Genomic DNA, 115,343 nt, shown 5'->3' with positions numbered 1-115,343 from the left:
GATTCTTGACCATGGCACCGAGGGGCATGACCGACATGATGCCGAGCGCGCCACCACCGAAGATCAGGCTGCGCTTGATGAGCTTGCGGCGCCCGATCGTCGAGGTCTCGAGCGAGTCGCTCAGTTCGGCGACGATCGTCTTGCGGTCGATCTCCGTGGACCCGCCGTCGTGACGGTCCTGGATGGAGACCTCTTCGGGGACGAACTTCTTGGTGAACAGCACAGCGCCGACGCCGACACCGAGGATCGCCAGACCCATGGTGAGACCGAGCATCGGTGTGTACAGGCTGTACCAGTTGTACTTCTCCTCGCCGGGGCCCGCGTACTCCCACGGCCAGAAGAGGAAGACCAGCACGAACGCGAGTGCGGAGACACCGGCCAGGGCGAACCAGAACGCGACCTGGCGTTCGGCTCGCTTCTCGGCCTTCGTGTCGGCGACGGGCCAGCGCTCGCGCCGGTACGCGACGTCGACCCCGTCCAGGTTGGTGCCCAGGGTCACCAACTCGTCGCGGCTCATGGCCTCGAGTTCTTCGTCCGTGTAGTTCTTGGGCGCCTCGCCGCCGGTGTGGCCAGCGTCGCTCATGACCTTGCTCCGATCCACATGGCTGCACCGACGACAGCGATGATTCCGACTACCCAGATGGTGGGGCCCTCGGCCGGCGGGCCGAGACCGCCCAGTCCGTATCCGCCGGGCGACTTCGCCTCGGCCTGCAGCTTGACGTAGGCGATGATGTCCTGCTTCTCCTCCATGGTCAGCTGGCGATCGGAGAACTTGGGCATGTTCTGCGGGCCGGTGACCATGGCGGCGTAGATCTGCTGTTCGTTGGCCGGATCCAGGATCGGCGCGTACTTGCCGGAGGACAGCGCCCCACCCCGACCCGTGAAGTTGTGGCAGGACGCGCAGTTCATCCGGAACAGCTCGCTACCGCGGCCGATGTCGTTCCCGCGCAGCGACGACTGGGCGATCTCGCCGTTCTCGTCGCGGACGACCGTGGGGCCGCCGCCGTTGGCCTGGATGTAGGCACCCAGCGCGTCGGTCTGTGCGGCGTCGAACTTCGGCTCCTTGCGGGCCGCCTGCGCTTCGTTGCGCATGGCGGGCATACGGCCGGAGGAGACCTGGAAGTAGACCGCGGCTTCACCGACGCCGATCAGGCTCGGCCCGCGGTCCTGCACACCCTGCAGGTTCGCGCCGTGGCAGGTGATGCAGGAGGTCTCGTAGAGCTGCTTGCCTTCCCGGATCATGGCCGCGGCATCGTCGTTGGCCGTGGCCACCTGCGGATCAGGGGTCAGAGCGGCCGCGAGGAAACCGGCGCTGACCAATCCCATCATCAGGACCATGGCACCCGTGACACGCCGACGCAGCTTGCGCTGGCGGCGTGTCTTCCTGGCGGATGCGGTGGCGTCGGATGCGGGTGGGGGGGATGAACTCATCTGTATCCCTTTGGTATGTCGGGACGGACTGGACGTCAGGGGGCTGGGCCTGGGCGTTCCAGCTGGCTAACGGATGAAATAGATCGTGGCGAACAGGGCGATCCACACGATGTCGACGAAGTGCCAGTAATACGAGACGACGATGGCGGCAGTGGCCTGGGCCGGGGTGAACTTGCTGACTCGCGTGCGCGCGATCAGGAAGACGAAGGCGATGAGCCCGCCGATGACGTGCAGGCCGTGGAAGCCGGTCGTGATGTAGAAGACCGATCCGTACACGCTCGACGCGATCGTGGTGCCGTGCTCGACCATCTGGATGTACTCGTAGCCCTGGCCGAGGACGAAGAAGGTACCCATCGCGAGGGTGATCGTGTACCACCGGCGCAGGCCGAAGACGTCCCCGCGCTCAGCAGCGAAGACACCCAGCTGGCAGGTGAAGGAAGAGGCGATGAGGACCAGGGTGATCGGCACGGCCAGCGCCAGGTTCAGATGGGTGGGCTCCGGCGGCCACGCGCCGTCCGGAGCCTGGGCCCGGGCAACGAAGTACATGGCGAAGAGCCCTGCGAAGAACATGAGCTCGCTTGACAACCACACGACGGTGCCAACGCTGACCATATTCGGCCGGTTCAGCGAGTGCACGCGTTGGGTGATTGCTGATCCTGAAGTCCCTACTGCGCTCGTCACAGGGAGAAGTATGACGCCTTGTCGTACAGCCTGACCACCCGGGTCTCCCCTCGGCGCGTCGTCCCGCACGGAGGTGCAGTTCGAGAGGCGAATAACCTGGGATTCTCGGGTACTGGAGCGACGGAGGAGACTCGATGACGGGTGCTGGGACGACGTGGTGGCGCCGCTTGTTGCGGCGAGGACGGGTGCCCGCCGCACTCGACGGTACCCGCCGTGACCTCGTGGTGGTGGTCTCCGGTTTCGACGACGCGGAGGCGTGTTCGACGACGCTGGCTCGCGGGGCCGAGGAGGAGCCGTACTGGCGCCCGGCGGAGTCGGCGGTGCTGCGGCACCATCTGACTCTCCCCGCCGGGAGGGTGGACGAGGCCGCGTCGATCGCCGCGCAGGACGGGTACGTACTGGTTTCTCCGGCGGGGGAGACGGTGAACCCGGCGGGGGAGGCCTCCGGAACCGTCGAGGTCCTCTTCCAGCGGGTACAGGTGCTCGATGCGCTGCATTGTTCGCAGGAACGTTCCCGGATGGCCGGTCTGGCCCAGCGTCTGGGTGGGGAGGCGACCGGCTGGGATGCGACGCAACCGCCCCGCGACTCGGCGACCTCGTCCCATTAGGCTGCTGACGTCCGAATCATCGGGCCCGGGGGCCGAACGCGCGAAGGCGCAGTGCCCGGAGACAGAACACCCGCAGACGCAACGTCACGGAACGTTAGGGGACGCACGATGCAGAGCCCGTCGCACACGGAGTCGACCACGAGTGCCGAGACGCCGCTGCGGTCCTGGCGTCTGCTCCTCGGCGCGCTGACCGACGGGCGTGACCTCTCGGTGGACGATGCAACGTGGGCGATGGACGAGATCATGTCCGACAATGCGACGTCCGCGCAGATCGCCGCGTTCGGGGTGAGTCTCAAGATGAAGGGTGCGACCCCGGTCGAGGTACGCGGCCTCTCGGAGTCGATGCTCTCGCACGCCCGCCTGGTCGAGGTCGACCGCGACGCCGTCGACGTCGTCGGTACCGGTGGTGACCGCTCGAACACGGTGAACATCTCGACCATGGCCGCGATCGTGGTCGCTGCCGCGGGAATCCCGGTGGTCAAGCACGGCGGCCGGGCAGCCTCGTCCAAGAGTGGTGGCGCCGACGTCCTCGAAGCCCTGGGTGTCGCCATCGACCTCGGCCCGGAACAGGTGGCCACGAGCGTGCGCGAGGCCGGTATCGGCTTCTGCTTCGCGCCGGTGTTCCATCCGGCCCTGCGCTACGCCGGACCGACCCGCAGCGAGATCGGTATCCCCACCGTGTTCAACGTGCTCGGACCGCTCACGAACCCCGCGCGGCCGCGGGCCGGACTGATCGGCTGCGCGTTCGAGGATCTCGTGCCGGTCCTGGCCGGGGTGCTCGCCGCGCGTGGCAATTCGGCCCTGGTCGTCCGCGGCGACGACGGGCTCGACGAGCTGACGACGTCCACCACCTCGACCGTGCACGTGGTGGCCGACGGGGAGGTGACCACACATCGTCTCGATCCCCGCGACCTGGGCATCGAACGGGTGTCGCTCGATGCGTTGCGCGGTGGTGACGCCCGGTACAACGCGGACGTGGCCCGTCGGCTCTTCGCCGCCGAACCCGGTCCGGTGCGGGACGCGGTCCTGCTCAACGCCGCCGGCGCGATCACCGCGTTTCGAGGCCTGGGCGGCCGCACGCTCGAGGAGGCGCTCGCGGACGGCATCGCGACCGCGGCACAGGCGGTCGACACCGGTGCCGCGGCGGAGTTGGCCGACCGCTGGGCACAGGTCACGCAACGGCTGTCCGCCGACAACTGACCGCGCCCACGGCGCCCCGCCGTCACTCGCCGAGGGAGAACCCGGCTGCTCTGCCGTCACTCGCCGAGGGAGAACCCGGCTGCTCTGCCGTCACTCGCCGAGGGAGAACCCGGCTTCGACGTCCGCGCTCGAGTACGACTGGAACGCAATGTGGGTCGCCGTCTTGGTCACCCCGTCCACCTTGTTGATCCCGGAGGTCACCACCTCCGCGATCTTCTCGTGGTCGCGCACCCGCACGACCGCGATGAGATCGACGTCGCCCGCACACGAGTACACCTGCGAGACGCCCGGCAGGTCGGCGACGGCCTGCGCGGTCTCGGGAATCCGGTGGGCCTCCGCGTGGATGAGGACGATGGCGTTGATCATGGTTCGTTCCTTCCGGGTACGGGACGGGTGGGCAGTCGCACCGCGTGCTGCCGAGCCTATTCGGCGGTCATCGGTGCGTGCCGTAGGTGGTCGCATCGGCCGGGTCGCCCGCCGAGTGGTCGCCGGCCGTGACGTGCGCGGCTGTCGCGCGCGCCGTCCATTCCCGCCAGGATCCGGCTCCGCGGATCGGCGACGCCCACGGCTGGGACGCCGACACGATGCGACATCCGTCCGACTCTGCCCAGCGCAGCAGCAGCGCCGCCTCCTCGGGTGAGGCACCCCGCAGCGGCGTGCCGTCCGGGACGACGGTTTCCGCTCCGAGAACGAGTTGTTCGACTACCGGCATCGGTGGCGTGCCGCGTGCCGCGATCCCCGCGGCGGCCAGGCGGCCGGAGCGGATCACGGCGAAGTCCCAACCGCCCCCTTCCCGCGGTCGCGCGAGGACGAGTTGGTCGATCGCGGCGAAGGCGCTCAGGCGCTGCATCCTGGCGAGGGCCCGAGTCAACTCGGCTGTCCGGTCGCGCAGACGGGCCGCCGTCTCGAACAACTCCGTCAGTCCCAGGGCCTCCATCCGGGCCCGCAGAGCACGCAGGGGCTCGTCGGTGTTCCCGCGCCACAGGGCGCGGACGAGGTCCGGTGACCGGCCGTAGTCCGACTCGTCGTGGATGTCCTGCGCGGGGCATGCCCCCACCTCGCGGGGCGGGCACGCCGGCCCGTGTTCGCCGCCACGACGTATCCGCGTCGTGCAGGTGCGGATGCCGCACGCCTGGGCGAGCGTGTCGGCCACGTCCGCCGCGACGGAGCGGGTACGGAACGGGCCGAGACAGTGTTCGGCCGGGCGGCGCACGATCGACAGACGAGGAAACGGCTCGTCGGTGAGGATGATCCACCAACCACGCATCGGGTACTTGGACCGGCGGTTGTAGGGCGGAGTGTGGGCGGCGAGCAGGCGAAGCTCGCGGACCCCCGCCTCGAGGGCGTGCACGCACTCGACGTGGTCGACGCGGGTGGCCAGGGCGACCATTTCCTTGATCCGGCCCCGGGTCTCCGAACCGGTGAAGTAGGTGCGCACCCGTCGGCGCAGGTCCGACGCGGTCCCGACGTAGAGGACCTCCTCGGACGGGCCGCGGAAGAGGTAGACGCCGGGCGCCTGCGGAAGCGCGCTCGCGAAGGACCGTTTGGCTCGCTGGTGGGTCGAGACGTCGGGGAGGTAGTCGACCAGTTCGGTGAGGCTGTGCACTCCCTGGTTGCCGACTCGCTCGATGAGTGCGTGCAGCACCTCGACGGTGGCGCGGGCGTCGTCGAGGGCCCGGTGGGTCGGGGTGCTGTCGACCGCGAACAGGCGGGCGAGGTGGGCGAGCTTGACGGAAGGAGCCTCGTCGCGGGTGAGGACCCGCCGGGCGAGCTTGACCGTGCACAGCACGGTGAAGCGCGGCCAGGCGGTGTCCGTCCTGGCTGCGGCGGCGCGCAGGAACCCGGTGTCGAACGGGGCGTTGTGCGCGACGAGGACCGCTCCCTCGGCGAATTCGAGGAACGTCGGCAGGACCGATTCGATGCGAGGCGCCCCGACGAGCATCGCGGTGGTGATCCCCGTGATCCGCACGATGTGCGGGGGAAGATGCCGACCGGGATCGACGAGCGTCGCCATCTCGCCGAGGACGACGCCGCCGCGGACCTTCACGGCACCGATCTCGGTGATCGCGTCCTCCGAGGGGTTCGTCCCCGTGGTCTCCAGATCGACGATCACGAAGGTTGTCTCCGACAGCGGCGTCTCCAACTCGTCGAAAGTCAGTTGACGGGGGCTCGCGGTCACCCGGTTGAGCGTAGGAGCGAACCCCGACACGACGCTGTCCGCGGGTAGGGGTCCTCCTCCGGGAGGACCCCTACCGGTACCCCGGTATCGGTGCGAATCGGACCCGGAGACGACACGCCGGGGCGGTTGAGACCAGCGTCACATCACCGGATTTCGGGGTACCGCAGGGGCTCTCGGGGCGGGTCGGGAATGTCGGCCGGCGCCGGTCCGCGGCCGTGGTGTGCCGGCGGCGTCGATGCCGGCGAACTCGGCGCGTCCGACGGCGAACGTGCGCGTGAACTGCGGTCTTGTCGCGCGGCCGGGAGGCGGGAGGGGTCGGCGTCGGGTGAGAACTCGTGTACCACACGGCAAAACGGACCGGTTGTTATCTCGCCGTGACCTCGCGTGGTCTGGATGCGGGGCAACTCGTCCCGAATCCGGCGAAACGGACGTGTCGAGGTCGAGGTGGTCGACAGGGCCGGATGCTGTTTCGTAACCTTTTCGAGACCTTGCGGAGTCTCGCCGCCCCAGACCGGGACGGCATCGCCGGGTCACCGCCTAATCGGGCACCCGGGACCACGGGTGCCGAGCCGGGAACCCACGTTTCCACTGGGGTGAATCCCGCCGGGCCGTCTCGTACGGACCGGGGGGTAGGGCTGATCTTCCCAGCCCGAACCCGTCAGCTAACTCGGTCGGCGGACGAAGAGGAAGAAACGGAGTACCCCTTTCGTGGCGTCACTAGTTTCCACACGGTCCGTCAAGCGCGTGGCCGTCATCGGAGCGCTCGCAGCCGGAGCCTTCACCATGACCGCGGTTCCCGCGACCGCGGACCCGATCACCATCCCCGGTGTCGGAACCTTCGACATCCCCGGCGTCGTGATTCCGCCGGAGATCCAGAACGCACTCACGCCTCCCGGTGGTGCCCCCGCCGCACCCGCCCCGCAGGTGAGCGTGGGAGACAAGGCCGTTCAGGCCGCCGAGTCCAAGCTCGGTGCTCCGTACGTGTACGGCGCCGCGGGTCCGGACTCGTTCGACTGCTCGGGTCTGATCCAGTGGGCCTTCAAGCAGGCCGGCCTCAACGTGCCGCGCACGAGCTACGAGCAGGCCTCCGCCGGCTCGCCCGTGTCGCAGTCCGATCTGAAGCCCGGCGACGTCGTGTCCTTCTACGGCGGCTCGCACTCCGGTATCTACGCGGGCAACGGCAACGTGATCCACGCGTCCACCTCGGGTCAGCCCGTCAAGGTCGCGCCGATCTCGTCGATGCCCTACGACGGAGCCCGCCGCTTCTGATCCAGGTCCGGATCGACCACCGCACGCCTCGAAGTCGGGGAGGGATGCGCGGAGTCAACCGACGCCTGGCCACCGCGCCCCGAGGGCGGGTCCGAATCGACGATTCGGACCCGCCCTCGTCGTCTTTCCGGCAGACCTGGCGGCTCGTTCAGGTCACGATTTCGATCGAATTCACCCAGGGTGGACACGACAGATGCCATTCCGTAACCTGTTCGAGACCATTCGCCACGACGGCGACGTGTCCCGCAGATCGCGCCCACGGAGGGCGAACCGAGTACCGATGAACGGAGAAGTGCTTCCCGTGCCTGCCCGAATCGTGGTCGCCCGACCGGTACGCCACTCGGTCCGCGCCGCACTCGTGGCCGGGGTGCTCGCCGCGGTGTCCGTGGTCCTCCCTGCCGGATCCGGTGCCGACCCCGTGGTGGACAACCCCACGGAGGCGATCGCCCGGCTCGGCGAGATCGCCCGCGAATCCGAGCAGACGAACGAAGCGCTGCACAACGCGCAGATCGATCTCGACGCCAAACTGGACGCCCAGCGCGAACAGGAGGCGCGGGCCGAACACGATCGCGGCATCCTGGACGCGGCGACCGCCGAGGTCGCCCGGTTCCAGCCGACGGTCGACAAGCTGGTCACCGCCAACTACCAGGGGGCGCGCACCAATCGATTGTTCGCCCTGCTCGTCAGCGACTCGCCGCAGCAACTCCTCGACCAGATGTCGGCGCTGGACGTGATCGCTGGTCGCACCGCCGACGACGTGTCGCAGTACACGGCGGCATCGGCTCAGGCGCGGGAGGCTGCGGAGGCCTCGCAGGCCTCCGCGGATGCCGCCCGGGCCGCCAGCGAGCAGGCGAAGGCACTCAGCGACGACCTCCAGCGCCGGCAGAGCGAGCTGGAAGCGCAGATCGTGGAAGTGACGAAGGCGTTCGAGGGGCTCACCGGTGCCGAGCGAGCGCAGCTGGCGGGCACACCGTTCCCGCCCGGAGTCGATCCCGGAGTGATCCTGTCCGGCCTGGTCCCGGGAGCCGGTTCCGGTGCGCTCCAGGCGGGCCTCACCCGTATCGGTAGCCCGTACGCCTGGGGTGCGACCGGGCCCAGCTCGTTCGACTGTTCGGGACTCGTCGTGTGGTCGTACAAGCAGATCGGAAAGAACCTGCCGCGGTCGAGCCAGGCCCAGGCGCAGGGAGGCATTCCGGTGCCCCGCGACCAACTGCAGCCCGGCGACGTCGTCATCTTCTACAACGATGCATCGCACGTGGGGATCTATGCGGGCGGCGGCAACGTGCTCCACGCCTCGACGTTCGGGGTGCCCGTCAAAGTCGAGTCCATGGACCGGATGCCGTATGCGGGGGCTCGCCGCTACTGACGCCGGTCGTGCCGTTCCGGCCGGCAGCGCATAAACTACTGCGCCGTGCCCGGATCCGCGTCGCCCGTCTCCACCCCGCCCCAGGTGCGGCCGTGGGAGCGGTTCGCTCTCGGGGGCCTCGTCGTCGCTGTGGCGGCCGTCATGGGCGTCGCGGCACTCGCTCGCGAGGACGACCAGAGCACGGCCGGCGTGGCCGTTGCCGACGCCGATCCCCTCGATGCCGAGCGGGCCAGGGGTGTCCAGGAACTACTCGACCGCTGGGCGACCGCGACGGTGAGCGGCGACGAAGCCGCCGTCGTCGGACTCGTCGACGACGCGGCGGATCCGGCCTTCCGCGACGATCAGGTCAACCGGGCCCGGTGGGCGAGCGGTGTCCCGTTCGCGGATTTCGGATACGAGCTCACCGGTGAGTCCGTGGTCGTTCCGCCGCAGTGGACCGAGCGATTCGACGGGACCGAGTTGTGGGCGCCCACCGCCCGGTTCCGGCACGCGCTCGCCGGAGCCGACGAGCAACCGACCCGGAAGCCGGTGTCCCTTCTCGTGGCCCGACGTGGTGCGGACTGGTTACTGGTGTCCGATGCGCCGATTCCCGGGACCGATCGGGAGACCTGGCGGGGGCCGTGGGACCACGGCCCGGTCACGGTCACGACGGTGCAGACAGCGGGCGGCCCCTCGGTCGTCCTCGCGCATCCGGGCGACGAACCGATGCGCGACGCACTCGCCCGGGAGGTCGGCCCCGCGATCGACCACGTGAGCCGGATCTGGGGTGACTCCTGGGCCCGACGCGCCGTCGTGGTCGTCACCGCCTCCCACGAGGAGTTCAGCGCACTCGTCGGGCCCGGTCACGACGGCGCGAACATCGCCGCCGTCGCCGTGTCGGACGCCCCGCTGCCCGGCGAGGTGTCCCCGTCCGGTCAGCGAATCGTGTTCGGTCCCACCGCCGACGAGCGGCTCGGTGAGCACTCGCGGGCCGGGGTGCTCCGTCACGAGCTCACTCACATCGCGGCGCGCGCGGTCACCGTCGACGGATCTCCGATGTGGATGCTGGAGGGATACGCGGAGTACGTGGCCCACCGGGACGAGGACCGGCCCGCGCGGGTCCTGGCTCCCGAGTTGGCCGCCCGGTTCGCGTCGGACGACCTTCCCGGGGCGCTGCCCTCGGATGCGGACTTCGCGGGGGACTCGGCGGCAGTGGCGTACGAGACGGCGTGGTCGGTGTGTGCGTACGTCGCCGACAGGTACGGCGAGCGGGCCCTCACCGATCTGTACCGCGCGTTGGCGACCGGTGCCCGTACCGACGCGGAGGTGGACGAGGTGGTCCGTACCCGTCTGGGTGTCGGCGTCGCCGCACTCGTCGAGGACTGGGCTCGCTGGGTGCCCGGCCGGTTCGCCTGAGGAGCGCGACGGTAGCCGCACCCGGGGTGAGGATCCCGATCGCTGCGTCCTACGGTGGTCCCATGCGTCGAACCCTGCTGGTGACGAACGACTTTCCGCCGCGACCCGGCGGTATCCAGTCGTATCTGAGTGCGTTCGCCCGTCAGCTCCCCGCCGAGGAACTCGTCGTCTATGCGCCGAGGTGGCGGGGAGACTCGCACGTGCGGTACGACGCGCAGCAGCCGTTCCGGATCGTGCGGCATCCGACCACCCTGATGCTCCCGACTCCCGCGGTCGCGCGGCGCGCGGCGCGACTGGTCGCCGAGCACGACTGCGGCACCGTGTGGTTCGGCGCCGCGGCTCCGCTCGCGCTGCTGGCCCCGGCCGTGCGCCGGGCGGGCGCCGGGTGCGTCGTCGCGAGTACCCACGGCCACGAGGTCGGGTGGTCGATGCTCCCGGTGGCGCGGAGCGCCCTGCGACGCATCGGCGAGAACACCGACGTGACCACCTACGTGAGCAAGTACACGCGGGGGAGGTTCGCCTCCGCGTTCGGTGCGCGGGCGGCGCTCGAACATCTGCCGCCCGGAGTGGACACCGAACGGTTCCGCCCCGATGCCGGCGCCCGTGCCGAGCTTCGTCACCGATACGGGCTGGGGAACCGGCCCACGGTGCTGTGCCTGTCCCGGCTGGTGCCGCGCAAGGGCCAGGACGTCTTGATCAGGGCGCTCCCGCAGATTCGCGCGGCCGTGGACGGCACCGTGCTCGTGATCGTCGGCGGTGGCCCCTACGAGGAGCGGCTCCGGTCGCTGGTGCGGTCCACCGGAATGGACGAGCACGTGGTCTTCACCGGCACGGTGCCGTCCGCGGAGTTGGCTGCCCACCACACGATCGCCGACGTGTTCGCGATGCCGTGCCGTACCCGCGGGGGAGGTCTCGACGTGGAGGGGCTGGGAATCGTCTTCCTGGAGGCCTCGGCGACCGGTGTCCCGGTGGTGGCGGGAACCTCGGGAGGCGCGCCGGAAGCGGTGCGGCAGAACGAGACCGGAGTGGTCGTCGACGGCCGATCGGTCGATGCCGTGGCCCGCGAGGTGAGTGCACTGCTCGCGGATCCGGACCGCGCCGCGGCGATGGGCGCGGCCGGGCGGGCGTGGATCGAGCGGGAATGGCGCTGGGACGTGCTCGGGGCCCGGCTGCAACGGCTCCTGGGCTGACCCGGGGTGGCTGCCCGGGTGGCCGTGGCCGGCCCGGGCAGCCGCGGATCACTTGGCGTAGATCTTCGCGATGTCGTCGGCGAAGGTCGTGTAGACCACGTTGCGCTTGAGCTTCATGGTCGGGGTGAGTTCGCCGGTCTCCTCGCTGAAGTCCACCGGCAGGATGCGGTACTTCTTGATGGCCTCCGCGTGCGAGACCAGCTTGTTCGCCTCTGCGATCGCCTCGTCGATCTCGGCCGTGAGGTCGGCGTCGGCGAGCAGGTCCGCGACGGCGGTGTCGGCGGGCTTGCCGTTGCGCTCGTTCCACGCGGGCAGGGCCTCCGCGTCGATCGTGACGAGGGCGCCGATGAACGGTTGCTGGTCGCCGACCACGATGGCCTGGCTGATCAGCGGGTGAGCCCGCAGGTGGTCCTCGAGCTGGGCGGGGGAGACGTTCTTTCCGCCCGCGGTGACGAGGATTTCCTTCTTGCGGCCGGTGATCGTGATGTAGCCCTCCGAGTCCAGCGACCCGAGGTCACCGGTGTGGAACCAGCCGTCCTCGATCGCCTCGGCGGTGGCCTTCTCGTTCTTCCAGTACCCGCCGAACACGACCGGGCCGGAGAGCATGATCTCGCCGTCCTCGGCGATCCGGACCGAGTTGCCTGCGAGTGGACGTCCGACCGTGCCGATCTTCTGGTGCCCGATGGTGTTCACCGCGAAGGCCGCGGACGTCTCGGTGAGGCCGTAGCCCTCGTAGATCGTGACGCCGATGCCACGGAAGAAGTGGCCGAGACGCGCGCCGAGCGGGGCGCCACCGGAGATCGCGAGCTGGCAGCGCCCACCCAGGGCGGACTTGAGCTTGGAGTAGACGAGCTTGTCGAAGACGAAGTGCTTGGCGTTGAGCACCAGGCCCGCGCCACCCTTGTCCTGGGCCTCGCTCCACGCGATGGCGGTCTCGGCGGCGGCGTCGAAGATCTTGCCCTTTCCTTCGCCGTGCGCCTTCGCGCGGGCCGCGTTGTACACCTTCTCGAACACGCGGGGAACGGACAGGATGAAGTCCGGCTTGAACTCGCCGAACGTCGGAACCAGGTTGGGGATGTCGCTCGTGTGGCCGAGTGCGGCTCCCGCGTCGAACGCGGCGATGCTCACCGCGCGGGCGAGGACGTGCGCCATGGGCAGGAACATCAGCGTGGTGACGCCCGGCTGGGTGAGCAGGTCACCGAGCGAGGAGGCGACGATGCCTCGGGACTCCGCGAGGAGGTTGCCGTGAGTGAGGGCGCAGCCCTTGGGCCGTCCGGTGGTGCCCGAGGTGTAGATGAGGGTGGCCGGATCGCTCGACTTCAACGCCGCGATCCGCGCCTGCACGTCGTCGTCGGAGACGTCCGCGCCGAGTGCGGTCAGTTCCTCGACCGCGCCGCGTGCACCGGACGCGGCCTCGATCTGCAGGACCTTGCGCACGCTCGGGGCGGCGTCGGTGACCTCGGCGACCGTCTCGCGGTGCTTCTCCGTCTCGACGACGAGGAGCGTGGCCTCGGAGTCCTCGAGGATCCAGCGCACCTGCTCGGCGGACGACGTCTCGTAGATCGGGACGGTGACGGCACCGGCGGCCCAGATCGCGTAGTCGACGAGCGGCCACTCGTAACGGGTGGCGGACATGAGGGCGACGCGGTCGCCCTGCTCGATGCCCAGTGCGATCAGGCCCTTGGCGACGGAGGTGACCTTCTCGGCGAACTCCGCAGCGGTGACGTCGACCCAGGCCGAGCCCGCTTTGCGCTTGTACACCAGTGACGCCGGCTTGGTCTGAGCCCGGGTGAACACCGAGTCCACAGCCGAGGCGTCGTCGGGAATCGTGAAGGACTGTGGGGCGGTGAACTCGGGCACGAAAACCTCCGGGGGCACTGACGATCGTGTAGATACTGGCGAGTAGGTGTTTGTCACACAACTTTAGACCTTCGGATGTGACCGGCGTGGACGGGCGTTCAGGATGAGATCGACCGGCTGCCGGGCGGGCTTTCGGCGCGCTGTCGAGTGACACCGATCTCGAGGACGGCTGCGGGATGTGTGAAGCTATCGGGGTGAGCAGCATCCAGGTCGCAGACCAGACCTTCGTCGCGGCGCCGCCGGAACGGATCGCCCGGTCCCTGAATTCGCCCACCCGCTGGCGGCGATGGTGGCCCGACCTCCGGCTGTCGGTCCGCGAGGATCGCGCCGACAAGGGCGTCCGCTGGGTCGTCGACGGCCCCCTCACCGGGACGATGGAGGTGTGGCTCGAGCCGGTGTTGGACGGTGCGATCATCCATTACTTCGTTCACGCCGAGCCGGCCGGAGTGGCGCCGGAGAAGGTCGCCACGCTCGATCTCGCGGCGCTCAACCGCCGCCGCCGGGTCCAGGGCAAGCAGATGTCCTTCGAGATCAAGGACGAGCTCGAGGCCGGCCGTGCCGCGGGAGAGCCGCCACACTGACCACCCCGAATGGTTGTGCGCCGACGCGAATCGTGTGTGAATAGGCGCACACCGTCGTCCCGACCGGGTGGCGGCCACGCCTGCCCGGTACCCGTACTTCACGAGAGGAAGCGTTCACGGACATGCCCGAGAGGACGAAGAGGTCGATCACCGTCGACGCGCCGCCGGCCAGGGTGATGGATGTGATCGCGGACTTCGACGAGTACCCCGCGTGGGTGGACGCGGCCACGTCGGTGGAGATCACCGAGCCGGGGCCGGGTGGCCGCGCGAACCAGGTGCGGTTCGTGCTCGACGCCGGCATGGTCAAGGACACCTACGAGTTGCGGTACCAGTGGGCGCCGGACGGACTGTCCGTCTCGTGGGAGCTGGTACGGGGGGAGATCCAGAAGTCGCAGTACGGCTCGTACACGCTCGAGCCGGAGCCCGGGGGCGGCACCACCGTGACGTACGAACTCACCGTCGACCTGACGATCCCCATGATCGGGCTGTTCAAGCGCAAGGCGGAGAAGGTCATCACCGACACCGCGCTCAAGGAACTGAAGAAGCGGGTGGAAGGCTGAGCAGCGACGTCGCCGCGCCTACCTCGCCTGCGCGCGTCCAGTTCTTCGTCGGCAAGGGAGGCGTCGGGAAGAGCACCCTCGCCGCGGCCACCGCGCAGCACGCGGCCCGCACCGGTGCCCGGGTACTGCTCGTCTCGCTCGATCAGGCGCACTCGCTCACCGACGTTCTCGGTGTCCCGGTCTCGGGTGGCGACCCGGAACCGGTGCAGGAGAGGTGGGACGCACTCGAACTCGACAGTCTCGGACTCGTCGAAACCTGGTTTCGCAGGATGTCGGCATTGGTGCCGGCAAGCGGCGATCACGATCACGGGGTGCAGTTCGGTGCACTCGAGCCGGAGGAGATCGTCGGGCTGCCCGGCGCCCAGGAGGTGCTGGCACTGCATCGACTCGCGGCACTGTCCCGTTCGGGAGAGTACGACCTGATCGTGGTCGACTGCCCCGGCGCCGCCGACGCGCTGCGCACTCTCGCCGCCCCGTCGATGGTCGCCGACTATCTGGAAAGGGTGTGGCCGCAGCATCGCAGGATGATCGCTCTGACCGGATCCGACCCGCGGCTGGTCCTCCTCGTATCCGCGCTCGAGCGGCTCACCGCAGCGATGGAGGAGATCCGGTCCCTGCTCGCGGACCGGGCGCACACGTCGGTGCGGGTGGTGACCACTCCGGAGGGCGTGGTGCTCGCGCAGACCAGGCGTATTCTCGCCGTCGCCGCGCTCTCCGCGCTCCGGGTGGACGCAGTACTCGTGAACAACGTTTCGGCACAAGAGGATTCGGACGAGGCGCGGACGGGTGGAGGCGGACGTTTCACCGACCTCGCGGACGCGGCGTGCGGCGCCGCGGTGCTGTCGGTGCCCCGGATGGCGTGCGAGCCGGTAGGGTTGTCCGATCTGTCGCGTATCGCATCGCTGCTGTACGCGGAGGAGGTCGACGCGGTCTCGGTGCTGGGTGCCGACTCCCCGCCGGTTCGGGTGACCCACGAATCGGGTTCCGGGTCGGAGTCGGTGTATGCCATGCGCATGCACCTGCCGCTGGTCGATCCCGCAACATTGACGCTGGGGCGAGTGGAGGACGACTTGGTCGTGGGGGCCGAAGGCGCGCGGCGCCGGGTGCGGTTGGCGTCCGTGCTGCGCCGGTGCGTGGTGGCCGGAGCCGAACTCGACGGCACCGATCTCGTCGTCAGGTTCACGCCCGATCCTCGGGTGTGGCCTCGATGAACGACGATCACGCCCGGCTCGTCGCGGAACTGCAGGCGCTCGCGGAGACCACGCTCGACCGCATCGAGCCCCTGGTGGAGCGCCTCGCCGCCGGCGAGATCCCCGGGATCCCCGGCGCGGACGCCCCCGAGTTCACCGGATGTCACTGGTGCCCGGTGTGTGCTCTCGCCGCACTCGTCCGCGGCGAACAGCACGAGCTTCTCGCCGCGCTGTCCGGACACGCACTCACCATCGTGATGTTGCTGCGTGAGATCCTCGCCGAGCACGGGACCCGCACGCCGCCGGAGGGCGGTGGCCCGGACGCCGGTCCACCCGCGGGCGACTCCCCGGACGCGACCGAATCGCCCGGCCCGAGCGGGTTCGTCCCGATCGCGGTCACCATCCGAACCTGACCCTCGTGCGCTCGGGATGCGCGGGTACCGCACCGTCCCGGGGCCGGGAAGGGCAGAATCGTGCACATGGACAGCGACGCCGATCCGCCGCTCACCGTCGGGATCGACGTCGGCGGGACCAACATCCGCGCCGCGGTCGTCGACGGTGTGGGGCAGGTCCTCGACACCGCGCAGGCGCCCACCCCGCATTCGGCGGAAGCACTCGTCCTCGCGATCGAGCGGGCCGTCCGGGAACTGGGGTCCAGCCATCGGGTTGCCGCGGTCGGTCTCGCCGTGGCGGGGTTCCTCGACGTCGACCGCACCACCGTGCTCTTCGCGCCGCACCTGCCGTGGGCGGATGCCCCCGTCGCGCGTGACCTCACCGACCGGCTCGGCGTACCGGTGGTGCTCGAACACGACGCCAATGCCGCGGCGCTCGCGGAGTACCATTTCGGTGCCGCGGCCGGCGGGCACAACGTCGTCGTCGTCGCACTCGGGACCGGAATCGGCGGGGCCCTCCTGCAGGAGGGCCGCCTGTACCGCGGAAGTTTCGGTGTCGCACCCGAACTCGGCCACATTCAGGTGGTCCCCGACGGACGTGCGTGTCCGTGCGGGAAGCGTGGATGCTGGGAGCGGTACTGCAGCGGAACGGCGCTGGTGGACACCGCGATCGAGCTCCTCGCGACCGACCCCGCACTCTCCACCCTGCTGGCCCGGGAAGTGGCCGTCGACGCCGGGATGCTCACCGGGCGGCGGGTGGCCGGAGCGGCGCAGGACGGTGATCCTCTCGCGGTAGCGGTGATGGCGGACTTCGCGCACTGGCTCGGTGTCGGGCTCGCGCTCGTCGGGGACGTGTTCGATCCCGATCTGATCGTGGTGGCCGGGGGAGTGGCGGGTTCTGCTCCGCTGTTCCTCGACGCTGCCCGCGAGCACTACGCCCAACTCGCGACGGGCGCGGGACACCGGCCGCTCGCCCGGATCCGCAGCACCCAGCTCGGGGAGGCCGCCGGACTGATCGGGGCAGCGGAGTTGGCGCGCACCGCGGTTCGCGGACCGTGAGCGCTTCCCGGGTAGCGTGTGTGGCCTCGTCCACGCCCCCGAAGTAGAGTCGGACGCAACACTCGATCTGATTCAGCTGATTCCCAGTCGGAGGGATGCCATGTGGTACTGGCTCTTCAAGTACGTGTTGCTCGGGCCGCTGCTCCGAGTCGCCGGCCGTCCCACCGTGACCGGGCTGGAGAACGTCCCCTCCGACGGCAATGCCATCTTCGCCAGTAATCACAAGGCGGTCCTGGATTCGTTCTTCCTCCCACTGGTGGTCCCGCGGCCGATCACGTTCCTCGCCAAGAGCGAGTACTTCACCGGATCCGGCGCCAAGGGCGCGTTCCAGAAGTGGTTCTTCTCCGCGGTCGGGCAGGTGCCGATCGACCGCACCGGTGCCGACGCCGCCCAGGACGCGCTCAATGCCGGGCTGCGGGTGCTGTCGGCGGGCAATCTGCTCGGCATCTACCCGGAGGGCACCCGGTCCCCGGACGGCCGCCTCTACAAGGGCAAGACCGGGATGGCCCGGCTCGCTCTCGAGTCCGGGGCGAAGGTGATCCCGGTGGCGATGGTCGGGACCGAGAAGATGAATCCGATCGGATCGAAGATGTGGCGTCCGGCCAAGGTGGAGGTGCGCATCGGTGAACCGATCGACTTCTCTCGGTTCGAGGGCATGGGCGGCAACCGTTTCGTGGAGCGCGCGGTGACGGACGAGGTCATGTACAAGCTGATGCAGCTGTCCGGCCAGGAATACGTCGACATCTACGCCGCGTCGCTCAAGCAGAACGTGGTCGCGGCCGCGCCCGCCGCCCCGGAGGTGCCCGCCGCGGACGCGGCACGCCTGCCCGACACCCAGGCTAGCTGACCGGCGGCAGGCCGCGGTGCGGCTAGACCCCGGCTCCCGCCAGTCCGGCAGGGTTGCCGCGATCGTCGTCGGTGTCCGCGACCTGACCTGCACCGGTCCCGGAGTCCTCCTGCTCCGACGGTGACGGCGTGATCGTCACCGCGGCCACTGCAGCCGCCGCCAGGGCCCACCACACGTACGACGACGCGAGGAACTGGTCCCACAGCGGCCAGTCGAGGCCGCTCCACCGCCCGGGCCCGAGGGCCCAGTGCGGGGCGATCCACAGCAGCACCGCACCCACTGCGGCCACCGATCCCCACAGCACGCTGCGCCTGCGGTAGGCGAGAACGGCGAGGACGACGATCAGCGGCACCGCCCACACCCAGTGGTGCGACCAGGAGACCGGCGACACCAGCAATCCGAGAACGGCATTGAGTGACAGCGCCAGTGCGTTCTCACCCGCCCGGACGGCCCGCCACATCGCGAACACCACGAGCGCGGTCGCGGCGGCACCGAGACCCAGCCACAGGACGGTCCGTGCGTCGTCCCCGAGGCCGAGCCGGGCGAGCATGCCGGTGAGGCTCTGGTTCGGCGGGTACGCGGGACGTCCGATCCGGCTCGAGTCGAACAGCACCGTCGTCCAGTACTGCACCGAATCGCTCCAGGTCGCGAGGAACCCGATGCCCGTGCCGACGAGGAATCCGACACCCGTCATCACCGCCGCACGGAAGTCCTTGCGCACCAGGAAGTACAGGACGAAGACCGCGGGTGTCAGCTTGATCGCCGCCGCGAGCCCGATGAGCACACCGCGGGGCAGCCACGGCTTCTTCGCCAGTGCGTCCACCGTGACCAGTGCCATGAGGACGATGTTGATCTGCCCGTAGTCCAGGGTCGAATCCACCGGTTCCAGTGCGAAGGCGACCGCCAGGACTCCCAGGGTGCCCCACAGCAGGATCGTCCGCGTGTCGAATCCGAGGGAACGCAGGGTCAGCCGGATCGTCGCGGCGAGGGCGCCGATCGACAGGATCGTCAACACGATTCCGGCGACCTGGAGGGAGACGAACGAGAGCGGACTGAACAGCACGGCCGACAGCGGGGGATACGTGAACGGCAGGTAGATACCGACGGACGTCGGCGGCATCGAGCCGTAGAGAGTCGGACCCTCGCGGAACATGGCGCCGCCGAGCCGGTATACGTCCAGATCGATCCGGTACTTCGTACCGAGTTCGCCCAGACCCGGAAATCCGACGAGGTGGTACAGCACGCCGACGACGACGGCCGAGAGAACGGCGACCCGGGCCACGATCCCGGCGATCGCCGGGATGCGGCGCCGGAGCGTCTCGTTTCCCGGCGTGGCGGCGCCCACGGACTCGCTGCCACCGCTGCCCGCCGTCGACAAGGCGGAGTCTGGCAGGGCGGGTCGATCCTCCGGAGCGGCTCTCACCGAGTGCTCTCCTCACTGACGTGTCGGGCGGGCCGGATCGCGGTGGGTCCGGTGCTCGAGGCATAGTTTGCGGACGTGCGTTACTTCTACGACTGCGAGTTCATCGAGGATGGTCGCACGATCGACCTGGTGTCGATCGGGGTGGTCGCGGAAGACGGACGTGAATTCTATGCGGTCTCGACCGAGTTCGACCCCGAGCGGGCGGGCCCGTGGGTGCGCCGCAACGTCCTGCCGAAGCTCCCCGCACCGTCGTCGCCGCTGTGGCGCAGCCGCGCGCGGATCCGGGAGGACCTGTTGGCATTCCTGGTCCCGCGCCCGACGATCACGCCGGAGATGTGGGCGTGGGTCGCGGCCTACGATCACGTGGCTCTGTGTCAACTGTGGGGCCCGATGACCGAACTCCCGCGCTCGCTTCCCCGGTTCACCCGCGAACTCAAGCAGTACTGGGAGGCGGCGGGCAGTCCGGCGCTGCCCGCGGCACCCGCCGACGCGCACGATGCGCTCGCCGATGCCCGCCACAACCTGGTGAAGTTCGAGGCGATCGAAGCCGCGCTGCGCACCCGGTGACCAGGCAGGAAGGTCGGTGCCTTCCCCCTTCGAGGGTGACCGCCGTGCCGTCGCAGAGGGCGACCGCATATCCTGGAGACGTGAACTGGACCGTCGACGTGCCGATCGACCGCTTGCCCGAACTTCCGCCGCTGCCGGCCGAGTTGCGTGAGCGACTCGATGCCGCCCTGGCCAAGCCCGCTGCCCAGCAGCCACAATGGCCGGCGGACCAGGCCGCGGCGATGCGCACGGTGCTCGAGTCCGTGCCCCCGATCACTGTCGCGCGCGAGGTGGAAGGCCTGCAGTCCGAGCTGGCCGCTGTGGCCCGCGGTGAGGCCTTCCTCCTGCAGGGCGGCGACTGCGCCGAGACCTTCGCCGACAACACCGAACCGCACATCAAGGGCAACATCCGGACCCTGCTCCAGATGGCAGTGGTCCTCACCTACGGTGCCAGCCTGCCGGTGGTGAAGGTGGCGCGAATCGCGGGACAGTACGCCAAGCCCCGGTCGTCGAACGTCGATGCGCTCGGCCTGCCGTCCTACCGCGGCGACATGGTGAACTCCCTGGTCGCCGACCCGGCCGTCCGCGAGCACGACCCGTCCCGCCTGGTCCGGGCGTACGCGAACGCGAGTGCCGCGATGAACCTGGTCCGAGCCCTCACCGGTTCGGGCATGGCAGACCTGCACAAGGTGCACGACTGGAACCGGGAATTCGTGTCCTCGTCGCCGGCCGGCGCGAGGTACGAGGCGCTCGCCGGCGAGATCGACCGGGGCCTGCAGTTCATGAACGCCTGCGGGGTCACCGACCCGAGCCTGCAGCAGGCCCAGATCTTCGCCAGCCACGAGGCCCTCGTCCTGGACTACGAGCGCGCCATGCTGCGGCTCGACAACGAGGACGACCACCCCAAGCTGTACGACCTGTCCGCCCACTTCCTGTGGATCGGTGACCGCACCCGTCAGCTGGACGGCGCACACATCGCCTTCGCCGAGCTCGTCGCCAACCCGATCGGGCTGAAGATCGGTCCGAGCACCACCCCGGAGATGGCGGTGGAGTACGTCGAGCGGCTCGATCCCACGAACAAGCCGGGACGGCTCACCCTCATCTCCCGGATGGGTAACAACAAGGTCCGTGACCTCCTGCCCGCCATCGTGGAGAAGGTCCAGGCCACCGGGCACCAGGTCATCTGGCAGTGCGATCCCATGCACGGCAACACCCACGAGGCGTCGACCGGCTACAAGACCCGCCACTTCGATCGGATCGTCGACGAGGTGCAGGGATTCTTCGAGGTCCATCACGGGCTCGGCACCCATCCGGGCGGCATCCACGTGGAGCTGACCGGCGAGAACGTCACCGAATGCCTCGGTGGGGCCCAGGACATCTCGGACATCGACCTCTCTGGCCGGTACGAGACCGCGTGCGACCCCCGGCTCAACACCCAGCAGTCACTCGAGCTGGCCTTCCTGGTCGCGGAGATGCTCCGCGGCTGAGTACGCGTCCGTGCCGATCAAGGGACGACGATCAAAGGGACGGCGATCAGGGGACGGAGACCAGCGTGATCGTGGTGCCGGGGCGGACCAAGTCGCCGCCGCCGGGACTCTGGCTCACGACGAGTGAGCGATCCGTCTCCGCGACCTGACGTATCTGGACGTCGAGCCCGAGGCGGGTGAGCTCCTCACGTGCGGAGCCCACCGAACGGCCGAGCATCGACGGCACCCGCACGGCGTCCGAGACCACCAGGGTGACGCCGGTTCCGGCGTCGACGGTGCTTCCGATCTCCGGCGCCGTGGCACTGGCCCGGCCCGCTGCCACCTCGGGATCGAATTCGGTGCGGACCTGGGTGACGGTGATGCCCACCGCGTCGAGTGCGGCGCGCGCCTCGTCCTCGGGCAGGCCCGTGACGTCCGGGATCTCCACCGGCGGCGCGCCCTTGCTGAAGACGAGTTCGACCCGGCTGCCCACGGGCACCGTGGTGCCGGGTGCCGGGTCGAGGGCTGCGACCCCGCCGACCGGGATCCTGGCACTGAACACCTCTCCGCCTTCGGCGGGCTCGAGTGTTCGTTCCCGGAGTCCCTGTTCCACCTGGGACCTGTCCCCGCCCGAGGGGAGGGTCGGGACCGACGGTCGTCCGAGCGAGACCAGCACCGCCACGGTCCCGTCCCGCGAGATCCGTGCTCCCGGCGGGGGATCGGTGCCGAGCACGGTGTCGACGGCAGCGGAATCGGAGTACTCCCCGCGGATCTCGCCTTGGAGACCGGCTGCTTCGACCGCGGCCACGGCGCCGGGCGGATCCAGCCCGTCGAGTGACGGCACCGCGGTGAACCGGCCGGATCCCATCCACCATCCACCGAGGCCCACGGCGAGAGCCAACGTGACGACGACGAGCAGCCACAGGGCCATCGACCGTCGCGACTTCCTGCGCTCCGCCTCGAAGTCGGTGTAGCCGAAGCGGCCACGTGGCGGCCCACCGGAGTCCCCGTCGTCGGGGCCGTCGTGTGGGTCGTCGTACGGCGGCTCGGGCGGACCTCCACCCCATTCGGGTGGGCGTGGAGTGAGTGCGGTGACCACGCGGGTGTGGTGTGGAGTGGGCTGGGGGTGTTCGTCGTGCGGCCGCGGCGGGGCCGTGACGACCTGGGTACTCGCCGCGAGGTTCGTGGTCGCGCCGTCTCCGCCGATCGAGGGGACGGCCGCGGGCGGGACCGGCCGTCTCGGGGCGGGCACCCGGTAGTCCGGGAGGTCGAGGGCAGTCGCCGTTGCCCGCAGCGCGGCCGCCATCGCGCCCGCGTCGTCGAACCGGTGCGTCGGCTCCCGATGGGTCGCCTCGGCGACGAGTTCGTCGAACTCGAGCGGTACTCCGGCGATGAAGGACCCGGGCCGCGGCACGTCCTGGTTGACGCGCTGGTAGGCGACGGACAGGGAGGTGTCCCCGCGGAAGGGCGTGTGCCCGGTGAGGAGCTCGAACATCAGGATGCCCGCCGAGTACACGTCGCTGCGTGCTTCGGCCACCCCCGTCGTGACCTGTTCGGGCGACAGGTACGCCGCCGTGCCGAGGATGACGCTGTGCGAGGTGGTGCTCGCCGCCGCGGCGGCGCGCACCAGGCCGAAGTCGGCGATCTTCACCTCGCCCGACTCGGAGATGAGGATGTTCTCCGGCTTGACGTCGCGGTGCACCAACCCCGCTCGATGGGCCACGGCGAGCGCGTCGAGCACCGGGGCAACCACCGCGTTGACCGCGTGCGGGGGCATCGGGCCGCGCTCGCGCAGCAGCTCACGCAGGGTGCCACCCTCCACCAGCTCCATCACCAGGAACGCGTGGTCGAGATCGTGGCCCTGGTCGTACACCGCCACCAGAGCGGGGTGCTTGAGACGGGCGACCGAGCGGGCCTCGAACTCGAACCGTGCGACGAACGCCGGATCGGCCGCGTACTGCGCGTCCATCACCTTGATCGCCACGGGCCGGTCCAGCCGGGTGTCGATGCCCCGATACACGGTCGACATGCCTCCGCGAGCGATGGGAGCATCCACCCGGTAGCGGCGGTCGAGCAGTTCGCCGATCACATCCCGTCCTCTGCGTCGTTGTCGTTGTCGTTCTCGGAGCCGGCCTCGTCGGGAGCGCCCGTGTCGAGCACCCCGTGTAGGAGCGCAGCCCGATCCACTCCCGGCCGAACCACCCAATGGTAGCCAGCGGGACCGACCGGTATCGCCACCGTGACGGCGACCCGATAACGTTACCCAGGTGAGTGCGATTCCCTATTCCGACGACGTCCTGGACCCCTCGGTCTCCCTCTTCCAGTTGGCGGACGTGGCCAAGAACCTGGGTGTCGTGGTGACCCGTGTGCAACAGATGCTGCGCGACCACCAGCTCGTCGCGGTCAAACGCGACGGGGTGCTCGGGGTCCCCGAGGCGTTCTTCGACGGCGAAGGACAGACCCTGCGGTGGATTCCCGGTCTGCTCGCGGTCCTGCACGACGGTGGGTTCGAGGACGAGGAGATCCTCGGTTGGCTGTTCCGTGAGGACGACAGCCTGTCCGGCCGCCCGGTCGACGTCCTGCACGGCGACGGCGCACGTGAGGTCATCCGGCGAGCACAGGCGATGGCCTTCTGAGCCAGGAGAACAGTTCGGGGGTGACGACCGCGACGCGGCGCCAACCCGGGACGACGACCCGCTCGCTCGCCACCCGGTATCCGGAGTTCTCGATCTCGTCGAGTATCCGCCCGTAGAGCGACCTGGCCGTACGGATCCCCGGGCGCACCCTGGCGTCGAGCAGATCGATGCCGGGGGCAGCCCTCCGGTAGGTGTCGCGGGTGACGGCGACGAGGTGGGCGAGTGCCCTCCGGACCCGCGGGTCGACGGACCCGGTGCGCCGGCAGTGGCGGAGCAGGTCCGCGTCCACACCGAACGCCTCCAGGGCATCCTCGGGGAGGTACACCCGACCCCGGTCGAGATCTTCCCCGACGTCCCGGAGAAAGTTCGTCAGCTGGAATGCCTCACCCAGATGCGCGGCGTACGGCGCGGCGTCCTCGGCGGGGCAGACGGTGCCCAGGACGGGCAGCAACTGCAGCCCGATGACGACCGCGGAGCCGTACATGTACTCCCGTAGCTCCTCGAGCGAGGCGTACGAGGCACGAAACGTGTCCGCGCCGGGGACATCCATCCGCATCGACTCCAGGAATGCCGTGAAGTATCCGTGGGGAACGGCGAACTGCTCCACCGAATCGAAGAACGCGGGCAGGACGGGGGCGAGCGTCGACGGTGCGGCCGGGGTGTTCCCCGAACCGCCGAAGCCGGCCCGCAGCGCCGACTCGACCTCGGTGAGCAGCCGCAGACGGGTCGTGTCGGTGGCGGTCGGGTGCTCGTCGACGAGGTCGTCGACTCGGCGCGCGAACGCGTACAGCGCGTGGATCGCCCGGCGACGTTCGGCGGGAAGCAGCCGTGCCGCGAGGTAGTAGCTACGGCCGTGCCGGGCAGCGACCTCGCGGCAGTACTCGTACGAGAGGGAGCGCTCGGTCACCGCTCGTCACACGGAGTTGGACGGGGCCGGTGTGGACGGCGCCGGTGCGGCGGACACGTCCGTGGACGAACGATCCGTCGACTCGTCGTGCGCGGCCCCTGTGGGCGCTGTGGGCGCTGTGGGCGCCGAGACGCCCCGCTCGTCCCCGGAGGGACGTGACGCGCGCAGCCGCAGCGGATCGACGGTGCGGAGCGAGAGTGCCGCCACGACCGCGGCGAACGTGGCCGCCAGTACGTGCGGGAAGGTGTAGAGCCCGATCGATCCGTCCGGCTGGAAGACCAGCATGAGCCAGGTGGACAACCCGACCAGCACCATCAGGGTCCGGGTCGACAGTGCGAAACCGGCGGCGATCGCGAGCGGCCACGAGTAGTACCAGGGCAGGGCAGCGGGGGAGAGCACCACGATGGCCACCAGCACCACGAGGATGCCGAGCACGGCGTCGCGCTCGGTTTTGCGGAATCGCCACCACGCGGCGACCACGATCACCACCAGCGCGATCGCACAGATCATCCGGGTCACCTCGAGCACCGACGCCAGACGCAGGTCGGCGAACCACGAGGTGCCCACGGTGACGAAGTGAGCGAGGATCGTCGGCAACGACAGCCAGTTGATGATCTTCGCCGAACCGGACAGCGCGGTCATCCAGCCCAGCCCGACCCCCGCGGCGAAGGACACCGCCCCGAAGATCGCGACGAACAAGGCGACGCCCGCGCCCGCGGTCTTGGCGAACAGCGCGATCGGGGAAGCAGGCGTCCGTCCTTCCGCCACGGCGCGCTCACGTTCGTGGATCATCCAGATCCACACCATGAACGGCAGCGCTGCGCCCGCGGTCGCCTTGATCGCCACCGCGACCGCGACGAGCGAGATCCCCGCGACGTGTCTGCGGTCGAGGACGAGCACGACGCCGGCCGACATGAGACCCACCATGAGGGCCTCGTTGTGCACGCCGCCGATCAGGTGGACCAGTACGAGGGGATTGAGGACCGCGAGCCACAGGGCTATCGCCGGGTTCCCGCCGAGATGGCGGGCGAGGCGGGGTACGGCCCACATCGTCAGGGCCAGTCCGGGAAGCATGGTCAGGCGCAGCAGCATCGTTCCGGCGACGACGTCGTCGCCGGTCACGGTCGTGATGCCCTGGCCGAGCAGCAGGAACAGCGGCCCGTAGGGCGCGGTCGTGGTGGTCCAGACGTTGCTGACGTTGTCGAGCAGGATGCCGGGGCTCACGACGGGGCCGACGGCGTACGGATCGAATCCGTCCCGCAGCAACGCGCCCTGGGCCAGGTAGGAGTACGCGTCCCGGCTGAACATCGGCACCGCCAGCAGGAGCGGAGCCGTCCACGCCGGCACGATCCACCCGAGCTTGCGCAGGCTCACGCGCCCGTCCAGGGTGGCCCGGCCGAGACGGACCCAGGCCGCGATCATCGCGATCACACCGGTCCAGACGATCACCGTGGAGAGGATCTGGCCGTGGCCGAAGCGCAGCCAGGACAGGTAGAGATCCTCGAGCAGTGGATCCTGTCGCCGCACGCTCCCGGCGCCGAACCCGCCGAAGGTGATCATCGCCGCTCCGGCGACACCCAGCAGCGCCGCGTGACCCTCCGGACTGCGCAGGAAGTCCGCGAGCGAACGGGTGGTGCGTCGCAGGCCGTCGGACACGGTGACTTCACCGGTTGAGGGCGCCATGAGTGAAGATTCCTCCCCCGGGATCAGAGTGGTCGGCGTCGAAGTCGTGGGCTGGCGACGTGACGGGTGGTCGGTGCTGTGAGCCGTTGCGTTCGGTACGGAACGGACACAGTTTAGTGGGTCCGGCCGCGGACTCCGTCACGTGTGTCGTCCGCGCGGTGTCCGCGCCCCCTGTCACCCCGACGATTGCCGGGTCCCGGCGATCCGCTCCGCGGCGAGTCGTCCGGAGAGCAGCACACTGGGGACGCCCACGCCCGGCACCGTACTCGACCCCGCGAGGACGACGTTGTCGAACGCACGCACCAGGTTCGAGCGGCGAAAAGGCCCGGTTTGTCGGAATATGTGGGCATCGGCGAACGGGCTGCCCGCGGCCATCCCCTGCTCCTGCCAGGTGTGCGGCGTGTCCATCCGATCGATGCGGAACGCATCGGCGATGCCGGTGTATCCGCGGCCCTCCAGAGTGGCGAGAATCTCACTCGCGTAGGGGCCGCCGAGCGTCGGCCAGTCGAGCGGGGCGCTGTCCAGGTTCGGGCACGGGGCGAGCACCGAGAGCGGCTCGGCGGGAGTGTCCGGATCGTCGTCGCGCCGCACGGCCAGTGCCGGATCGGTCACCGAGGGACGCGTGATCAGCAGGGACGGGTCGCTCATCAGGGCACCCTGCCCGCGTCGCGCCGTGATCTCCGCGAACGTCTGTTCCCACGCGGCACCGAAGTCGATGGTGTGATGCCGGCGGGCGGGCCACCGGGCCGCCACCGACGACGGTACGGTTCCGTGCAGCACCACCGCGGACGGGGACCTGCGGGGGCGGACCCGCCGCCTCGCCTCGGGCAGCAGGTGCTCCACCACTGCCGCGTCGGGAGTGAGTACGAGGGCGTCGCAGTCGAGCTCGGAACCGTCGTCGAGGACGACGGCGCTCGCGCGCGGGCCGGACCGGGTGACGGACGACACCCGGTGGCCGAGCCGCATCGTGCCACCGGCCCGTGTGAACGCATCCGCCATCGCCAGCGCCACCGTGCGCATACCTCCGCGGGGAAAGTAGACCCCGAGCGTGGTGTCCATGTGTGCGATCGCTCCGTAGACCCCGAGCGCCGACCTGGGCGGTACGCCGGCGTAGAGGGCCTGGAACGTGAAGATCCGGCGCAGGCGAGGGTCCTCCAGGGTGGCGTCGACGCGGCGGCCCAGCCGGCCGAAGCCACCCAGCCGGACGAGAGTCGCGAGGTCGCGCCGGGCAGCGGCCGAGGAGACCAGGTCGAGCGGGGAGTCGAAGTCCGATGCCATGAACCGATCGAACTCGGCGTCGAAGATCTCGCCGAGCCAGCGCCGCAGACGCAGGTAACGCTCGGCCTCGGCCGGCCCACACAGGCGCGTGACCTCGGCGACCATCCGATCGGCGTCGGAGTGGACGTCGAGGGACGTCCCGTCGGCGAACCGTGCGTGATACGCGGGGGAGAGGCGCTGGATCTCCAGTGCGGGGACGGTGCCCACCGCGCTGGCACCGACAGCGGCCAGTGCATCTCCGACCAGTTCCGGCATGGTCAGCACCGTCGCTCCGTTGTCGATCTCGTAGCCCGGGCCTCGATAGGTGCCGACCCGGCCTCCCGGCGCGGACTCCGCCTCGACGACGGTGACCTTCCGGCCACTGCCGAGCAGGTGCAGCGCGGCCGACAGGCCGGCGAGGCCTGCGCCCACGATCACGACGTGGTCGGTGGGCCCGGACACTCGGCGAAGGGGACTCATCGTGCGATCAGGCCGTCCGCTCGGTGGCGGTGGTGGCCATCGCCGCGAGCGCCTCCCGGCCGCGGTCGGTGACACCGCTGTCCTCGAGGGCGGTGAGTGCCGATGCCGCCAACTCGGTGATCCGCTGCTCGACCTCGGACACGGCGCCGACCCGGACGATGATCTCGCGTACCTCGTCGACATCGGACTCGGACAGGTCGGAGCCGATGCGCGAGCGCAGGAACTCCGCGGCGGCGGGATCGTCGCGATCGGCCCGCTCCAGAGCGAGCGCGAACAGGACGGTGCGCTTGCCCGCGCGCAGGTCGTCGCCCGACGGCTTGCCGGTGACCTCGGGGTCGCCGAACACGCCGAGCAGGTCGTCGCGCAGTTGGAAGGCGATTCCGACGTCGGTACCGAAACGCCGATAGGCGCCGACGATCGTCTCGTCCGCCCCGGCCAGTGCGGCACCGAGGTGTAGCGGGCGTTCGATCGTGTATGCGGCGGTCTTGAACCGGTTCACCCGCATCGCCGCCTCCACCGACTCGTCGGCGCTCGCCTCGTTGCAGATGTCGAGGAACTGGCCGCCGAGAACCTCCGTGCGCATCCCGGACCACACCGGGGCGATGCGGGCAGCGGCCGCGGGATCGATCCCGGACTCGCGGACCATGTCGTCGGCCCAGGCGAGGGCGAGGTCGCCGAGCAGGATGGCGACGGCCTCTCCGAAACGACCGGGATCGCCGCTCCAGCCCGCCGCGCGGTGCTCCTCGGCGAACGCGACATGCACGGTCGGGTGGCCCCGACGGGTGGTGGAGGCGTCGATGATGTCGTCGTGGACCAGGGCGCACGCCTGGACGAGTTCGAGGGCGGAGCACACCCGCATCACGGCGTCGGCCTCGGGCGCGTCCGGGTCGCCGCCCGCGCCGAGCCATCCGGTCCAGGCGAAGGACGGACGCACCCGCTTTCCGCCACGCAGGACGAAGCGCTCGAGCGTGGAGACCGCCTCCCGGTACCCTCCGCCGATCTCGTCGACGAGCCCGGCTCGCCCGGCGAAGAAGTCGCGGAGCGTGGACTCGACCCGGGGCACGACCGGGTTGGATGCTGCGGACAGGGTGGCCTCCGGTGCGATTCGAGGGCGGGATCGGACCGAACGGGCGATCCGGATGGAACCGGTGTGGGCGCGAACGACGACACCGTGGTCCGTGAACACCTTCACCATAGTGCGGCGAGGCCGGGCGCTCCGGGGTGGGCCGGAACCCGGGAAAACGAGGCAGTTCCGCCGTGCCGGCTCCGTAAATCTATGCTGGAGGGGTGAATTTCGATGCCGTCAGGGGACGGGCCAGCGACGGATGGGTCACCAGCACGCCCTCCGTGATCGACCGACTGCGCACACGCGACAGCGGCCGGGTGCCGTTCTCCGTGGAGTTCTCACCGCCTCGGGACGAGGCGGCCGAGGCTCGGCTCTGGCGCGCCGTCCGGGTGTTCGAGCGGCTCGGCCCGTCCTTCGTGTCGATGACCTACGGCGCCGGAGGATCCACCCGCGATCGCACGGTCCGGGTCACCGGTGATCTCGCCGAGGAGACGACCCTCCTTCCCGTCGCGCACCTCACGGCGGTCTCACACAGCGTGGACGAACTGCGTTCGATGGTCGGCGCCTATGCCGACCGCGGCATCAGCAACATCCTGGTCCTGCGGGGTGACCCACCGGGCGATCCGCTCGGGGAGTGGGTCAAGCATCCCGACGGTGTCGAGTACGCCGAGGATCTCGTTCGGCTGGTCCGCGACCTCGGCGACTTCCACGTCGGCGTCGCGTCGTTCCCGGAAGGGCACTATCGCGCCCCCGACCTCGCCCACGACACCAGGTACCTGGTGTCCAAGCTCCGTGCGGGCGCTGAGTACTCGATCACCCAGATGTTCTTCGACGTCGAGCAGTACCTGCGGCTCCGCGATCGGGTCGCCGCATTCGACCCGATCGAGGGCGCGAAGCCGATCATTCCCGAGATCATGCCGATCACCTCGCTGCGCTCGGTCCGGCGGATGGTGGAACTCTCCGGTTCGAGCCTGCCGCCGGATCTCGAGCGCCGGCTGGCGAACGCTGCCGGCGACGGCCCGGAGGAGAACCGCGCCGCGGTCCGCGAGATCGGCATCGACATGGCCACCGAGATGTGCGAGCGGCTGGTCGCCGAGGGAGCGCCGGGGCTGCACTTCATCACGCTCAACTTCGCGCGGGCGACCGCCGAGGTCCTGGAGAGGCTGGGCGACAAGATCGGTTCGGCGGTGCCGGCCGGGTCGGTGCCCGAGGTTCCTGCGCGCGCGGTGAGCTGAGGCTCGCTCGCGGGTTCGGCGCCGGCCTCAGTCTCCTGCGTCGTGGTTGCCGCCGCCGTCGTGGCTCCGGCCACTGCCGACGCGGAGTTCGCGGCTGCGGGCCATCCAGGCCAGGGCGCCGACGACGACGGCCACACCGAGACTGATTCCTCCGACGATGCCCGCCCACCCGGCGAAGCTCCTGGTGCTGGGATCGGGATAGCGCACCTGCGCGCGCAGCGTGCTGACCTCCCCGGGCGGGAGCCGCCACGAGACGATGGAATCGCCCTCGCGATTTCCGTTCGTGGTGGCCACGCGGGTGGGGAACGCGATCGTGAACTGGACGTCCGAGCCCTGACTCGGGACGTTCTCCAGGTCGGCCCGCGCCTCGAGGGACACCAGGTCGCCGCTGCGACGCAGGGACACCTGGAGGGTGCCGCTGGTCTGCTCCGACATCGACCCCAACTGACCGACGTCGCCGAACGTGAGATCCGAGAAGAATGCCTGGCTGCCGACGTATCCGTCCTTCCGGTACTCCTGTACCCGGATCTTGTCCGCGAGTGAACTCGGCGGGGTCAGCTGCGGTCCGAGGTCGTCCTCACTCGTGGGCACCGCGGCCGCGACGATCTGACCGGACACCCGGTCGTCCGCGGAGACACCCATCGACACCTGGACGCGCAGGCACCCGGTGAGTACGGGTACGAGCAGGAGACCGAGAGTCGCCACCGACACGATGCGACGGACGCGGGACCGGGACGCCGCATTCGTCTCCGCGGACGGGGCACGGCCGGCGGACCGGGACAGCAGGGATGACAGGTGCACGATCGTCATCGTGCCAGGGGAATCGGTGCCGCGTGAGGAACCCTGGCAGTGTGTCGGCTGCAGTGTGTCGGCTGCGGGCCGGTGACATTCGACGCGCCCGGCTCGGGAAGTCCGGCAGCGATGACATCCGACCCGGGTCAGCGCCCCCGGCGGCGCAGCAGGCCCCAGGCCCGGCGCAACAGCCGGGACTCGTCCAGGACCAGGCGTGCTGCGCTCCGCCCGCTGGCCCCGGAGACGCCGCCGCCAGGATGGGTCGAAGCGCCGGTCAGGTAGAGCCCCGGGGCGTGGGGGACGCGCTGCCCGGCGAGTTCCGGGACGGGCCGCCACATCATCATCTGGTCGAGCGTCATCTCCACGTGCATGACGTTTCCGCCGATGAGCCCCATCTCCCGTTCGATCTCCACCGGGGTCTGTACGTGACGCTGCCGTACCGATCCGGAGAAGCCCGGCGCGAACCGATCCATCTCGGCGACGATCCGATCGGCCTCGGATTCGCCGAGGTCGGCCCAGGACCGGTGCCCCGCGACCCGGTGGGGATGCCACTGCGACCACAACGTCACCTGATGCTCACCCGGTGGGCTGATCGTCGGGTCGATTCCGCTGAAGCTCATACCCAGCACGGCCGGACGAGGGGGGAGTTCGCCGGCGAGCGCGGCGGCGTGGGCGGTCCGTAGTCGGGCTCGGTCGTCGACCAGGAGTTGTAGGCCCGTCGTCGCATCCGTGGGAGTCGGCGCGCTCGGATAGTGCGGAAGGTCGGAGGTGGCGAGCCTGAGCACCATCCCGATTCCCGGCCCGACCCGGATCCGGCGACGCCAACCGTCGAGCACCTCGCGGGAGTAGCCGCCGCGTTCGAGGAGTTCGAGGGTGGTCAACACGTGGCAGCCCGCCACCACGGCGTGCGAGCGGAGCCGGCGTCCGGACTCGGTCGTCACGACCCAGCCGCTGCCCTCCGGGCGCATCGAGACGGCTCCGTCGCCGAGCGTGACGGCATCGTGGCCGAGTGTGGCGGCGAGCTTCGCCCTCAGTGCGCTCGTCAGTGCCCCGCTGCCGCCGACGGCCCGACCGGGCGGCAGGGTGTGCATGAGTGCGGCGAACCCCACCATCGGGGCGGTTCCCGGCTCGGACATCGGCGGCCCGGACTGGGCGCCGAACCAGGCGAGCGCGGCCTTGAGTCGCTCGTCGTCGAAGTACTCGTCGAGGAGGGCGTCACCGGGGGCGAGGAATTGGCGGGACAGATCGAGATTCCCCCCGTCGGCCTCGAGCCCCCAGAACGAGGCGAACAGGTGCCCGCCGCTCGGAGGGGCGGAGAAGGCGCGCATCACCCGTGCGCTCCGTGGGCCCCACACGTCGACGAAGCGGTGGTACGCGTCCGCGTCCCGGGTACCGCAGGACTGTTCGATGGAGCGGCAGGTGGCGTCGAGGCTGCGGTGGAAGACGATGCCCGGGCGCTCGTCGCCGGGAGGGCTCGGGGCGAATGCCCACGGGTCACAGTCGAGGTAGCGCAGTCCGTGTGCGGCGAGATCGAGTTCCTCGATGATGCCGGTGTGCCGGATCATGATGTGCGCCGACGACCCACGGTCCACCTGATGGCCGGGGAATCGTTCGACGGTCGAGACCGCGCCGCCGGCGACGGTGTCGCGTTCGAGCACCGTGACGTCACGCCCGGCTTCGGCCAGATAGCAGGCCGCCACCAGTGCGTTGTGTCCGGAGCCGATCACCACCACGTCGGTCGTGCGGCTCACGCTCATACGGCCCACGGTATCGAAGCGGTACCCCTGCGGAAGCGGTGGGCCTACCGGGGTGCGGCGTCGTCGACGGCCCCCGGCAGCGGGAGACCGCGCCCCAGTACGGCGAACGGGCGGGCGTCGCCCGTGAAGCGGAAGTGGCGCAGGACGTCCTGGAAGCCGAAACGGCGGTACAGCCGCCACGCCCGGTTGTCCTCGCCGCTCACCTCCGGGGTCGAGAGCAGGACGGCCCCTTCGGAACGATCGGCCAGCAGCAGGCGTAGCAGCGCCTCGCCGATCTGCTGCCCCTGTGCGTCGGGGCGCACGTGCAACTCCGTGAGTTCGAAGTAGTCGTCGAGCAGGCCGTGAATCTGGCCCGGGTTCCACCCGGACCGGCGCAATCCGGTGCCGACCTGCTGATACCACCACTGTCGGGGTGCGCCGTGGTAGCCGTAGGCGACGCCCACCAGTTCCCGTGCGGACTCCGTTCCGCGGTTCGCTCCGACATCGAAGGCACCGACGCATCGCCACCCGGGGCGGTGCATGTGCTCGGTCCACATGGGTGCGCGATGGAACTCGGTGCCGCGCGGATAGCCCATGGCCGCGACGTACACCGCCAGAGCCTCGTCGAGATGGCTGCGGAACTCAGCGGGGGAGAGTTCGACGGCGGTGGGGGTCGAGTGAGCGTTGGTAGCGACCGTCCTCACCTTTCTCTTGAGTCGTGTCGGAGGGTGCAGCTATATTGAATATGTCGAACGAGTGTTCGATACCGGTGCTCCGGTGATGCCCGAGGGAAGCGGGCATCACCGGGCGCTCGGGTTCCAGCCGAATCGCTCCCGGCGGCTGCCCGGGGCTTCCGGAGGTGATCGATGTGGTGACCGATCGGACTACTCCTACCCGCGCTACTTCTACCCGCGCTACTCCCACACGCGGTGTCGCGCCCGGTGCGAACGCGCCCACGCCGCGCGCCGCACGAGAGCTGCTGGCGCGTGCGGATCTCCTGCTGTCCGAGTCCATCGGCGCCCACTCGCCCCAGGATCAGTTCCTCGGCGCGTACCTGGCGGCGCTGCGTGGAGCGGGGGCGGTGCTGGCGGCCGTGGAGGGGCCGGGTGGCATGCGGGGGAGTCGCACGCGCAACGCCTGGCTGAGGCTCGCCGGTGCGGCGCCCGAGTTCACGGCCTGGGCGGACCACTTCGCCGGATACTCGGCCACCCGCTCCGCCGTCGAGGCGGGCGGTGCCCGGTCGCTGTCGGGGGAGGAGGCAGACCGATTCTTCGTCGACGTCGGGCGTTTCCTCCACGAGGTGGAGTCCTTCCTCGTCGGGTCCGCGCAGCCGGATCTGCGTGCTTCGTGAGGGCCCGACGGTCCGGGACCGGCCGTCCACTGCGATAATTCCGGTGTGCAGCATTGCTTCCCGGAGCGGTTCCGGGAAAATGTTGTCCAACTCGTACTCCGAGTAGGTGGTACGGGGATCGATGTGCTCGTATTATTAACATCAGGTAGCCGCCAAAGTCGTCTACCCACCGTCTGGACCCCAGATGGTGGCCACCATCCAGTGCCGGGGGAGGTACCGTGCCACTCTCCGAGCACGAGCAGCGCATGCTCGACCAGATCGAGAGCGCTCTCTATGCCGAGGACCCCAAATTTGCCTCCAGTGTGCGAGGCGGTCGCCTGCGGGCGACCTCGAGTAGGCGCCGTCTGCAAGCCGTGGCCTTGTTCGTCCTGGGCCTCGTGCTACTCATCGCCGGCGTCGCCCTTCCGATCAGACTGGGCGGATTCCCGATCCTGAGTCTGTTCGGATTCATCGTCATGTTCGGTGCCGGAGTACTGCTCCTGTGGGGTGGGTCCGGATCGAAGGCCGAGGCGGAGGAGGATCCCGCGGATCCGTCGCCGTCCGGTGGGAAACCGCGCGGTCGCAGCAGCGGCGGCCGAGGCGGAGGAGCCGGGCGCAACAAGGGTGGTGGCTTCTCTTCTCGGATGGAAGACCGCTTCCGCAAACGGTTCGAACAGGAGTAGGCCTCCCCGGCTCCGGTAGCGCCAGCCCGCGCACTCGTCGACTGCAGGCGGCGTGACACTTCGGTGTCACGCCGCCTGCAGTCGTCTGTGCCGACGGTGATCGGTGGTCGTCTTCGCCGACGGTGACCCCGCGAGCACACCGTGCCCCGTGTGCGAGACGAGGAGCGCGGTCACGGTTGCCATCCGGTATCTCCCACTTCTCCCCACTCACGGCCCGAGTGGATTCAAGGGGTGGGGAAGTTCTCTCCGGAATGTCCTCGACCTGCATGTTTCCGCGGTGGCATGGGGGAGCCTGCTCATCGGCCGGTGGATTCGCCATGCCGTGGCAACGATCACGCCAAATTTCTCCCCACCCCTCCCCACCTGCCTTGACCAGCAAGTACCCGGTTAATCGTCGTGATCGCGCCGCAAAACTGCCGAAGTGGTGGGGGAGAGTGGGGTAATGTGGGGCTCGGCGGTGACCGGAAGCGATCCGCTCGAGCACAAGCGTTCGGCGCCGGCACAGGCGTCGAGCCCACCCGGTGGGAGGTGTCGAGATGTTCCTCGGTACCTACACGCCCAAGCTCGACGACAAGGGGCGACTCACGTTGCCGGCAAAGTTTCGGGACGCACTGGCGGGAGGGGTCATGGTCACGAAGAGTCAGGACCACAGCCTGGCCGTGTATCCGCGCGAGGAGTTCGTGGCGCTCGCCCGCAAGGCGGCCGCCGCCTCCCGGAGCGATCCCGAGGCGCGCGCATTCGTCCGCTCGCTGGCCGCCGGAACGGACGAGCAGTTTCCCGATGCCCAGGGGCGCATCACCCTCTCGGCAGAACACCGCAGGTACGCGAGCCTCGCCAAGAACTGTGTGGTCACCGGGTCGGTCGACTTCCTCGAGATCTGGGATCTCGACGCCTGGGAGAACTACGTGGCCGAGAACGAGGAGAACTACTCGCAGGCGACCGGAGCCGGGATCGGCGACATCGTCTGACCCTGCGAGTGTCACGAGGCCTCTGCCCGAACGGACCCTGACGCACTTCCCCAGCGCCAGGTTCCCTCGGACAGGGACCTCGGGACATTCGCCCCGTCACCGGCCATCCACTCCCGACCACCAACCAGCCGATCCGAAGACCACGAGCCGAACCGGAGGAGTCATGGTGGACGACGAGGTGAACACCCCCTCGCCTTCCGGCGACCAGCCCTCCGGGGACTTCGGCCATGTTCCGGTGATGTTGACCCGGGCCGACGAGTTGCTCGGGCCCGCAGTCGTCCGCGACGGCGAGGCCGGAGACGGTGCGGTCTTCGTCGACGGAACGCTCGGCCTCGGTGGTCATTCCGAACACTTCCTGAGCACCTACCCGCGGCTGCGCCTGATCGGTCTGGACCGAGACCCGAAGGCCCTCGCCATCGCGGGCGAGCGGCTGGGGCGCTTCGGCGACCGGGTCACGCTGGTGCGCACCCGCTACGACGGGATCGCCGAGGCGCTCGAGGGCGCAGGGCTCGCGCGCACCGAGTCGGTGTCCGCCATCCTGTTCGACCTCGGTGTCTCGTCGATGCAGCTCGACGAGGCGGACCGCGGGTTCGCGTACTCGGTGGACGCGCCGCTGGACATGCGGATGGACCCGACCGGGGGCATCACCGCCGCGGATGTGCTCAACACCTACGGTCACGGAGATCTGGCGCGAATCCTCAAGACCTACGGCGAGGAGCGATTCGCCGGAAAGATCGCCTCGGAGATCATCCGGCAACGTGAGCGCGCGCCGTTCTCGACCAGCGCCGAACTGGTCGAGTTGCTGTATCGGGCGATCCCGGCGGCGACTCGCCGTACCGGCGGGCACCCGGCCAAGCGCACGTTCCAGGCGTTGCGTATCGAGGTCAACTCCGAACTCGATTCGCTGCGTGCGGCGGTCCCGGCTGCTCTCGACGCCCTCGAGGTGGGAGGACGGGCCGTGTTCATGTCGTACCAGTCACTGGAAGACCGCGTCGTCAAGGCAGAGATCACCCCGCGAACCAAGTCGCGCAGCCCCGAGGGGCTGCCGGTCGAGTTGCCGGGGACGGGTCCGGAGTTCCGGCTGCTGACCCGGGGCGCCGAACGAGCGTCCGAGCAGGAAACAGAGGAGAACCCACGATCGGCGCCGGTACGGGTACGGGCCGTCGAGAGAATCGCCAGGAGGGCGGCATGACTGTAGAGGTGCGTTCGACCGTGACGCGTCCGACCCGCGAGCGTCGGTCGGGAGCTGCCGCTCGGGCGTACCAGAAGCGGTCGCAGCGAGCCGCGTCACGGGCCGGTGCCGCCGTCCCCGAGGCGGCCGGTGGTGCGTCCGTGCGCCGCCGTGCGGGGTCGGTGGCCGCCCGGATCCCGTTCGTGGCGACCATCATCGGCCTGCTGTCGCTGGGCTTGGCGGTGACCCTGTTGCTCACCACCCGCGCCGCCGAGGATTCGTACCTGCTGAGCAGTGCGCGGGCGCACAACCAGTCGCTGACCGAGCAGAAGTCCGCTCTCGAACGTGACGTGCAGACGGCGAACTCCGCACCCCGACTCGCGGAGGAAGCGGCCGCGCTCGGGTTGGTTCCCGCGACCGATCCCGCTCGCCTCGTCGTCCATCCCGACGGCACCGTCGAGGTGGTCGGCACACCGAAGCCGGCCGACGGGACCCCGGTTCCTCCGCTGGACCGGCGTCCGGCCGCGACCGATCCGACCAGGCCCGGTGCCGAACGGCAGGCACCGGCGGCCGGCCCGAACTCGTCGACGCACGAGGAACTGCAGCGGGTGACGCCGCGGCCGCAGGACCGCGCCGAGACCCCCGGCCGGGACGACACCGAACGCAGCGCAGCGGGGATGAGCCCGGTGCCGGCACCCGCCGCGCAGCCGCCGGCTGCCGGGGAGCCCGCCACGCCGCGTCCCGGGAATGTTCCACCTGCGGAGGTGAGCGGTGAACAATTGGTTCCCGTGACGAACGAGACCTCGCCGCCAGCCGGACAGTAGCCGCCCGTGGTTCGCCAACCTCCGCTCCGCCGCCCGGCGAGCCGGCCCCGCCGTCCTGCCGACGGCGGCGCCGCCTCGTTCCCGTTCCGGAACCGGATAGCCCGCATCGTCATGATCGTCGCGCTGATCCTCGCTGCCGGGAAGTTGTTCCACATCCAGGCGATCGATGCACCGCGCCTGTCCGCGGAGGCGGCCGGCCAGCGGACCACGACGATGGTCGATCCGGCCTTGCGTGGGCCGATCGTCGACCGTGAGGGTCGACCGATCGCGTTCACGATGGAGGCGAAGGCCCTCACGTTCCAACCCGTGCGGGTGCGCAAGGAACTCGAGGAGGCCCGCGCCGAGGACCCGGACGAGCCGGAGGTCGACGAGCGGCTCGAGGAGATCGCGGAGGCGATCCACGATGCGCTCGGCGATGCGGCGCCGGAGAAGGACCTGCTCGAGAAGTTGAAGAGCGACGACACGTTCGTCTATCTCGCGCGCAACGTCGAGCCGGTGATCGCCTCGGCGATCGGGGACGAGTTCCGCGAGGTCGGTCTCGAGCGGCAGGACGTGCGGCAGTACCCGGGAGGTTCTCTCGCGGCGAACCTGGTCGGCGCCACCGGGTGGGACGGTCACGGCCTGCTCGGGCTCGAGGACGCACTCGATTCGACGCTCGCGGGCACGGACGGCTCGCAGACGTACGACCGCGGGTCGGACGGGGCGATCATCCCGGGCAGCTGGCGGGACAAGCAGCCGGCCGTGGACGGGTCCGGGGTGGAGCTCACGATCGACAGCGATCTCCAGTACTACGTCCAGCAGCAGGTTCAGCTGGCGAAGGACCGGTCCGGCGCGGAGGACGCGTCGGCCGTCGTGCTCGACGCCCGTTCCGGTGAGGTGCTGGCGATGTCGAACGACGGTACGTTCAATCCGGCGATCGGGGTGGGCAACAACCCCCGCGATGCCGAGATGGGGAACCTCGCGGTGAGCACCCCGTTCGAGCCGGGTTCGGTGAACAAGATCATCACGGCGGCGGCGGCGATCGAGTACGGGCTGACCTCCCCGGACGAGGTGCTCCAGGTCCCGGGCACGATCCAGATGTCGGGTGTGACCGTCAAGGACGCCTGGGACCACGGTGTCGTGCCGTACACCACGACGGGCATTTTCGGGAAGTCGTCCAACGTCGGCACCCTCATGCTCGCCGAGCGCGTGGGCGAGGACAGGTACGCGGACATGCTGAGCCGTTTCGGGCTCGGCCAGCGTGCCGAGGTCGGGCTTCCCGGCGAGAGTGCGGGCAGTGTTCCTCCCCGTGACCAGTGGTCGGGGGGAACGTTCGCGAACCTCCCGATCGGCCAGGGCCTGTCGATGACGTTGCTCCAGATGACCGGGATCTACCAGGCCGTTGCCAACGACGGACTGCGGGTTCCGCCGCGGATCGTGCGGGCCACCGTGGACGCGGACGGCACTCGCACCGAGACGGAACGGCCGGAACCGGTCGAGGTCGTGAGCGAGCAGACGGCATCGACGGTGCGGGACATGTTCCGGTCGGTGACCCAGAACGATCCGACGGGGGTACAGCAGGGGACCGGTGCGGCAGCCGGGATCGAGGGGTACCAGATCAGTGGCAAGACGGGCACCGCGCAGCAGGTGGATCCGGCGTGCCGGTGCTACTCCAACTCCCGCTACTGGATCACCTTCGCCGGGATCGCCCCCTCGGACGATCCCCGGTACGTGATCGGCATCATGCTCAATGCGCCGTCGCGGAGTTCGGACGGTTCCGGCGGGCAGTCCGCGGCGCCACTGTTCCACGACATCGCGTCGTGGCTGCTCCAACGGGACAGCGTGCCGATGTCGCCTGATCCGGGTAGCAGGCTGGTGCTGCAAGCAGACTGATCAGATTGTCGTGGGTTCCCGATCGACCTGGCAGAGGTGGGATCGGGAGCGGGTAACCTGACATCCGCCGCGCGCGGAACCCGCGCGGAACCACTGTGATCGCGCCCCCGCGCGATGTCCGAATCGATTTCGAGCCGAGAGGAGCCGGTGCACGTGCCGTCGAGTTCGCAGCCGTCGTCCACAGGTACCCCCGCCTCGGGGCTTCGGCCCGAGAACGTGGTCCGTACCCGACTGACGGACCTCGCCCGACTCGTCGCCGGACGCATCGAGTTCGCCGGGCCGGCCGGTGCCGAGCGCACCGAGGTGTCGGTCACCGGGATCGATCTGCGAGCGCAGGACATCCTCGCGGGGGATCTGTTCGCGGCACTGCCCGGCACGCGCGCCCACGGCGCCGAGTTCGCGGCGCAGGCGCTCGACCGCGGTGCGGTCGCCGTTCTCACCGACGCGGACGGATTCGACCTGGTGGCCCGGGCGAATCCGGAACGGACCGTGCCCGTGCTCGTCCACCCCTCCCCGCGGCAGGTGCTCGGCGAGGTGTCGGCGACGGTATACGGGCACCCTTCCGAGAAGATGCAGGTCGTGGGGATCACCGGCACGTCCGGGAAGACGACGACGTCGTACCTGGTGGAGGCCGCGCTCGACGCCGGTGGCCGACATCCTGCCCTCGTCGGCACCATCGAGACCCGCATCCGGGGCCGTCGGGTCCCGAGCGCGCTGACCACTCCCGAGGCGCCGCAGCTGCATGCGCTGTTCGCGGTGATGGTCGAACAGGGCATCGACACGGTGGTGATGGAGGTGTCCAGCCACGCCCTCGCGCTGGGCCGCGTGGACGGGGTGCGTTTCGACATCGGGGCGTTCACGAACCTGTCCCAGGACCACCTGGACTTCCACAAGGATCTCGACGACTACTTCGCCGCCAAGGCGCGGCTCTTCGACGGGGCGTCCTCGGTCCGCGCCGACACCGCAGTCGTCTGCATCGACGACGTGTGGGGTGAACGGATGACGAAGGTCGCCCGGGACGGCGGGGAGAAGGTGGTGACCGTGGCGACCCACGAGGACCACCGGGCGGATGGCTCCACGGGATGGACGGCAGGCCCGTCGCGGCCGTTGCCGTCCGGTACCCAGAGCTTCGATCTCACCGGCCCCGACGGTGCCTCCCACCACGCTGTCGTCCAGCTGCCCGGCCGCTACAACGTCGCGAACGCGAGCCTGGCCGTGGCCGCGGCGGTGGTGCTGGGTGTGGACGTCGAGAACGCCGTCCGAGGCATCGCCGAAGTCGACGTGCCCGGCCGGGTCCAGCGCATCGAGCGGGGGCAGAGCTTCCTCGCGGTGGTCGACTACGCACACAAGCCCGCTGCGATCGAGGCGGTCATCTCGACACTGCGCGGCCAGGCCGCCGGCCGGGTTGCGATCGTGGTCGGTGCCGGCGGAGACCGCGATACCGGCAAACGCGCCCTGATGGGGGCGGCTGCCGCGCGCGGTGCCGACCTGGTGGTCGTCACCGACGACAATCCGCGGAGCGAGGATCCGGCCGCGATCCGGTCGGCGGTGCTGGCCGGGACGAGGGACATTCCGGGAGCGGAGCGCGCCGAGGTGCGTGAGGTGGGCGACCGGGCGCAGGCGATCGCGGACGCGGTGGCGTGGGCAAAAGCCGGGGACGTCGTACTCGTCGCCGGTAAGGGACATGAAATCGGTCAGGAGATTGACGGGGTGAAGCACCCATTCGACGATCGGGATGTGATGAGCGCGGCGATAGACCGCCTGGTGGGAGGCGGCGAATGATCCCGATGACGCTCGCGCGGATCGCGGAGGTCGTCGGTGGCCGGCTGAGCGAGGTGCCCGATCCCGACGCCGAGGTCACCGCCACCGTGGAGTTCGACTCGCGCAAGGTCACGGCCGGTGGGCTGTTCGTCGCGCTGCCGGGTGCGCGGGTGGACGGCCATGCCCATGCCGCTGCCGCGGTCGCCTCGGGCGCAGTCGCGGTCCTCGCGGCGCGTCCGGTGGGCGTGCCCGCCGTCGTGGTGGACCCGGTGCCTGTCGCCGAGCCCAGCCGGGCGATGGCCCTCGAGCACGATCGGGACGGTTCCGGTGCTGCCGTGCTGGCCGCTCTCGGAGCGCTCGCACGCGCCGTCGTCGACGAGTTGACGGCAACCGGTCTCACCGTCGTCGGAGTTACCGGATCGGCGGGTAAGACATCGACGAAGGACCTCCTCGCCGCGGTGCTCGCGCCGCTGGGGCCGGTCGTCGCGCCCCCCGGTTCCTTCAACAACGAACTGGGGCATCCGTGGACGGCACTGCGGGCCGATGCCGCGACACGGTCCCTGGTGCTCGAGATGTCGGCACGGGGGCGCGGGGACATCGCGGCCCTGGCCGCGGTCGCTCCGCCCCGGATCGGGGTGGTGCTCAACGTGGGTACGGCCCATCTCGGTGAGTTCGGATCCCGAGACGCGATCGCGATCGCGAAGGGCGAATTGGTGGAAGCGCTCCCGACGGCCGACGCCGGGGGAGTGGCGGTACTCAACGCCGACGACCCGCTGGTGGCCGCGATGGCGTCCCGGACCCGCGCCCGGGTGGTGGCCGTCGGTCGATCCTCCGCCGCGCAGATCCGGGCGTCGGACGTGACGCTGGACGCCGCGGCACGGGCCAGGTTCACACTGCACACGCCGGTCGGATCCCGCCCGGTGGCGCTGTCCGTGCACGGCGAGCACCAGGTCGGCAACGCCCTGGCCGCGGTCGCCGTCGCGCTCGAGCGCGGGGTGGATCTGGACACCGCCGTCGCGGCGCTCGGCGCGGCCGAATCGGTCTCGGCGCGGCGGATGGAGGTGCGCGAACGAGCCGACGGCATCACCGTCGTCAACGACTCCTACAACGCCAATCCCGACTCGATGCGCGCCGGGCTCAAGGCACTCGTGTCGATGGCCAAGTCCGGTCGTGACGGTGAGCGGCGCAGCTGGGCAGTGCTGGGCGAGATGGCCGAGCTGGGGCCCGAGGCCGTCGTCGAGCACGACGCCATCGGCCGCTTCGCCGTCCGGCTGGACGTGAGCCGCCTCATCGTCGTCGGCACCGGCCGCACGGCTCGGGCGATGCACCAGGGTGCCGTGATGGAAGGTTCGTGGGGTGAGGAGTCGATGCTGGTTCCCGACGCGGCTGCTGCCGCGGCCGTTCTGGAATCGGAACTCGCACCCGGGGACGTCGTGTTCGTGAAGGCTTCACAGGCAGTGGGGCTGTGGCAGGTCGCGGACGCGGTGCTCGCACTGGAGTCGCGTGTGGACGCGGGAGCGGGGGATACGCAGTGAGACAGATTCTGTTCGCGGCGGGTATCGCCCTGGCCGTCTCGATCCTGCTGACACCCCTGCTCATCAAGGCGTTCTCCCGGCAGGGTTTCGGGCAGGAGATCCGCGTCGAGGGTCCGGCGAGCCACCAGTCCAAGCGGGGCACACCGACGATGGGTGGCGTTGCGATCCTCGCCGGCCTGTGGGCGGGATACTTCGGCTCCCATCTGATCGGGATCGGCTACGACGCGGAGGGGCCGTCGGCATCTGGTCTGCTCGTCCTCGGGCTCGCCACCTCGCTCGGTGTCGTCGGTTTCCTCGACGACTTCATCAAGATCCGCAAGCAACGCAATCTCGGTCTGAACGCGACCGGCAAGTATGTCGGCCAGGTCGTGAGCGCCGTCATCTTCGGCATCCTGGCGCTGCAGTTCCGGGGCGGTAACGATCTCACGCCCGGCAGCCTGCACCTGTCGTACGTCCGCGACATCGCGACCGTCACGGTCAGTGCCCTCGTGTTCGTCCTGTTCTGCTGCCTGCTGATCATCGCCTGGTCCAATGCGGTCAACCTGACCGACGGTCTCGACGGCCTCGCGGCGGGCTCGATGAGCCTCGTGCTGGGTGCCTACGTCATCATCACCTTCTGGCAGTACCGCAACGCCTGCGAGACGTCGCCGGGGAAGGGCTGCTACGACGTCCGCGACCCACTCGATCTCGCACTGATCTGCGCGGCCGGCGCCGGTGCGTGTATCGGATTCCTCTGGTGGAACGCGGCACCGGCGAAGATCTTCATGGGGGACACCGGCTCCCTGGCTCTCGGCGGAATGCTCGCCGGGCTGTCGGTCACGACCCGGACCGAGCTGCTCATGGTCGTCATCGGTGCGCTGTTCGTGGCCGAGGCGGCATCGGTGGTGATCCAGGTCGCCGTGTTCCGTTCCAGCCGCAGGCGAGTGTTCCGGATGGCGCCGTTCCATCACCACTTCGAACTCGCCGGGTGGGCGGAAACCACGGTCATCATCAGATTCTGGTTGCTCGCGGCCATCGCCTCCGCGATCGGTCTGGCGCTGTTCTACAGCGAGTACCTCGGCGCGATCGGAGGCTGACGGACGTGGACGATCTCGGAAGGTTGCGTGGCCGCCGCGTGCTGGTCGCGGGCGCCGGGGTCTCCGGCCGTGCGGTGACCGGACCGCTGGCCGACCTCGGTGCGGAGGTCACGGTCACCGACTCCCGCCCGGAGTCACTGGCCCGTTCGGCGGCCGACGGGGTCGCGACGATCCCGGTCGAGCATCTGTTGGCCGACCGGGGCGAGATCGCCGAGTTCGCCCTCGTGGTCACGAGCCCCGGATTCCGGCCCGATGCTCCGTTGCTCGCGGCCGCCGCGGGGGCCGGTGTGCCGATCTGGGGCGACATCGAGTTGACCTGGCGGATCGACCGCGCCGAGATCTACGGTCCGGCACGCAGGTGGCTGGTGGTGACCGGGACGAACGGCAAGACCACGACCACGTCGATGCTCGAGGCGATTCTCGTCGCCGCGGGCATCCCTGCGGCCGCGTGCGGCAACATCGGCCTGCCCGTGATCGACGCTCTGCGCACGACTCCTCGCGTCGAGGTACTCGCCGTCGAACTGTCGTCGTTCCAGCTGTTCTGGGCCCCCTCGGTGCGCCCGGACGCGGGCGCCGTCCTCAACATCGCCGAGGACCACCTGGACTGGCACGGTGGGATGCAGGGGTATATCGACGCCAAGGCCCGGGCGCTGACGGGACGGGTGGCCGTCGTCGGTCTCGACGACCCGGAGGCGGCGAGGCTGGGCCGCGCATCCGCCGCGGAGGTCACCGTGGGGTTCCGGCTCGGCGAACCGGAGCACGGTGAGTTCGGGATCGTGGCGGGGGCTCTGGTCGACCGGGCCTTCGCCGATGTCGAGGTTCTGGCGCCCGCAGCGGGCATCACGCCGCCCGGCGAGGCCGGGTTGCTCGATGCGCTCGCCGCCGCGGCGCTCGCGCGCGCAGCCGGCGTGGCGCCGGAGGCGGTGGCGGACGGGCTCGCGGGACATCGGGTGGGCCCGCATCGGGGCGCCGTCGTCGAGGAGGTCGACGAGGTGCGGTACGTCGACGACTCCAAGGCGACCAATCCGCATGCCGCACGTTCCTCGCTGCTCGCGCACTCCCGGATCGTCTGGGTCGCCGGTGGCCTGCTCAAGGGCGCGCGGGTCGAGGAGCTGGTGATCGAGATCGCACCACGCCTGGCCGGGGCCGTGCTGATCGGTGAGGATGCCGGTGTGATCGCCGAAGCACTCGCGCGACACGCCCCCGAGGTTCCCGTCGTCCGGGTGGAAACGGGAGACGATGCTGGAGTGACCCCCGGCGAGCAGACTCAGGTGGATCGCGTGGTCCTGCCCGGGTCCACGCCTGCCGATGCCGTCATGGCCGTCGCGGTGGACCGGGCGAGCCGCCTCGCGGAAGCCGGAACCGCGGTGGTGCTCGCGCCCGCGGCAGCGTCGCTGGACATGTTCGACAGCTACGGCCACCGAGGGCGTAGTTTCGCCGCCGCGGTCGCCGGCCTCCCCGGCCGGAGCCGTGGCCGGGCGCAGACGGACCCGCCCGGGACCCCGTGATGGCAGCACCGTCCCGGGCACCGAGGACCCGGATCGGCACCTGGCTGGCGCGTCCGCTCGCCTCGTTCCACCTGATCGTCACGATCGCCTTCCTGCTCACGGTGCTGGGCCTGGTCATGGTGTTGTCCTCGTCGAGTGTCGAGTCCTACGCCAACGACGGTTCGGCCTACGCTCTGTTCCTGCCCCAGCTGATGTACGCGGTCCTCGGTGCGGTGTTCTTCTACATCGCGCTGTGCATACCGATCCGGGTTCTGCGCAAATGGTCGTTCCCCGCGTTCGCCGCCTGCATGGTGCTCCTGGCTCTGGTGCTCATCCCGGGCGTCGGCAACGTGGCCCAGGGTTCGCGGCGCTGGCTGGTCCTGGGCCCGTTCTCGGTCCAGCCGTCCGAGCTGATCAAGGTCGCACTCGCGCTGTGGGGCGCGCATCTGCTCGCCTCCCGGCGTCGGGAAGGGCGGGGCTCGCTCAAGGAGATCCTGGTACCGCTGGTGCCGGCCGGCCTGCTCGCCTGCGTCATGGTGGTGCTCCAGCCGAACCTGAGTACCACCATCGCGCTCGGCATCATCCTGGGAGCACTGCTCTGGTACGGCGGTCTTCCGCTCAAGGTATTCGGGTCCATCGTCGTCGGTGGCGTCGTCGCGGCGGGTGTCCTGGCGGTGTCCGCCGGCTACCGCTCCAACCGGGTGCGCGCATTCTTCAATCCGGGTGAGGATCCGCAGGGCATCAACTATCAGGCGAGGCAGGCGGCATTCTCCCTGGCCGACGGTGGTTTCCTCGGTCGGGGGCTCGGTCAGAGCCGCGCCAAGTGGAGCTATCTGCCCAATGCCCACAACGACTTCATCTTCGCGATCATCGGGGAGGAACTCGGTTTCCTGGGCTGCCTGGCGGTCCTCGGATTGTTCGGCCTGTTCGTCTACACCGGACTGCGGATCGCGGCGCGATCGGTCGACCCGTTCCTGCGGTTGCTCACCGCGACCGCGACCACCTGGATCCTCGGCCAGGCCATGATCAACATCGGATACGTGATCGGGCTGCTCCCGGTGACGGGTCTACAGTTGCCCCTGGTCTCGGCGGGCGGGTCGTCCCTGGCGATCACGTTGTTCATGTTCGGTGTGCTGGCGAATGCGGCACGGCACGAACCCGAGGCCATCGCCGCACTGCATGCCGGGCAGGACGGCCGGATCAGCAAGATGCTCCGATTGCGGAAGCCCGAGCCGTACGCGCCGGTGTCCCCGTCCTCGACCCGGGCGGTCGCGGTGCGCCGGGCCCAGGAGCGCAGCCGCTCCGGCCGAGGAGCGGCGGGAGCGCCCGTGTCGTACCGCAGTGCGCAGGGGCGCGACGGTCGCGAGGGGGACCGGGCCAGGGACAGGGACCGCCGCGCCGCCGACCCCGGCCGTTCGCGCGATCGCCGGGCGAACGAGGGCCGGGCGACCGGATCCGGCCGAGGCGCGGATAATCGACGGGCACGCGGCGATCGCCGTGCACATGGAGAACGACGAGCGGGAGAGCGAGGAAATCGTAGGTGAGCGGCACGAGGTCTGCCCTGTCGGTGATCGTGGCCGGGGGTGGTACTGCCGGTCACATCGAACCGGCCATGGCGGTGGCGGACGCGATCACCGCGCTCGATCCGACGGCACGGGTCACCGCGCTCGGTACCGAACGCGGACTCGAGACCACCCTGGTACCGGACCGTGGCTATCGGTTGGCGCTGATTCCGCCCGTCCCGCTTCCCCGCAAGCTCACGGCGGATCTGCTGCGGCTCCCCGGCCGGGTGCGGTCCTCGGTGCGTGCCACTCGCGCGGTGATCGACGAGACGGACGCCGACGTCGTCGTCGGTTTCGGTGGTTACGTGGCCCTGCCCGCCTATCTGGCCGCCGGCCGGGGCGTGCTCCGGCGCCGTAGGCGGGTCCCCGTCGTGGTACACGAGGCCAACGCGAGCGCGGGGATCGCCAACAAGATCGGTGCGCGCCTGGCGACGAAGGTCCTCGCGGCAGTGCCCGGATCCGGAGTGCACGCGAAGGGGGCAGCGGACGCCGAGATCGTGGGGATTCCGGTGCGTTCGTCGATCACGGGCCTCGACCGTGGCGCACTGCGGAGCGAGGCGCGCGCGTTCTTCGGGCTTCCCGAGGACGGGCCGGTGCTGCTCGTGTTCGGTGGGTCTCAGGGCGCCCGGACCTTGAACGACGCCGTGTCCGGGGCAGCGGCCGCGCTGGCCGGCGCCGGGGTCGCGGTGCTGCACGCGCACGGGCCGAAGAACACGCTCGATCTCGCCGCGACGGACGGCCCGCCGTATGTCGCGGTGCCGTACCTGAACCGGATGGACCTCGCGTACGCGGCGGCCGACGCGGTCGTCTGCCGATCCGGCGCGATGACGGTCGCCGAGGTATCGGCGGTGGGGCTGCCGGCGGTGTACGTCCCGCTGCCGCACGGCAACGGAGAACAGGAACTCAACGCCCGCCCGGTGGTCGAGGCCGGAGGTGGGATACTCGTCTCCGACGATGCGCTCACGCCGGAATTCGTCGAGTCCACCGTGGTCCCGCTCCTGCGGGATCGGGAACGGCTCGAGGAGATGTCGCAGCGGGCTGCCGGTGCCGGTCACCGCGACGCGGCGGACACCGTGGCCCGGATCGTGCTCGACGTCGCCGGTCGCTCGCAGGCAGGGGAGAAGTGATGACGTCCTCGGAGGACGAGTTCCAGTTGCCCGCAGAACTCGCACGGGTCCACATGGTCGGTATCGGCGGCGCCGGTATGTCCGGAATCGCCCGTATCCTGCTCGCCCGCGGCGGCCAGGTGTCCGGGTCGGACGCCAAGGACAGCCGGGCCGTGCTCGCCCTGCGTGCGCGGGGTGCCGTCGTCCGCGTCGGCCACGATGCCGATGCTCTGGACCTCCTCGACGGTGGCCCCACCGTCGTGGTCACCACGCATGCCGCCATCCCGCAGGACAATCCGGAACTCGTCGAGGCTCGCCGGCGGGGGATACCGGTGCTGCTGCGGCCCGCCGTGCTCGCCTCGCTCATGCACGGGCACCGCACGCTGCTCGTCTCCGGGACGCACGGCAAGACCTCGACGACGTCGATGCTGGTGGTGTCGTTGCAGCACTGCGGGTTCGATCCTTCCTTCGCCGTGGGCGGCGAGCTGAACGAAGCCGGGACCAACGCCCACCACGGCAGTGGTGACGTCTTCGTCGCGGAGGCGGACGAGAGCGACGGCTCGCTGCTGCAGTACGACCCCGACGTCGTCGTCGTGACCAACATCGAGGCGGATCACCTGGATCACTTCGGTTCCGCCGAGGCGTACGTCCAGGTCTTCGACGACTTCGCCGATCGTCTGCCCGAAGGCGGGCTGCTCGTCGCCTGTATCGACGATCCGGGCTCGGCGGACCTCGCGGCGCGAGTGGTGCGCCGGCGTCCGGACGTGCGCGTTCTCGGGTACGGCGGCGCGGCGCTCGCCGGTGAGGACGCTCAGCCCGAGTCGACGGCTGCGCTGTTCGAGCCGGTGGACGGCGTCGAGATCGGGGCCCGGCTCCTGGATTTCGAGGCCAGGGACATCGGTGGCGTGATGCGACTGCACGTCGTCGGCGAGGACACGGCACGGACCGTCCGGATGGGTGTCCCCGGCCGGCACATGGCACTCAACGCGGTGGGGGCGTTGCTCGCCGCCCGTGAGGTCGGCGCGGACGTCACCGAGATCCTCGAGGGGATCGCCGGGTTCGGGGGTGTCCATCGGCGGTTCCAGTTCACCGGCCGCGAGCACGGGGTACGGGTCTTCGACGACTATGCGCACCATCCGACGGAGGTGCGGGCCGTGCTCGGTGCCGCCGCCGATCTGGTGCGGCCGTCCGCGGACGCGGATGCGGACACCGAGCCCGGCCGCGTCGTGGTGGTTTTCCAGCCCCACCTGTACTCGCGGACCGCGGCGTTCGCCGAGGAGTTCGGGCAGGCGCTCGACCTGGCGGACGAGGTGGTGGTTCTCGACGTCTACGGTGCCCGGGAGGAACCGCTGCCCGGAGTCAGTGGCGCGCTGGTGGCGCAGGCGGTCTCGAAACCGGTGTACTACCAGCCGGATCTGTCCCAGGCGCCCAAGCAGGTGGCGTCCCTCGCGCGACCCGGCGATGTCGTCATCACCATGGGAGCGGGTGACGTGACGATGCTCGGCAACCAGATCCTGGGGGCCCTCGCCGCCGCACCACACCACAAGTCACCGCGATGAACCGGCGCCCGACGTCCCGGTCCGGCTCGGCCTCGAGGTCGGCTGCGACGGCGCGCGCGGATTCGGGCCGAGGTCCGTCCCGGCGACGCGTCGAGCATGGTGCGGACCGACCCGCGCCCGAGCGGCGCCCGTGGTACCGCCGGGTGCCGGTACTGGTGGCGCTCGTCGTCGCGGTGGTCGGTGGACTCGTCGCGGCTGCCTGGTTCACGCCCGTGCTGGCGGTGCGGACCACGGAGGTGGTGGGCGTCGTGGAGCTGTCCGAGCAGGAGGTGCTCGCGGCGCTGGATGTTCCGCCGGGGCAGCCGTTGCCGAGGGTGGACACCGGCGGTGCGGCGGCTCGGGTGGCGGCGATCCCGAAGGTCGCCTCGGCGCGGGTCCAGCGCATCTACCCGTCGACGATCCGGGTGACGGTCACGGAACGGATGCCGGTGGTCTTCACCGAGCATCCCGACGGAACGCACCTGCTGGACGGGGAAGGTGTGGACTTCGCGGTCGCGCCGCCACCTCCGGGGCTGCCGAAACTCGTGGCGGATGCCCCGGGGTGGGGTGATCCGGCGACGGCGGCGGCGCTCGAGATCCTGGAGGCGATGCCTCCGCAACTGCGGGAGCAGGTCGGCGAGGTTGCCGCACGGTCGATCTCGGACGTGTCGGTCACGTTGCACGACGGCCGGATCGTCATGTGGGGCGGCACCGATCAGTCCGCCCGCAAGGGTGCGGTCGCGCTGCCGCTGCTCACGCAGCCGGGACAGACGTACGACGTGTCGAGTCCGGACCTGCCGACGGTGCGATGACGACGGCACGGAGGCGGGACGCAAATTCCCGGAACTGCCTCGGCGCGCCTAGTGGCGGATCACTGCGACGGTGCATAGCGTTTCGCACAGTCGAGTACTTGACATAACCATAACCCTGTGGTTGAGGTTGAGACTTGAGGGACTCGGCGGAAAGTGATCAGAAGGCAAGAAGTGATCTGTACCAGAGCGCGACACACACTCACGGAAGGCGAGAGCCGATGACGCCCCCGCACAACTACCTCGCCGTAATAAAGGTCGTCGGCATCGGCGGCGGCGGCGTGAATGCTGTCAACCGGATGATCGAACAGGGACTCAAGGGAGTCGAGTTCATCGCGGTCAACACCGACGCCCAGGCACTCCTCATGAGCGACGCCGACGTCAAACTCGACGTCGGTCGCGAGCTGACCCGCGGCCTCGGTGCCGGCGCGGACCCCGAGGTGGGACGCAAGGCCGCCGAGGACCACAAGGACGAGATCGAAGAGGTGCTCAAGGGCGCCGACATGGTGTTCGTCACCGCAGGCGAGGGTGGCGGAACCGGGACCGGTGGCGCACCCGTCGTGGCGAGCATCGCGCGCAAGCTGGGTGCACTCACCGTCGGTGTCGTCACCCGTCCGTTCTCGTTCGAGGGCAAGCGCCGTGGCGGCCAGGCCGACACCGGGATCCAGTCGTTGCGGGAGTCCTGCGACACGCTCATCGTGATCCCCAACGACCGCCTGCTCCAGCTCGGCGACGCCGCGGTCAGTCTGATGGATGCCTTCCGCTCCGCCGACGAGGTGCTCCTCAACGGTGTCCAGGGCATCACCGATCTCATCACCACACCCGGTCTCATCAACGTCGACTTCGCCGACGTCAAGGGCGTCATGTCCGGCGCGGGAAGCGCGCTGATGGGGATCGGTTCGTCGCGAGGCGAGGGCCGCGCGATCAAGGCCGCCGAGGCGGCGATCAACTCGCCGCTGCTCGAGGCGTCGATGGAAGGCGCCCGCGGGGTGCTGCTGTCGATCGCCGGTGGTAGCGATCTCGGTCTCTTCGAGATCAACGAGGCCGCCTCGCTGGTGCAGGAGGCCGCCCACATCGACGCCAACATCATCTTCGGAACGGTCATCGACGATTCCCTCGGCGACGAGGTCCGGGTCACGGTCATCGCCGCCGGATTCGACGGGGGGACCCCCGCCCGTCGTCCGGTCGAGGCCGAGCAGCGCCAGGGTGGGCAGGCGCAGCAGGGCCAGGCGGGCCGCAACGCGATCGGCGTGGGCCGGGCCGGCGAGATCGGTCGCCCCGCGACAGGTGCCGAACAGCCGGAACCGGTCTCGGTGACCCGGGAGACCATCGGTTCTTCGGGCAGCACCCTGCCTCCGCTCGGGAACTCGGGGCGCGCACCCGTCTCCGACGAGGACGGCGAGGACGACGTCGACGTTCCCATCTTCATGCGCCGGTGACCGCACGGGTTCGGCGGGTCGTCACCTCGCGTGCCGGCGGGGTGTCGGCCGAACCGTACGGCTCGTTCAATCTCGGTGACCATGTCGGCGACGATCCCGCTGCGGTCGCAGCCAACCGGGCGCGGCTCGCCGGACGGATCGGGGTCGAGCCCGACCACCTGATCTGGATGGAGCAGATCCACAGTCGCACCGTGACCGTGGTGTCCGAGCCCAGGTCCACGCCGGTCGAGGCGACCGACGCGCTGGTGACCGCGGTTCCCGGTCTCGCACTCGCGACGCTCAGCGCCGACTGTGTGCCGCTGTTGCTCTCCGACGACGAGGCGGGCGTCATCGCGGCCGCCCATGCCGGGCGGGTGGGTGCGCGCATCGGGATCGTCCCGCGCGTGCTCGAAGCGATGGTCCGGCAGGGCGCGCGTCTGGACCGGATCGGCGTGCTCCTCGGGCCTGCGGCCAGTGGTCGGCAGTACGAGGTGCCGGTCGGTATGCAGGCGGACGTCGAAGCGCATCTGCCCGGCAGTGCCGTGCGTACCGAGAAAGGCACTCCGGGACTCGACCTGCGTGCCGGGATCCGCAGGCAGCTGCTCGCCGCCGGGGTCGCGGGGGTGGCCGAGGACCCGCGGTGCACGATCGAGGACCAGTCCCTGTTCAGTCACCGGCGGGGTGCGCCGACCGGTCGGCAGGCGGCGGTGATCTGGATGGAGCCCTCGTGAACGAGGGGCTGGACGCGGTGAGCCCGGGCGGTGCCCACGGGGCGACCGACCGTGTCCGCGAGGTCACCGCCGCGCTCACTGCGGCGCGCGCGCGACTCGAACGGGCGTGCCGGGCGGCGGGGCGCGACCCGGAGTCCGTGACGCTGTTGCCGGTCACCAAGTTCTTTCCCGTGTCGGACGTCCGCATCCTGTACGACCTCGGTTGCCGCCACTTCGGTGAGTCGCGGGAGCAGGAGGCGGCGGCCAAGATCGATCAGTTCCGCGCCGCGGTCGACGACGCGTCAGTCCGGTGGGACATGATCGGAAATCTGCAGCGGAACAAGGCCCGTGGGGTGGCGCGGTGGGCGAGTGCCGTCCACTCGGTGGACAGCGAGCGCCTGCTCGCCGCGCTCGACCGGGCTGCCACCGCGTCCCGCGAGGCAGGGGAGCGTACGGATCCGCTCGACGTCTTCGTCCAGGTCAGCCTGGACGGCGACCCGGAGCGTGGTGGCGCCCCGCTGCCGGAGCTGGAACGGTTGGGAACGCGTGCCGAGGAGGCACCGAATCTGCGACTGGTCGGCCTGATGGCGGTTCCCCCACTCGGCTCGGACGCCGAGACGGCATTCGCGGAACTGCAACGGGTACACCGGGATTTCGTGCGAGCTTTTCCGAATGCGACGCAACTCTCAGCCGGCATGACGAATGATCTGGAACACGCTGTCCGGTACGGATCCACGTGCGTGCGTGTCGGAACCGCGCTGCTCGGTTCCCGCCCGATAACCTCGACGTGATTGCCGAACTCGAGCTCGTAGCCCGTGCCGAAGGTGATCGCCCAGCCCGTCGCGCCAAGGAAGGTCGATCAATGAGCAGTCTGCACAAGTTCAAGGCGTACTTCGGCATGGTGCCTCTCGACGACTACGAGGACGACTACATCGACGTTCCCGAGCAGTCGCGGCGGCCGGCCCGTGGACCGCGCGACGGCCGCGACCCGTATCTCGAGCGCGACGATCGGGAGTTCGCGGAACCTGCTTTCGGCCCGGCCTATTCGGCCCCGCGGCGTGACGAGCGCGACGATTTCGACCGTGAGGACTTCGACCGCTACGACGCCGGTGCCCGGCACCCCTCGCGGGTGGAGCCGATCGGCTCCCGGGGCCCACGCACGAGTGCGGCGTCGCCTGCCCGTGCGGCGCGCCTGGCGGGAGGCGACACCCGCTCTGACCGTGACGCCCGGCGAGGCTCGCTCTTCGACGAGGGCGGACCGCTCTCGAAGATCACCACCCTCCGTCCCCGCGACTACTCCGAGGCGCGCACCATCGGCGAGCGTTTCCGGGACGGCACTCCGGTCATCATGGATCTGGTCGAGATGAGCAACGCGGACGCCAAGCGTCTGGTCGATTTCGCGGCCGGCCTGGCATTCGCGCTGCGCGGATCGTTCGACAAGGTCGCGACGAAGGTGTTCCTGCTCTCGCCCGCGGACATCGACGTGTCGGCGGAGGAGCGCAAGCGTATCGCCGAGACCGGTTTCTACAGTCAGAAGTAAGTTCGTGTGCAGCTGATCCTGCCCCTGGCGGTCCCGGCTGCACCGATCGGCATGTTCTCGTACGGGCGTGCCGTTTTGATCGGCGGCCTGTTCTCAGGCAGAGTGGGCGCGTGGCCTTGTTCCAGGTTCTGTATCTGATCCTCTTCGTCTTCTGGCTGCTTCTGATCGGCAGGATCATCGTCGAGTTCGTCCGCACGTTCGCGCGTGACTGGCGCCCGACCGGATTCGTGGTCGTCATTCTGGAAGCGGTGTTCACCGTCACCGACCCGCCGGTGAAATTGTTGCGCCGTATCATTCCGCCGCTCAATCTGGGTGGGGTGCGCCTGGACCTGTCGATCATGGTCCTGCTGTTCCTCGTTTTCATCCTGATGTCGATCGTTCAGGGGCAGGCCCGAGCCACCGGTTTCGTGTGACACAATGGTGACCATTGACCTTGTGACGGAACGTGAGCGCGTAGACTGCCTTTAACTGAATGCTTGCTCGACCGCCAAAATGATGCGTGAAGGGATCCTTCCATGCCGCTGACACCAGCTGATGTGCACAACGTAGCGTTCAGCAAGCCTCCGATCGGAAAGCGTGGCTACAACGAGGACGAGGTGGATGCCTTCCTCGACCTCGTGGAGCAGGAGCTCTCGCGGCTGATCGAGGAGAACGCGGACCTCCGCCAGCGGGTGGGTGAGCTCGACAAGGAGCTCTCGGACGCCAAGAAGGCGCCCCGCCAGCCGGCTGCCGCGGCACCGGCCCCCGCTCCGGAGCCCGTGCGGGCCCCCGAGCCGGTCAAGGCCGCAGCCCCGGTCGCCCCACAGCCCTCCGGCGCGCAGAGTGCCGACGCCCACATGCAGGCCGCGAAGGTCCTGGGCCTGGCTCAGGAGATGGCAGATCGCCTCACCAGTGATGCGAAGGCGGAGTCCGAGCAGCTGCTCGGCAACGCCCGGGCCAACTCCGAGCAGCTGGTCAGCGACGCCCGTTCGCGTGCCGACTCCATGGTCGCCGAGGCGCGCCAGAAGTCGGACGCCCTCCTCAGCGACGCGCAGACTCGTTCGGAGACGCAGCTTCGCCAGGCGAAGGAGAAGGCCGACGCCCTCCAGGCGGACGCCGAGAAGAAGCACACCGAGATCATGGCCACCATCAACCAGCAGCGGTCGGTGTTGGAAGGCCGGATCGAGGTCCTCAAGACCTACGAGCGCGAGTACCGCGTGCGCCTGAAGTCGTACCTGGAGTCGCAGCTCGAGGAGCTCGAGCAGCGCGGATCGGCGATGCCCGCCGACGGGGGCCAGGATTCGTTCAGCCAGTCGTCGTACGCGAAGGGCGGCAACTGACCGGACGGCCGGCTTTCGATCCGTCGCTTACGGGTGTGTCCGCTTTCGGGTGTGTCTCGGACGGAGGATCGAGGTGCAACAGTGCTGGTCGTGACGTTGGTGTTGGCGGCAGCGGGATTCGCACTGCTGGTCGTCGCACTGATGACGGGTTCGGTGATCTGGGCCTGGGGCTGCATCGTGGTGTGTGTGATCGGTGCGGTCGTCCTGCTGATCAGTGCACTGGCAGGTAAGCGGGCTCCGATCGACGAGGTCGAGTCGGGGCGGGAACCGCGGCACGCGAGGCCGTCGGGCTCCGCGCATCGGTCGGGCCCCACTCACTCGTCCGGTCCCACCCACTCGGCCGAGGCGGAACACGACACCGGGACGGCACCTCCGTCCCCGCCCGCCGAGGGGAGTGATCCGTCGGCCGCCGACGGGGAGCGTTAAGATGGTGTTCGGCGTCGATCCGGCTATCACCGGGGAGCCTTCGGAAGAACGGTCTCGCGGCCACGGCCGCACGGCTCAGTAGAACCGAACGGGTGGGCCCGTCACAGCCCGTGAAGGAGTGGCGTCCCCGGTGTGATCACACCGATCGGGGCGCAAGCGGGGTGGTACCGCGGTGGCGAGCGCACGATGCGCCGTCCGTCGTCCCCGTGCCGGAGTCACACGAGGCACGAGGAGTATCGACGGTGAGTGACAGCAGCGGTCCCGGCAATTCGACCGGCAGCGGCCCGGCCGGCTCCTATCCGAAGGTGGACTACGGCGTCCCGAAGGATGCGGGTGTCCGGTTCCCCCAGCTCGAGGCGAAAGTACTGGCGGATTGGGCGGCCGACGACACCTTCCGTGCGTCGGTGGCGAACCGGAAGGACGACCCCGAGTTCGTCTTCTACGACGGCCCGCCGTTCGCCAACGGACTCCCGCACTACGGTCACCTGCTCACCGGCTACGTCAAGGATCTGGTGCCGCGCTACCAGACGATGCGTGGCCGGAAGGTGGAGCGGCGTTTCGGGTGGGACTGCCACGGGCTCCCGGCCGAACTCGAGGCCGAGAAGCAACTCGGCATCAAGGACAAGTCGCAGATCGACCAGATGGGCCTGGCCGAGTTCAACGCGTACTGCAAGTCCTCGGTCCTGCGGTACACCGACGAGTGGCGCGACTACGTGACGCGGCAGGCCCGGTGGGTCGACTTCGACAACGACTACAAGACCCTCGATCTGGACTTCATGGAGTCCGTGATGTGGGCGTTCAAGGCGCTGTACGACAAGGGGCTCATCTACCAGGGCTTTCGGGTGCTCCCGTACAGCTGGTACGAGCAGACCCCCCTGTCGAACCAGGAGACCCGGCTCGACGACGCCTACAAGATGCGCCAGGATCCGGCCGTCACCGTGGCGATGCCGCTGTCCGCGCCGGACTCGGTGCTCGACGGCGCCGCCGCGCTGATCTGGACCACGACACCGTGGACGCTGCCGTCGAACCTCGCGGTCGGAGTGCATCCGGACGTCGCGTATGTGCAGGTCGCGGTGGACGGTGCGCGGTACGTGCTGGCGAAGGACCGGCTCGCGCACTACGCCCGGGAACTCGGCGACGCCCCCGAGGTGCTCTCCGAGCATCGGGGAAGTGATCTGGTCGGGCTCGCCTACGAGCCGCCGTTCGACTTCTTCCTGGGGCGGGCGAACGCGCATCGGGTCATCGCCGCGGATTACGTCACGACAGACTCCGGTACCGGTGTCGTCCATCTGGCGCCCGCGTTCGGTGAGGAGGACATGGACGTCGCGACGGCGAACGGCATCGAGATCGTCCAGCCGCTCGACCCGGGCGGCCGTTTCACCTCGATGGTTCCCCCGTACGAGGGGCTCCAGGTCTTCGACGCGAACCCGGTCATCATCAAGGACCTCAAGGTTGCCGGAAAGTTGCTGCGGCACGAAACCATCGAACACTCCTACCCGCACAGCTGGCGCAGCGGTCAGCCGCTGATCTACATGGCGGTGCCGTCGTGGTTCGTGGCAGTGACGAAATTCCGGGATCGGATGGTCGAGCTGAACCAGGAGATCACCTGGGTGCCCGAGCACATCCGAGACGGACAATTCGGGAAGTGGCTCGAAGGTGCCCGGGACTGGAACATCAGCCGCAACCGGTACTGGGGAAGTCCGATCCCGGTCTGGGTGTCCGACGACCCGGCGTATCCACGGATCGACGTCTACGGTTCGCTCGACGACCTCGAGCGCGATTTCGGCGTGCGCCCGGACGATCTGCACCGGCCGATGATCGACGACCTCGTCCGGCCGAATCCGGACGATCCGACCGGGCAGTCGACGATGCGCCGGGTGCCCGAGGTGCTCGACTGCTGGTTCGAATCCGGATCCATGCCGTTCGCGCAGGCGCACTATCCGTTCGAGAACCGCGAGTGGTTCGAATCCCACTTCCCGGGCGACTTCATCGTCGAGTACAACGGGCAGACGCGCGGCTGGTTCTACACGCTGCACGTGCTGGCCACCGCGCTCTTCGACAGGCCGGCGTTCGAGACGGTCGCCGCGCACGGCATCGTGCTGGGCGACGACGGGCTCAAGATGAGCAAGTCCAAGGGCAACTACCCGGACGTCAACGAGGTGTTCGACCGGGACGGCTCCGACGCGATGCGCTGGTTCCTCATGTCCTCGCCGATTCTGCGGGGCGGGAACCTCGTGGTCACCGAGCAGGGCATCCGGGAAGGCGTCCGTCAGGCGATCCTGCCGCTGTGGAACGCGTGGAGCTTCCTTCAGCTCTACGCCCCGGAATCCGGTGAGTGGCGGACCGACTCGACCAACGTCCTGGACCGGTACATCCTGGCCAAGCTGGCGGCGACCCGAGATTCCCTCACCGAGGCGCTCGACCGCATCGACATCGCCGGCGCGTGCGACGAGTTGCGTACCTTCTGCGATGCGCTGACCAACTGGTACGTGCGGCGTTCCCGCACCCGCTTCTGGGACGAGGACAAGGAGGCGATCGACACTCTGCACACGGTCCTGGAGGTCGTGACCCGGCTCGCGGCGCCGATGCTGCCGATGGTCGGCGAGGTGATCTGGCGCGGCCTGACGGGCGAGCGGTCGGTCCATCTGGCGGACTGGCCCGCATCCGGGGATCTGCCTGCGGATCCGGAGCTCGTGGCGTCGATGGACGACGTGCGTTCGGTGTGCTCGACGGTGCTGAGCCTGCGCAAGGCCCAGAACCTTCGGGTGCGGTTGCCGCTGCCCGAGGTCACCGTCGCCGCGGAGGATGCGGACCGGATGCGTCCGTTCCTCGGCCTGATCGCCGACGAGGTCAACGTGAAGAAGGTGGACCTCACGGACGACGTGGACGTGCACGGTCGGTTCGAGATCGTGGTCAATGCCCGCGCCGCGGGCCCGCGTCTGGGCAAGGACGTGCAGACCGTGATCAAAGCCGTCAAGGCGGGGGACTGGTCGGAGAACGCGGACGGAACCGTGGTGGCGGCGGGTATCGAGTTGCTGCCGGCCGAGTTCACCCGGCGACTGGTGGCTGCCGAACCGGAGTCGACCGCCGCACTGCCCGGCGGCGGTGGCCTGGTGGTCCTCGACTCGGTGGTGACGGAGGAACTCGAGGCCGAGGGGTGGGCCAAGGACCGGATCCGGGAGCTGCAGGACGCCCGCCGCGCAGGTGGGCTCGAGGTGTCCGACCGGATTCGTGTCGTGCTCGAGGTCCCGGCCGAGCGGGTCGACTGGGCGCAGCGCCACCGCGATCTCATCGCCGGCGAGATCCTGGCCACCGAACTGGAATTCGGCCCGGCCGGCGCCGGTGCGGTCGATCTCGGTGAGGGCGTGCGGGCGACGGTCACCAAGGTCTGACACACCGAGACGCTGTAGCTCGCCCCACCGCCTCTCGCACCCTGCCCTCCTCACCCCGCCCTCCTCCAGGGTGACGGGACCCTTCGCCTCGTCAGACCGGGCGAATGGTCCCCTCACCCTGGGAGGGGAGGGGGAGCTGGGCGCGGAAGATGTCGGTGGGGGTGGGTAGATTTCCGGCGTGGTCACGGCGGCGCGCACGCGGCCGTGGGGAAAGCGCGCAAGCGGCAGCGAGGAGAGACGGCGGTGGTGACCGGGCGGGCGCACGGTCGTTGGGTGCTGCACCTCGACATGGACGCCTTCTTCGCCTCGGTGGAGCAGCTCACCCGGCCGACCCTGCGTGGTCGGCCGGTGCTCGTCGGTGGGCTCGGCGGCCGGGGTGTCGTCGCGGGAGCGAGTTACGAGGCGCGGGTGTTCGGCGCCCGATCGGCGATGCCGATGCATCAGGCCAGGAGGCTCGTCGGTGTCGGGGCCGTCGTGCTCCCGCCGCGGGGGCAGCTCTACGGGCTGCTCAGCAAGACGGTGTTCGATCTGCTGCGTACCCGCATCCCGATCGTCGAGCAGTTGTCGATGGACGAGGCGTTCTTCGAGCCCGTCGATCTAGTCGGTGCGGAGCCCGAGACGATACGGAGCTACTGCGAGAATCTGCGGCAGCTGGTTCGTGCGGAGACCGGTCTGGTGGCCTCGCTCGGTGCCGGGCCCGGGAAGCAGGTCGCCAAGATCGCATCGGGGCTGGCGAAACCCGACGGGGTCACCGTGATCGACGAGCAGGAACAGCACGCCGTCCTCGACGTGCTGCCGGTTCGCAAGCTGTGGGGAATCGGCCCCGTCGCCGAGGAGAAACTCAAGAAGGTGGGCATCGACACGATCGGGGCCTTCGCCCGGACGCCGGAATCGGAGGTGGCATCCGTGCTGGGCGCAACTGTCGGGCCGGGTCTGCACCGCATCGCCCGGGGGATCGACGATCGTCCCGTCGCCGAACGCGCAGAGGCCAAACAGGTCAGCGCGGAAACCACGTATGCGGAGGACATCGTCACCCTCGGCGCACTGCTCACCGCAATCGAATCGGCCGCGAGTGCGGCTCTCGACCGGTTGGGCAGGGACGGCCGGTCCGCACGCACCGTGGTGCTGAAGCTGAGGAAGTCGGACATGTCGGTGATCACCCGGTCGATCACGCTGCCGTATTCGACCACCGATCGGCAGGTGCTCGTCGGCGCCGCCCGCAGACAGGCGATCGATCCCGTCGAGCTCGGTCCGGTCCGGCTCGTGGGGGTCGGCTTCGCGGGCCTGTCGTCGTCGACGCAGGGCTCGCTGTTCCCCGAACTGGACATCGATCCGCCGGACGCGACAGCCGCCGCGCCGCAGGAGGCGCCCGCATCGGCCCGGGCCCCGCGGGAGCGGTGGTACCCGGGGCTCGACGTCTCCCACCCACAGTTCGGGCACGGGTGGGTCCAGGGCGCCGGGCACGGCGTCGTCACCGTCCGGTTCGAGACCCGTACGTCCGGGCCTGGGCCGGCCCGGACATTCGATGCGGCCGACGGCGAATTACGGCCGGCGGAACCGGAAGATTCGCTGGAATAGCCGGGGTCGATTCCCGACGTGCGATTCCCTCGTGCAATTCCACGGCCGCAATCCCGGGTCGACATATTCTCAGAATGCCCTCAGACGACCCTTGCGTACTTGTTCCTACTTTTGGGTAGTGTGAGCTGCCGAAGGACCCGGAATACCCGAGACTGAAGAGGAATACCGAGTTGAAGCATCGTAAGATGACCGTCGCCGGAGTCGCGATCGTCGCAGCATTGACCATGTCCGCCTGTGGCTCCGACGACTCCGACAACGGAGCCGACGCGACCACCACCACCACGGCCGCTGCCGACACCACCACCGCCGCATCGGACGGTGACATCGAGGTGCCCACCGCTGCCGAGTTCAACGAACTTCTCGTCATCGGTCTCGACCCGGCCACTCCGATCGAGGAGAAGATCACGATGGTCGAGGGCTCCGAGGAGGATCCCGAGCTCATCAACCAGGTCGCCGAGTCGGCTCGCCTCAACAACGCCGAGGTCACCGTGCTCGATCCCGTCATCTACCAGGGTGACGGACTCGCCAGCGCCCAGCTGCAGCTGTCGATCAACGGTGAGCCCGTCGAGGGTGGATTCCCGGTCTCGTTCGTGAACGAGGACGACACCTGGAAGCTCTCGAAGGACAGCGCCTGCCAGATCGTGGGCCTCGCACAGCTCACCTCGCCTGCGTGCCCGGCGCCCTGATCGATTGATCGCCGAACGACAGCCCTGATCGGCTGATCGCCGCGACAGCCCTGATCGGCTGATCGCCCGCGACAGCCCCGATCGGCTGATCGCCCGCGACAGCGCAGAGCAACGACGAAGCCGGTGTCGACCATGGAAGGTCGGCACCGGCTTCGTCGTGTGTGCGGCGGGCGGCCGCCGGCGGATCAGCCGGGAGGACCAGCGGCGATCTTCTCGATCGCCGCGTCGGTGAGGTCGTCGAGCACGGCCGGTTCGATCGGGTCCGGCCCGGTCGCGACCAGTTGGACGAGAGTGGGGCCCACCGCCGCGATCACCACGTCCGAGTAGAGCGAGAATCCCTCGCTGGCGGTGACGACCCGAAAGTTGACCGTCGGAACACCCTCGATGTCCGAGGAGCCGGCACCCTGCTCGCGGCCGCCCACCGTGTAGTCCACGGCGAAACCGTCGGCATCGGTGCCGCGGTAGGAGGCGCATCCGGCGAGGATGTCCTGCAGGTCGGCGAACGCCGTCGCCGCCACGGCCGAATCGCGGTAGCTCGCGGCATCCTGGTCGATACTCGAGAATCCCGGCCCGGTGTAGCGCGACGCCGAGGCGACGATCGCGCCGGGCCGCTGTACGGCGATCTCGGAGAGTACGCCGGCACAGACGGCGGGTTCGGTCGAGGAGGCGCCGGACTCGTCCGGTTCGGCAGGCGGAAGCCCCAGATCGAGGACCGGGTCGGGCTCGGCGATGAACCCTGCGGGAAGGTCCTCGGGACCCAGCAGCGACAGGGTCAGCGCGTCCGGATCGTTGAACCCGACTCCGGGGGCGTCGGGGGACGCGGTCACCCGCGGAGCGAGTGGCGGGAGATCGGGAGACTCGGCAGACGTGGGCTCGTCCGCCCCGCACCCGGCCGCTGCCACTGCGATCGCCGCTGCGCCGACGAGTATCCGGTGGGCGGGGGTCATTCGCTCTCCCAACGGACCGTGTTGTCGGTGCCCTGGCGCAGTGCGGTGGCGCCGTTCGGGTCCGTGTACGCCTGCTCGCCGCCGACGCGGACCTGGCCCTCGACGGGCAGCGGCCGAGCGAGGTCCACGACGACCTGGCCGGAGCCCTCCATCGTGTACTGCTCGATCTGCAGGGTTCCGGCATCGTTGGGAAGAGTCCAGGTCGGCGACTCCGGTGCCTGCGTCACGGTGTAGTCGACGGTCAGGCGGTCGCCGTCCCTGGCGACGAGGGTCGCTGTCGTGGTCTGTTCGAGGGCGATTCCGCTGACGACCTGCTGGCGGACGGTCCACTGCGCGCCGATCCCGAGGGGTTCCTCGGGAAACGCCACCGTGCGATAGACGCTCTGATACATCGCCTGCTCGATGGCCGATCGCGCGATGTCCTGGGATTCGGCGGTCGGCCGCAGCCGCAGCGCGGTCACCGAGCCGTCGGGTTGCACGGTCAGACCGGCGCCGGATCCGTCGCTGTCTTCGAGCGCCGACCCGAGCCTGGCGTCGGGGCTGGTCGCCTCGTCGATGGTCAGATCCACCACGGCCGCGCCCGTGTCCTCGACCTCGGCCACCTGTGCGTCGAGGAGCAGAGTGATCTCGGGTGAGGAGAAGTCCTGGGCGCTCTGCGTGTCGATCTGCTGCGAGACCTTGGCCTCGGTGACCAGTGTCGTCCGCTGCTCGATACCGGCGGCGAGCCGGTAGGAGACGGGTGAGCGGGGCTCTGCCCCGGGATCGAGGAGATCGACGGCGACGGCCGACACCGGGACGGTCACCTCGTTCGGTGAGGCCGAGTCGGCGCCGATCGACGGATCCGGTGCGTCGTCACCGCAGGCCGTGAGAAAGGCGCTCAGAGACACGGTCGCTGCCACGACGGCGATTCCGGTCCGCCGGGATCGGGACGTGAGCGCAGAGGGCGACGGGCGGGACACCGGGGGCGCAGGGGACACAGGGGATACAGGGGATACAGGGGATACAGGGGGCGCAGGGGGTCTGGACAGCACAGGCACTCACCCAGGTTATAGGCGACCGCCGGGGCGATCGGTCGTCCCGCGTGTACCGGGTGTCGGTCGCGGTGCGTGTAGCGGATGTCCGGGCGCGCTCGGGGTAGTGGATGATGGACTGGTGAGTCACGACCCTTCGCCCGACCCCGCCGTGCCCGATTCCGCCGTGCCCGATTCACCCGAAACCGATTCGGCGCTCGAAACCGATTCGGCGCTCGCGGGCGTGGCGCCGCCACGGCGCATGCGGCTGTTGATCACGGTGGCCGCAGCGATCCTGGTCTCCGATCTGGTCACGAAGATCCTCGCGGTGGCCTATATCCAGCCCGGGTCCCCGATCTGGCTGGTCGGCGACGTCGTCTCGCTGCGGATGGTGCGCAATCCGGGCGCGGCCTTCTCGATGGCCACGAGCATGACCTGGCTGCTGACCCTCGTCGCGGTGGGCGTCGTGATCGGTGTCGTGAAGATCGGCAGGACCCTTCGCTCTCCCTGGTGGGCACTCGGCCTGGGCCTGGTTCTCGGCGGTGCACTCGGCAATCTCGTGGACCGGTTCTTCCGCTCGCCGGGAGTCATGCGCGGTCACGTGGTGGACTTCGTGTCGATCGGGTGGTGGCCGGTGTTCAACGTGGCCGATTCCGCGATCGTGTGCGGCGCGATCCTGTTGGTGGCGCTCACCGTGTTCGGGGTCGAACCCGACGGTCGGAAGAAGGGGGCCTCGGCGTGAGGGAGACACGATCGATGCCGGTGCCCGACGGACTTGATGCGATGCGGGTCGACGCGGGGCTCGCTCGCCTGCTCGGCTTGTCGCGCACCGTGGCGGCGACCCTCGCCGAGGAGGGGTCGGTGCTGGTGGACGGCGTCGTCGCGGGAAAGTCGGATCGGTTGTCCGCGGGGAGTTGGCTCGAGGTGGAGTTGCCGGAACCGCCGCGGCCGCTCACGATCGACGCCGAGCCCGTCGAGGGAATGGACATTCTCTACGCGGACGACGACATCGTCGCCGTCGACAAGCCGGTCGGCGTGGCCGCGCACGCCAGTGTCGGCTGGACCGGACCGACCGTCGTGGGAGGACTGGCCGCGGCGGGCTTCCGGATCTCCACGTCCGGGGCACACGAGCGCCAGGGCATCGTGCACCGGCTGGACGTCGGCACCTCGGGTGTCATGGTGGTCGCGACGTCCGAGCGTGCCTACACGGTGCTCAAGCGGGCCTTCAAGCAGCGCACGATCGACAAGCGGTATCACGCACTGGTCCAGGGCCACCCGGATCCGAGCAGCGGCACGATCGATGCACCCATCGGCAGGCATCGCAGCAGCGACTGGAAGTTCACGGTCACGGCCGACGGGAAGCCGAGCATCACCCACTACGACACGGTCGAGGCGTTCCAGGCGGCGAGTCTGCTCGACATCCACCTCGAGACCGGACGTACCCACCAGATCCGGGTGCACTTCTCCGCACTGCGGCATCCGTGCTGTGGTGACCTCACCTACGGCGCCGATCCTCGGCTGGCCGAGCGGCTCGGCCTCGAGCGTCAGTGGCTCCACGCCCGGGCACTGGGTTTCGCGCATCCCGCCGACGGGCGGTGGATCGAGATCACCAGCGAGTATCCGAAGGACCTCGAGCACGCCCTCGAGGTCCTGCGGAGCGGATAGGTGAGTCGGGGGAGAGCTGCGAGCCTGCTCGCGGTGGTCGCCCTCGTCGGCCTGGTCCTCGGTCTCGGGATCACCGCGCCACCGCCACCGCCGCGAGGTGTGGCGACGGATGCGCTCGGGCCCGACGGCGGCGAAGCGATCGCCGAGTACCTGGCCCGCGCGCAGGAGTCCCTGGCGGGTCCGGCGGAGGGCGGTCAGGTGTGGGCGCTCGTCTCCTTCGCGCCCGCGATATCCACCGCGCAGGTCCGGGCCGCCGTGGGGGAGGCGCGGGTCTCCCAGGTGCTGTACCGGCTGTCGCTCGACCGCGTTCAGACCCCGCTGCTGGTGCAGCAGGTGGCGGACGGGGACGCGGCGCTCGCCGCCGCGGACGATCTCGCCGTGGTGAAGGCGCAGACGTTGCCGGCCGCAGACGAGCGGCAGGCCGCGATCGCCGCCGCCACCGCGCGTGGTCTCGCCGCACACTGCGCGTGTGTGGTGGGAGTGCTGGTGCGCGCCGACATCGACACGTTGCGTGCGGTGTCGGAGCGAGCCGACGTCCGGGCCGTGGAGGCGCTGCCCGCCGACGCCGTCTACGGGCGGTTCGCCGTGCGGCCCCTGCTCCCCGAGTATCTCGACGTCGCCTCGGTCGGACCGGACGACGGGGACGTCCCGGGGTGAGCGATCTGCGACCGCAGCGAACAGGTGTCCCGGAAGCGCGCGGTGCCGCGGCGGGAGCCGCCTGCGGGGTGGGCGCCTACACGATCTGGGGCGCTTTTCCGGCGTTCTTCGGCTTGCTCGGCGACGCCGGACCGGTGGAGATCCTCGCCCATCGGGTGGTCTGGACGCTGGTGCTCATGCTCGCGGTGTCGGCGATCGCGGGACGCCTGGGCCGACTGCGACGCCTGGACCGGCGGACATGGGCACTGGTGTGTGCCGCCTCGGCCGCGATCGCGGTCAACTGGGGCACCTACATCTACGGGGTCGTCTCCGACCGGGTGGTCGAGACCGCCCTCGGCTACTTCGTGAACCCACTGGTGAGCGTGCTGCTGGGGGTCGTGCTGTTCCGGGAGAGGTTGACCCGCCCGCAGGTGCTCGCCCTGGTACTGGCTGCGGTCGCGGTGGTGGTCATCACCGTCGACTACGGGCATCCGCCCTACATCGCCCTGGTCCTCGCGTTCTCGTTCGCGTCGTACGGCCTGGTGAAGAAGGTGGTGCCGCTCGATGCGGGGACGAGCCTCACCGCGGAGGGCATCGTCGCCTCGCCGTTCGCGGTGGGGTACCTGGTGTTTCTCGCCGCGACAGGTGCCGGGACGTTCCTCTCGGAGGGGCCCGGACACACCGCGCTGCTGCTCGCTGCCGGACCGGTGACGGCGCTGCCGCTGCTGCTGTTCGCGGTGGCGGCGCAGCGGGTGCCGCTCAGCACGATGGGGATGCTGCAGTACCTCACCCCGGCGCTGCAGATGGCGTGGGGAGTGCTCGTCCTGCACGAGGACATGCCCGCCTCCCGCTGGGTCGGGTTCGCCCTCATCTGGGTGGCCCTGGCCATCTTCACCACCGACGCGCTGGCTCGTGCGCGCCGTCGCCGGGCCGCCGGTGTGGCAACGCGATGAATGTCAGAGCCAGCACCTAGACTCGGTTCCGCTCCCGAACATCCGAAAGAGGCGTCGTGGCTGACTCGTTCGTACATCTGCACAATCACACCGAGTACTCGATGCTGGACGGTGCGGCCAAGGTCGGCCCGCTGTTCGCCGAGGCGGAGCGGTTGGGGATGTCGGCGGTCGGCATGACCGATCACGGCAACATGTACGGTGCGAGCGAGTTCTACAACAGCGCCACCAAGCAGGGGATCAAGCCGATCATCGGGATCGAGGCGTACGTGGCGCCGGAGTCGCGGTTCTCGAGCAAGCGGGTGCGGTGGGGCGATCCGAGCCAGAAGTCGGACGACGTGTCCGGTAGTGGTGCGTACACCCACATGACGATGGTCGCGGAGAACGCGACGGGGTTGCGGAATCTGTTCAAGCTGTCGTCGCTGGCGTCGATCGAGGGCCAGCTGGGCAAGTGGGCCCGGATGGACGAGGACCTCATCGCGCATCATCACGAGGGGATCATCGCCACGACGGGGTGCCCGTCGGGGGAGATCCAGACCCGCTTGCGACTGGGGCACGATCGCGAGGCGCTCGAGGCAGCCGCGAAGTGGCAGGAGATCTGGGGTCCGGACAACTTCTTCCTGGAGTTGATGGATCACGGACTGTCGATCGAACGGCGGGTGCGTGAGGGGCTGTTGCGGATCGGCAAGGAGTTGGGGATTCCGCCGTTGGCGACCAACGACTGCCATTACGTGACCAAGGAGGCGGCGGAGAATCACGAGGCGCTGCTGTGCATCCAGACCGGGAAGACGCTCTCGGATCCGACGCGCTTCAAGTTCGACGGCGACGGGTACTACCTGAAGTCGGCGGCGGAGATGCGGGCGTTGTGGGATGACGAGGTTCCCGGTGCCTGTGACAACACGTTGTTGATCGCCGAGCGGGTGCAGTCCTACGAGGAAGTGTGGACGCACCGGGACCGGATGCCGATATTCCCCGTCCCGGAGGGCCAGACGCAGGCGACCTGGTTGCACGAGGAAGTGATGCGGGGGTTGCACTGGCGGTTCCCGAACGGGGTTCCGCAGGAGTATTTCGATCGTGCGGAATACGAGATCGGTGTGATCAACCAGATGGGGTTCCCGGCGTACTTCCTGGTGGTCGGGGACTTGATCAACCACGCCCGTGAGGTGGGGATCCGGGTCGGTCCCGGTCGTGGCAGTGCGGCGGGATCGCTGGTGGCGTACGCGATGGGTATCACCAACATCGACCCCATCCCGCACGGTCTGCTGTTCGAGCGCTTCCTCAACCCCGAGCGCGTATCCATGCCCGATATCGACATCGACTTCGATGATCGTCGTCGCGGCGAGATGGTGCGGTACGCGACGGAGAAGTGGGGCAGCGACAAGGTCGCCCAGGTGATCACGTTCGGCACGATCAAGACGAAGGCGGCGATCAAGGATTCGGCGCGCGTCCAGTTCGGGCAGCCGGGGTTCGCGATCGCCGATCAGATCACGAAGGCGTTGCCGCCGCCGATCATGGCGAAGGACATCTCGGTGTCGGGGATCACCGATCCGGATCACGAGCGGTACAAGGAAGCGGTCGAGGTTCGCTCGCTGATCGATTCGAATCCGGATATCGCGAAGATCTATCAGACGGCGAAGGGTCTCGAGGGGCTGATTCGCAACGCGGGTGTGCACGCGTGTGCGGTGATCATGTCGTCGGAGCCGTTGATGGATGCGATTCCGCTGTGGAAGCGCGCGCAGGACGGGGCGATCATCACGGGGTGGGACTACCCGTCGTGTGAGGCGATCGGCCTGCTGAAGATGGACTTCCTGGGTCTGCGGAACCTGACGGTCATCGGGGACGCGATCGACAACATCAAGGCCAACCGCGGCATCGACATCGACCTCGACACGCTCCCGCTGGAGGATCCGGCGACGTACGAGCTGTTGTCCCGCGGCGACACCCTCGGCGTGTTCCAGCTCGACGGCAGTGCCATGCGTGACCTGCTGCGCCGCATGCAGCCCACCGGGTTCGAGGACATCGTCGCCGTGCTCGCGCTCTATCGACCGGGCCCGATGGGTATGAACGCGCACAACGACTACGCCGACCGCAAGAACGGCCGGCAAGAGGTCAAGCCCATCCACCCCGAACTCGAGGAACCCCTGAAGGAGATCCTGGCCGACACCTACGGCCTGATCGTCTATCAGGAGCAGATCATGCAGATCGCCCAGAAGGTCGCCGGCTACTCGCTCGGCCGAGCGGACATCCTGCGCCGTGCCATGGGCAAGAAGAAGGCCGAGGTCCTCGCCGCCGAGTTCGAGGGCTTCGAGAAGGGCATGCAGGAGAACGGGTTCTCCAAGGCGGCCATCAAGGCGCTGTGGGACACGATTCTCCCGTTCGCCGGATACGCCTTCAACAAGTCGCATGCCGCCGGGTACGGGCTCGTCTCGTTCTGGACCGGGTACCTCAAGGCGAACTTTCCCGGCGAGTACATGGCCGGGCTGCTCACCTCGGTCGGTGACGACAAGGACAAGGCCGCCGTCTATCTCGCGGACTGCCGCAAGATGGGGATCACGGTGCTGCCCCCGGACGTCAACGAATCCGAGGTCAACTTCGCGTCGGTGGGCCAGGACATCCGGTTCGGGCTCGGTGCCGTCCGCAACGTCGGCTCCAACGTCGTGGCCTCGATCATCAAGGCCCGCACCGAGAAGTCCAAGTTCACCGACTTCTCCGACTACCTCGACAAGATCGACACGACGGCCTGCTCGAAGAAGGTCACCGAATCCCTCATCAAGGCCGGCGGATTCGACTCGCTCGGCCATCCCCGCAAGGGGCTGATGCTCGTGCACGCGGACGCGATCGACGCGGTCATGGGCACCAAGAAGGCCGAGGCGATCGGCCAGTTCGACCTCTTCGGTGGTGCCGACGCGGACGAGTCGATCACCTCGGTGTTCAACGTCAGGATCCCGGACGAGGAGTGGGAACCCAAGCATCGGCTCGCTCTCGAACGCGAGATGCTCGGGCTCTACGTGTCCGGCCACCCGCTCAACGGCATCGAGCACGTGCTCGCGGCTCAGGCGGACACCGCGATCCCGACGATCCTCGAAGGCGACATCAAGGACGGCACCCAGGTGACCGTCGGCGGGATTCTCGCCTCGGTCAATCGCCGGATCAACAAGAACGGTCTCGCCTGGGCATCCGCCCAGCTCGAGGACCTCACCGGCGGCATCGAGGTGCTGTTCTTCCCCCAGGCGTATTCGGTGTACGGCATGGACGTCACCGAGGACACGGTGGTGCTCGTCAAGGCGCGGGTCTCCATCCGCGACGACCGGATCTCACTGATCGCCAACGATCTCGCCGTTCCGGACCTGTCCGCCGTGGGTGTCGCCAAACCCGTCGCGCTGAGCCTGCCGACCCGGCTGTGCACGCCGGACAAAGTGGGCGCACTCAAGCAGATCCTCACCCGGCACCCCGGCACCTCGGACGTGCACCTGAGGCTGATCAGTGGCGACCGCATCACCATGCTCAAGGTGGACGACAGCCTGCGCGTCGAGCCGTCGTCCGCGCTGATGGGCGATCTGAAGGCGCTTCTGGGTGCCAGCTGCCTGGCGGTCTGACCCGATCGGGCCGGGGTCTCGACGGGCCACGGCCGTCGGGTGAGCCGGGCCTCGTTCCACCGAATCGGTGGCGGAACGAGGCGACGGAGAGTTGACTCGGTGTCATGCCATTGACAGGTGAGTACGCGCCGAGTCCGAGCACATGGGCGGCCGATCAGGTCACCGCGATCGAGCAGTCCGGAGGCACGGAGGGCACCACACTGGGCGGACGCCCGGTGGTCGTGCTGACGTCCGTGGGAGCCAAGACCGGAAAACTTCGCAAGACACCGCTCATGCGGGTCGAGCACGACGGCCGGTACGCGGTGGTCGCCTCGCTCGGCGGGGCACCGAAGAATCCCGTCTGGTACCACAACCTGCTCGCGCACCCGGAGGTCGAGTTGCGCGACGGTACCGAACTCTTCGACCTGGTGGCGCGCGAGCTGAGCGGGGACGAGCGCGCACTGTGGTGGGACCGGGCGGTGGAGGCGTATCCGGACTACGCCGAGTACCAGAAGAAGACGTCCCGTGAGATTCCCGTCTTCGTTCTCGAGCCCCCGTCCTCCTGACGGCACGTCCGACGGTATCCAGCAGTCACCGCCTGCCCTGTGCGGCTTGCTCTCCCGCAGCGGTCACGGCGTCACGACGAGGGAGAGTGCATGAGCGCGAAAACCGTGGCGGATCAACTGATCGCGCAGCTCGTGGAGGTCGGTGTCCGGCGGATCTACGGCATCGTCGGCGACAGTCTGAACCCTGTCGTCGACGCGGTGCGCCGTTCGGGCGGAGCAGCGGAAGGGGGAATCGACTGGATCCACGTCCGGCACGAGGAGGCGGCGGCGTTCGCCGCGTCGGCCGAGGCTCAGACCACCGGTGAACTCGCCGTGTGCGCCGGATCCTGCGGCCCGGGCAACCTGCATCTGATCAACGGGCTCTACGACGCCAACAGGTCCGGGGCACCGGTCCTCGCCATCGCGGCCCAGATTCCCAGCGCACAGATCGGAATGGGCTACTTCCAGGAGACACACCCCGACAGGCTGTTCGTCGAGTGCTCGCAGTACTGCGAGATGGTGAGCACGGCGGCGCAGGCGCCACGGGTGTTCGCGTCCGCGATCACGCACGCACGGTCCGCGCCCGGCGTCGCCGTGGTCACCCTGCCCGGTGACGTCGCGGAAGAGGAGCCCGCCGCCGAGAGCCCCACGATCCCGTCGGCCGGCCGGCCCACCCTGGTGCCCGCGGCGGCGGACGTCCAGGCCTTCGCCGACGCGGTGAACGATGCACGACGCATCGCGGTGTTCGCGGGTGCCGGTGTGCGGGACGCGCGGGAGCAACTGCTGCGGTTCGCCGATCTGGTCGGCGCACCGATGGGGCACACGCTGCGCGGCAAGGAATGGATCCAGTACGACAACCCGTTCGACGTGGGAATGACCGGGCTGCTGGGATACGGCGCCGCCCACGACGGGATGCACGGAGCCGACCTGCTGGTGTTGATCGGGACCGACTTTCCGTACGACCAGTTCCTCCCGAAGGACGTGCGCACCGTGCAGATCGACACGGCGGCGGAGCGGATCGGCCGCCGTACCGACGTCGACATCGCTGTGCACGGGGACGCGGCGGCCGCCCTCGACGCCCTCATTCCCCTGGTGCGCCGCAAGGAGGACCGTACGTTCCTGGAGAAGACGCTCGACCGGCACCACACCCTCATGTCGAAGGTGGTGGGCGCCTACACCGACGCGGCGAAGCAGCGCACCCCGATCCACCCCGAGTACGCCGCATCCGTGCTGGATTCCGTCCTCGCCGACGACGCGATCGTGACCGCGGACACCGGGATGTGCAATGTGTGGGCGGCCCGCTACGTGTGGCCGAACGGCCGCCGCCGGTTCCTGACCTCGGCACTGCACGGGTCGATGGCCAATGCGCTGCCGCACGCGATCGGCGCCCAGTTCGCCGACGCGGACCGTCAGGTGGTGTCGGTGTCGGGTGATGGCGGGCTGTCGATGCTGCTCGGCGAGCTGATCACGGTGGCGATGTACCGGCTGCCCGTGAAGATCGTCGTCTTTGACAATTCGACGTTGGGCATGGTGAAGCTCGAGATGCTCGTCGACGGTCTCCCCGATTTCGGAGTGGACGTGCCGTCGGTGGACTACGCCGCGGTGGCGGCGGCGTTGGGGCTGTACTCGGTGCGGGTGGAGCGGCCCGAGGACATCGAGTCCGGGTTCCGGCGGGCGCTCGAGCACGACGGTCCGGCCCTGGTCGACGTCGTGACGGATCCTCGGGCGTTGTCGCTGCCGCCGAGTATCACCGGTGCCCAGGTGGGCGGGTTCGCGCTCGCCATGTCCAAGATGGTGATGAACGGAGGCGTGGGCGAGGCCGTCGCGATGGCCCGCTCGAATCTGCGCAACGTCCCGTTGCCCTCGCAGTTCGATCCGCGGGGCCGACCCTGATTCCGGGTCACCCGCCTGAAGTGGGAAGATGTTCGGGTGTCCACCTCTCTCGATACCGCAGCCGTGTTGTCCGCATCCGCCCTGTCCGCAGCCGAGATCGATGCGGCGATGGGGCGAATCGGTGACGTGATTGCGGCGACGCCGCTGCAGTACAGCGAGCGGCTGTCCGAGCTCACCGGGGCGAAGGTGTACCTCAAGCGGGAGGACCTGCAGGTGGTCCGCTCGTTCAAGTTGCGCGGCGCATACAACCTCATGGCGCAGCTCACCGACGCCGAACGTGCAGCGGACGTGGTGACGGCGAGCGCGGGAAATCACGCCCAGGGCGTGGCGTTCGCCTGCCGGACGATGCAGGTCCGCGGCCGCATCTACGTGCCGGCGAACACCCCGAAGCAGAAGCGGGACCGGATCCGCGCTCACGGCGGAGCGTACGTCGAGTTGATCATGGTGGGGGACACGTTCGACGCCGCCGCAGCAGCCGCGGCCGACGACGCCAAGCGGTCCGGCGCGACGATGGTGCCCCCGTTCGATCATCCCGCGACGATCGCAGGGCAGGGGACGATCGCGGTCGAGCTGCTCGATCAGCTCGGGGGTGCCCCGGACGTGGTGATGGTGCCCGTGGGCGGCGGCGGCATCGTCGCGGGAATTGCGACTTACCTGCGCGAACACGCGCCGAACGCGACCGTGGTGGGGGTGGAGCCGACCGGTGGGGCGTCGATGACGGCCGCGCTGGTCGCCGGGACCCCGGTGACGCTCTCCGAGATCGACCCGTTCGTCGACGGTGCGTCGGTGCGGCGTATCGGTGACCTCCCGTTCGCCGCGGCCGCGCAGTTCGGTGCCGAGGTGGCATCGTTCGGGGCCGTCGACGCCGGGCACCGCGACGGCGGGTTCCTCGTCACCCAGGTCGACGAGGGTGCGATCTGCACGGCGATGCTCGACCTGTACCAGAACGAGGGAATCATCGCCGAGCCTGCGGGGGCGTTGTCGGTGGCGGCGCTCGGCGGGGTCGTGTTCGAGCCCGGCGCGACCGTCGTGTGCCTGGTGTCCGGGGGCAACAACGACGTGTCGAGGTACGGGGAGATCCTGGAACGTTCCCTCGTGCATCTCGGTCTCAAGCACTACTTCCTGGTCGAGTTCCCCCAGGAGCCGGGCGCACTGCGCCGTTTCCTCGACGAGGTACTCGGCCCGGAGGACGACATCACCCTGTTCGAGTACGTCAAGCGCAACAACCGCGAGACCGGTGCCGCGCTGGTCGGTATCGAACTCGGCAGTGCCGACGGGCTCAGTGAACTGCTCGAGCGTATGGAGATCTCTCCGATGGGTGTCGAGCGGCTGGAACCGGGAAGCCCGGCCTACCGCTACCTGACCTGACTGGGCTCCACCACCCCTACCGGGGCCATGGGATCCGGGACGATGTCACACGGGTTCGCTTCGATCGAGTCGCTGTGACGTCGTGCCGGCGGTGACGACGAACGAGTGCCCGGGGATCACGGTCGCCGAGCCGGTCTCGTCCGAGGTCGGCGCATCCCACCAGACCAGCGGGGTGCCCCCCGCCGGGACGGTGACCGGCGAGCTGCCGAGGTTGCAGGCGAGCCGCAGCGGGCCGCGATGCACCACGATCCAGCGGGCGTCCTCGTCGTAGTCCACGGACAGGTGTTCGAGCCAGGGGTCGGTGATCTCGGGGCGGGTGCGTCGCAGCTGCAGCAGCGACCGGTAGCAGGCCAGGAGCCGGGCGTGCGGTTCCGTGGTGAGTTCGCCCCAATCCAGTTTCGAGCGACGGAACGTCTCGGGATCCTGGGGATCGGGGACCTCGTCCGTGGACCAGCCGTGTGCCGCGAACTCGTCTCGTCGGCCCTGCGCCGTCGCCAGTGCCAGTTCGGGTTCGGGATGTGAGGTGAAGAACTGGAACGGCGTCGTCGCTCCCCACTCCTCACCCATGAACAGCATCGGCGTGTACGGGGACAGGAGGACGAGGGCCGCCTTGATCGCGAGTTGCCCGGGATCGAGGTAGCTTCCCGGCCGATCGCCGGTCGCGCGGTTGCCGACCTGATCGTGGGTGGTCGTGTAGGCGATCAGGGAGTCGGCGGGTGTGCGCCGGGTGTCCAGGGGGCGTCCGTGCGTGCGACCGCGGAAGGACGAGTACGTCCCGGCGTGGAAGAAGCCGAGCCGAAGTGTCTCGGCGAGCGCCTTCAGCGACCCGAAATCGCCGTAGTAGCCCTGCCGTTCGCCGGAGACCGCGGCATGGACGGCGTGATGGACGTCGTCGCTCCACTGGGCGTCCAGACCGTACCCGCCGGCGGCGCGGGGCGTGATCAGCCGGGGATCGTTGAGGTCGCTCTCGGCGATCAGGGTCAGTGGCCGGCGCAGATGCGCCGACAGCGTTCGTGTCGCGACTGCCAGTTCCTCGAGCAGGTGCACCGCCGTGTGATCGAGGAGGGCGTGCACCGCGTCGAGTCGCAGTCCGTCGACGTGGAAGTCGGAGAACCAGCGGAGTGCATTGTCGATGATGTAGCGACGCACCTCTCCGCTGTCCGGGCCGTCCAGGTTGATCGACGCTCCCCAGGCGTTGCGGGAATCGGTGTGGTAGGGGCCGAATCGGTCGAGATAGTTGCCCGAGGGTCCGAGGTGGTTGTAGACGACGTCGAGGACCACCGCCAGGCCGTGCGCATGGCAGGCGTCGACGAATCGTTGCAGACCGTCCGGGCCGCCGTAGGGTTCGTGGACGGCGAACCAGAGCACACCGTCATAGCCCCAGTTGTGGGTGCCGTTGAATGCGTTGACCGGCATCAGCTCCACGAAGTCGACGCCCAGTTCGACCAGGTGGTCGAGCCGTTCCGCGGCGGCGTCGAACGTGCCTTCCGGGGTGAAGGTGCCGACGTGGAGTTCGTAGACGGCAGAGCCTGCGAGTTGCCGTCCTGTCCATCGATCGTCGGTCCACACATCGGGGGAGAGTTCGTGGAGCCGGGAGCGTTCGTGCACGCCGTCCGGTTGCCGGGGTGAGCGGGGGTCCGGCAGCACAGCCGGATCGTCGTCGACGGTGTAGCCGTACCGCGCGTCCGGGGCGGCATCGACCACGGCGCGCCACCATCCGTTCGGGTCGCGATCCATGTCGTGGAGTTCGTCGCCGGGGAGTCCGCTGCCGTGGAGTTCGTCGGCGACCACGAGCCGGACACGGTTCGCGTTCGGGGCCCAGACCTCGAAGGTGTGCACGCTCCCAGCATGCCCGCCCGCGGGCCACTTCGCAGCCACCGCGAAGGTCCGGACGATCGCGGAGTCGGAATCGACGCGCCGACTTGGCCCGTCCGCTCCACATCCGCCGGGTGGAAGGGGCAAGCTGGGAGGAGACGCGAGTACCGCCTGCCGAAGGAGTAGTCATGCGCGTTGCAGTGGGGGACCGATTGCATGTCCAGGGGCGCGTCGTCGGCGCGGCCGAGCAGACTGCCGAGGTCATCGAGGTGCACGGTGAGGACGGCGCGCCGCCGTACCTGGTCCGGTACGAGGACGGGCACGAGGCGCTGATCTTCCCGGGTACCGACACGTGGGTGGAGAAGCCGGAGCACGACTGACGGCCCACGTGCGGCGTGCATTAGATTCATCGACCGTGAATCGAATGCAGCCCGGTGTAGGTGCAGGCCGGGAGACGCCGACCGACGCCGGTGGCACCCGGCCGTACCGATCCCCGATCCGGGAGGAGGCCGCGCGCGTCACCCGCGCCCGGATCCGCGACGCTGCTGCGGCGTTGTTCGTCGAGCACGGCTACGTGGGTACCACTGTCCGACACGTCGCGGAGCGCGCCGGTGTCGCGGGGCGGACCGTGTTCACGGTGTTCCCGGGAGGGAAGTCGGAGCTGTTCCACGCCGCGTACGACGAGGCACTCGCGCGCAGCGGCGCCCGGCAGGAGACGGACGTGAGGCTCGATACCGTCGCGACCACCGGGGTGGACCGGATCCTCGACGAGATGACCGGCTACAGCGTCGATCTCCTCGAACGTGCGGGAGCGCTGATGCTGGTCGCGATCGAGTCCGCGGGCGCGGACGAGGAGATGCGCGAGTTCGCCCGGCAGGCGGCGGCCGACACCGCGGCCAACGCGATGACCCTGGCCGAGGGACTGGCCGCGCACGCGTTGCTCCGGCCCGAGATCTCCGTGCAGCACGCGGCGGACGTCCTGTTCACCGTCGTCTCGCCCCAGGTGCACGCGTTGCTGCGCCGCGAGTGTGGGTGGGACGTGGAGACCTACCGGTCGTGGGTCACCCGGACCTTGCGAGCGAGCCTGGCGTGACCCGCGGCCCCGTGCTCACCGGGGCCGCGGGGACCTCGCTCAGAGCGGAGCGCTGATCGGCGCCTCCGGGGCGTGGGTGATCGAGGTGCGCCCGGTCTGCAGGTACTCGGAGACGGCCTGGTCCACCACGGCGTTGCCGCCCTGGATGCCGGCGCCGTGGTCGCCGCCCTCCACCGTGACGAGATGCGCTCCCATGTCGTGGGCGAGCTGGACGCCGCCCTGGTACGGGGTCTGCGGATCGCGCAGGCCCTGCAGGACGAGCGGCGCGGTCCCGAGGCCCTGATTGCTCAGTGCGGGAAGGGCCGTGACGGGCGGTGCCCCCGCGCACCACGGTCCGGCGCTGTAGCTGTACCCGATGAGATCGAACAGGTCGCCGGTGACGAAGGTGGAGAACAGCCAGCCGGGCAGCCGGTCCGGCCGGGGTGCGACGATGTTCTCGTTGCAGAGGACGAGCGTCTGCATCAGCTGGGCCTGAGCCATCTGCTCCTGCTGCTGCTCGGTGACGTCGGCCGGCGAACCACCTTCGGGAATGGCGTCGGTGCCGTCGCGGATCACCCGGGCCATCAGCGGCCAGGCGTTCCTGGCCGGTAGCGCCTGCCGCGTCATCGCGTAGATCCCGGAGGCCAGCTGGGTGTGCGACGGGTCGGCCAGGCTGCGCACGAAGGCCTCGAACTGGACCCGGGCCGGACCGGTGAGATCCACGCCGGCGCGGTAGGCGTCGGCCACGGACTCCAGTCCGGGTGGCACGTCGCCGACCTGAGCCGGCGGCGGTGCGAGGGTGGGGTTTCCGCCCGCCTCCTCGACGATCCGATCCGACCACCGCTGGTAGACCTGCAACGGCGTGGTGCCGAGCCCATAGGTGTCGTCGTGGGCGGCGATCCAGTCCATGAGGTCGTAGAAGCGACCCTTGTAGCCGTCGTTCTGCTGCCAGAGCACGTCGTTCCACAGCCAGTTCTGGTCGACCGCGGAGTCGAGCACCATGCGCCCGGTGTGCTGCGGGAAGAGCGTCGCGTAAGTGGATCCGAGGACCGTGCCGTAGGACAGTCCGTAGATGTCGATGACGTCCTCGCCGAGTGCGAGGCGAACCTGCTCCCAGTCGCGGGCGGTGTTCTCCGTCGTCAGGTGCGCCGTGGTGCCCGGTGCGGCCGCCTCGCACGCGTCGCGGGTCGCGGCGCCGCCGAACCCGGTGCCCATGAGGGCCGACAGTTCGGGTGTCAAGGTGCATTCGACGGCTCCGGCGTGGGCGAGACCGCGCGGCTGGACGCCGATGACGTCCCACTGGGCGCGGACGGCTTCGGGGAGTACTTCGGCGAACATGCCGTTGGACCCGATCGCATCCCCGCCGGGCCCACCGGGATTGGTGAACAGCACGCCGCGACGCGATCCCGGGTCCTCGGCACGGTGCCGGGTGACGAGGACGTCGATCGTGCCCGCGCCCGGGTCCGCGTAGTTGCGGGGCACGGTGACCGAGGCGCAGTCGTCGGTGGCCGGATCGAGTTCGTACTCGGCGGGGCAGGCGCCCCATCCGAGCCCGTCGGCCGGGGCCGGCTGGGCGACTGCGACCGGAGCCGAGGCCGCGACGATCCCGGCGGTGATACCGAGGGCGGCAGCGCCGACACGGCGGCGGGACACGCGAACTCGGGAGCGCTGGTGTGGTGGGCGATCCGGATCCTGGCGTCGTGCCCGTTGCGTGCGCGTCCCGGTCTCCGGCATGTGTCGAGGTCCCCTCGTGATCGTCTCGGTCGTGGCGGCAGGGGCGACGGCTCCGCGCCGGCCCCGCTGTCCGTATCGGTACGCGGTCATTGTGGCAGACGACAGTTCACCGGAACGGATGCCCTCGTCGACGTCCGGACCGGCAGCGGGCGTATCGGCGGTGGCCCCGCGCTCAGGGGAGCAGCACGAACTTGCCCGGTGGGTGCGGTGCGCGGAGTTCGGTGTGGGCGCGTGCCGCCTCGTCCAGCGGGAACGTGCGAGCAACTCGCACCGACAGGCCGCCCGAGTCGGCGATCTCGGTGACCGGCAGCCTCATTCGCCGCCGCACCTCCACGGATTCCGGTCCACCGACACGGACGATGCCGGCTTCCTCGGCATACGGCCCGGCCGCGATGGTCACGACCGAGCTCCGATCGGGCACCAACTCCACGGACACCTCGACGGCCTCGCGTGTCCCCACGGTGTCGACGGCGGCGTCGATCCCGTTCGGCGCGAGTGCCCGCACCCGATCGGCGAGGTCGTCGCCGTACACCACCGGGATCGCGCCGAGGTCGCGCACGTACTCGTGATTGCGCGCGGCCGCGGTGCCGATGACATACGCCCCACGACGGACCGCGAGTTGCACCGCGGCCGCGCCGACCGCGCCGGACGCGCCGTGGATCAACACGGTGGAGTCTGCGCGCACTCCGACCGTGTCGAGGGTGTCGAGGGCGGTCACCGACGCGAGCAGCAGGCCCGCCGCCTCCTCCCAGGTCAGCCCGGGCGGCTTCGGGACGGTGGCATCCGCGTCGACGACGATCCGGTCCGCGTAGGCCCCGGCCGCCGGATAGAGGATCACCTCGTCGCCGACCGAGACCGGCCCGGCCGGACCGACCGCGCCGTCGCCGACCGCGGTGACGATGCCCGCAGCCTCCGAGCCGAGCGGGAGCGGCAGCAACGTCTCGTCGATGCCGAAATCTCCGCTGTAGCGCTTGTAGTCGACGGGATTGACTCCGACGGCGCGGATGTCGACCGCGACCTCGCCGTCCGCCGGCGGTACGGGTTCCGTCTCGACGACGGTGACGACCTCGGGGCCTCCGTAGGCGGTGGCGACGACGCGTCGTGTCATGGGTGTGCCTTCCTCTCGTCCGGTGTGTCAGTGGCGGGTGAGCAGCGCGACGGGCAGCGCTGCGAAGATGTCGGTGAGGGGTACGTCCGCGTTCCCCGCGTAGGTCCGTCCGCCGATCCGGTCGGTCCACGATCCGGCGGGGAGGTGCACCGTGGAATCTCGCCAGCCGAGCGACGAGAGCCGGATGCTGTGCCGGGTCGCGAGCGCGAGGACGGTGGTGTCGCCGTCTGCGGGACCGCGTCCCGCGGCGACCAGGTGGGTCGCGGCCGGGCCCTGTCCGAGGACGGCGGTGTAGGAGCCACCGACGAACCAGTCCGGCCGTTCGCGGCGCAGGCGCAGTGCCTGTCGTACGAGGTGGAACTTCGCCGCGGGATCCGAGGGGGCGGGGGTGGCATCTGCCGCGCGCACCCTCTCGGCCACCGCCGCGCGCCGGACCCAGTCCACCGGGCGGCGGTTGTCGGGATCGACGAGCGAGTCCTCCCACAGTTCGCTTCCCTGGTACACGTCCGGTACTCCGGGACCGGTCAGGTGGAGCAGCTTCTGGCCCAGCGCATCGGACCATGCATGGGGGGCGAGCTGATGTGCGAGGGAGGACATTCCGTGCCCGACGCGGCCGTCGAGCACCGTGTCGATCCAGTCGTGGAGTGCCGCCTCGAAAGCGGCGTCGACCGTCGCCCACGACGTGCGGGTGCCTGCCTCACGAGCGGACTTGAGCGCGTACGCGTGCAGCCGGTCCCGGAGATCGGGGACGTCTCGTGCGTCCGTCCCGTCGGCGGGCCACACCCCGAACATGTTCTGCCAGAGGAAGGCTCCGAGGGCGGAGTCCGGACCGGGCGCAAGCTCCTCCCAGTCCTGGACGCAGCGCGCCCACAGGTCCGGTACCTGGGAGAGCACGCCGATCCGGGCGCGGACGTCCTCACCGCGCTTGGTGTCGTGGGTGGACAGTGTCGTCATCGCGGCCGGTCGGTGGGCGGCCCGCGCGGCGGCGGCGAGGTGGAACTCGGCAGGCGAGATGCCGAGTGTTCCGGGATCTCCGCCGACCTCCTGCAGAGACACCAGCCGAGCGGCGCGGTAGAAGAGACAGTCCTCGACGGACTTCGCCTCGAGGGCGCCGCACACCTGCTGGAACCGGACCGCGGCCTCGCCGTCGGCGGCCAGCGCCTGGGCGAGGAGCGACAGTTCCCGGTCCCACTCCGGGTGCGCGACGAGGACGTTCCGCACGATGCGCCCGGTGAGGCCGTCCAGTGACGGATAGTCGCTGCGGTACACCGGCATGTCCGCCAGGACCTCGACGACCGCCTCGCGCAGGGGATCCGGGTGGCCGACCGGAGGCGGGGGACTGTCGCAGTCGGCGGCGTCGCGCCGGACCGCACGCACCGCTCGCCCCACCTCGGGTGCCAGTGTGGTGGCCGCGACGGTCCGGGCGATGTCGCGTGCCGCGGTTTCCAGCCAGTCGCGGTCCCCGCGAGTGCCGGTGGTCTGCACGCTGAGCGCGGTGAGACCCGGGGCACCGGACGAGTCGACGAACACCCCGCCGTACTGCGCCAGCGCGTCGTAGCCGGTCGTCCCCTGCACCGGGAGAGCCCCGTCGAGGACTTCGCCGCGGCCGAGGACCTTCTCGACCACGATCCAGCACTCCGGTCCGAGGAGTTCCCGCAGCCACGCCAGATAGGTTGCCGGGCGCGCCAGGCCGTCCGGATGGTCGATTCGCACTCCGTCGACCAGGCCGCCGTGTACCCAGTCGGCGACCTCGCGGTGGGTGGCCGCGAACACCTCGGGATCCTCCTGCCGCAGCCCCGCGAGTTCGCTCACCGAGAAGAAGCGTCGATAGCCGACGACGCCGGACGTCCAGGGCACCAGGCGGTAGTGCTGCGCGTCGTGCACGGCCTGGGGATCGGGCCCGTCCGTACCGGCTGCCACCGGGAAGCGGTGTTCGTGGTAGGTCAGCACCGGCACGTCACCGGACCGATCGATCGCCAGTGCGGACACGTCCTCCGCGGATCCGAGGACGGGCAGCGCGAGTGCACCGTCCGCACCGTTGTCACCGTCCCAGTCGATGTCGAAGTAGGAGGCGTACCGGGATCGGCGCCCGTGGCTCAGGACGTCCCACCACCACGCGTTCTCCTCCGCGCGGGCAATTCCCATGTGATTGGGCACGATGTCGACGATCAGACCCATGCCACGGGTGCGAGCGGCGGCGGAGAGCCGCTCGAGCGCGGCGCGTCCACCCAGACCGGCGGAGACGGCGCTGGTGTCGGTGACGTCGTAGCCGTGGGTGGATCCGGAGGTCGCACCGAGGATCGGCGAGAGGTAGAGGTGGGAGACACCCAGATCGTCGAGGTAGTCGAGGAGGTCGACGGCTCCGTCCAGAGTGAGCCCGCCGGGCTGCAGTTGCAGTCGGTACGTCGCCTGCACCGCCGACATGTCAGTCCGTCCGCCGGAGCACGGTGAGGGATCGGGCGCCGACCGGCAGTGCGGTGCCCGCGGCGACCACGCGCTCCTCGCCGCCCGCGTCGTCGGCGGTGTCGAGCACGACCGTCCACTCGGATGCGTATTCGTCGTCGGGAGTGGCGAAGTCGATGGTGTCGTCGTGGGCGTTGAAGCACAGCAGGAACGAGTCGCCCGTGACGCGTTCGCCGCGATGGTTGGGCTCGGGGATCGCATCGCCGTTGAGGAACACCGCGAGTGACTTGCCGAATCCGCTGTCCCAGTCGGCCGGGGTCATCTCCTCGCCGGCGGGAGTCAGCCACGCGATGTCGCGCATCTGGTCGCCGCTGCGGATGGGGCGTCCGTCGAAGAAGCGGCGCCTGCGGAAGACGGGGTTGCGCACGCGCAGGTCGATCACCCGCCGGGTGAACTCGAGCATGTCCTTGTTGACGTCCGTCAGGGTCCAGTCCATCCAGGACAGTTCCGAGTCCTGACAGTAGACGTTGTTGTTGCCCTGCTGGGTGCGGCCCATCTCGTCGCCGTGGGCGATCATCGGGGTGCCCTGGCTGAGCAGCAGGGTCGCCATGATGTTGCGCATCTGCCTGCGCCGCAGTGCGAGGACGTCCGGGTCGTCCGTCGGCCCCTCCACCCCACAGTTCCAGGACCGGTTGTGGCTCTCGCCGTCGAGGTTGCCCTCGCCGTTGGCCTCGTTGTGTTTCTCGTTGTAGGACACCAGGTCCGCGAGGGTGAAGCCGTCGTGTGCGACGACGAAGTTGATCGACGCGCTGGGACGGCGCCCGGTCGCCTCGTACAGATCGGACGATCCGGTCAGCCGGGAGGCGAACTCGCCCAGCGTCGATGGCTCGCCGCGCCAGTAGTCCCGGACCGTGTCCCGGTACTTGCCGTTCCACTCGGTCCACAGGCCGGGGAAGTTCCCCACCTGGTAGCCGCCCTCGCCGACGTCCCAGGGTTCGGCGATGAGCTTGACCTGGCTGACCACCGGATCCTGCTGCACCAGATCGAAGAATGCGGAGAGCCGGTCCACGTCGTGCAGTTCGCGGGCCAGGGTGGACGCGAGGTCGAACCGGAATCCGTCCACGTGCATCTCGGTGACCCAGTAGCGGAGCGAATCCATGATCAACTGCAGTGTGTGCGGATGGCGGGCGTTGAGGCTGTTCCCGGTGCCCGTGTAGTCCATGTAGTGGGCCTCGTCGCCGTCGACGAGGCGGTAGTAGGCGCCGTTGTCGATGCCGCGGAAACCGATCGTGGGCCCGAGATGGTTGCCCTCGGCCGTGTGGTTGTAGACCACGTCGAGGATCACCTCGATACCGGCCTCGTGGAACGCCCGCACCATCGCCTTGAACTCGGACACGGCGGCACCGGGCTTGGCCGCCGACGAATAGTCGGTGTGCGGCGCGAAGAAGCCGAAGGTGTTGTACCCCCAGTAATTTCGTAAGCCACGATCGAGCAGGGTCTGATCGTGCATGAACTGGTGCACCGGCATCAGCTCGATGGCGGTGACGCCGAGGCCGACGAGGTGCTCGACGATCACCGGGTGGGCCAGGCCCGCGTAGGTGCCCCGCAGCTCCTCCGGGACTCCCGGATGGGTTGCGGTCATGCCCTTGACGTGCGCCTCGTAGATGACGGTCTCGTGGTACGGGCGCCGCGGTGGGCGATCGGAGGCCCAGTCGAAGAACGGGTTGATGACCACCGAGGTCATCGTGTGCCCGAGCGAGTCCAGCCCGGGGAGCTGCGGAGGTTCGTCTCCCGGAGAGCCCGCGGCCGGCGCCTCGTCGTGGTTCCGGTCGTCAGGGTCCCCCTCGCCGTGGCCCGGATCGTGGTCGCCCTGATCGGTGGGGGAGGCGCCCTCGGTCGGGGAACGGTCCTCGACCGGGGAGGAGAAGAGCGCGGCGTCGCCGTCGAACGTGCCGTCGAATGCCTTGCCGTACGGGTCGAGCAGCAGCTTGCTCGGATCGCACCGCAGGCCCCGGTCGGGATCCCAGGGGCCGTGTATCCGGTATCCGTACCGCTGGCCGGGAACCACCGTCGGTAGGTAGGCGTGCCAGACGAACCCGTCCACTTCCTCGAGCCGGACCCGGGTCTCCGTTCCGTCGCGCGCGATCAGGCACAGGTCCACCGCCTCGGCGACCTCCGAGAACAGCGAGAAATTGGTGCCCGCTCCGTCGTACGTGGCACCCAGTGGATAGGCGCTTCCCGGCCAGACCGGTATCGAGACCGGGCCGGCGGACTCCTCGTCGGGCACAACTGCCATAATCGAAACCCTAGTCCTGTCCGGCGGCCGGTTCCTGCCGTGCGCCCGGCCCGGCCGGCAGCGGTGCGGCGATCACGCCTGGTCGGCGGCCACGGCAACCATCGCGCGGGTGATCCGGTCCACGTCGTCGGCACTGCAGACGAACGGTGGCATGGCGTAGACGAGCGTCCGGAAGGGGCGCAACCACACACCGTGCTCGACGGCGACGTCCGTGGCGCGTTGCATGTCCACCGGTCGGTCCAGTTCGAGCACTCCGATGGCGCCCAGCGACCGGACGTCGACGACGTGGTCGAGGTCTCCGGCGGGCGCGAGCCCGGCCGCGAGGCCACGCGAGATCGCCCGCACCTCGCCGCGCCAGTCGCGCGACAGCAGGAGTCGGGTGGAGGCCGCCGCCACCGCGCAGGCGAGCGGATTGCCCATGAACGTGGGGCCGTGCATCATTCCGCCGCCCTCGCCTGCACTGATCGTCTCGGCGACGTCGGTCGTGCACAGCGTCGCGGCGAGGGTGAGATAGCCACCGGTCAAGGCCTTGCCGAGACACATGATGTCCGGCCGCACCCCGGCATGGTCCGCGGCGAAGAGTTCCCCGGTGCGGCCGAAACCGGTGGCGATCTCGTCCAGGATCAGCAGCAGCCCGTGTTCGTCGCAGATCCGCCGCAGCTCGGTGAGGTATCGAGGATCGTGGAATCGCATTCCGCCCGCGCCCTGCACGACGGGCTCGACGATCACCGCCGCCAGCTCGTCCCGGTGCCGGGCGGCGAGCTCCTCGAACCGGCGGACGTACGCCTCGTCGAACTCGGCGGGCGGAGCGGGCGCGAAGACCTGATCGGCGAGCACGTCCGTCCACAGCGCGTGCATGCCGCCGTCCGGGTCGCAGACGCTCATCGGCGCGAACGTGTCGCCGTGGTAGCCGCCGCGCCAGGTGAGCAGGCGGTGCCGGCCAGGTCGCCCCTTGCTGCGCTGGTACTGCAGGCTCATCTTCACCGCGACTTCGACCGACACCGAGCCGGAGTCGGCGAGGAACACCTTGTCGAGGCCGTCCGGGGTGATCGCGACGAGGAGTTGGGCGAGGCGGGCGGCCGGCTCGTGGGTCAGGCCCCCGAACATCACATGGCTCATCTTCCCGAGCTGCTCGGTCGCGGCGGCATCGAGGACCGGGTGCCGGTACCCGTGGATGGCGGCCCACCACGAACTCATGCCGTCGACGAGTTCGCGTCCGTCGGCGAGGGTGAGTCGGGTGCCGGCAGCGCGCTCGACCACCAGCGGCCGCGTCGACGCGGGAAACGCGCCGTACGGATGCCACAGGTGGTCGGCATCGATCTGCGCGCAGTCGAGGATCGCGGTGGGTTCGGTTCCGGTGAGCACGACTGTGACCATAGCCAGGGTGTTGAACAGTGTTCAAGTATGGTCGGTGCGCATGACCCCCACCTCGCTCACGCAGCTCGCCTCGCTCGGCTGGCTCGGAGGCCTCGAACGGCAACGTCGAGCGGCAGGTCTTCGCCGGGAACTGCGCCCGCGAGCCGCCGACAGTCCGTTGATCGACCTGGCGTCCAACGACTACCTCGGTCTGGTCCGGCACCCCGACGTCGTGGCCGCGGCCACCGAGGCGCTCGTGCGCTGGGGCGCGGGAGCCACCGGGTCCCGCCTGGTCACCGGCACCACGGTCGACCACGAACTGCTCGAGGCCGAGCTCGCCGCCTTCGTCGGAGCCGACGCCGGACTGGTGTTCTCCTCCGGCTACGCGGCCAACCTCGGGGCCGTCACGGCGTTGTCGGGGCCGGGCGCCCTGATCGTGTCGGACGCCGGCTCCCACGCCTCGATCGTGGACGCGTGCCGGCTCTCCCGCGCGCGCGTGGCGGTGGCCCCCCACGCCGACGTCGCCGCGATCGAGAGCGCCCTCGCGACTCGGCAGGAAGAGCGTGCCCTCGTGGTCACCGACTCGGTGTTCAGCGCGGACGGCGATCTGGCCCCACTGCGCGAGTTGCACCGCGTGTGTCGCGAGCACGATGCCCTGCTCCTCGTCGACGAGGCGCACGGCATCGGGGTGCGCGGCGACGGGGGCCGCGGCTGGGTGCACGAGAGCGGTCTCGCCGGCGCGCCGGATCTCGTCGTCACCGCGACCCTGTCGAAGTCGCTGGCCAGCCAGGGTGGTGCGGTACTCGCCGCGGAACCGGTGCGAGCCCACCTGATCGACAGTGCACGCACGTTCATCTTCGATACCGGACTGGCCCCGGCGGCGGTCGGTGCCGCGCGCGGCGCACTGTCGGTGCTGCGGCGCGAACCAGCCCGCGCCCGCGCCGTCCTGGACCGGGCTCGGGACCTCGCCGCACTGGGCGGCGCGGGCCGTCCCGAATCCGCGGTCGTCTCGCTCGTCCTGGGGGATCCGCAGCGGGCCTACGACGCCTCCGTGCGGTGCCGCGAACTGGGCGTGCACGTCGGCTGCTTCCGTCCGCCGTCCGTGCCGGAAGGAACGTCCCGGCTCCGGCTCACGGCGCGGGCGTCGCTCACCGACGACGAACTCGACCGGATCGCGCAGGTCCTGGGCGAGGTCCTCGACGGGACGCGCGCATGAGCGTCCTCGTCGTCACCGGAACCTCCACCGACGTCGGGAAGACGGTGGTCACCGCGGCGATCGCCGCCGTCGCGCTCGGCCGTGGATCGACGGTGGCCGTGTGCAAACCCGCCCAGACCGGAATTGCGCCGGGGGCGCCCGGAGATCTCGCCGAGGTCGCCAGGCTCGCCGGGGCGACGACGTTGACCGAGCTGGTCCGCTACCCGGACCCGCTCGCCCCGGACACCGCCGCCCGCCGCGCGGGAATGCCGATGCTCACGGCGGAGGACGTCGTGGACCGGGTGCGGGAGCTCGAGTTCGGCCACGACCTGGTCCTGGTCGAGGGCGCCGGAGGCGTGCTGGTGCGGCTGGGATTCGGTGGCTTCACCGTCCTCGATCTCGCGCGCGAGCTGTCCGCGCCGGTTCTCGTGGTCGCCGCTGCCGGTCTGGGCACGCTCAACCATTCCGAACTCACCGTGCGCGCCGTGGCCGAGGCGGGCCTGGACTGCCTCGGTCTCGTCCTCGGATCCTGGCCGTCGCAGCCGGACCTGGCCGAGCAGTGCAACCTCGAGGATCTGCCCCGGGTGACCGGGGTGCCGGTACTCGGGGCCGTGCCCGCGGGTGCCGGCGGGTACGACCGCGGCGCCTTCACCGCGGCCGCCTCCACCTGGGTGGATCTGCCCGAGTCGGTCACGACCCGATCGATCGGCCGGTGACTACTCGGCGAGCACAGACAGGATGTTTCCCGACGGATCGGTGAACCACGCGATGTCCGGGCCGTGCTCTCCGTCCCCGCGGGCGATACCGAGGTCGTCCTGCTCGAACCCCTCGTAGTGGACGAACGTGACGCCGTGCTCGGCGAGAGCGGACACGGTGGCGTCGATGTCGCCCACCGAGAAGTTGAGGATCGTGTAGGTCGCGGCTACGTGGTCGGGTTTGGGGTACACCAGCACTTCCGGACCCTGGGGAAGCCGGAGGCTCAGCAGCCCCATCCCCGGGTCTCCCACCTCGAGACCCAGGACGTCACGGTAGAAGCTGCGTGCGGTGTCGACGTCGCGGACGGCGAAGCCGCTGAAGCCGCGGGCATCGGTCAACATGAGGGTTCCTCTCGAAGCTGGTGCGTTCTCAGGACATCTCGGCTTTCATCTTCTCGCTCAACTGGATCAACTGCACGTAGTTGCCGTCGGGATCGACGGCCGTGGCGAACCAGCTGCCGTCACGGTCCTCGAGCGGTGCCAACCAGCGGGTGCCGATCTCGTCGAGCCGCCGGGCGGTGCCGCGGGCGTCCTCCACCTCCACGTTGAGGATGACACGGCCGGGCTCCGGATTGGCGGACCCGACGTCGTCGCGCCGGTCGAGCATGACGTAGAAGCCGTCGAAATCGAGCACGTCGTAGCCGGGCTCGCCGGGAGTGCGCTCGGTGGCCACGCCGAATGCACTCGCGTACCAGTCGCGCAGGCGTTCCGGGGCGGTGCTCGAGAGCAGGATGCTGTTGATCACGGATTCCTCCAGGGTGGTGCGGACGTCGTGCAGCGCACGGATGCGCCTGGAGGTATGGACCCGAGGCGCCGCCGGAACTCATCGGCGGGGGAGTCCCGAGCAGGAATCAGTGGTGAGCGCTGCTCGTCGGCGCGGCCAGTCTCGCCCGGATCCCGTCGACGAAGAGCACGAGGCCGAAGTCGAACCGCACGGCGGGGTCACCGTCGAGGAGGTCCTCGTCCGCAGTGGCGTCGTGCGGGGGTGCATCCGGCGTCAGGGGCCCCCGGGTGAGGGCGCCCGCCGATTCCATCTGGGCGCGTGACTGCTCGTCCACGGTGTGGCCCAGCACGTAGTACAGCAGGGAGTAGGACGCGAGCTCGGCGTGCTCGCGGGAGAGCCCGGCTCGGCGGCCGGTCGAGGCGAAGGCGTCCCGCGTCCGTGAGCTGGCCAGGCGGGACGCGTAGGTGGCGGAGACGAGTTCGGCCCCGTCCCGATGTGCCAGCAACGCCGAGCGCATCCGGTGCGCCAGTGCGAAGAACTCCTGGTCCCAGTCCACCGCGCCGCTCTCGGCGGTCACGGGGGCGTCGACCCCGTCGAGGATCGTGTCCGCCATCGCGCCGAGGAGGGTCTGCTTGTTGGGGAAGTGCCAGTACAGCGCGCCCGGCTGCACGCCGAGCGAGGTCGCCAGGCGGCGCATCGTCAGGTCGGCGAGGCCGTACTCGTCGAGAATGGCCATCGCGCCGTCGAGTACGTCGCCGCGTCGCAATTGCACTCTCGGATTCCCTTCCACCGCTACCCGTTCGGGGTCCGGCGTTGACACTATCCCACCCACGACTCTAACGTGAACGCCGTTCAACTTGTACGGTGTTCAATTCTGAGTCACCGGTGACCCCGAGGAGTTGCGTGTGACCTCCGCATCTGTGCAGACCGATATTCTCGACCGCGCCCGTGCGCAGGTTCTCGACCGCGGCGAGGGCCTCGACCGGGCCGAGGTTCTCGAGGTCCTGCAACTGCCCGACGAGCGCCTCGAGGATCTGCTGGCTCTCGCGCACGACGTGCGGATGAAGTGGTGCGGGCCCGAGGTCGAGGTCGAGGGCATCATCAGCCTCAAGACCGGCGGATGCCCGGAGGACTGCCACTTCTGTTCCCAGTCCGGGCTGTTCGCCTCGCCGGTGCGCGCTGCGTGGCTCGACATTCCCAGCCTGGTGGAGGCCGCGAAGCAGACGGCGAAGTCCGGCGCGACCGAGTTCTGCATCGTCGCGGCCGTCCGCGGTCCCGACGAACGGCTGCTCGCCCAGGTCGCCGCGGGGATCGAGGCCATCCGCAACGAGGTCGACATCCAGATCGCGTGCTCGCTGGGCATGCTGTCCCAGGAGCAGGTGGATCAGCTCGCCGCCATGGGAGTGCACCGCTACAACCACAATCTCGAGACCGCCCGCTCGCACTTCCCGAACGTGGTCACCACCCACACGTGGGAGGAGCGGTGGAACACGCTCCGGATGGTGCGCGACGCCGGCATGGAGGTGTGCTGTGGCGGAATCCTGGGTATGGGGGAGAGCCTCGAACAGCGGGCCGAGTTCGCCTCCGATCTGGCCGGGCTCGAGCCGGACGAGGTGCCGCTGAACTTCCTCAACCCGCGTCCGGGCACGCCGTTCGGCGACCTCGAGGTGCTGCCGGCGAGTGAGGCGCTCAAGTCGGTGGCGGCCTTCCGGCTGGCGCTGCCCCGCACGATTCTGCGGTTCGCGGGCGGGCGGGAGATCACCCTCGGCGACCTGGGGGCGGAGAAGGGCATCCTCGGTGGCATCAACGCCGTGATCGTCGGCAACTACCTGACCACGCTCGGCCGTCCCGCGGAGAAGGATCTGGACCTGCTGGTCGATCTGCAGATGCCGATCAAGGCCCTCAACGACACCCTCTGAGGCCCGGACATGACGATTCCCGACGGGCCGTCCGCTCTGTCGACCGCCCCGCCCTCGACCACCCCGAACACCGCTGCCGTGGCGTTGTACAACCCCTTCACCGGCGCGGTGATCACGCCGGGTGTCGACGATGCGGTGCCGCAGGCTGCGCTGCTGGGCCTGGAGCCGCCGCGGTACTGCACCGAATGCGGGCGCCGGATGGTCGTTCAGATCAGCCCGGACGGCTGGTGGGCGAAGTGTTCGCGGCACGGAGTGTCGGACTCGCGGCAGGGCGGTCACCGGTAGCGTCGCTCGGGTGAAGTCCCTGCCCAGTTCTTCCCGGTGGTCACGTTCTCCTCTGCGGTCACCGCCGTGGCCCCTGCGTGATGCCCTGGTCGTGTTCGCGGGTTCCGTCGGTGCCGGTGTGTTCGCCGGCATCGTCTGGGCGCTGTGGGTCCCGGCGCAGCAGGTCCTGGTGGTGGACCCGGGCTCGGCCGTGCTGCTCACCGGTGAGAACCTGCACCGTTTCGACGCGGCCGCGATGTTCGCCTGTGCCGGGATGCTCGTGGGAGTTCTCACGGCCGCGGCGTCCTGGACCGTGCGACGCAGCCGGGGCCTGGTTCTGCTCGCCGCGCTCCTGGCGGGGGCCGGCGCGGGAGCCGGTGCGATGGCAGCTGCGGGCCTGGGCGTGCAGATGCTGCGGTTCTCCACGGTCTCGGGTGCCGGAGTCGGGGACGTCGTCGCGACCGCCCCCGGTCTCGGGACACCGCTGGTGCTGGTGTTCCAGCCGATCGCCGCCGCGGTGGTCATCGCCGTCCTGGCGCTGCTGAGCCCCTACGACGATCTGGGCGTGGGGGAGGAGGGCGCCGCGGCGCAGACTGGAGAGGCCGAGCAAGCCGGGGAGGCCGAGCAAGCCGACGCGACCACGGCGGAGCCGGACGCCGTCCGCATGGGTGTTCCGCATCAGCACACGCAATAGGGCCCGAAACGATCTGCGGATCCCGATCCGCCGTGCGGGTCGGGCAGGCGGCGGCCGGGGCGTATCAGGTGGGAGGTCGCAGGGCCGCGAACTCGTCGGTCACCCGCAGGGCATGATCGGTGAAGCGGTAGAGGGCGGGCGGGCGGCCCCCGGCCCGCCCGGACCTCGCGGTGTGGCCCGTCGCCGTGATGACGCCGCGGCGGCTGAGCACGCGCTGGAGATTCGTCGCGTCCACCTGGTAGCCGAGTGCGGCGCAATAGATCTCGCGCAATTCCGACATGGAGAACTCGTCGGGGGCGAGCGCGAAGGCGATGTTCGTGTAGGAGAGTTTCGCGGCGAGCCGGGTACGGGCATGGTCGACGACGGTGCGGTGGTCGAACGCCATCTCCGGCAGGTTCGCCACGGGATGCCACGCCGTGTCGGACGGCAGGCTCGGATCGGCGGGCATCGGGACGAGGCCGAGGAAGGTCGAGGCGATGGTGCGCGGCCCCGGAACCCGGTGCGGGTCGCTGAACACGGACAGCTGCTCGAGGTGGGCGACCTCCCGGACGTCCACCTTCTCGGCGAGTTGCCGGCGGGCGGACGTGGTGAGGTCTTCGTCGTCGCCGAGGCGGCCGCCGGGCAGTGACCATGCACCCTTCCGTGGTTCGAGGGCGCGTTGCCACAGGAGAACCTCGAGCTCGGGTGCGTGACGCGAATCACCTTGCTGACCTGCATTGATCGGCTCCGCCACGGGCCGAACCTGGAACACCGCGGTGAGTACTTCGTGGGCAGTGCTACCATGGACCATGTTTTCGATCATAAGTCGAAAACCGGAATTTCGACAATTCGGGCCACAGGCGTCCGGGTTCAGGCCGAAGGAGCAAACCATGACGAGCACGACGTTGTGGGCGGAGAGCACCGCGCGGATCCACGATGCGCCCGGTGGGTACACCGGTGTCGAAGCGAGTGCCGAATGGGCTGCCGAGATCAAGCGCCTCGCGCGCAAACGTGGCGCCACCCTGCTCGCGCACAACTACCAGTTGCCGGCCATCCAGGACGTCGCCGACCACGTGGGCGACTCCCTCGCGCTCTCCAGGATCGCGGCCGAGGCTCCCGAGGACACGATCGTGTTCTGCGGGGTGCACTTCATGGCCGAGACCGCCAAGATCCTCAGCCCGGACAAGACAGTGTTGATTCCGGACGAGCGTGCCGGGTGCTCGCTCGCGGACTCGATCACGGCCGCGGACCTGCGGGCGTGGAAGGCGGAGTATCCGGACGCGGTCGTGGTCTCGTACGTCAACACCACGGCAGAGGTCAAGGGGCTCACCGACATCTGCTGCACGTCGTCGAACGCGGTCGACGTGGTCGCGTCCATCGACCCGGATCGGGAAGTGCTGTTCCTGCCCGACCAGTTCCTCGGGGCGCACGTCAAGCGCGTCACCGGCCGGGAGAACATGCACATCTGGGCGGGGGAGTGCCACGTGCACGCCGGCATCAACGGCGACGAGCTCACCGCCAAGGCACAGTCGCACCCGGACGCCGAGCTGTTCGTGCATCCCGAGTGCGGATGCGCGACATCCGCGCTGTACCTCGCCGGCGAAGGCTTCGTACCGGAGGACAAGGTGAAGATCCTCTCGACCGGCGGCATGCTCGACGCCGCCCGCGAGACCGGTGCCCGGCAGGTTCTCGTCGCGACCGAGGTCGGCATGCTCCACCAGCTGCGCCTGGCGGCCCCCGACGTGGACTTCCAGGCGGTCAACGATCGCGCATCCTGCCCGTACATGAAGATGATCACCCCGGCCGCGTTGCTGCGGTGCCTGCTCGAGGGCAAGGACGAGGTGCACGTCGACGCCGAAACGGCGTCCCGGGCCCGGATGTCCGTGCAGCGCATGATCGAGATCGGAAACCCCGGCGGCGGGGAGTGACGACGGCGCCGACGGTGGCGTGGGAGGAACGCGCTGGTCTCGTGATCGTCGGCGGCGGGGTCGCGGGTCTGACTGCGGCCCGGGCCGCCGCGTCGCTCGGCGTCTCCCCGTTGGTTCTCGCCAAGGGCGGGCCGACGGACACCGCGACCCAGTACGCGCAGGGCGGGGTGGCCGTCCTGGCTGACGACGAGACGTCCGTCGACTCCCATGTCGCCGACACCCTTGCTGCCGGCGGGGGTCTGTGTGACGAACCGGCGGTACGCGAGATCCTCGCGGCGGGCCCGGATGCGGTAGCACGTGCCGTCGCGGCGGGTGTCGTGTTCGACCGTGGCCCCGACGGGCGGCTCGCCCGCACCCGGGAGGGTGGGCACAGCCGCCGACGGATCCTGCATGCCGGAGGTGACGCGACCGGGGCCGAGTTGCAGCGCGCCCTGCTCGCCGGGGTGGGGGCCGGGAGAACTGGTATCGCGACGTCCGGGTCCGTCCGGTTCGGAACCACCGTGCTGCGTGTGGTCACCGAGGCCGCCGGGGTCACCGGAATCCTGGCCCACGACAGCCGCGGCTACGGTGTGATCCACGCGCCCGCAGTGATACTCGCGACCGGTGGGCTCGGCCAGTTGTACACGAGCAGTACCAATCCGGCGGGCGCCACCGGCGACGGTCTCGCGCTCGCGCTGGACGCGGGCGCCGCCGTCGCGGACCTCGAGTTCGTGCAGTTCCACCCCACCGTGCTGTACGTGCCCGGCGCGGCTGGTGCAGGACGCCGCCCGCTGGTGAGCGAGGCCGTACGTGGTGAGGGCGCGCGCCTGATCGACGGTTCGGGACGCGGTGTCACCGACGGCGTGCATCCGCTCGGCGACCTGGCGCCCCGGGACGTGGTGTCCCGGGCCATCCACCATCGTATGGCCGAGACCGGTTCGGATCACGTGTATCTGGACGCCCGGCATCTCGACGGGTTCGCCGAGCGGTTCCCGACGGTGACCGCCTCGTGTCGCGCCGCGGGCATCGATTCCCGCTCGGACCTCATCCCGGTGGCGCCTGCGGCGCACTACTCGTGCGGTGGGGTCGTGACCGACACATTCGGCCGGACGCAGGTGCCGGGGCTGTACGCGGCGGGCGAGGTGGCTCGGACGGGCCTGCACGGGGCGAACCGGCTGGCGTCGAACAGCCTGCTCGAGGGGCTGGTCGTCGGCGAACGTGCCGGTACCGAGGCTGCTGGGCGAGCCGGCATCCGGGTGACGGTGCGGGAGGCCGGCCTGCCGCACCGGCCGGTCGTCGATCGACCGACACTTCAGGCGGCGATGACCGCGCACGCATCGGTGGTGCGCGACGCCGCCGGTCTCACGGTGGTGCACCGACTGCTCGAGTCCGGGTCCGTGGGGCCCCGCACGGTGCACGAGATCGAGGATGCCGCGCTCACCGTCGCCGCGACGGCACTCGTGACGGCGGCGTCGGCACGCCGCGAGAGCGTCGGATGCCATACCCGGTCGGACGGCGCGGGTCCGTCCCCGGCGCCGAGACGGTCCGAGACGGTACCGCCCTCGTCGATGACGGTGCGCCTGCGCGACGGGCGCATCGAGATCGTCCAACCGCAGTTGACAGGAGCTCTGTGATGTCCGCCGACACCCGAACCGGATTGCCGACGCGCAGCGAGATCGTCGCGCTCGTACGGACGGCGCTGGACGAGGACCTCCGGTACGGGCCGGACGTCACCACCGAGGCGACCGTTCCCGCGGATGCCGTGGCGACCGCGTCGGTCGTCGCCCGAGTTCCCGGGACGATCGCGGGTGTGGACGTCGGGCTGGTGGTGCTGGACGAGGTCGTCGGTGCCGACGCCTACGAGGTTAGGTCTCGAGCGGACGACGGTGCCCGCGTGGAAGCCGGCGCCGCGGTCCTGACCGTGCATGCGCCCACTCGGCGACTGCTGACGGCCGAGCGGACGATGCTCAACCTCATGTGCCACCTCTCCGGGATCGCGACCGCGACGGCGGAGTGGGTCGATGCCGTCGACGGCACGGGTGCCCGGATCCGGGACAGCCGAAAGACGCTGCCCGGGTTGCGGTCCCTGCAGAAGTACGCGGTCCGCGTCGGTGGTGGCGAGAACCATCGCATGGGTCTCGGGGATGCTGCGCTGATCAAGGACAATCACGTGGCGGCTGCGGGATCGGTGGTGGCGGCCCTGCACGCGGTGCGTGCGGTGGCCCCCGACATCGAGTGCGAGGTGGAGGTGGACAGTCTCGAACAGCTCGACGAGATCCTGCCGGAGCGCCCGCAGCTGGTGTTGCTCGACAACTTCCCGGTGTGGCAGACACAGATCGCCGTCCAGCGCCGCAACGCCGTGGCACCGGAGACCAGGCTCGAGTCCTCGGGTGGGCTGAGCCTGGACGTCGCGGCGGACTACGCCGGTACCGGAGTCGACTTCCTCGCGGTCGGTGCGCTCACCCATTCGGTGGCCGTGCTCGATCTCGGGTTGGACATGTAGCCCGGCTGTCCGGGTCTGCCGCGGCCCATCTTGGACAAACGTCCATTTTCGGCTCGAGCTGACGTTTTCCGTTCCGCATTCGACGATACGGCCTTACTGTGTCGCACATGGGAGCGGCACGCGGAACGCGGAGCGACGTCCCCACGCACAGCCGCGTGCCCCGAGGTGTCGTCGCCGGGTACGCGGCAGGCAGCGTGGGCACCGGGGGATACGGGGTGCTGCCCGGCCTGGTGCTCGCGTACTACCTCACCGACACGCTCGGCGTGGCCGCGGCGTGGGCGTCGCTGGTGGTGATCGTGCCGAAGATCGCCGACGTCGTCATCGACCCGTGGATCGGAGCCGTCAGCGATCGTGTCGCGCGGCGTCGGGGAACCCGGACGTCGGTGATGCTCGCCGGGTCGATCACACTGCCGGTTCTCTTCGTCGCCACCTTCGCGGCTCCGGTGACGGGAACCGGTGGTGCCGTCTGGGTGCTGACGTTCTTCCTCCTCGCAGCGGTCGGCTTCAGCCTCTTCCAGGTGCCCTACATCGCGTTGCCCGCCGAGCTCACCGACCGCTACCACGAGCGCACCCGACTCGTCACCGTTCGCGTCGCCGTCCTGGCTCTGACGATTCTCGCGGTCGGCGCCGGGGGCCCGGCGATCCGGGATCTGGTCGGCGGCCGCCCGGGATACCTCGTCATGGCGGTGGTCATCGGATCCGTCATCTGTGCCGGGATGCTCTGGGCGAGTCTGGGTTCGGCGCGGCGAGCCCGGCCACCGGTCCGTCTGCCGGCTGCGACGTCGCTGCGGGACGCGTATGGCGACGGGGTTCGCGCACTCCGGGACGTCCGTGACTTCCGTGCGCTCGTCGTCGTGTTCGCGACGCAGGCGCTCGCCGCGGCGATCATGCTCGCGGGGGCGCAGTACGTGGCGACCTACGTGCTCGGCGACGAATCGGCGCTCACCCTGCTGTTCGTCGCGCTGGTCGCCCCGGCCCTGCTCGTCATGCCCTGGTGGTATCGATTCGCGCGGCACCGCGGCAAGGTCACCGCGCTGGTGCTCGCTTCGTCCCTGTTCGGCCTCGCGGCGGCGACGCTGACGTTCGCGGTGTGGTCGCCGGGAGCCTGGATCTACGCGGCGGTGGCGGTGGCCGGCCTCGGGTATGCCGGGATGCAGGCGTTTCCCCTCGCGATGCTGCCGGACGTCATCGAGGCGGATGCGCGTCGTCGCGGCGCCGAGCGCGGGGGAGTCCTGGCGGGTGTCTGGACTGCCACCGAGACCGTCGGCCTGGCGTTCGGCCCGGCGGTGTTCCTTGCGGTTCTCGCGAGCACGGGGTTCGTCTCCTCGGGTGCGGGCGAACAGGTGACGCAGAGCGACACGGCGGTCGCGGGCATCGCCCTGGGCTTCTCGATCCTCCCGGCGGTCCTGGTGGCGCTGAGCCTGCTGGCCCTCCGTGGATACCACCAGCGTGAGCCCGGCCCCGACGAAGACGGGCACGACGAACACGGCCCCGACGAAGACGGGCACGACGAACACGGCCACGACGACCACGGGCACGAGGAACCGGAAAGGGAGTACACCGAGTGAGCGAGGAACTCACGCCGCGGGCGCTGGACGCGTTGCGTCGTCTCGAAGAACTTCGCCGGGCGGACGCGCCCACGCACGGCGGTCGGGTGCTGTCGTACGTCTACGACAGCGGACTCGCCGAGATCGACGAGATTGCCGCGCGCGCGGCCCGACTGGTGCAGCCGGTGAACGGACTCGATCCGACGGTGTTCCCGTCGACCGTGGCGATGGAGCGGGATCTGATCGCCTTCGGGCGCCGGATGCTGCACGGCGAGTCCGGAGTGGTCGGCAATGTCACGAGCGGGGGCACCGAGAGTTGCATCCTCGCGGTCGCCTCCGCTCGCGACACCGCCGGGGCATCGCCGGGTGCGGGCTCGGTGGTCGCGCCGACCACCGTGCACGCGGCATTCGCGAAGGCCGCGCACCTGCTCGGGCTCGAGTTGGTTCGCGTCCCGGTGGATCCGGGCACCGGGGCGGTACGGGTGGATGCCTTCACGGAGGCACTGCGTGAGGACACGGTGCTCGCCGTGGTGTCGGCGCCGAACTACCCGATCGGGGCGATCGACCCGGTGGCCGAGGTCGCGGCCGCCACCTCGGCCCGGGGGATCCCGCTACACGTCGACGCCTGTCTGGGCGGGTGGGCGCTGCCGTGGTGGGGCGACACCCCGGAGCCGCTACCGGAGTGGGACTTCCGGGTACCGGGCGTGGGCAGCATCTCCGCGGATCTGCACAAGTACGGGTACGCGCCGAAGGGAGTGTCCCTGCTGCTCTACCGTGATCGCGACCGGCACCGCGCCCAGTACTTCGGCATCACCGACTGGCCGGGGTACCCGGTGGTGAACCCGACGCTTGCGGGTTCGAAATCGGCGGCGGCGCTCGCGTCGGCGTGGGCGATCACGGAGACGCTCGGCGACGTGGGTTACCGGGGTCTGGTCGATCGGATCCGTCGGGCAACCGAATCACTTTGCGCGACAGTCGATTCGGTTGAGGGTCTGCGGGTGGTCGGGCAGCCTCGAGGGCCGGTGTTCGCGGTGGCGAGTGACGCGGACTCGGGAACACCGATCGACCCGCACGTGTGGGCGAACGCGGTCCGGGAGCGCGGCTTCACCCTGCAGATGCAGCCGTCGATGCTCCAGCCGGACGGCACGGTGCTCGCACGGACCACGCACCTCACCGTCACTCCCGTGACCGAGACGTTGCTGCCCGATCTGGAGGCTGTGCTGCGCGCCGCCGCCGAGGAGGTGCGCGGAGCTCCGCCCGCCGCACCGCCGGACGCGTTGGCGGCGCTGTCCGAGGCCTTCGCCGACGGGTCCGTGTCCGCCGCCGACGTGCTCGCGCTCCCCGGCGAGGCAGTCGCCGGGGCGTTGGCGGCCGCCGGATTGGACCCCCGGAAAGGGACGGCAGGGTCGGCAGGAGAGGCAGGGGAGGATCTGGACATGGCGACGGTGCTCGCGGCAGTCGAGGCTCTGCCCCGTCCGGTCACCACGAGGATGTTGGTCGAGTATCTGGCCGGGCTGCTCGACGAGTGAGTCGATCTCATCCGTAGTGGGTGAGGCGGGCAGGACTCGGGAGCCGCCATGCTGGCGGGCATGGGTGAACCACACGACATCAGCCCCCTCGAGATCGGCCCGGTAGAACTCGTCGTGCTCTCCTTCCCCGGCACGGTGATCGATGCCGGGACCGTCGCCGCGCTGCGGGACGTGGTGGACCACGGATACGTGACGGTGCTCGACCTGGTGTATCTCACCAGAGGGGAGGACGGCACCGTCGTCGAGATCGACGTCGACGAGGACCTCGGGGAGGTCGGACTCGCAGACCTGCAGATCGCGGCGCAGGACCTGGTGAGCGACGTGGATCTCGAGATCGTGCGTGAGACGCTCGCCCCCGGCAATTCCGCGGTGGTCGTCGTCTACGAGGAGACCTGGGCGCGGCGGTTCGCGGTGGCGGCGCGGGAAGCATCCGGTGAAGTGGTCCTGCACGTCCAGATTCCGCACGAGTCGGTACTCGCCGCGCTGCGTGCCGCGCAGGAGGAGGCAGCGTCCGAGTGAGGCGTCCCGCCTCGTGCGTGCGACACGCCCTGGTGCGACACGCCCTGGTGCGACACGCCCTTGTACGACAGGTTTGTCTTGACACGGAAGGAACCCCGACATGATTCGCAGAGGACGAGTGGGGCGACCCGGACTCCTGGGTACCGTGGCCCGCACGGCGGTGATCACGGGTACGGCCCAGGCAACGTCGAACGCGATGAATCGTCATGCCCAGCAGCGCGCGGCGCCGCCGCCGCCGCAGTATGAGGCCCCGCCTGCCGCACCGCCGTTGCCCCCGCTGCCGCCGGAGCCTTCGGGCGCCGCCCAGAGCGAGGATGATCTGGTCGCGAAGCTCGGCCGCCTCGGGGACCTGCACCGGTCCGGGGTGCTCTCGGACGAGGAGTTCGCGGCAGCGAAGGCCAAGTTGCTCGGTTGATTGCCCGACGCTTCTACGCTGCGCTGGGTGGGCAACCGCTCATCGATGTCGAGGGCGAGACGCCACCTGTCTCGCGTCGAAGAATCTGGCCGGGACTGGTTGCACTGCAGCGTTGGAGAAAGTCCGTCAGCAGTTGTCGATCGCCGACACCGAGTCGGCAAAGGATGGCAAGGTGAATCGTATGGCGAATACTCGGAAACCAGCATCAGCGACCATCGTCGAGCAGCAGCGAAAGTTGCTCGATTCTCTGCCCTTCTCCGACACCGCAGACTTCGACGACGCCACGCGCGGTCTGGTAGCCCGGCGGCAGCCGAACGCGGTGAAAGCTGAAGACGGGACCGTGGTCTGGGACAACGACACCTATTCGTTCCTGCAGGGCGACGCCCCCGACACCGTCAATCCGAGTCTGTGGCGTCAGTCCAAACTCTGCGCGATCGAGGGCCTCTTCGAGGTCGTGCCGGGTATCTATCAGGTGCGCGGCATGGACCTGTCCAACACATCGTTCATCGAGGGTGACGACGGCGTCGTGGTCATCGACACCTTGCTGACCGAGGAGACCGGTCGGGCGGCTCTCGAGCTCTATCGCGAGCATCGTGGCGATCGTCCGGTGAAGGCGATCATCTACACGCATTCACATGCCGATCACTTCGGCGGTGTCCGCGGCTTCGTGAGTGAGGAAGAGGTCAACGCGGGCAACGTCAAAATCTTTGCTCCGGAGGGGTTCATGGAGCATGCGATCTCGGAGAATGTGTACGCCGGGACCGCGATGAATCGTCGTGCCGGGTACATGTTCGGTGCGGCGCTCGCACGGGGTCCGGAGGGGCAGGTCGGTGCCGGACTCGGGCAGACGCTGTCGACCGGCACCGTGACCCTGCTGCCACCGACCGACATCATCACCACGACCGGACACGAGGAAGTCGTCGACGGTGTCCGTCTGGTGTTCCAGATGGCCCCGGACACCGAGGCGCCGTCGGAGATGTTGATCTATCTGCCCGACTTCAAATCGTTGTGTGCCGCCGAGGATGCCACGCACACCCTGCACAACCTGCTGACCTTGCGGGGAGCGGTCGTGCGAGATCCGCACGGGTGGGCCAAGTACCTCACCGAGACCATCGATCTGTTCGGTGCCGAGGTGGAATCTGTCTTCGCGTCGCATCATTGGCCGGTGTGGGACAACGAACGGGTCGTCGATTTCCTCACGAAGCAGCGCGACCTGTATGCCTACGTCCACGATCAGACGCTGCGGATGCTGAACAAGGGCCTCACCGGACCGGAGATCGCCGAGGCCATCGAGTTGCCGCCGGCGTTGGAGAACGCCTGGAGCACACATGGTTACTACGGATCGGTCAACCACGACGTGAAGGCGATCTACCAGCGCTACATCGGGTGGTTCGACGGCAACCCGGCAAGTTTGTGGGAGCACACGCCCGTCGAACAGTCCAAGCGCTATGTCGAATTCATGGGTGGTGCCGATGCGGTGGTGTCCAAGGCCCGCGAGTATTTCGACGCCGGCGACTACCGATGGGTCGCCCAGGTCGTCAATCACGTGGTCTTCGCACAGCCCGACCATGCCGACGCCAAGGCGTTGCTGGCCGATACGTACGAGCAGCTCGGTTACGGTGCGGAGAACGGGACGTGGCGTGACTTCTATCTGTCGGGTGCCACGGAATTGCGCGAGGGCAACTTCGGTACGCCGACGGAGACCAACGCACCTGACATCATCGCCCAGTTGTCCCCGTCGATGCTGTTCGACGCCATCGCCATCCAGATCAACGGGCCCAAGGCGTGGGATGAGAAACTGTCGATCGACGTGGTGCTCACCGACCTCGACGAGCGCTACCGCCTGCAGCTGGCCAATGGCGCGCTGACCTACAGCACCTATCCGAAGCGTGATGACGCCGACGTGACACTCACGACCACCAGAACGGCGCTGCCCGCGCTCGCCGGTGGTGCGCTCACCGCCGATGGTCTCGCGCAAGCCGGTATCGAGGTCAGCGGCGACGCATCGGTCCTCAGCCGACTCGGTGCACTTCTGGATCCCGGCGACAAGGAGTTCGCCATCGTCACCCCCGACTGATCCGTTCGCCGGGTCTCTGGGTGGGCGACACCCAGGGACCCGGCAAGCCGCGGGCGGTCGGGGTGACGGTGGTGGCCAGGCAGTGCTCGGTGGCGTAGTCGAGGATCGCGCAGATTCGCCAGATGCCGCCGTTGGTGTTCCGAATTCGGAGAAGGCATTCTGCTGCAACCTATTTCGTTCCGTCGGTGGATCATGAAACACCTGGCGTCGCAGCGTGGCTCACGACGGCGATCGTGCGATGCCCCCACGCCGGTCACTCGGCGGCATACTTCGCCGCGATCGGCTCGACCCGGTCAACCAACGCCGCGCCGTTCTGCCGCATCCGCAACTGCACCGTCCCGGCATCTCTCCGGCCGGCACCGCCGGCACCTTCTCCTCGAACGCGCCATGTGTTCGGCCTTCTGACCGTGCCCCGAATCCTGAACTCCGAGACCCTGCCAAGGATCTTGACGCAGGAGAGAGGCCTTGTTTCGAACACCCGTTCGAGGTAATGTTCGTGTATGGGGTATCAGGGGGATCGTTTTCGGGAGCGGATCACTCGTGAGTTGTTGTGTGACGCTGTCGCGTTGAGCGCGAGGATCGCGGTGTGGGAGGCGCAGCGGGTGGCTGTGGTCGCCGAGGTGGAACGCCGGTGTACGCGGGAGGATCATGGTTTCGCGTCGACGAAGGGGTGGTTGTCGTCGGTGACGGTGGTGTCGCCGGGTGCGGCGGGGCGGATCGTGGAACTCGGTGCCGGGTTGGCCGAGCATCCCGCGGTAGCGGAGGCGTTCGATGCGGGGCGGATCGCGTTCGAGCATGCGTTGCTGATCGTCCGGTTCTGCACGAAGCCCCCGAAAGGCATGCCCGCCGAGGCTCTACCGGGGTGTGTCGCTGCTTTGCTGGCGGCGGCGGACGGGCCGTTGGCGCGTACCGACGGAGTCCGCACGGCGATTGCGAAGTTGGAGGCGATCTTCGAATCCGATGACCAGCCCGCCAGTGAGGACACCGACCGTAACGAGCTGTACGTGTCCAAGACCCTGAATGGTCGGGTCGCGATTCGTGGTGACGTGGACGCGGTGACCGGGGAGATGCTGCTGACCGCCCTGTCGAAATACTCGGCCCCACAGCCCGCATCTGAGGGAACGCCGGATGCTCGTGCGCCGCGGCAGCGCCGCGCGGACGGACTCACCCAGTTGTTGTCGATGCTGCTTGCGTTCGGCGATCTGGGCGTCGAGGGCGGTGAGCGTCCGCACCTGTCGGTACACGTACATGCGCGGGATCTGGGTCAGGACCGGCGGGAAGAGTATGCCCGCAGAACACAGCCGGCCGACAACACAGACACACACCCCGCCGATCCTGGTGATCCCGCTGATGTCGCTGACCTCTCCGATCTTGCCGAGGTGCGGGGTATCGCGTGGTCGCCGTGGATGGGGCCACTGACCATCAACACCGCACGCCTCCTCGGCTGCGACGCGAACGTCACCGCGATCATCCTCGATGAGCACGGTGCCCCGTTGAGTGTGGGACGCACCCACCGCACTATCACCAGGGCCCAACGCACAGCGCTCGCCGCCCGCGACGGTGGCTGCGCGTTCCCGGGCTGCGGAGCCACCGCCGCCTGGTGCGAGGGCCACCACATCAGGCATTGGGCGGACGGCGGACCCACCGACCTCGACAACCTCGTGTTGCTCTGCGGCACCCACCACCGGCTACTGCACACCACGGACTGGGAAGTGACGATCGGTAGGAACCGGCACCCGGTGTTCACCCCACCGGCATCGGTGGATACCGCCCGGCAGCCGATTCGTCCCCGTCGCCGACGGCGCCCATTTGCGCGGAGTTCGCGGAGTGGAGGCGTTCGCAGCGGATCCGAGCCGGCTGTCTAGCCGGTCGGGGTGTACCGAGAACTTTCCGCGCGTTGATCGCGTGAGCGCAGACGTGTGATCGTGGCGACGACCTTCTCGGGGTCACGGGCAGCAAGGAGGGGGAGTCGGACGTCCGGAGCCGAAATCCGCTGCTGGGCGAAGAGGACGGCCTTGATCGCAGTGGGATTGGGATGCGACATGAGCGCGGCCGTCGGTGCCGCCAGCTCGTTTCCCAGTGCTCTCGCCCGCGTCAGGTCTCCACGGCGCCAATGTCCGAGCAACTCGACGAACTCGGGCGCGCAGACGTTCGCCGCTGCGGCTATCGCGCCCGCTGCACCCATCGCCAGCAACGGTGGGACCAGCACATCGTCCCCCGCCAGAATCGAGAACGAGGCGTGTGGAGTGGGATGTGACGCCAGCAGTTGCACCGTGTCCGCATCCAGGGAGCCGACCGCCTGCTTGATCCCGACGATCCGTGGATGTTCCGCGAGACGCACGATGGATTCCCAACCGAGGTGCTGCCCGGTACGGTACGGCACGTTGTAGACGATCACGGGCAGCGGGCTGCGGTCCGCAACGTATTCGAAGTGCGCGACCACGCCGGCTTCCGTCGGACGCGTGTAGTAGGGAACCACCACCAGGGCAGCCGCGACAGCGGATTCCTCGTCCACGTCGCGGGCCAGGTCGTCGAGGGCGCGCACGGTGCCGACCGTGTCCGGCGAACCGGCACCGACCACCAAGGGGACGCGGCGTTCGTGGCACACCCCACCGCAGATGCGCAGGACGTCTCGCCGTTCCCGTGCGCTCAGAGTGGCTGTCTCGGCGGTAGTTCCCAGGGCAACGATCCCGGCAGCTCCCTCGTCGATCACCGTGTGTGCGAGGTGCTCCAGGTCCGAGGCGGCAACATCGCCACCTTCCGCGAACGGGGTGACGAGAGGAACGAAGATTCCGGACGGACGAAAGGCGGCGGGGTCAAAGGCCATGGCCTCAGTGTCGACGTACTAATCATCAAGTTCCAGTTACTATTTGTGCCACTATAAGTAAGCTGAACTGATGCTCGACGTTCGCAAGCTCACGCTGCTCAGGGAACTCGCCCGGAGGGGCACCATTGCGGCGGTTGCCGAGGCCCTGGCATACACGCCTTCCGCGGTGTCGCAACAACTCTCCGCCCTCGAACGAGAGGTCGGGCGCGACCTGTTGACCCGCACCGGGCGCCGGGTGCGCCTCACCCCGGTCGGCGAGGTTCTCGTCGAGCATGCGGAGGTGATTCTCGCCGATCTGGAACGGGCCGAGGCCGCTCTCGTCGCCGGCGAGACGGGCCTGTCGGGGTCGGTTCGGCTGGGAGCCTTTCCCACGGCCCTGCGGACCGTCGTCGTCCCGGCGCTGCGGGAACTCGGTCGGACGCACCAGGATATGGACGTGACGGTCACGGAGGTCGACCCCGCTGGTGTCCCCGACCTCCTTCGAGGGCGGCAGCTGGACCTCGCGCTGGTCCACGAGTACGACAACGTGCCGTCCCAGCTGGGTCCGGGCATCGAGGTCGAGCCGGTTCTGGACGAGTTCGTGTACCTGGCTGCTAGGCCGATGTCCGAACCGTCGGCGGAGGTGTCGCTGTCGGCCGAGTCCGATCTCGCGGTGGTCCGAAGTCACGCCGAAAGTCGTTGGATCGTGGGCAACCTCGGCACCCTCTGTCACGCGATGACGGTGCGCACCTGCCACTCGCAGGGCTTCGAGCCACGCATTGCCCACCACATCGATGACTTCGCGACCGTCCTGCGGCTCGTCGCGGAGGGTGCAGGCGTGGCTCTCGTTCCTCAGCTCGGAGTTGTCGACGCGCCTGCCGGGGTGGTGTTGACGTCGCTTCCGATCGGCAGACGGACGCGGATCGCCTACCGGCAGGGCAGTCGCTCGCGACCGGTGCATGCCGCCGTGAGCGCTGCGCTGCATCGCGCCGCTCGAGCCTTCGCCGGCGCCTGACATCGAATCGTGATCGCGAGCTATCGATCACGCACCGGGATGACGAAGGTCTGGCGAATCCCTTGCCTCGACCGCATACTCGTCCCGTGACCGAAGTTACTGTAACCCCGAGTACGGCCTTCGCTCAGGCCGAGGGCGGCGGGGCCGCCCTCGATCAGGTGTTCGGCATGTCGATCGCCACGACCGTTCTGACGATCGGACTGTTGTGGGTGGCCTACCTGCATCGCACCGGCCGAATCACGTGGCTTGCACGGGTCGGCGACGTCGCGGCGGAGCGCCTGCACCGGCCGTCGTGGGCGGCGCTGCCCCTCGTGTTGTTCGTCGTGACCATTCTGTGTGCATTCTTCGGCTTCATCTGGGACGTGAGTCTGCACATCGGCAGGGGACGGGACGAGGGGCCGCTGGCCAATCCCGCGCACTACTTCATTCTGGTCGGGCTGTTCCTGCTGTTCGTGACCGGAATGACGGCCATGGTGCTTCCGCGCGGTGAGAAACCGGGCCGGGCCGCCGTACGGATCACCCGATCCTGGTACGCGCCTGTCGGCGGCATCCTCATCGCGGGCTGTGGGCTGTACGCGTTGATCGGGTTTCCGCTCGACGACATCTGGCATCGAATCTTCGGTCAGGACGTGACCCTGTGGGGGCCCACCCATCTCATGCTGATCGGTGGAGCGGGATTTTCGCTCATCGGATTGCTGCTGCTCGAGTACGAGGGCCGCAAGGCACGCGAGGCGGCCACGGGCGAGCCGGTTCGTGACGGCAGGGGGATGTGGCTCGTCCGCTGTTTCGCCTTCGGCGGTCTGATCATCGGCCTCTCGGTGTTCCAGATCGAATACGACTTCGGTGTCGAGCAGTTCCGGCTCGTCCTGCAACCGATGATGATCACCGCGGCGGCCGCGTTCGCGCTCGTCGCGGCGCGGATCGTGCTGGGACCCGGAGCCGCGGTGGTCGCCGTGCTGTTCGCCGCCGGGGTGCGCGCGCTGACCGCACTCATGGTCGGCCCCGTACTGGGTGCCCCGCACAACGTGTTCGCGCTCTATCTCGGTGCCGCCGTGGTCGTCGAACTCCTCGCGCTGACACCGCTGATCCGCCGGCGGGTGCTCTTCGGCGCCGTCGCCGGTGTGCTCGTCGCGACGGTGGGTATGTGGCTCGAGTCGCTCTGGATCGGTGCGGTCTACCTGTACCCGTGGCCGACGAGCATGTGGCCCGAGGCGCTGGCGATGTCGGTACCCGTCGGCATCGCGGCAGGCGCATGTGGGGCACTGCTCGCGCGAGTCCTGCGCAGCGAGGGACTGCCACGCCCGGCGATCAGGCGAACCATCGTCATCGTGTCCGTACTGATCCTGGGCGGCTCGACCGCGAACGGACTGATCGCCACCGTCCCCGAGAACGCCACCGCGACCGTCGCTCTCACCGAGGCAGGCGCCGCGGACGGCAGAACCGTCACCGCGGACGTGCGGATCGAACCCGCCGATCTGGTCGGTGACGACCCGGAATGGGTGTCCATCCTCGCCTGGCAGGGTGGGCCGGGTCTGGGGAACGGATTCGTCACCGATCGCCTCGAACGGACCGGTCCCGACACCTTCCGCAGCACCACACCCGTTCCGGTCGACGGCACCTGGAAGACCGTCCTGCGTGTGCAGGACGGTCGCACACTCACCGCGGTGCCGATCTTCCTCCCCGCCGACGAGGGAATCGGAGCCGAGGAGACCGCCGCGCCCGAGACGTTCACCCGTGAGTTCGTTCCCGAGATCACGCTGTTGCAGCGCGAACGCAACTTCGACCACCCGGCGTGGTTGTTCGGTGCCGCGTCCCTGGTGGTGCTCGTGTGCAGCCTGCTGCTCGTGGCAGCGCTCGCGTGGGGAGCGGGCCGGATCAGCCGCTATGCGGGCGGACTCCCGGCTCCCGCGGAACCGGACCCGTCTCCTGCCGATCCGAAACCCACGGCGGTGCCGTGAGGGATCCGGACGTCGCCCTCCTCGCCGATCACTCCGTCCTGCTGGCGATCCCGGCTTTCGTACCGGCGATCATCGTCGCGATCGTCGTGGTCACCATGGCGATGCGAGATCGCAGGGCGGCCGACGACGAGGAAGACGAGGAATCGGGAGTAGAAGGGCGGCTCCCAGATTCCGGCAGCACAGATTCCGGCAGCACAGATTCCGGCAACACCGACTCCCGCAGCACCGAAACCCGGAACGACACGGAAGGGCTCTCATGAGAAGGTCGCTCACGGCGTCCGCTTGCCTGCTGGCGCTCGCACTCGTCGGTGCGTGCGGCTCGGGGGAGGAGACGCCCGACACCCCGGCGCGGACGGGAGCGGTGACGAATACCGCCGCACCGGCCGACAGTGACACCGACTCGGATACCGGCACCGACACCGAGACCGGCGGTGTGGTTCTCGACGTGCGGATAGCGGACGGCGTCGTACAGCCGACCAACATCCGTCTCGATGCCGCGGTGGGCGAGCCGATCGTCCTGCGGGTGACCAGTGATGCGGTGGACGAACTGCACGTTCACTCCGTGCCGGAGCACACCTTCCCGGTGGAGGCCACCGGTGAGGTCGGTGCCGACCCCGGGGTGGTCCAGGAGTTCGAGTTCGTCGTCGACGTGCCCGGACAGACCGCCGTCGAACTGCACGATGCGGGGGTCACGGTGGCGACGCTGCTCGTGCGGCCGTGACGGAGCTGGGCGCCCACGGTCTCGGCGGGTCCACCGACCTGCCGATTCCGTTCACGTATGCGCTCATCGGCGCGAGCTGGGCGCTGACGTTGTCCTTCGTGGTCGTCGCGTTCGCGTGGAAGTCGCCGAAGCTCGACCCGGACGGACGGGCGATCGCCTTGCCGGGCTGGGTGACTCGCGGGGTGGATGCGCGTGCGACGAGGTTCGTCGGCGCTGCGGCCGGTCTCGCGTTCACCGCCCTCGTGGCGGTCGAGGCGTTCGCGGGCCCGCAGGACCGGGCGGACAACGCGGTTCCCGGCGTGATCTATGTACTGCTGTGGGTCGGTCTCGTCGTCGTCTCGCTCCTGTTCGGCCCTGTCTGGCGACTGATCTCGCCCGTGCGTGCGCTGCATCGGCTGCTGTGCGCGGGGCTGCGCCGGCCACCGGATCGGGGACTGATTCCGTACCCCGAGGGATGGGGATACCGGCCTGCGGTGATCGGACTGTTCGCGTTCGTGTGGCTCGAACTGGCGTCGCCGGACCCGGGATCGATCGTCGCGGTGCGGAACTGGTGTCTGGCATACCTCGTGGTGACGTTCGTCGGCGCGCTGGTGTGCGGCGAGAAGTGGTGCGAGCGTGGCGATCCGTTCGAGGTCTACAGCACGTTGGCGTCGCGGTTGTCGCCGTGGAGTCGCGACCGGGAGTCCGGCGCGGTGGTGCTGCGCAGCCCGCTGGACAATCTCGGATCGTTGCCGATCAGGGCCGGGACGGTCGCGCTCATGGCGACCTTGCTCGGGTCCACCGCATTCGACAGTTTCACCGCCTTCCCCTGGTGGATGGATCTGGTGGACTCGGTACCGTCCGGGCCCACGGCCACCGCCGTGCGCACGCTCGGCCTGCTGTGCTTCGTCGCCGTCGTCGGCCTCACGTTCCGGTTCGCCGCGCGTGCGGCCGGCGGTGTGGACGACACGCGTCGGCGGGCACTACCGGGGCTGTTCGCGCCGTCGTTGATCCCGATCGTCCTCGGATACGTGTTCGCGCACTACCTGACCTACCTCGTGGAGAAGGGGCAGCAGACGGTTTTCCTGCTGGTCGGCGCGGACGGTGCCGAGGTCTCCTACGTGCTGTCCGAGAATCCCGGGGTGGTGGCGACCGGCAAGGTGGCCTTCGTCGTGATCGGGCACGTCCTCGGCGTGATCGCCGCGCACGACACGGCCCTTCGGGTGCTCCCGCGCCGGCACCGCCTCACCGGTCAGCTGACGATGCTGTTGGTCATGGTGTTCTACACGTTCGGCGGGCTCTATCTGCTCTTCGGTGGCTGAGCGTGTCGCCTGCGGTGCAACTCCCGCGCCGCGTCGACCAGCTCCGGGACCGGCCCGCGCAGCCGGACACCAGGCGCGACGTCCTGGACCGGGAGCGACCGGCCCGGGCCGGACACCGAACTCGTCCAGCCAGCCGGTGAATTGGGCGGACGAGACGATGTACACGATGTCGCCGAGCCCCACCCACGCGTGCGCGGCGGAACACATCGGGCAGTGCTCGCCGGAGGTGGAGACCGTGGCAGCTGCGCGTTCCCGAACGGCCGGCTCACACCCGCGGCGTCAATTGCGTGCGGAGGTCGCGCACCTCGTCCTCGAGCGTGCGCACCTTGCGGTACAGGGCTTGGATGGCGGCCATACAGATGCCGTTGGCATCGACCGCGTCGATGTGCCGGTCGGAGGAGCCGAGGCCGAATCGCTCGGCGAAGTCCTGGGCCATCGGGCCCAGATGACGCACCGACGGTTCGTCGAAGCCGTAGGTCCACGTGCTGAGCGGGAGCGTGGCCAAGCGCTCGAGTACCTCGTCGGCGCCGACGGGAACGGTGGCCGACGTCGTGACGCCGTGCCGCCGGGTGGCTCGCGCCCGAAGCCAGGCCACCGGGTGTTTCACCCGTGCCCTGACCCTGGCGCCGCCGTCTCCGGAGGCGTCAGGGTCTTCCCGGGATCCGGGCTCGTGCCGGGCCACGGGATCGTCCGAGGTCCGGGGCGTGTCGGCCACGGGGACCTCTCATTCGGTCAGCGGGCGAACGTCGTACTTGACGGTCGCGTCGCTGAGGATCAATCCGATGCCGAGGCTGAGGACTGTGGCACCGAAGCCCACGAGCAAGCTGAGCATGATCTACCTCCAGATTTTCTCGTACGCCGGGACGCGAGGGGGACAGTGGATCCGACAACCCGGTTCCGAACACTCGGTTCCGGCCGCGTCGCCCCGGCACTGTCCACGTTCCTCCGCCCCGACCGGGAATTTCAATACCCGCCGCGCGAATAGTCCCAGCTCGGCGCGCTGTGTTCGCGTCGGACACAGCTCCGCGGGTGGTTCGCCGTGCGCACGATCGGTCCGGGGAAAAGCGGTGGCGCCTATCCTGGATAATCGGTGTCGAACCCGCTGCCACTCCGGCGCCGGGGCACGTTCGCTTCCCGCGAGCCGCACGACCGAGCACGACCGAGCACGACCGAGCACGACTGAGCACGACAAAGACCCGAGAGGACCACCATGCTTGCCCGCACCGACCTTCGTGGTCGTACCCCGTCCACGGCAGAGCTCCGTGCTGCGCTGCCCCGAGGTGGAGTGGACGTGGACGCGGTGCTGCATCAGGTTCAACCCGTCGTCGAGGCGGTGCGTGACCGGGGCGCCGAGGCGGCCCTGGAGTACGGCGAGAAGTTCGACGGCGTACGGCCGGCTCGTGTCCGGGTCCCGGCTGCGGAACTGGAACGTGCACTGGCAGAGCTGGATCCGGCAGTGCGGACGGCGCTCGAGGTGGCCATCGAGCGGACGCGCGTGGTGCACGCGGACCAGCGTCGCGTGGATTCGGTGACCGAGGTGGTCCCGGGCGGGACCGTCACCGAGCGGTGGGTTCCGGTCGAACGGGTGGGGCTGTACGTTCCCGGCGGGAACGCGGTGTACCCGTCGAGTGTCGTCATGAACGTCGTCCCCGCACAGACGGCCGGCGTCGGTTCGCTCGTCGTCGGCTCTCCGCCCCAGGCCGAGTTCGGCGGCCTTCCGCACCCGACGATCCTTGCCGCGGCGGCCCTGCTGGACGTCGAGGAGGTGTGGGCGGTCGGCGGCGGCCAGGCTGTTGCCTTGCTCACCTACGGTGGCACCGACACCGACGGCGGCGAACTCGCCCCGGTCGACATGATCACCGGCCCGGGCAACATCTACGTGACCGCGGCCAAGCGTCTGTGCCGCGGTCTGGTCGGTATCGACGCGGAGGCGGGTCCGACGGAGATCGCGATCCTCGCCGACGACACCGCGGACCCGGTGCACGTGGCCGCGGACCTCATCAGCCAGGCCGAACACGACGTCATGGCGGCGAGCGTGCTGGTGACCGACAGCGAGGGGCTCGCGGCAGCGGTCGACGACGCGCTCGCCGCGCAGCTGGACCGGACCAGGCACCGCGAGCGGGTGCAGACGGCGCTGTCGGGCAGCCAGTCGGGTGTCGTCCTCGTCGACGACGTCGAAGCCGGCCTGCGGGTGGTCAACGCCTACGCCGCCGAGCACCTCGAGATCCAGACGGCAGACGCTTCCGCCGTGGCGGCCCGGGTGACCAGCGCCGGCGCCGTGTTCGTCGGACCGTGGGCGCCGGTGAGCCTCGGCGACTACTGCGCCGGATCGAACCACGTCCTCCCCACGGCGGGGTGCGCCCGGCACTCCTCGGGTCTGAGCGTGCAGACCTTCCTGCGCGGTATCCACGTCGTCGACTACTCCGAGTCGGCACTGAAGGACGTGGCCGGACACGTCATCGCCCTGGCGAACGCGGAGGACCTTCCGGCCCACGGGGAAGCCGTGCGGCTGCGCTTCGAGGACCTGACGTGAGTGCCGGCGATCGGGCCGCGCCGGTCGGCTCGGCAGCGCGGCTGTCTGATCTCCCGATCCGGGAGAACCTGCGCGGCAAGTCGCCGTACGGGGCCCCGCAGCTGACCGTGCCGGTCCAGCTGAACACCAACGAGAACCCGCATCCCCCGACGCAGGCGTTGATCGACGACGTCGCCGAGTCGGTGCGGACGGCGGCCCGCGAACTGCATCGCTACCCGGACCGCGACGCCGTGGCACTGCGGACGGATCTCGCCGCCTACCTCGCGCGCCAGACGGGTGTTCCGGTGACGGTCGACAACGTCTGGGCGGCCAACGGGTCCAACGAGATCCTGCAGGAACTACTGCAGGCGTTCGCGGGTCCGGGGCGCAGCGCGATGGGTTTCGTGCCGTCGTACTCGATGCACCCCATCATCGCCGACGGGACGGACACCACCTGGCTGCCCGTGCTGCGCGGTCCGGACTTCGCGCTCGACGTGGACGTGGCGGTGGCCGAGATCGCCCGGCACGCGCCGGACGTCGTGTTCGTCACGAGTCCGAACAATCCGACCGGCCACAGCATCGGAATCGCCGAACTGCGCCGGATCCTCGATGCCGCGCCGGGAATCGTGATCGTCGACGAGGCGTACGCCGAGTTCTCCGACGCGCCCAGCGCGATGACGCTCCTCGACGAGTACCCGGCGACGCTGATCGTGACCCGCACGATGAGCAAGGCCTTCGCGTTCGCCGGGGGGCGGCTCGGCTACCTCGCGGCCGCACCCGCGGTCGTCGACGCACTGTTACTGGTCCGGCTGCCGTACCACCTGTCGGTGGTGACCCAGGCCGCCGCACGGGCGGCGCTGCGACATGCGGACGAGACGCTCGCGAGTGTCCACGCGCTGGCCTCCGAGCGGGTGCGGGTGTCGAAGGCGCTCGAGGACAGCGGATTCCGGGTCGTTCCCAGCGACGCGAACTTCATCCTGTTCGGCGAGTTCGCCGACAGTGCCCGTGCGTGGCAGGCCTATCTCGATCGCGGGGTTCTCATCCGCGACGTCGGCATCCCGGGGTACCTTCGGGCGACCGTGGGCCTGGCCTCGGAGAACGACGCCTTCATCGTGGCGAGCGACGAGCTCGCCACCACCGAACTGGCAGGAGCGAAGCGATGACCGATCGCAGTCCGCGCATCGCGCGCGTGGAACGGACGACGAAGGAATCGTCGATCTCCGTCGAACTGAACCTCGACGGGGCCGGCGTCGTGGACGTCTCGACCGGGGTGGCGTTCTTCGACCACATGCTCACCGCTCTGGGCGCGCACGCGAGCTTCGACCTCACCGTGCACGCGGAGGGCGACGTGGACATCGAGGCGCACCACACGGTGGAGGACACCTCGATCGTGCTGGGTCAGGCGCTGGGTCAGGCGCTGGGGGACAAGAAGGGGATCCGCCGGTTCGGCGATTCCTACATCCCCATGGACGAGACCCTGGCCCATGCCGCCGTGGACGTCTCCGGCCGGCCGTACTGCGTGCACACGGGGGAACCGGAGCACATGCTCGGCGCCGTGATCGGCGGTTACCCGGGGGCGCCCTACTCGACGGTGATCAATCGGCACGTGTTCGAGTCGCTGGCCCTCAACGCGCGCATCGCCCTGCACGTGCGGGTGCTCTACGGGCGCGACCAGCACCACATCACCGAGGCCGAGTTCAAGGCGGTGGCCCGGGCCCTGCGTGAGGCCGTCGAGTACGACCCGCGGGTCACCGGTGTGCCGTCCACCAAGGGCAGCCTGTGAGTGTTCTGCTGACGTACCTGCTGTTCATCCTCGCCGGGATCGCCGCGGGTGGTTCCTATTCGATGCTGAAGTTCAACAAGTTCGCGGCGGGGGTTCTGCTGGCGATCGCGGTTCTCGCGGCGGTCGGCGGCGTTCTCCGGTTGATGTAGTGGTGGGCACCTCCCCGGCGCAGGGGAGCGTGCTGCGCACGCCCGGCATGCTCACCGCCATGGCGATGGCGGCTGCCGCGTTCGGTGGCTTCGCGCTGTTGCTTCCCGTCGTCCCGCTGGTCGTGTCCCGAGCCGGCGGTAGCGACGCGGTCGCGGGCGCCGTGACGGCGACGTTGATGGCCGCAACGGTCCTCACACAGTTGGTGACGGCCCGGCTGCTGCGCCGGTTCGGCCATCGCACGGTGCTGGCCGCGGGGTGCGTGCTGCTCGGTCTGCCGTCGCTGGCGCTGATCTGGGTCGCCACCTCGGCACCCGCCGTCCTGGCGGTGTCGGCGGTGCGTGGCGTCGGCTTCGGCCTGCTCACCGTCGCCAGCGCGGCCTTGGTGGCCGAGCTCGTGCCCGCCGAGAGGCTCGGCCGGGCCAGTGGCTTGCAGGGAATCGCGATCGCCGCGACCCAGATGCTCGGTCTTCCTGCGGGCCTGGCCCTACTGGATCGCTTCTCCGTCGTTCCCGCGATCCTCGCGGGTGCGGCGGTCCCCGTGCTGGCGCTGGCAGCGATCGTGCGCCTGCCGTCCCTCGCCAGGCCGACGGCCCACTCGCGGCACGGTGCGGGACTCCCGTGGGCGGCGATCGCCGTTCCCTGGGCTGCCGTCGCTGCCGCCGCGCTCGCGTACGGAGCGGTCGCGAGCCTGCTGCCGATCGCGGTCGCGGACGCGGCGGCCCCGGCGGGGCTGTTGCTGGCGGCGGTGTCGGCGGCCATGCTCGCGGGCCGCTACTCGGCGGGTGTCCTGTCGGACCGGACGGGCCCGGGTCGCGTGGTGTGGCCTGCACTCGGGGTGACCGCGGCCGGACTGCTGGCCTTCGCCGTCGGT

Annotated in this window: 103 protein-coding genes, 1 pseudogene and 1 riboswitch (2 of these 105 cut by a window edge); of the genes and pseudogenes, 74 read left to right on the top strand and 30 right to left on the bottom strand. The window is 69.5% G+C overall.

Annotated features, from left to right (window positions below; all coding sequences use genetic code 11):
• The 3 genes from qcrA to ctaE all read right to left on the bottom strand — a co-directional run.
• Positions 1 to 583: the 5' portion of a cytochrome bc1 complex Rieske iron-sulfur subunit gene (gene qcrA / locus G4H71_RS01060; protein WP_072737840.1), read on the bottom strand. The gene continues 560 nt to the left of window position 1, outside the view; 583 of the gene's 1,143 nt are visible here — the first part of the coding sequence; the start codon lies at positions 581 to 583; its stop codon lies beyond the left edge, outside the window.
• Entirely contained in the window at positions 580 to 1,431 is an 852-nt protein-coding gene (gene qcrC, locus G4H71_RS01055) for a cytochrome bc1 complex diheme cytochrome c subunit (RefSeq protein ID WP_083342871.1), read from the bottom strand. The genes qcrA and qcrC overlap by 4 nt, the downstream gene beginning before the upstream one ends.
• A gap of 66 nt (positions 1,432 to 1,497) precedes the next feature.
• Positions 1,498 to 2,112 (bottom strand): aa3-type cytochrome oxidase subunit III, encoded by a 615-nt coding sequence (gene ctaE, locus G4H71_RS01050; protein ID WP_072737709.1) that lies wholly within the window; start codon positions 2,110 to 2,112, stop codon positions 1,498 to 1,500.
• Between the two features lie 134 nt (positions 2,113 to 2,246).
• Between ctaE and G4H71_RS01045 the strand changes: the two genes are divergently transcribed.
• Both G4H71_RS01045 and trpD read left to right on the top strand, forming a co-directional pair.
• Complete coding sequence (locus G4H71_RS01045; RefSeq protein WP_072737710.1) at positions 2,247 to 2,720, top strand: hypothetical protein; 474 nt, start codon at positions 2,247 to 2,249, stop codon at positions 2,718 to 2,720.
• Between the two features lie 108 nt (positions 2,721 to 2,828).
• Positions 2,829 to 3,920 carry an anthranilate phosphoribosyltransferase gene (gene trpD / locus G4H71_RS01040; protein ID WP_072737711.1) on the top strand — a complete coding sequence of 364 codons (1,092 nt, stop codon included), beginning with the start codon at positions 2,829 to 2,831 and terminating at the stop codon, positions 3,918 to 3,920.
• Positions 3,921 to 4,010: 90 nt separating this feature from the next.
• Here trpD and G4H71_RS01035 read toward each other — a convergent pair whose 3' ends face one another.
• Entirely contained in the window at positions 4,011 to 4,286 is a 276-nt protein-coding gene (locus G4H71_RS01035) for an Lrp/AsnC family transcriptional regulator (RefSeq protein WP_072737712.1), read from the bottom strand.
• 67 nt (positions 4,287 to 4,353) lie between these two features.
• The gene (locus G4H71_RS01030; protein WP_083342870.1) at positions 4,354 to 6,099 is read right to left on the bottom strand and encodes a DEDD exonuclease domain-containing protein; all 1,746 of its coding nucleotides are present in this window, start codon (positions 6,097 to 6,099) and stop codon (positions 4,354 to 4,356) included.
• Between the two features lie 524 nt (positions 6,100 to 6,623).
• Positions 6,624 to 6,790, top strand: a riboswitch (cyclic di-AMP (ydaO/yuaA leader).
• A 17-nt stretch (positions 6,791 to 6,807) separates the two neighbouring features.
• On the opposite strand from G4H71_RS01030, the gene G4H71_RS01025 reads away from it, so the two are divergent.
• From G4H71_RS01025 to G4H71_RS01010, 4 genes are all read left to right on the top strand, one after another.
• The gene (locus G4H71_RS01025; RefSeq protein WP_072737713.1) at positions 6,808 to 7,368 is read left to right on the top strand and encodes an NlpC/P60 family protein; all 561 of its coding nucleotides are present in this window, start codon (positions 6,808 to 6,810) and stop codon (positions 7,366 to 7,368) included.
• 316 nt (positions 7,369 to 7,684) lie between these two features.
• Positions 7,685 to 8,734: a C40 family peptidase gene (locus G4H71_RS01020; protein WP_072737841.1), complete on the top strand. Its 1,050-nt coding sequence runs from the start codon at positions 7,685 to 7,687 to the stop codon at positions 8,732 to 8,734.
• A 45-nt stretch (positions 8,735 to 8,779) separates the two neighbouring features.
• Positions 8,780 to 10,129 (top strand): hypothetical protein, encoded by a 1,350-nt coding sequence (locus G4H71_RS01015; protein WP_072737714.1) that lies wholly within the window; start codon positions 8,780 to 8,782, stop codon positions 10,127 to 10,129.
• Positions 10,130 to 10,191: 62 nt separating this feature from the next.
• Positions 10,192 to 11,319 (top strand): glycosyltransferase family 4 protein, encoded by a 1,128-nt coding sequence (locus tag G4H71_RS01010; RefSeq protein WP_072737715.1) that lies wholly within the window; start codon positions 10,192 to 10,194, stop codon positions 11,317 to 11,319.
• Between the two features lie 48 nt (positions 11,320 to 11,367).
• Here G4H71_RS01010 and G4H71_RS01005 read toward each other — a convergent pair whose 3' ends face one another.
• Positions 11,368 to 13,179 carry an AMP-dependent synthetase/ligase gene (locus tag G4H71_RS01005; RefSeq protein ID WP_072737716.1) on the bottom strand — a complete coding sequence of 604 codons (1,812 nt, stop codon included), beginning with the start codon at positions 13,177 to 13,179 and terminating at the stop codon, positions 11,368 to 11,370.
• A gap of 194 nt (positions 13,180 to 13,373) precedes the next feature.
• Between G4H71_RS01005 and G4H71_RS01000 the strand changes: the two genes are divergently transcribed.
• From G4H71_RS01000 to G4H71_RS00975, 6 genes are all read left to right on the top strand, one after another.
• On the top strand, positions 13,374 to 13,760 hold the full coding sequence (locus tag G4H71_RS01000; protein ID WP_072737717.1) for a polyketide cyclase / dehydrase and lipid transport: 387 nt from the start codon (positions 13,374 to 13,376) through the stop codon (positions 13,758 to 13,760).
• A 122-nt stretch (positions 13,761 to 13,882) separates the two neighbouring features.
• Entirely contained in the window at positions 13,883 to 14,320 is a 438-nt protein-coding gene (locus G4H71_RS00995; RefSeq protein WP_072737843.1) for an SRPBCC family protein, read from the top strand.
• Positions 14,317 to 15,531 carry an ArsA family ATPase gene (locus G4H71_RS00990; RefSeq protein WP_072737842.1) on the top strand — a complete coding sequence of 405 codons (1,215 nt, stop codon included), beginning with the start codon at positions 14,317 to 14,319 and terminating at the stop codon, positions 15,529 to 15,531. The genes G4H71_RS00995 and G4H71_RS00990 overlap by 4 nt, the downstream gene beginning before the upstream one ends.
• On the top strand, positions 15,528 to 15,923 hold the full coding sequence (locus G4H71_RS00985) for a hypothetical protein (protein ID WP_072737844.1): 396 nt from the start codon (positions 15,528 to 15,530) through the stop codon (positions 15,921 to 15,923). Before G4H71_RS00990 ends, G4H71_RS00985 begins: the two co-directional genes overlap by 4 nt.
• Before the next feature lie 66 nt (positions 15,924 to 15,989).
• Positions 15,990 to 16,961 (top strand): ROK family glucokinase, encoded by a 972-nt coding sequence (locus G4H71_RS00980; protein WP_072737718.1) that lies wholly within the window; start codon positions 15,990 to 15,992, stop codon positions 16,959 to 16,961.
• Positions 16,962 to 17,061: 100 nt separating this feature from the next.
• Positions 17,062 to 17,808 (top strand): lysophospholipid acyltransferase family protein, encoded by a 747-nt coding sequence (locus G4H71_RS00975; RefSeq protein ID WP_072737719.1) that lies wholly within the window; start codon positions 17,062 to 17,064, stop codon positions 17,806 to 17,808.
• 22 nt (positions 17,809 to 17,830) lie between these two features.
• Here the strand turns inward: G4H71_RS00975 and G4H71_RS00970 are convergent, their stop codons facing one another.
• On the bottom strand, positions 17,831 to 19,153 hold the full coding sequence (locus G4H71_RS00970) for a glycosyltransferase 87 family protein (protein WP_139183168.1): 1,323 nt from the start codon (positions 19,151 to 19,153) through the stop codon (positions 17,831 to 17,833).
• 153 nt (positions 19,154 to 19,306) lie between these two features.
• On the opposite strand from G4H71_RS00970, the gene G4H71_RS00965 reads away from it, so the two are divergent.
• Together G4H71_RS00965 and G4H71_RS00960 are read left to right on the top strand one after the other, a co-directional pair.
• Complete coding sequence (locus G4H71_RS00965; protein ID WP_072737720.1) at positions 19,307 to 19,798, top strand: polyadenylate-specific 3'-exoribonuclease AS; 492 nt, start codon at positions 19,307 to 19,309, stop codon at positions 19,796 to 19,798.
• Between the two features lie 80 nt (positions 19,799 to 19,878).
• Positions 19,879 to 21,264, top strand: a complete 1,386-nt coding sequence (locus tag G4H71_RS00960) for a class II 3-deoxy-7-phosphoheptulonate synthase (RefSeq protein WP_072737846.1) — start codon at positions 19,879 to 19,881, stop codon at positions 21,262 to 21,264.
• Between the two features lie 46 nt (positions 21,265 to 21,310).
• Here the strand turns inward: G4H71_RS00960 and G4H71_RS00955 are convergent, their stop codons facing one another.
• Positions 21,311 to 23,332: a Stk1 family PASTA domain-containing Ser/Thr kinase gene (locus tag G4H71_RS00955; protein WP_072737721.1), complete on the bottom strand. Its 2,022-nt coding sequence runs from the start codon at positions 23,330 to 23,332 to the stop codon at positions 21,311 to 21,313.
• Between the two features lie 178 nt (positions 23,333 to 23,510).
• Here G4H71_RS00955 and G4H71_RS00950 point away from each other — a divergent pair, with 178 nt between their 5' ends.
• The gene (locus tag G4H71_RS00950; RefSeq protein WP_072737722.1) at positions 23,511 to 23,879 is read left to right on the top strand and encodes an Rv2175c family DNA-binding protein; all 369 of its coding nucleotides are present in this window, start codon (positions 23,511 to 23,513) and stop codon (positions 23,877 to 23,879) included.
• Here the strand turns inward: G4H71_RS00950 and G4H71_RS00945 are convergent.
• The 4 genes from G4H71_RS00945 to G4H71_RS00930 form a co-directional block, all read right to left on the bottom strand.
• On the bottom strand, positions 23,848 to 24,786 hold the full coding sequence (locus tag G4H71_RS00945) for a phytoene/squalene synthase family protein (protein WP_072737723.1): 939 nt from the start codon (positions 24,784 to 24,786) through the stop codon (positions 23,848 to 23,850). The two genes, G4H71_RS00950 and G4H71_RS00945, sit on opposite strands and share 32 nt — an antisense overlap.
• 6 nt (positions 24,787 to 24,792) lie before the next feature.
• On the bottom strand, positions 24,793 to 26,469 hold the full coding sequence (locus tag G4H71_RS00940; RefSeq protein WP_083342868.1) for an alpha-(1->6)-mannopyranosyltransferase A: 1,677 nt from the start codon (positions 26,467 to 26,469) through the stop codon (positions 24,793 to 24,795).
• 174 nt (positions 26,470 to 26,643) lie between these two features.
• Positions 26,644 to 28,206, bottom strand: a complete 1,563-nt coding sequence (gene crtI / locus G4H71_RS00935) for a phytoene desaturase family protein (RefSeq protein ID WP_072737724.1) — start codon at positions 28,204 to 28,206, stop codon at positions 26,644 to 26,646.
• Positions 28,207 to 28,213: 7 nt separating this feature from the next.
• Positions 28,214 to 29,311: a polyprenyl synthetase family protein gene (locus tag G4H71_RS00930; RefSeq protein WP_371842304.1), complete on the bottom strand. Its 1,098-nt coding sequence runs from the start codon at positions 29,309 to 29,311 to the stop codon at positions 28,214 to 28,216.
• 182 nt (positions 29,312 to 29,493) lie between these two features.
• Here G4H71_RS00930 and metF point away from each other — a divergent pair, with 182 nt between their 5' ends.
• Entirely contained in the window at positions 29,494 to 30,507 is a 1,014-nt protein-coding gene (gene metF / locus G4H71_RS00925; protein ID WP_072737725.1) for a methylenetetrahydrofolate reductase [NAD(P)H], read from the top strand.
• 27 nt (positions 30,508 to 30,534) lie between these two features.
• Here the strand turns inward: metF and G4H71_RS00920 are convergent, their stop codons facing one another.
• From G4H71_RS00920 to G4H71_RS00910, 3 genes are all read right to left on the bottom strand, one after another.
• Positions 30,535 to 31,317 carry an LppM family (lipo)protein gene (locus G4H71_RS00920; RefSeq protein ID WP_139183153.1) on the bottom strand — a complete coding sequence of 261 codons (783 nt, stop codon included), beginning with the start codon at positions 31,315 to 31,317 and terminating at the stop codon, positions 30,535 to 30,537.
• 128 nt (positions 31,318 to 31,445) lie between these two features.
• Positions 31,446 to 33,056, bottom strand: coding sequence for a phytoene desaturase family protein (locus tag G4H71_RS00915; RefSeq protein WP_072737726.1), 1,611 nt, complete (start codon positions 33,054 to 33,056; stop codon positions 31,446 to 31,448).
• A gap of 44 nt (positions 33,057 to 33,100) precedes the next feature.
• Positions 33,101 to 33,739 (bottom strand): GNAT family N-acetyltransferase, encoded by a 639-nt coding sequence (locus G4H71_RS00910; protein ID WP_072737727.1) that lies wholly within the window; start codon positions 33,737 to 33,739, stop codon positions 33,101 to 33,103.
• 167 nt (positions 33,740 to 33,906) lie between these two features.
• On the opposite strand from G4H71_RS00910, the gene G4H71_RS00905 reads away from it, so the two are divergent.
• From G4H71_RS00905 to G4H71_RS00790, 24 genes are all read left to right on the top strand, one after another.
• A complete protein-coding gene (locus G4H71_RS00905; protein ID WP_072737849.1) occupies positions 33,907 to 34,386 on the top strand; it encodes an SAV_6107 family HEPN domain-containing protein in 480 nt (159 codons plus the stop codon).
• Positions 34,387 to 34,604: 218 nt separating this feature from the next.
• A complete protein-coding gene (locus G4H71_RS00900) occupies positions 34,605 to 35,048 on the top strand; it encodes an SCO2097 family morphological protein (RefSeq protein ID WP_072737728.1) in 444 nt (147 codons plus the stop codon).
• Between the two features lie 536 nt (positions 35,049 to 35,584).
• Positions 35,585 to 36,016, top strand: a complete 432-nt coding sequence (mraZ, locus tag G4H71_RS00895) for a division/cell wall cluster transcriptional repressor MraZ (protein WP_072737850.1) — start codon at positions 35,585 to 35,587, stop codon at positions 36,014 to 36,016.
• 163 nt (positions 36,017 to 36,179) lie between these two features.
• On the top strand, positions 36,180 to 37,208 hold the full coding sequence (rsmH, locus tag G4H71_RS00890; RefSeq protein WP_072737729.1) for a 16S rRNA (cytosine(1402)-N(4))-methyltransferase RsmH: 1,029 nt from the start codon (positions 36,180 to 36,182) through the stop codon (positions 37,206 to 37,208).
• Positions 37,205 to 38,011: a cell division protein FtsL gene (ftsL, locus tag G4H71_RS00885; RefSeq protein ID WP_083342866.1), complete on the top strand. Its 807-nt coding sequence runs from the start codon at positions 37,205 to 37,207 to the stop codon at positions 38,009 to 38,011. Before rsmH ends, ftsL begins: the two co-directional genes overlap by 4 nt.
• 6 nt (positions 38,012 to 38,017) lie before the next feature.
• Complete coding sequence (locus G4H71_RS00880) at positions 38,018 to 39,883, top strand: peptidoglycan D,D-transpeptidase FtsI family protein (RefSeq protein WP_072737730.1); 1,866 nt, start codon at positions 38,018 to 38,020, stop codon at positions 39,881 to 39,883.
• A gap of 114 nt (positions 39,884 to 39,997) precedes the next feature.
• Positions 39,998 to 41,665 carry a UDP-N-acetylmuramoyl-L-alanyl-D-glutamate--2,6-diaminopimelate ligase gene (locus G4H71_RS00875; protein WP_072737731.1) on the top strand — a complete coding sequence of 556 codons (1,668 nt, stop codon included), beginning with the start codon at positions 39,998 to 40,000 and terminating at the stop codon, positions 41,663 to 41,665.
• Positions 41,662 to 43,179: a UDP-N-acetylmuramoyl-tripeptide--D-alanyl-D-alanine ligase gene (locus G4H71_RS00870; protein WP_072737732.1), complete on the top strand. Its 1,518-nt coding sequence runs from the start codon at positions 41,662 to 41,664 to the stop codon at positions 43,177 to 43,179. The genes G4H71_RS00875 and G4H71_RS00870 overlap by 4 nt, the downstream gene beginning before the upstream one ends.
• On the top strand, positions 43,176 to 44,255 hold the full coding sequence (mraY, locus tag G4H71_RS00865) for a phospho-N-acetylmuramoyl-pentapeptide-transferase (protein WP_072737733.1): 1,080 nt from the start codon (positions 43,176 to 43,178) through the stop codon (positions 44,253 to 44,255). The genes G4H71_RS00870 and mraY overlap by 4 nt, the downstream gene beginning before the upstream one ends.
• Positions 44,252 to 45,763, top strand: a complete 1,512-nt coding sequence (gene murD / locus G4H71_RS00860; protein WP_072737852.1) for a UDP-N-acetylmuramoyl-L-alanine--D-glutamate ligase — start codon at positions 44,252 to 44,254, stop codon at positions 45,761 to 45,763. Before mraY ends, murD begins: the two co-directional genes overlap by 4 nt.
• On the top strand, positions 45,763 to 47,286 hold the full coding sequence (gene ftsW, locus G4H71_RS00855) for a putative lipid II flippase FtsW (protein WP_072737734.1): 1,524 nt from the start codon (positions 45,763 to 45,765) through the stop codon (positions 47,284 to 47,286). The genes murD and ftsW overlap by 1 nt, the downstream gene beginning before the upstream one ends.
• A complete protein-coding gene (gene murG, locus G4H71_RS00850) occupies positions 47,283 to 48,431 on the top strand; it encodes an undecaprenyldiphospho-muramoylpentapeptide beta-N-acetylglucosaminyltransferase (RefSeq protein WP_072737735.1) in 1,149 nt (382 codons plus the stop codon). Before ftsW ends, murG begins: the two co-directional genes overlap by 4 nt.
• The gene (murC, locus tag G4H71_RS00845) at positions 48,431 to 49,969 is read left to right on the top strand and encodes a UDP-N-acetylmuramate--L-alanine ligase (RefSeq protein WP_072737736.1); all 1,539 of its coding nucleotides are present in this window, start codon (positions 48,431 to 48,433) and stop codon (positions 49,967 to 49,969) included. Before murG ends, murC begins: the two co-directional genes overlap by 1 nt.
• Positions 49,970 to 50,121: 152 nt before the next feature.
• Positions 50,122 to 50,760, top strand: coding sequence for a cell division protein FtsQ/DivIB (locus tag G4H71_RS00840; protein WP_072737853.1), 639 nt, complete (start codon positions 50,122 to 50,124; stop codon positions 50,758 to 50,760).
• Between the two features lie 218 nt (positions 50,761 to 50,978).
• On the top strand, positions 50,979 to 52,196 hold the full coding sequence (ftsZ, locus tag G4H71_RS00835) for a cell division protein FtsZ (RefSeq protein WP_072737737.1): 1,218 nt from the start codon (positions 50,979 to 50,981) through the stop codon (positions 52,194 to 52,196).
• On the top strand, positions 52,193 to 52,906 hold the full coding sequence (gene pgeF, locus G4H71_RS00830) for a peptidoglycan editing factor PgeF (protein WP_072737738.1): 714 nt from the start codon (positions 52,193 to 52,195) through the stop codon (positions 52,904 to 52,906). The genes ftsZ and pgeF overlap by 4 nt, the downstream gene beginning before the upstream one ends.
• Positions 52,903 to 53,676 carry a YggS family pyridoxal phosphate-dependent enzyme gene (locus G4H71_RS00825; RefSeq protein WP_246442652.1) on the top strand — a complete coding sequence of 258 codons (774 nt, stop codon included), beginning with the start codon at positions 52,903 to 52,905 and terminating at the stop codon, positions 53,674 to 53,676. The genes pgeF and G4H71_RS00825 overlap by 4 nt, the downstream gene beginning before the upstream one ends.
• Before the next feature lie 71 nt (positions 53,677 to 53,747).
• Entirely contained in the window at positions 53,748 to 54,425 is a 678-nt protein-coding gene (locus G4H71_RS00820; RefSeq protein ID WP_072737739.1) for a cell division protein SepF, read from the top strand.
• A gap of 110 nt (positions 54,426 to 54,535) precedes the next feature.
• A complete protein-coding gene (locus G4H71_RS00815) occupies positions 54,536 to 54,838 on the top strand; it encodes a YggT family protein (RefSeq protein ID WP_072737740.1) in 303 nt (100 codons plus the stop codon).
• 102 nt (positions 54,839 to 54,940) lie between these two features.
• Positions 54,941 to 55,744 carry a DivIVA-like cell division protein Wag31 gene (gene wag31, locus G4H71_RS00810; protein ID WP_072737741.1) on the top strand — a complete coding sequence of 268 codons (804 nt, stop codon included), beginning with the start codon at positions 54,941 to 54,943 and terminating at the stop codon, positions 55,742 to 55,744.
• Positions 55,745 to 55,834: 90 nt separating this feature from the next.
• Positions 55,835 to 56,170 carry a hypothetical protein gene (locus tag G4H71_RS00805; RefSeq protein ID WP_169847143.1) on the top strand — a complete coding sequence of 112 codons (336 nt, stop codon included), beginning with the start codon at positions 55,835 to 55,837 and terminating at the stop codon, positions 56,168 to 56,170.
• Positions 56,171 to 56,412: 242 nt separating this feature from the next.
• The gene (gene ileS / locus G4H71_RS00800; protein ID WP_072737743.1) at positions 56,413 to 59,562 is read left to right on the top strand and encodes an isoleucine--tRNA ligase; all 3,150 of its coding nucleotides are present in this window, start codon (positions 56,413 to 56,415) and stop codon (positions 59,560 to 59,562) included.
• A 246-nt stretch (positions 59,563 to 59,808) separates the two neighbouring features.
• Positions 59,809 to 61,140, top strand: coding sequence for a DNA polymerase IV (locus G4H71_RS00795; RefSeq protein ID WP_443096426.1), 1,332 nt, complete (start codon positions 59,809 to 59,811; stop codon positions 61,138 to 61,140).
• A gap of 185 nt (positions 61,141 to 61,325) precedes the next feature.
• Positions 61,326 to 61,826, top strand: a complete 501-nt coding sequence (locus G4H71_RS00790) for a WKL family lipoprotein (protein WP_371842272.1) — start codon at positions 61,326 to 61,328, stop codon at positions 61,824 to 61,826.
• 185 nt (positions 61,827 to 62,011) lie between these two features.
• Here the strand turns inward: G4H71_RS00790 and G4H71_RS00785 are convergent, their stop codons facing one another.
• Complete coding sequence (locus G4H71_RS00785) at positions 62,012 to 62,773, bottom strand: sensor domain-containing protein (protein WP_072737746.1); 762 nt, start codon at positions 62,771 to 62,773, stop codon at positions 62,012 to 62,014.
• Positions 62,770 to 63,672 carry a hypothetical protein gene (locus G4H71_RS00780; protein WP_246442654.1) on the bottom strand — a complete coding sequence of 301 codons (903 nt, stop codon included), beginning with the start codon at positions 63,670 to 63,672 and terminating at the stop codon, positions 62,770 to 62,772. The genes G4H71_RS00785 and G4H71_RS00780 overlap by 4 nt, the downstream gene beginning before the upstream one ends.
• A 238-nt stretch (positions 63,673 to 63,910) precedes the next feature.
• On the opposite strand from G4H71_RS00780, the gene lspA reads away from it, so the two are divergent.
• From lspA to ilvA, 8 genes are all read left to right on the top strand, one after another.
• On the top strand, positions 63,911 to 64,525 hold the full coding sequence (gene lspA, locus G4H71_RS00775) for a signal peptidase II (protein ID WP_371842275.1): 615 nt from the start codon (positions 63,911 to 63,913) through the stop codon (positions 64,523 to 64,525).
• Complete coding sequence (locus G4H71_RS00770) at positions 64,522 to 65,448, top strand: RluA family pseudouridine synthase (protein WP_072737747.1); 927 nt, start codon at positions 64,522 to 64,524, stop codon at positions 65,446 to 65,448. Before lspA ends, G4H71_RS00770 begins: the two co-directional genes overlap by 4 nt.
• Complete coding sequence (locus G4H71_RS00765; protein WP_072737748.1) at positions 65,449 to 66,105, top strand: hypothetical protein; 657 nt, start codon at positions 65,449 to 65,451, stop codon at positions 66,103 to 66,105.
• A 5-nt stretch (positions 66,106 to 66,110) separates the two neighbouring features.
• Positions 66,111 to 67,037 carry an EamA family transporter RarD gene (rarD, locus tag G4H71_RS00760; RefSeq protein ID WP_072737857.1) on the top strand — a complete coding sequence of 309 codons (927 nt, stop codon included), beginning with the start codon at positions 66,111 to 66,113 and terminating at the stop codon, positions 67,035 to 67,037.
• A 56-nt stretch (positions 67,038 to 67,093) separates the two neighbouring features.
• Entirely contained in the window at positions 67,094 to 70,630 is a 3,537-nt protein-coding gene (gene dnaE, locus G4H71_RS00755; protein WP_072737749.1) for a DNA polymerase III subunit alpha, read from the top strand.
• 104 nt (positions 70,631 to 70,734) lie between these two features.
• The gene (locus G4H71_RS00750) at positions 70,735 to 71,175 is read left to right on the top strand and encodes a nitroreductase family deazaflavin-dependent oxidoreductase (protein ID WP_072737750.1); all 441 of its coding nucleotides are present in this window, start codon (positions 70,735 to 70,737) and stop codon (positions 71,173 to 71,175) included.
• Between the two features lie 90 nt (positions 71,176 to 71,265).
• Positions 71,266 to 73,047 carry a pyruvate dehydrogenase gene (locus G4H71_RS00745; RefSeq protein WP_072737751.1) on the top strand — a complete coding sequence of 594 codons (1,782 nt, stop codon included), beginning with the start codon at positions 71,266 to 71,268 and terminating at the stop codon, positions 73,045 to 73,047.
• A gap of 36 nt (positions 73,048 to 73,083) precedes the next feature.
• Positions 73,084 to 74,415 (top strand): threonine ammonia-lyase IlvA, encoded by a 1,332-nt coding sequence (gene ilvA, locus G4H71_RS00740; protein WP_072737752.1) that lies wholly within the window; start codon positions 73,084 to 73,086, stop codon positions 74,413 to 74,415.
• 45 nt (positions 74,416 to 74,460) lie between these two features.
• Here the strand turns inward: ilvA and treZ are convergent, their stop codons facing one another.
• Positions 74,461 to 76,254 (bottom strand): malto-oligosyltrehalose trehalohydrolase, encoded by a 1,794-nt coding sequence (gene treZ, locus G4H71_RS00735; RefSeq protein WP_072737753.1) that lies wholly within the window; start codon positions 76,252 to 76,254, stop codon positions 74,461 to 74,463.
• 164 nt (positions 76,255 to 76,418) lie between these two features.
• On the opposite strand from treZ, the gene G4H71_RS00730 reads away from it, so the two are divergent.
• Together G4H71_RS00730 and G4H71_RS00725 are read left to right on the top strand one after the other, a co-directional pair.
• A complete protein-coding gene (locus G4H71_RS00730) occupies positions 76,419 to 76,610 on the top strand; it encodes a DUF1918 domain-containing protein (RefSeq protein ID WP_072737754.1) in 192 nt (63 codons plus the stop codon).
• Positions 76,611 to 76,654: 44 nt separating this feature from the next.
• Entirely contained in the window at positions 76,655 to 77,323 is a 669-nt protein-coding gene (locus G4H71_RS00725) for a TetR/AcrR family transcriptional regulator (RefSeq protein WP_072737755.1), read from the top strand.
• 39 nt (positions 77,324 to 77,362) lie between these two features.
• Here G4H71_RS00725 and G4H71_RS00720 read toward each other — a convergent pair whose 3' ends face one another.
• The 5 genes from G4H71_RS00720 to G4H71_RS00700 all read right to left on the bottom strand — a co-directional run bounded on the left by G4H71_RS00720 (position 77,363) and on the right by G4H71_RS00700 (position 86,220).
• Positions 77,363 to 78,955 carry an alpha/beta hydrolase gene (locus G4H71_RS00720; RefSeq protein WP_072737756.1) on the bottom strand — a complete coding sequence of 531 codons (1,593 nt, stop codon included), beginning with the start codon at positions 78,953 to 78,955 and terminating at the stop codon, positions 77,363 to 77,365.
• Positions 78,956 to 79,208: 253 nt separating this feature from the next.
• A complete protein-coding gene (locus G4H71_RS00715; RefSeq protein ID WP_072737757.1) occupies positions 79,209 to 80,144 on the bottom strand; it encodes an NADP-dependent oxidoreductase in 936 nt (311 codons plus the stop codon).
• 27 nt (positions 80,145 to 80,171) lie between these two features.
• Complete coding sequence (gene treY, locus G4H71_RS00710; protein WP_072737758.1) at positions 80,172 to 82,568, bottom strand: malto-oligosyltrehalose synthase; 2,397 nt, start codon at positions 82,566 to 82,568, stop codon at positions 80,172 to 80,174.
• Between the two features lies 1 nt (position 82,569).
• Entirely contained in the window at positions 82,570 to 84,843 is a 2,274-nt protein-coding gene (gene glgX / locus G4H71_RS00705) for a glycogen debranching protein GlgX (RefSeq protein WP_072737759.1), read from the bottom strand.
• A gap of 72 nt (positions 84,844 to 84,915) precedes the next feature.
• Entirely contained in the window at positions 84,916 to 86,220 is a 1,305-nt protein-coding gene (locus G4H71_RS00700; protein WP_072737760.1) for an adenosylmethionine--8-amino-7-oxononanoate transaminase, read from the bottom strand.
• A gap of 40 nt (positions 86,221 to 86,260) precedes the next feature.
• Between G4H71_RS00700 and G4H71_RS00695 the strand changes: the two genes are divergently transcribed.
• Together G4H71_RS00695 and bioD are read left to right on the top strand one after the other, a co-directional pair.
• The gene (locus G4H71_RS00695) at positions 86,261 to 87,415 is read left to right on the top strand and encodes an 8-amino-7-oxononanoate synthase (protein WP_072737761.1); all 1,155 of its coding nucleotides are present in this window, start codon (positions 86,261 to 86,263) and stop codon (positions 87,413 to 87,415) included.
• Positions 87,412 to 88,110 (top strand): dethiobiotin synthase, encoded by a 699-nt coding sequence (gene bioD / locus G4H71_RS00690; protein ID WP_072737762.1) that lies wholly within the window; start codon positions 87,412 to 87,414, stop codon positions 88,108 to 88,110. The genes G4H71_RS00695 and bioD overlap by 4 nt, the downstream gene beginning before the upstream one ends.
• Here the strand turns inward: bioD and G4H71_RS00685 are convergent, their stop codons facing one another.
• The 3 genes from G4H71_RS00685 to G4H71_RS00675 all read right to left on the bottom strand — a co-directional run bounded on the left by G4H71_RS00685 (position 88,111) and on the right by G4H71_RS00675 (position 89,645).
• On the bottom strand, positions 88,111 to 88,491 hold the full coding sequence (locus tag G4H71_RS00685; protein ID WP_072737763.1) for a VOC family protein: 381 nt from the start codon (positions 88,489 to 88,491) through the stop codon (positions 88,111 to 88,113).
• 28 nt (positions 88,492 to 88,519) lie between these two features.
• On the bottom strand, positions 88,520 to 88,906 hold the full coding sequence (locus G4H71_RS00680; RefSeq protein ID WP_072737764.1) for a VOC family protein: 387 nt from the start codon (positions 88,904 to 88,906) through the stop codon (positions 88,520 to 88,522).
• Between the two features lie 94 nt (positions 88,907 to 89,000).
• Positions 89,001 to 89,645, bottom strand: a complete 645-nt coding sequence (locus G4H71_RS00675) for a TetR/AcrR family transcriptional regulator C-terminal domain-containing protein (protein WP_072737765.1) — start codon at positions 89,643 to 89,645, stop codon at positions 89,001 to 89,003.
• A 133-nt stretch (positions 89,646 to 89,778) separates the two neighbouring features.
• Here G4H71_RS00675 and bioB point away from each other — a divergent pair, with 133 nt between their 5' ends.
• From bioB to G4H71_RS00660, 3 genes are read left to right on the top strand one after another with little or no spacing between them, the layout of a single operon-like run.
• A complete protein-coding gene (bioB, locus tag G4H71_RS00670) occupies positions 89,779 to 90,792 on the top strand; it encodes a biotin synthase BioB (protein ID WP_072737766.1) in 1,014 nt (337 codons plus the stop codon).
• Positions 90,793 to 90,801: 9 nt separating this feature from the next.
• Positions 90,802 to 91,077 carry a biotin synthase auxiliary protein BsaP gene (bsaP, locus tag G4H71_RS00665; protein ID WP_307718303.1) on the top strand — a complete coding sequence of 92 codons (276 nt, stop codon included), beginning with the start codon at positions 90,802 to 90,804 and terminating at the stop codon, positions 91,075 to 91,077.
• 10 nt (positions 91,078 to 91,087) lie between these two features.
• Positions 91,088 to 91,750: a DUF2567 domain-containing protein gene (locus G4H71_RS00660; protein ID WP_174561843.1), complete on the top strand. Its 663-nt coding sequence runs from the start codon at positions 91,088 to 91,090 to the stop codon at positions 91,748 to 91,750.
• Positions 91,751 to 91,814: 64 nt separating this feature from the next.
• On the opposite strand, the gene G4H71_RS00655 is transcribed toward G4H71_RS00660, so the two are convergent.
• A complete protein-coding gene (locus tag G4H71_RS00655; protein ID WP_072737860.1) occupies positions 91,815 to 92,540 on the bottom strand; it encodes an NUDIX hydrolase in 726 nt (241 codons plus the stop codon).
• A gap of 79 nt (positions 92,541 to 92,619) precedes the next feature.
• On the opposite strand from G4H71_RS00655, the gene nadA reads away from it, so the two are divergent.
• The 9 genes from nadA to G4H71_RS00610 all read left to right on the top strand — a co-directional run bounded on the left by nadA (position 92,620) and on the right by G4H71_RS00610 (position 104,091).
• Complete coding sequence (gene nadA, locus G4H71_RS00650; protein WP_072737767.1) at positions 92,620 to 93,657, top strand: quinolinate synthase NadA; 1,038 nt, start codon at positions 92,620 to 92,622, stop codon at positions 93,655 to 93,657.
• On the top strand, positions 93,654 to 95,270 hold the full coding sequence (locus G4H71_RS00645) for an L-aspartate oxidase (RefSeq protein WP_072737768.1): 1,617 nt from the start codon (positions 93,654 to 93,656) through the stop codon (positions 95,268 to 95,270). The genes nadA and G4H71_RS00645 overlap by 4 nt, the downstream gene beginning before the upstream one ends.
• Positions 95,270 to 96,139, top strand: a complete 870-nt coding sequence (gene nadC / locus G4H71_RS00640) for a carboxylating nicotinate-nucleotide diphosphorylase (RefSeq protein ID WP_072737769.1) — start codon at positions 95,270 to 95,272, stop codon at positions 96,137 to 96,139. The genes G4H71_RS00645 and nadC overlap by 1 nt, the downstream gene beginning before the upstream one ends.
• Positions 96,140 to 96,246: 107 nt before the next feature.
• Positions 96,247 to 97,707, top strand: coding sequence for an MFS transporter (locus G4H71_RS00635; RefSeq protein WP_072737770.1), 1,461 nt, complete (start codon positions 96,247 to 96,249; stop codon positions 97,705 to 97,707).
• A complete protein-coding gene (locus G4H71_RS00630) occupies positions 97,704 to 99,215 on the top strand; it encodes a pyridoxal phosphate-dependent decarboxylase family protein (RefSeq protein ID WP_072737771.1) in 1,512 nt (503 codons plus the stop codon). Before G4H71_RS00635 ends, G4H71_RS00630 begins: the two co-directional genes overlap by 4 nt.
• Before the next feature lie 60 nt (positions 99,216 to 99,275).
• Entirely contained in the window at positions 99,276 to 99,734 is a 459-nt protein-coding gene (locus tag G4H71_RS00625) for a DUF6325 family protein (protein WP_072737861.1), read from the top strand.
• Positions 99,735 to 99,834: 100 nt separating this feature from the next.
• Positions 99,835 to 100,149, top strand: coding sequence for an SHOCT domain-containing protein (locus G4H71_RS00620; RefSeq protein ID WP_072737772.1), 315 nt, complete (start codon positions 99,835 to 99,837; stop codon positions 100,147 to 100,149).
• A gap of 181 nt (positions 100,150 to 100,330) precedes the next feature.
• Positions 100,331 to 102,226 carry an alkyl/aryl-sulfatase gene (locus G4H71_RS00615; RefSeq protein ID WP_072737862.1) on the top strand — a complete coding sequence of 632 codons (1,896 nt, stop codon included), beginning with the start codon at positions 100,331 to 100,333 and terminating at the stop codon, positions 102,224 to 102,226.
• Between the two features lie 500 nt (positions 102,227 to 102,726).
• Positions 102,727 to 104,091, top strand: coding sequence for an HNH endonuclease signature motif containing protein (locus G4H71_RS00610; RefSeq protein ID WP_072737773.1), 1,365 nt, complete (start codon positions 102,727 to 102,729; stop codon positions 104,089 to 104,091).
• Here the strand turns inward: G4H71_RS00610 and dapA are convergent.
• A complete protein-coding gene (dapA, locus tag G4H71_RS00605) occupies positions 104,088 to 105,053 on the bottom strand; it encodes a 4-hydroxy-tetrahydrodipicolinate synthase (protein ID WP_072737774.1) in 966 nt (321 codons plus the stop codon). The genes G4H71_RS00610 and dapA overlap by 4 nt on opposite strands.
• A gap of 70 nt (positions 105,054 to 105,123) precedes the next feature.
• On the opposite strand from dapA, the gene G4H71_RS00600 reads away from it, so the two are divergent.
• The 5 genes from G4H71_RS00600 to G4H71_RS00580 all read left to right on the top strand — a co-directional run bounded on the left by G4H71_RS00600 (position 105,124) and on the right by G4H71_RS00580 (position 110,027).
• Positions 105,124 to 106,047, top strand: coding sequence for a LysR family transcriptional regulator (locus G4H71_RS00600; protein WP_072737775.1), 924 nt, complete (start codon positions 105,124 to 105,126; stop codon positions 106,045 to 106,047).
• 167 nt (positions 106,048 to 106,214) lie between these two features.
• Positions 106,215 to 108,005 (top strand): hypothetical protein, encoded by a 1,791-nt coding sequence (locus G4H71_RS00595; RefSeq protein WP_246442860.1) that lies wholly within the window; start codon positions 106,215 to 106,217, stop codon positions 108,003 to 108,005.
• Positions 108,002 to 108,265, top strand: a complete 264-nt coding sequence (locus tag G4H71_RS00590) for a hypothetical protein (RefSeq protein WP_072737776.1) — start codon at positions 108,002 to 108,004, stop codon at positions 108,263 to 108,265. Before G4H71_RS00595 ends, G4H71_RS00590 begins: the two co-directional genes overlap by 4 nt.
• Positions 108,262 to 108,726, top strand: coding sequence for a hypothetical protein (locus G4H71_RS00585; RefSeq protein WP_072737777.1), 465 nt, complete (start codon positions 108,262 to 108,264; stop codon positions 108,724 to 108,726). Before G4H71_RS00590 ends, G4H71_RS00585 begins: the two co-directional genes overlap by 4 nt.
• The gene (locus G4H71_RS00580; protein ID WP_072737778.1) at positions 108,723 to 110,027 is read left to right on the top strand and encodes a hypothetical protein; all 1,305 of its coding nucleotides are present in this window, start codon (positions 108,723 to 108,725) and stop codon (positions 110,025 to 110,027) included. Before G4H71_RS00585 ends, G4H71_RS00580 begins: the two co-directional genes overlap by 4 nt.
• On the opposite strand, the pseudogene G4H71_RS22465 reads toward G4H71_RS00580, so the two are convergent.
• A pseudogene (locus G4H71_RS22465) lies at positions 110,006 to 110,279 on the bottom strand (tRNA-specific adenosine deaminase); the annotation flags it as partial. The gene G4H71_RS00580 and the pseudogene G4H71_RS22465 sit on opposite strands and share 22 nt — an antisense overlap.
• A 13-nt stretch (positions 110,280 to 110,292) precedes the next feature.
• Positions 110,293 to 110,742 carry a tail fiber domain-containing protein gene (locus G4H71_RS00575; protein WP_246442656.1) on the bottom strand — a complete coding sequence of 150 codons (450 nt, stop codon included), beginning with the start codon at positions 110,740 to 110,742 and terminating at the stop codon, positions 110,293 to 110,295.
• Positions 110,743 to 111,237: 495 nt separating this feature from the next.
• Between G4H71_RS00575 and hisD the strand changes: the two genes are divergently transcribed.
• The 5 genes in view from hisD to G4H71_RS00550 are tightly spaced (at most 47 nt apart) and all read left to right on the top strand, a layout consistent with a single transcriptional unit that may run on beyond the window.
• Positions 111,238 to 112,560, top strand: a complete 1,323-nt coding sequence (hisD, locus tag G4H71_RS00570) for a histidinol dehydrogenase (RefSeq protein WP_072737779.1) — start codon at positions 111,238 to 111,240, stop codon at positions 112,558 to 112,560.
• Positions 112,557 to 113,702 (top strand): histidinol-phosphate transaminase, encoded by a 1,146-nt coding sequence (locus tag G4H71_RS00565; RefSeq protein ID WP_072737780.1) that lies wholly within the window; start codon positions 112,557 to 112,559, stop codon positions 113,700 to 113,702. Before hisD ends, G4H71_RS00565 begins: the two co-directional genes overlap by 4 nt.
• Positions 113,699 to 114,322 (top strand): imidazoleglycerol-phosphate dehydratase HisB, encoded by a 624-nt coding sequence (hisB, locus tag G4H71_RS00560; RefSeq protein WP_072737781.1) that lies wholly within the window; start codon positions 113,699 to 113,701, stop codon positions 114,320 to 114,322. The genes G4H71_RS00565 and hisB overlap by 4 nt, the downstream gene beginning before the upstream one ends.
• Positions 114,319 to 114,471, top strand: coding sequence for a CG2302 family histidine operon protein (locus G4H71_RS00555; protein WP_169847146.1), 153 nt, complete (start codon positions 114,319 to 114,321; stop codon positions 114,469 to 114,471). The genes hisB and G4H71_RS00555 overlap by 4 nt, the downstream gene beginning before the upstream one ends.
• Positions 114,472 to 114,518: 47 nt before the next feature.
• Positions 114,519 to 115,343: the 5' portion of an MFS transporter gene (locus G4H71_RS00550; protein WP_072737864.1), read on the top strand. It continues 315 nt past the right edge of the window; 825 of the gene's 1,140 nt are visible here — the first part of the coding sequence; its start codon is at positions 114,519 to 114,521; its stop codon lies beyond the right edge, outside the window.

The organism is Rhodococcus triatomae (genome assembly GCF_014217785.1).
Taxonomy (GTDB): domain Bacteria; phylum Actinomycetota; class Actinomycetes; order Mycobacteriales; family Mycobacteriaceae; genus Rhodococcus_F; species Rhodococcus_F triatomae.
The sequence above is the reverse complement of the archived record's forward strand: the minus strand, read 5'-3'. Positions and strand labels throughout refer to the sequence as shown.

What these genes read in the sequence shown, in the direction of transcription:
- qcrC (WP_083342871.1), bottom strand. Translation starts at nt 1,431, where the DNA reads ATGAGTTCATCCCCCCCACCCGCATCCGACGCCACCGCATCCGCCAGG.
- G4H71_RS01045 (WP_072737710.1), top strand. Translation starts at nt 2,247, where the DNA reads ATGACGGGTGCTGGGACGACGTGGTGGCGCCGCTTGTTGCGGCGAGGA.
- trpD (WP_072737711.1), top strand. Translation starts at nt 2,829, where the DNA reads ATGCAGAGCCCGTCGCACACGGAGTCGACCACGAGTGCCGAGACGCCG.
- G4H71_RS01035 (WP_072737712.1), bottom strand. Translation starts at nt 4,286, where the DNA reads ATGATCAACGCCATCGTCCTCATCCACGCGGAGGCCCACCGGATTCCC.
- G4H71_RS01010 (WP_072737715.1), top strand. Translation starts at nt 10,192, where the DNA reads ATGCGTCGAACCCTGCTGGTGACGAACGACTTTCCGCCGCGACCCGGC.
- G4H71_RS00995 (WP_072737843.1), top strand. Translation starts at nt 13,883, where the DNA reads ATGCCCGAGAGGACGAAGAGGTCGATCACCGTCGACGCGCCGCCGGCC.
- G4H71_RS00985 (WP_072737844.1), top strand. Translation starts at nt 15,528, where the DNA reads ATGAACGACGATCACGCCCGGCTCGTCGCGGAACTGCAGGCGCTCGCG.
- G4H71_RS00980 (WP_072737718.1), top strand. Translation starts at nt 15,990, where the DNA reads ATGGACAGCGACGCCGATCCGCCGCTCACCGTCGGGATCGACGTCGGC.
- G4H71_RS00975 (WP_072737719.1), top strand. Translation starts at nt 17,062, where the DNA reads ATGTGGTACTGGCTCTTCAAGTACGTGTTGCTCGGGCCGCTGCTCCGA.
- G4H71_RS00940 (WP_083342868.1), bottom strand. Translation starts at nt 26,469, where the DNA reads ATGGCGCCCTCAACCGGTGAAGTCACCGTGTCCGACGGCCTGCGACGC.
- crtI (WP_072737724.1), bottom strand. Translation starts at nt 28,206, where the DNA reads ATGAGTCCCCTTCGCCGAGTGTCCGGGCCCACCGACCACGTCGTGATC.
- G4H71_RS00920 (WP_139183153.1), bottom strand. Translation starts at nt 31,317, where the DNA reads ATGACGATCGTGCACCTGTCATCCCTGCTGTCCCGGTCCGCCGGCCGT.
- G4H71_RS00915 (WP_072737726.1), bottom strand. Translation starts at nt 33,056, where the DNA reads ATGAGCGTGAGCCGCACGACCGACGTGGTGGTGATCGGCTCCGGACAC.
- mraZ (WP_072737850.1), top strand. Translation starts at nt 35,585, where the DNA reads ATGTTCCTCGGTACCTACACGCCCAAGCTCGACGACAAGGGGCGACTC.
- rsmH (WP_072737729.1), top strand. Translation starts at nt 36,180, where the DNA reads ATGGTGGACGACGAGGTGAACACCCCCTCGCCTTCCGGCGACCAGCCC.
- ftsL (WP_083342866.1), top strand. Translation starts at nt 37,205, where the DNA reads ATGACTGTAGAGGTGCGTTCGACCGTGACGCGTCCGACCCGCGAGCGT.
- G4H71_RS00875 (WP_072737731.1), top strand. Translation starts at nt 39,998, where the DNA reads ATGTCCGAATCGATTTCGAGCCGAGAGGAGCCGGTGCACGTGCCGTCG.
- G4H71_RS00870 (WP_072737732.1), top strand. Translation starts at nt 41,662, where the DNA reads ATGATCCCGATGACGCTCGCGCGGATCGCGGAGGTCGTCGGTGGCCGG.
- ftsW (WP_072737734.1), top strand. Translation starts at nt 45,763, where the DNA reads ATGGCAGCACCGTCCCGGGCACCGAGGACCCGGATCGGCACCTGGCTG.
- murC (WP_072737736.1), top strand. Translation starts at nt 48,431, where the DNA reads ATGACGTCCTCGGAGGACGAGTTCCAGTTGCCCGCAGAACTCGCACGG.
- ftsZ (WP_072737737.1), top strand. Translation starts at nt 50,979, where the DNA reads ATGACGCCCCCGCACAACTACCTCGCCGTAATAAAGGTCGTCGGCATC.
- G4H71_RS00820 (WP_072737739.1), top strand. Translation starts at nt 53,748, where the DNA reads ATGAGCAGTCTGCACAAGTTCAAGGCGTACTTCGGCATGGTGCCTCTC.
- wag31 (WP_072737741.1), top strand. Translation starts at nt 54,941, where the DNA reads ATGCCGCTGACACCAGCTGATGTGCACAACGTAGCGTTCAGCAAGCCT.
- G4H71_RS00790 (WP_371842272.1), top strand. Translation starts at nt 61,326, where the DNA reads ATGACCGTCGCCGGAGTCGCGATCGTCGCAGCATTGACCATGTCCGCC.
- G4H71_RS00785 (WP_072737746.1), bottom strand. Translation starts at nt 62,773, where the DNA reads ATGACCCCCGCCCACCGGATACTCGTCGGCGCAGCGGCGATCGCAGTG.
- G4H71_RS00750 (WP_072737750.1), top strand. Translation starts at nt 70,735, where the DNA reads ATGCCATTGACAGGTGAGTACGCGCCGAGTCCGAGCACATGGGCGGCC.
- G4H71_RS00745 (WP_072737751.1), top strand. Translation starts at nt 71,266, where the DNA reads ATGAGCGCGAAAACCGTGGCGGATCAACTGATCGCGCAGCTCGTGGAG.
- G4H71_RS00730 (WP_072737754.1), top strand. Translation starts at nt 76,419, where the DNA reads ATGCGCGTTGCAGTGGGGGACCGATTGCATGTCCAGGGGCGCGTCGTC.
- G4H71_RS00725 (WP_072737755.1), top strand. Translation starts at nt 76,655, where the DNA reads ATGCAGCCCGGTGTAGGTGCAGGCCGGGAGACGCCGACCGACGCCGGT.
- G4H71_RS00715 (WP_072737757.1), bottom strand. Translation starts at nt 80,144, where the DNA reads ATGACACGACGCGTCGTCGCCACCGCCTACGGAGGCCCCGAGGTCGTC.
- treY (WP_072737758.1), bottom strand. Translation starts at nt 82,568, where the DNA reads ATGTCGGCGGTGCAGGCGACGTACCGACTGCAACTGCAGCCCGGCGGG.
- glgX (WP_072737759.1), bottom strand. Translation starts at nt 84,843, where the DNA reads ATGGCAGTTGTGCCCGACGAGGAGTCCGCCGGCCCGGTCTCGATACCG.
- G4H71_RS00700 (WP_072737760.1), bottom strand. Translation starts at nt 86,220, where the DNA reads ATGGTCACAGTCGTGCTCACCGGAACCGAACCCACCGCGATCCTCGAC.
- G4H71_RS00695 (WP_072737761.1), top strand. Translation starts at nt 86,261, where the DNA reads ATGACCCCCACCTCGCTCACGCAGCTCGCCTCGCTCGGCTGGCTCGGA.
- bioD (WP_072737762.1), top strand. Translation starts at nt 87,412, where the DNA reads ATGAGCGTCCTCGTCGTCACCGGAACCTCCACCGACGTCGGGAAGACG.
- G4H71_RS00685 (WP_072737763.1), bottom strand. Translation starts at nt 88,491, where the DNA reads ATGTTGACCGATGCCCGCGGCTTCAGCGGCTTCGCCGTCCGCGACGTC.
- bsaP (WP_307718303.1), top strand. Translation starts at nt 90,802, where the DNA reads ATGACGATTCCCGACGGGCCGTCCGCTCTGTCGACCGCCCCGCCCTCG.
- G4H71_RS00655 (WP_072737860.1), bottom strand. Translation starts at nt 92,540, where the DNA reads ATGGTCCATGGTAGCACTGCCCACGAAGTACTCACCGCGGTGTTCCAG.
- nadA (WP_072737767.1), top strand. Translation starts at nt 92,620, where the DNA reads ATGACGAGCACGACGTTGTGGGCGGAGAGCACCGCGCGGATCCACGAT.
- nadC (WP_072737769.1), top strand. Translation starts at nt 95,270, where the DNA reads ATGTCCGCCGACACCCGAACCGGATTGCCGACGCGCAGCGAGATCGTC.
- G4H71_RS00635 (WP_072737770.1), top strand. Translation starts at nt 96,247, where the DNA reads ATGGGAGCGGCACGCGGAACGCGGAGCGACGTCCCCACGCACAGCCGC.
- G4H71_RS00625 (WP_072737861.1), top strand. Translation starts at nt 99,276, where the DNA reads ATGGGTGAACCACACGACATCAGCCCCCTCGAGATCGGCCCGGTAGAA.
- G4H71_RS00620 (WP_072737772.1), top strand. Translation starts at nt 99,835, where the DNA reads ATGATTCGCAGAGGACGAGTGGGGCGACCCGGACTCCTGGGTACCGTG.
- G4H71_RS00615 (WP_072737862.1), top strand. Translation starts at nt 100,331, where the DNA reads ATGGCGAATACTCGGAAACCAGCATCAGCGACCATCGTCGAGCAGCAG.
- G4H71_RS00610 (WP_072737773.1), top strand. Translation starts at nt 102,727, where the DNA reads ATGGGGTATCAGGGGGATCGTTTTCGGGAGCGGATCACTCGTGAGTTG.
- dapA (WP_072737774.1), bottom strand. Translation starts at nt 105,053, where the DNA reads ATGGCCTTTGACCCCGCCGCCTTTCGTCCGTCCGGAATCTTCGTTCCT.
- G4H71_RS00600 (WP_072737775.1), top strand. Translation starts at nt 105,124, where the DNA reads ATGCTCGACGTTCGCAAGCTCACGCTGCTCAGGGAACTCGCCCGGAGG.
- G4H71_RS00595 (WP_246442860.1), top strand. Translation starts at nt 106,215, where the DNA reads ATGTCGATCGCCACGACCGTTCTGACGATCGGACTGTTGTGGGTGGCC.
- G4H71_RS00585 (WP_072737777.1), top strand. Translation starts at nt 108,262, where the DNA reads ATGAGAAGGTCGCTCACGGCGTCCGCTTGCCTGCTGGCGCTCGCACTC.
- hisD (WP_072737779.1), top strand. Translation starts at nt 111,238, where the DNA reads ATGCTTGCCCGCACCGACCTTCGTGGTCGTACCCCGTCCACGGCAGAG.
- hisB (WP_072737781.1), top strand. Translation starts at nt 113,699, where the DNA reads ATGACCGATCGCAGTCCGCGCATCGCGCGCGTGGAACGGACGACGAAG.